The organism is Salininema proteolyticum (assembly GCF_042685645.1).
Lineage (GTDB): Bacteria > Actinomycetota > Actinomycetes > Mycobacteriales > Micromonosporaceae > Salininema > Salininema proteolyticum.
Genome location: NZ_JBHUNX010000001.1, coordinates 623579 through 736355, shown reverse-complemented (window position 1 = coordinate 736355; position 112777 = coordinate 623579). Strand labels below are relative to the sequence as shown.

Below are 112777 nucleotides of genomic sequence, written 5' to 3'. Positions count from 1 at the left end.
GCACCGCGTCATCTGGCAGGAGGGCGTCGCCAACCGCCAGAGCATGCACGTCAACCTCAACCGGGTCAGCTCGGTGACCTACAACCAGTCGATCGGCGAGCGCCTCCTCGGCTTCGGCGACCTGAAGATCAACACCGCCGACGACGACGATGTGGAGTGGCGCAACGTGCCCCGCGTCGACAAGGCCAAGTCGGCCCTCTACCAGCTGATCGAGGACAACCAAGGCCGTCCCGCACAGCAGCCCACGGACGGCACCTGAGCCGCAGGCGGAGGGGGCCGCGCCGCCCAGCCGGCCCTCGCTGTGAAAAATCACTCGCTTGGAACCGATCCTTCCCCCACAATCGGTTCCATGCAGACCTTTGAAATCATCCCCCTCGATAAAACGAACATCGATCACGTTCGCGGGGTAGCCGAGCTGTCCAACACGGTGCGCGACCACCACCTGGAGGCCTGGCCCACCACGACCACCGCCCTCGAACTCGCCAACCGCTTCATCAAGAGCGGATACTCGCGCTCCCACGAGTGGCTCGCCGTGGTGGAGGGCGACATCGTCGGCCACGTCTCCGGCGACCTTCCGACCGAGGACAATACCCACCTGGCCGAGTGCGAGGTCATCGTCCACCCCGAGCACCGCCGCCGCGGCATCGGCTCGGCCCTGCTGGAGAAACTCGAGAAGGAAGCCGCCGCCGAGGGCCGCGACACCTTCCTCGGCTGGACCATCACCTCGTTCCCCGAAGGCCCCCGGTTCGACGAGTCGGGCGCCGCCTTCTGCGAGGCGCGCGGCTACGCCACGTCCAACGTCGAGGTGCAGCGCCGCTGCGACCTCGCGGCCGTGGACGAGAAGGCTCTCGACGGCCTGCTCGCCGAGGCGTGGAAGCACGCCGGGGATTACGAGCTGGTCGAGTTCGGCAACGAGATCCCCGACGACGTCGTCGAAGGACTCGCGGTCCTGGAGTCCAACATGTACACCGATGTTCCGCTGGGCGACACCGATATTCGCGAGGCGGACATCACGCCCGAGCGGATGCGGGCCGTCGCCCGCACCCGTACCGAGCGGAACTCCACCATGCTCAACGCCATCGTCAGGCACAAGCCGTCCGGCGAGGTGGCCGGCTGGACTCAGATCGCGGTGCGCCCCGGCGACCCCCAGATCGCCTACCAGGAGAACACCATCGTCCACAAGACCCACCGCGGGCACCGCCTGGGCACGATCCTCAAGATCGCCAACCAGCGCCGCCTGCGCCAGGTGCGTCCCACGCTCCAATACGTGGACACGTGGAACGCGGAGTCCAACGGACACATGATCGCGATCAACGAGGCCGTCGGCTACCGCAAGCTGGCCCGCGAGCTCGAAGTGCAGAAGAAGATCTCCTAGCGGCCGAGGATCGCCCCGGTCCGCCGCTCCCTCGGACCCGAATCGGAGCGGCGGACCCGGTCGGCGCCCGGGCCGACGCACACCCGATCGCCATCGACCGGCGCGCGGTCCCACTCCCGCGCGCTCTACCTCCAGAAGAAACCCACTTAGGAGCTCCATGCAGGACTTCACCATCGTTCCGCTCGACGTCGCGCGGGCCGACCACATCACGGGCATCGCCGACCTCCACAACGCGGTCAGCGCGCACCGGCTGCGCGCCTGGCCGGAGACCAGCCCCATCGAACAGCTGGCCGACCGCTTCTTCGCCGGGGAGTTCGCGAAGCACCTGGAGTGGGTAGCCCTCTCCGGCGACCGGATCGTCGGCCACGTACACGGCTGGCTCCCGGTCCAGGACAACACCCACCTGGCCGAGGTCTTCCTCCTCGTCCACCCCGACCATCGCCGCCGTGGCATCGGAACGGCCCTGCTGGAGAAGTTCGAGAAAGAGGCCGCCGCCGAGGGCCGCGAGACGGCGATGGGGTGGACGCCCACGTCGCTTCCCGACGGCGAGCGGTTCGACGAGTCCGGCGCCCGCTTCTGCGAGGCCCGCGGCTTCGAGGTGTCCAATGTCCAGATCCAGCGGCGCGTCGACCTGGCCTCCGTGGACGAGGAGGCCCTCGACGGCGTGTGGGCCGAGGCTTGGGAGCGGGCCGGCGACTACGAGCTGATCGAGTACGACGGGCTCCCGCCCGAGGACGCCCTCGACGGGTTGGCCCTGCTCAGCACCCGCATGTTCACCGACATGCCCCTCGGGGACACCGACCTGCGGCCCGCCGAGTTCACCGGCGAGCGCATCCGCCGGGAGGCCTTGGCCGAGAAGAGGAAGGGCACCGTGGCCGTGGGCGCGGCCGTCCGGCACAAGCCCACCGGCGAGATCGCCGGGCGGACCAAGATCGCCGTGCAGCCGGGGGCTCCCGACGTCGTGGTCCAGGGCATGACCATCGTCCTGTCGGACCACCGCGGACACCGTCTGGGCGCGATCCTCAAGATCGCCAACCAGCGCCGCCTCAAGCGGAACTTCCCCGGGGTGAAGCAGGTCATGACGTGGAACGCGGAGTCCAACGAGCACATGATCGCGATCAACGAGGCCGTCGGCTACCGTCCCCTGGTGCGCGACCTCGAGGTGCAGAAGAAGCTCGGTTAGCGGGCGGGACGGTTCGACCGCGGGCACGCCGAGCGTGCTCGCGGCCTTCCGCTGGCCGCTACTTGCTGACGTTGGCGAGGAAGACCGTTCCGGTCCCCCCGACGGAGATCGGCCCGGCGTCGGCGGCGGAAAAGGCCGCCCGCCCGGCCCGCAGGGCTACGTCGCCGTGCTTGTCGTAGACGCGGATGGCGCCGTCGACGGCCAGGACGATGCGCGGACCCTCCACGTTCAGGGTGACCTCGTCGCCCTTCACGTTCACGCGGCGCAGCTCGAAGTCGTCGACCGGGACCGGCCACTGGCGGATGCGCCCGCTCTCCCCGTCGACCGCGTCGCACAGCGGGTGCTCCATGACGCGGAAGTCCAGGACGCGCAGGAGTTCCGGCACGTCCACCTTCTTGGAGGTCAGGCCGCCGCGCAGGACGTTGTCGGAGGCCGCCATGATCTCGACCCCGAATCCGCGCAGGTAGGCGTGCATGTTCCCGGCGGGCATGTAGACCGCCTGACCGGGCTGCAGGACGAGGTGGTTGAGCAGGAGGCTCACCAGGACGCCCGGGTCGTCGGGGTAGCTCTCGGCGAGTTCGACGAGCATCTCGAACTCCGGTTCGGGCCGTCCTTCGGCGGCCTTCGCGGCCTGCTCGATCAGGGTGCCGCAGTCTTCGCGGTTGCCCAGGACCATGGTCACGGCGCGGCGGATGGAGCCCTCGCCCGAGCGCAGCGTCTGCACCAGGTCGGAGAGGCCCTCCACGTGGAGCGACTCGACGTCGCGGGCGGCCTCCCGCGGGTCGCGGAAGCCGCACAGCGCCCGGAACTCGGAGAGCGCGACCAGCAGCTCGGGCTTGTGGTTGAAGTCGACGTAGTTGCGGGAGTTGAAGTCCACTCCCATGCGGCGTTCGCGGACATAGCCGGAGTGGGCCTGCCGGGCGTTGGGGTGCGCTTGAAGGGAGAGGGGACGCGCGGCGGCCAGGAGCTTCATCATGAAGGGGACGCGGGCGCCGTAGCGGTTGAGGACCGCGTCGCCGAGCATTCCCTTGGGATCGACTTGGACGGCGGTGTCGAGGGAGCGGCCGTCGGCGAGGAAGGAGGGAGCGGTGGGGTGCGCCCCGTACCACTCTTCGGCTTCGGGAAGCTCGGTCGGACAGACGCGGCCCTGCATGCGGGCGATGTCGACCCGCGACCCCCAGGCGTAGTTCCTTATCACGCCTTCCAGCTCCTGCACACCGGCTCCCTTCTCCGTGTATCTCTCTAGACTAGCGGTTGGCTTCCTCCCCCAGGCCCAAGGCCACGGGGATTCCAACCGGTCGTTCCGGTCGGTGCGCTGCCCTGACGGTCGCGCTGGTTCCGGCTTCCCCGGCCGGCTGTTGCCGAGGTCTCCACGAGCCGGGGCCGCAGGGCCCGCGGTGGAGGACGTCCTCCCGCCGCGAGGGCGTCCGCGTGCGCCGTTCCGGGCCGTACGGCGACCGCCGGGGTACTCCCGCAGGCGGAAGCCTGCTCTGCGGTGAGTCACAGACGATGTCTCCACCGGCCGCCTCGCCACAACTCTACCTTCGGGTACGGTCGCCGGCCTTGGCAGACGTCTCCGACTGTGTCGCCAGCTGTCCCACCGTTCGGGCCGGTGCTCCCGGGCCGGACCCGGCGCCGGTTCCGGCGGAGCCCGCACCGGTGGACGGGCGTCACCGGGTCAGGACCCGGCGACGAGGTCCTTCATCTCGGCGACCGCCGGCACCTTGCGCGGGTCGAAGCCGTGCGCGAGCGCCAGGTACACCGAGGCGAAGTCCGTCACGGCGATGAGGGAGGCCAGCCGCTCCAGGGCGCATCCGCCCTCGGCGTTGACGATGTCGAGGTGCAGGTTGCGCTGCTCGGCCAGCTCGATGATGGCCTCGGCGCGGCGTTTGTCCGGTTCGGGGGTGGTGTCGTCGCCCTCCAGCCCGTCGTCGCGCATGAGGATGATCCGCAGGCGGGTCTCGGCCGCTTCGTCGGCGAAGATGTCGCGGTCGACGAGGGAGCCGTAGGGTCCGTCGAGGAGGCCGACCTGGCCGCGCCCGACCTCGGTGAGCTCCCCGGCGACGGCGGGGTAGCGGGCGTTGGTGGCGAGCATGTCGCCGAAGCGCAGGGCCGCCACGCCGGCCAGGGGGCTGGAGCCCCACACGACCGGTACGGTGCCGGCCAGGTTCATGGCCATCTCCTTGGCCGGGTTGACGAAGGAGTCGGCGGTCGGGCGGCAGCGCTCGGCGTCCTCGTCGAGGCGGCGGGCCGTCTCGGCGATGTCGGCCTCGGTGACGGGGACCAGCCCGAGCGCGCGCCCGGCCATGAGCACGGGGACGGCCAACGCCCACAGGCTCATCAGGGCCGGGGCGCGGCGCGGGACGGGGATGAAGGGAGCGCGGGCGCGCTCGGCGACGCCCTGCAGCTGTGAGTCGGGGGCGCCGATGGCCACCAGGCGAGCGCCCCGGCGCGCGGCGGCCTCGGCCGCGGCGAGGGCCTCGGGCGAGCGTCCGGAGCCGGAGACGGCGAGGACGACGTCGCCCGCTCCGACCCAGCCGGGCACGCCCTCGGAGCGGTGGGCGAAGATCGGGACGGGGCAGCGCGGGCCGGCCACCGTCTGGAGGATGTCGCCGGTGCGGGCGGCGGTGCCGACTCCGGCGACGACGACCGCTCGGGGGCGGCCGTCCTCGGCCAGTTCAGAGAGGCCGGCCTCCGCGGTGAGCGCGGAGATCTCCCGGAGGCTGGGGCCGGCGTTGGCCAGCGCCCACAGCGGCCCGCCGGGCTCGCCCTGCTCTTCAACGTTCTCGAGGCGGTGCTCGTCGGCGTGCGCGTCGCCGGTGATGTTCTCTGCCATGGTGCCTCCCAGGGACCGCTATTCCTCTTCGTTGCCGTGCTTGGGGTTCAACATAACCGGAATGTTGCCCTCGACGGGGTAGGCGGTGCCGCACTCGGTGCAGACGAGCGTGTCGTCCTCCTCGTGGTACTCGAGCTTCGCCTTGTCCGCAGGGCAGCGCAGGATGTCGAGGAGGATGTCCGGCAGACCGTCTTCCGTGTGGTTGTCTGGCATGGCACTCCCTTTCAGTTTTACGGCCTTCGCTGTCGTGGTCCCCGGCGTCCTACCCTCTGATGTGGGAGAGCACTTCGTCGCGGATACGCTCCATGGCGGCGAGGTCGGGGCCCTCGACGTTGAGCCGCAGGAGGGGTTCGGTGTTGGACGGGCGGATGTTGGCCCAGGTGCCGTCCTTGTAGCCGAGGGTCAGGCCGTCCAGCTCGTCGATGTCGACGTCGCAGGTCGTCCCGTAGATCTGCCTGAGGTCGCGGAGCTTCTCGCCGGTGTCGTCCACGGAGGTGTTGATCTCTCCGCTGGCGACGTAGCGTTCGAGGTCGGCGGCTAGGTCGGCGAGGCTCTGGTCGCCTCCGCCGACGGCGGCCAGCACGTGCATCGCGGCGAGCATGCCGGTGTCGGCGTACCAGAACTCCTTGAAGTAATAGTGGGCGGAGTGCTCGCCTCCGAAGACGGCGTCGACCTCGGCCATGGTGGCCTTGATGTAGGAGTGCCCCACTCGGGTTCGGACCGCTTCGCCGCCGTTCTCGGCGACTATCTCGGGGACGGCGCGGGAGGTGATGAGATTGTGGACGATCGAGGCGCCGGGGTGCTTGTCCAGTTCGCGGGCGGCGATGAGGGCGGTGATGGCGGAGGGCGAGACGGGCTCGCCGTCGGCGTCGACGACGAAGCAGCGGTCGGCGTCCCCGTCGAAGGCGAGGCCGAGGTCGGCGTCGGTGGTGCGGACGCGCTCCTGTAGGTCGACGAGGTTGGCCGGCTCGAGCGGGTTGGCCTCGTGGTTGGGGAAGGTGCCGTCGAGCTCGAAGTAGAGCGGGTCGATCGTCAGGGGGAGGGCCGGCAGGGGGCCGTCGCCGAGGACGGCGGGAACGGTGTGGCCGGCCATGCCGTTGCCGGCGTCGACGACGACCTTGAGGGGGCGGATGCCGCCCAGGTCGACCAGCTCGCGCATGTAGGCGGCGTACTCGCCGAGGTAGTCGTGCTCGGTGACGGTGCCGTCCTTGTCGGGCCAGTCGGCTCCTTCGAGGAGTTCCACGGCGCGGTCGCGGATCTCGGCGAGGCCGGTGTCCAGCCCGATGGGGCGGGCGCCGGGGAGGCAGAGCTTGATGCCGTTGTACTCGGCGGGGTTGTGGCTGGCGGTGAACATGGCGCCGGCCGTGCCGTGGCGTCCGGCGATGTAGTAGATCATGTCGGTGGCGCAGAGTCCGGCGAGGACGGCGTCGACTCCGGCGCGGTTGAGGCCCTTGGCGAAGGCGCGGGCGTAGGTCGGTCCGGTGTCGCGCATGTCGTGGGCGAGGGTCCAGGTCTCGGCTCCGGCGACTTCGCCGGCGGCACAGCCGAGCGCCTCCATCATCGCGGTGGTGAGCTGCTCTCCGGCCAGGCCCCGGATGTCGTAGGCCTTGACGATCTTCTTGAGTTCGTTCGCGTCTTTGCTGTGCGCTGCCACTGTGTGCCGCCCTTTCGGGGTCTCGTCACCGTCTCTGGTCGTCCTCAGCTTGAACGACCCGCAAGTGGCCGCGGATGGTCGGTTCGCCGCGACGTGGCATGGGCCGCTCCGTTTCGGAGGCGGGTTCCTCGTCCATGTTCTCGGGCTCGCCGCCGGCGGCCTCGCGGACCGCGTTGGCCAGCGCGACGAGGTCGTCGTCGGTGGGCATGGGGGCGTCGTAGTCGCCTTTGTGGCGCACCAACTCCCAGCCTCGGGGCGCGGTGAGGCGCCCGGCGTGCAGAGAGCACAGGTCATAGCTGTGGGGCTCTCGCGCCGTGGCGAGAGGGCCCACTACCGCGGTTGAGTCCGCGTAGATATATGTCAGCGTAGCGACCGCCGGTTGGCGGCAACCGTTTCGGGAACAACGACGATCCGACCTCACATGACGAAACTACCACTATCGGCGGACGCTCGGTGTTTCCATTCCGGCGGTTTATTCTGGATTCATGCAAAGGGACAGACACGGAAGGGGCATGCGAGGGCCGCTCATGCCCAGTGTTCTTCCAGCTAGGAAGACCTCTAGAGAGCGGTTCGACGGGATGGTGATGGCCGCCGTCGGCAAGATCGAGCAGAGGCTGGCGACGAGCCTGGACGCCCGGGTGGGTAGCCTTCGTCACATTGAATTCGCGGTCGCGGACATTCCCCCGGACGTGACCCCCTACGACGCTGACATTGTGGAGGATGCCGGAGTCCCCCTCGCGCGGCTCTTCCCGTCGCAGCCGGGAACGGTGGCCGCCTCGCCCCGGATAGTGCTCTACCGGCGGCCCATAGAGATGCGCTCGATCGGCAGGAGCGAGAAGGAGATGCTGATTCAGTCGGTGCTGGCCGAGCAGCTGGCCGCACTGCTGGGAGTGGAGCCCGAGGACCTCGACTACTGACACTGCGCGGACACGGTCGTGGAGACCGCGGACGGGGGCGCGACCGGCTGACGCCGCGCGTGGGGAGGCGTTCGGCGGGAGGGTTAGATTCCCCGGTGCGGCTGACGCCACGCCTGTGTGGGAGGGGGAGGCTCGAAGGGCGGCAGCCTCTTGCAATGGGGGAACGCTGACACCGTGCGTGCGTGCGGGAGGCAGTTCACCGAGGTGCAGCGGGGCGTGCTCTACCGCTGCCACCCCGCGTGCGCGGGGGCCGGCGCCGCCGAAACGGCCGAGGACCGATCGCGGTGGGCTGCGCGGAAGGCCGTCCGAAGCCGCGTTGGAGAAGGCGGTCGCGGCGGCGCACGCCGGAAGACGCTCGGGGCCGTGCCGCGCGGCGGGTGGGTACCGCGCGGCACGGGCCCTCTAGGAGCTCAACGGAACAAGGGTCAGACGCCGACCGGGACGCGCTGCGGCTGCTGCTCTTCGCTGCTGTTGGTCTGCGCGGGCACCCGGCCGTAGAGGTCGGCCGGGCCGGACACGCCTCCGAGGACGGTCACTCCGCCGGCCTCCGTGGTGATCATCGGGGTCCCGCCCGCGATCACCAACGGCCGGAACACGTCGCCGCAGAGCTGGGCCGCCTCGCGCGCCTGGCGCTTGATCTTGCGCCTCTCCCGCTCGGAGAGGCCTCCCCAGATGCCGAACCGCTCGTCGTGTTCCAAGGCGTACTTGAGGCAGTCGTCGCGTACATCGCAACGGGCGCATATGCGTTTCGCGTCCCGGGTCGATCCGCCCTTCTCCGGGAAGAACGCCTCCGGGTCCGTCTGCGCGCACAGCGCCCGAGCCTGCCAGTCCTGGACGGTGCCCAGCAGTTCCGAAAGGTAGTCTCTGGTTTCCATTTACGCTACGCCTCCTGTAATGGCGCCGTGGAACGGCGCGATCGTTCGGAGAGCCACCGCTCGAGCCGCAGGAAGTGACGATTCGGGTCTGGTGTCCTGGACGGCCTGCCCCGACGGCCCGGGCGCTTCGGGTCCGGACGGTGACGGCCCGGCCGGGCCGGGCGGTCGGGGACGTGGGCCGACAGGGGACTTCTGGGTCCCGCCCCGGCGGTGCCGGCCGGCGGCGGACGGCTGGATGAATCGTCTCCGCGCTGCGCGGCTCTCCTTCCTATCTATGTCAACGACCGAACCTCCGATCGGTCACGCACCTCCCCGTACGTGTCCATCCCGAACAAAGGTTCTGTGGTCTGAGATGCCGTGGCCGCGTGTCCGCCCCGCCGGCGTCGGTGGTTCCGGCGCGGCCTCGGCTGCGCTCTCCGCTTCATCGGCGTTCGGCCGCCGGTCTGGTCGGACGACGGCGAAGCTCTTCTGCCCTAACGGCTTTGGTATGGAGGCGAGTCGCGAGTGACACTGTGGTCGATCACAGCTAGGTATCACACCATAGCGCAAGGTGACAAAGCGGACAACCGGCATCGGACTACTCACCCATTTGAGTGAGATTCATGCATTTCTGACACCGATGGCCGGGCGTCGGTCGACCGCCGCCCTTTCATTCTTTTGGGGCGCAGCGGATTAGAGGATTATGAGGAAATCCGGCTCCGGCGTGCCGCCCAAGCCCAGAGCGCGCCCGCCACGAGAAGGTGGGCCGACTGGACGACGAGGGTCCAGCCCGCGTCCCCCGGCGTGATCCACTCGTAGTCCGCCTGCTCCACCTGGAGCGCCGAGTCGAAGCCGAAGAGGGCCGCGGAGGCCGCCAGGGAGGCCCCTGCGACGAGGTAGAGGGCGTAGCAGAGCGAAGCCGCCCATCGGGTGGCCCTGGAGGGCGCGAGCCAGACGGCGGCGGCCGGGGCGGCGACGGGCAGAGCGGTGAACAGCCACTCGGAAGAGTTGTCGGAGAAGCCCATCTGGGCGGCGCGGGACAGCACGGTGTCCCGCGGGTCGGTGCCGCCGGAGTAGAGCCAGTCGAGCGACGCGGCCGCGACGATCAGGAACGCCGCGAGCAGGAGCACCGCCGCGGCGGCCTTCCGGGCGACGGCGTCGCCGCCCGGTTCGGACCGGGGACCGGCGGCTTCCGCCGACGCGGACGGTGCCCCGTCCTCCCCCTCCGGTCGGGACCCGGTGGTTCCTGCCGTCTCCGCCATTCTTCTCCTTCTAGCGCTTCTCAGTGGGAAGAGTACTCCGCATCCGGCAGGCGCGACCGCCGTCATGGCCCGCGTCGGGCCCGAACGGGAGCCCGGCGCCGGTGTTCCCGGCGCCGTACTCGCCGGGGAGGCCTCAGACGAGGTCGTCGCGGCCGCGGGCCTTGAGCTCCTCGACGACCGCCTTCACCTCCTGCGCCCTGTCGCGCGGCGCGACCAGCACCGCGTCGTCGGTGTCCACCACGATGGCGTCGTCCATGCCGATCGTCGCGATGAAGCGGCGCCCCGCCGAGACGACCACATTGCGTTTGGACTCGTTGAGCAGCGGCTCGGGCGCGTCGCCCGCGTTGATGGTCACGTTCCCCATGGCGTCGCCCGTCAGCACCTGCCCGAGCGTGTCGAAGTCCCCCACGTCGTCCCACTTGAACGTCCCGGGAACGACGCCCACCATGCCGTCGGCGGCCGCGGGCTCCATGACCGCGTAGTCGATCGAGATCTTCTCCAGAGTGGGCCACAGCTGCGCGAACAGCGACTCGCGCTGCGGCGAGTCCCAGGCCTCCGCGAGCCGGCGGACGGTCTGGTGAAGTTGCGGTTTCCGCTTGGCCAGCTGGTCGAGGAAGGCGTCGACGCGCCACACGAACATGCCCGCGTTCCACAGGTACTGCCCGGAGCTGACGTACTCCACGGCCGAGACCTGGTCGGGCTTCTCGACGAAGGCGGCGAGCTTGTGCCCCGGTCCGACGGGGTCCCCCAGCCTCAGGTAGCCCAGGCCGGTGTCCGGACCGGTCGGCGTGATGCCGATGGTCATCAAGAGCCCGTCGGCGGCCAGCTCCATGGCCTTGCCGACCGTCTCGGCGAAGGCCTCCGCGTCCGGCACCAGGTGGTCGGCGGCGAAGGACCCCATGATCGCCTCCGGATCGCGCTCGGCGATCACCGCGGCGGCCAACGAGATCGCCGCGGCCGAGTCGCGCGGCGAGGGCTCGACGAGGATATTGTCGCCCGGAACGTGGGAGAGCTGGCGCGCGACGTCGACAGCGTGGGCGGCGCCGGTGACGACGTAGACGTGGTCGGTGTCGGACAGGTGCCCCAGGCGCTCCACGGTCGATTGGAGAAGGGACCGTTCCGATCCCGTCAAGGGCAGGAGGAACTTGGGGCGCTGGGCTCGGGACAAGGGCCAAAGGCGGGTGCCGGAACCGCCGGCGGGAACTACCGCATGCAACATGCCACCAGTTTAACGAGAGCGGACGAGCCTTCCGTGCGGCTCCCCGGGTAACGTCCCACGAATGCGCCGACGGCCACCTCAAAGGCGGTACGGCGGGCGGCGTTCCTGCGCGTTCCGCGGCCCGGGCGAGCAACTCGGAACACCGGCGCCCCGGTACTCGGGCGCCGGGGACGGCCGACGCGGATCCGCCTCGCCTTCCCCGCGGAGGGGCGGACCCCGCCCCGGGAGGCTTAGAAGAGCCGGGGCTGGCTCTCGTCCTCGGCCCCGCGCATCTCGTCGTAGTCGAGGACGACGCAGCGGATGCCCCTGTCCTCCGCGAGGACCCTCGCCTGCGGCTTGATGACCTGGGCGGCGAAGACGCCCTCCACGGGCTTGAGGAGCGGGTCGCGGTTGAGCAGCTCCAGGTATCGGGTCAGCTGCTCGACGCCGTCGATCTCGCCGCGCCGCTTGATCTCCACGGCGACATGGGCTCCGGCGCCGTCGCGGCACATGAGGTCGACCGGCCCGATGGCCGTGGGGAACTCTCGGCGCACGAGGTTCCACCCCTCGCCGAGCGGCGCGGTGTCGGCGGCCAGGAGCTCCTGCAGGTGCGCCTCGACGCCGTCCTTCTGCAGCCCCGGGTCGACGCCCAGCTCGTGCGAGACCTCTTCGAGGGTCTCCTCCACGCGGATGGTGAGCTTGTCGCCGGTCTTCTTGTGGGTGACCGTCCAGACGTCGCCGTCCTCCTTGACCGTGCACGGGGGCGTCATCCAGTTCAGCGGCTTGTAGGAGCCGCCGTCGGAGTGGATGAGCACCGAGCCGTCGCCCTTGAGCATGATGAGGCGCTTGGCGGACGGCAGGTGTGCGGAGAGCCGGCCGGTGTAGTCCACCGAGCAGCGGGCGATGATCAGACGCATGGAGGAGATTGTACGTGTGGTGCGGCTTGCAGGCGGCCCCAGCCGCACCGGGGACGGGCCGGGTTTCGCGTCGCGGCGGCCTTTTCCGGTCGGCGCCCGCGATTCCCCTGGGGCGGATACCGGCGTCGGCGAGGAGAACGGCGTCGGCGCTTCGCGCCGCCGGGTCCTGACAGGACTCCGGGCCTTCCGGCGCGCCCTCGGGCCCTAAAGGATCGCTTCCTATCGGTGGTGACCGCGGAATCGCGCCCCCAGCATGCCATCTCCGTCTTTTCGCGCGGTCGGACGTCCGCCGCTAGCGCTCCGCCGCGGCCAATCGGATGCCGAGGCCGACGAAGGCCGCCGCGAAGGAGCGGCGCATCCACGCCATGACGCGCGGCCGCGAAATGACGTGGCTGCGAACCTTGGCGGCGAAGAGCCCGTACACGGTGAACACCGCGAAGGTCATCGCCATGAACACCAGGCCCAGCCGGATCATGGTGAGAGCCGCGTGCGGGTCGTCCGGCGCCGTGAACTGTGGGAGGAAGGCCAGGAAGAAGATCGACAGCTTGGGGTTGAGCGCGTTGACGAGGACCGCCGTGCCGATGACGCGCGGATACGAGGCCGGCCTCTCCTCCGCCTTCTGGTCCAGCCTCATCGCCCCCTTCTCCCGGACGACCTGCCAGGCGAGGTAGAGGAGGTAGAGCACTCCGACGACCTTGAAGGCCTGGAAGGCCACGGCGCTGGCGTGCAGCACGGCCGCGACGCCCGCGATGGCGGCGGCCAGGTGCGGGATGATGCCCAGGGTGCAGCCGAAGGCGGCGACGACGGCGGCCTTGGACCCTCGCGCCAGGCCGGCGGCGAGAGTGTAGACCACCCCCGTGCCCGGTGAGACGGTGACGACGAACGCGGTCAGGAGGAACTCGATGCCCACGGTGAGGATCCTTTGCCGGTAGGGGCGTACGGAACCCAGACTACTGACGGGGCTCCGTCCGGCAAGCCCGTTCCCGCATGGTGGCCGCCGGAACGGAGGGCCGAGAGCCCCTGCGGGCCACCGGGCTCACTCGCCGGACAGTCCCGGCAGCTCGAGCGTGAGGACCTGGAGGTACTCCGCCGCCGCGTCGTGGTCGCCCGGAGAGCTGCCGACCCGCAGCTCGGCGATGGAGTGGTCGCCGGCGACGACGAGGGCGCGGCACTCCCCCATCGAGTAGCAGCGGCCGTACCACTGCTCGCCGGGGACGCCTTCCGGCGCGTCCACCTCGGTCTCCGCGGAGATCATCTCGCCGTCCCGCTCGTACTCGGCGCAGTCGGCCTCGACCTTCTCGGTGATCTCGGGGAACACGTCCGCGGCCGGGCGGTCGGTGACGAAGGCGTTGTTCACCAGGGACGTGCTCATCTGCTGGTGCTCGTCGAAGCTGAAGTGCACGAGGGTGCTGAAGGAGGCGCGGATGGAGCCGTATCCGCCGAGGAGGTTGCAGTCGTCCATGGGGATGCGGCCGCCGGCGGAGTAACTGTTGTCGTCGCGTTTGCGGTGGAAGAGGAACTCCTGGTCGGCCAGGTGGGGCGAGTCCTTCGGAATGGTCGCCTGGTCGGCGGCCTCGTCCACCTCGGCCTCCGTGATCTCTTCCGAACCTTCGGAGGGTTCTCCGGTGGGGCCGTCGTCTTCGTCGGAGTCGAGGCCCACTCCGCAGGCGGAGAGGACGAGGACGGCGGACGCGGCTAGAGCGGGGAGTGCGCGGCGGAGCGAAATGGAGGCCATGTCGGCATTATAGGCCCGGCCCGCGAACGGCGCTCACGCCTTGGCGGGGGCGAAGACCCACGTGCGGTAGGCGTAGAAGCGGAAGCCGGAGGCCACCGCGACGCCCACGACGTTTCCGGCGATGTTGGCGGCCAGGACCGTGTCGAAGACGTCCGGCCAGACCTGCGCCAAGCCGTGGTTGGCCCACAGGCACAGCAGGGAGATGAGCAGTCCGATGCCGTTGAAGAAGAAGTACAGGAAGTACTGTTTCGCCCCGCCCGCTCCGTCGGCGAGGTTCTCGCGCCAGGTCCAGTAGCGGTTGCCGAGGAAGGCGAGGGTCGTGGCGATGACCGTCGCGACGGTCTTGGCGGCGCCCGCGTTCCAGTCGAGCATGACGAAGAAGAGGTTGAAGAGCGTTACGTCGATGACGTAGGCCGACCCTCCGACGGAGAGGAAGCGGACGAGTTCGCCGAAACGGTCGTAAAGGCGGCGGACGAGCCCGGGCGGTGCGGCGTCGGGCGGCGCCGGCGCCTCTTCGACTGCGCTGCGCGGCATGGTTCTCCTAATCGGGGCCGGGACCCGTCACCGCGACGACTCCGAGGAGGTTGGGCGGTGACCCCTGGGCGAAGGACAGTCGGCCCGGAGCTCCCAGGGAGAACTCCTCGCGGCCGACGTCGACCCCGAAAGTATACCAACCGGGTCCCTCGTTCGACCCTCTCGCACGCGAGCGGGAGGGCGAGGCCAGGTCGCGGCCGCCCACGCTCCAGCTGAGGTCGGCGTGGTCCTCCGACCCGCCCCAGTTGACGTAGGTCGCGTCCCCTTCCCCGGCGGGAACGGCGAGGGAGAAGTCCCGGTCGGTGGCGGTCTGGTAGACGGCGACCTCGTCGTCGGCGCCGGGCATGGCGTAGACGACGGTGAGCCCCCATCCCGCCCAGCGCATGGAGCAGTCGTGGCAGTGGCCCATCGGCAGCTCCCCGAACCCGGCGGCGACCCAGACCTCGCCCGAGCGGACGAGGCCGGTGACCTCGGCGAAGGCCTGGCGGTCGGCGGTGCTCTCGGGGTGGACGGTCGTCCAGCCGTCATCGGTCCAGAGGTCGACCTGGGAGGCCGCCCCGTCGACGCCGCCCCAGGAGAGCCCGGCCCACTGGATCTCCGCGCCCTCCGGCACCGAGAGGGTCGCGCCGGAGACGGCCGCGGCGGGCGCGAGCGGCGCCCCCTTGCCGCGGTGGGGGTGCAGCCACCAGTTCTCGCCGGGGGCCCAGAGGGGCCGGTGGCGGCAGTTGGCCGGGCGGCAGCTCATCCACGTGTTCCCGGCCGCCTCGGTGCCGGTGGCCGCGGTCGTGGAGTAGATCGCGGAGGTGCCCGCCGGGGCGACGGGCAGGCGCAGGGTCTCCTTCCCGGACACGCCGGGGCCTTCGACGGCGACGTCGAAGGACTGGAACCCGGACAGGTCGGGAGACAGGCTCAGGTCGATGGAGACGCGGTCGGAGGACCCGTCCGCCTCGGCGTCGCTGCAGATGACGACAAGGGCCTCGGCCCCGCAGGACCAGCCCTCCGGAGTCGTCTCGGAGGCGAGGCCGACGCCGTCGGGGACGGTGACGGTCACGGTGGTCGGACCTTCGTCCGGTCCCTCGTCCGGTTCCCCGCCGGGTTCCTCCCCGGGTTCCTCTTCGGGGGTCGCCTGCTGGAACGTCCGCGCCTCTTCCCTGTTCGCGGCGAACTCTTCGCCGTGCAGGACGATCGGGAGGGTGTTCACTCCCCCGGCCGACAGTCCTCTGTCGCCGAGGCCGTGCCGGACGGTGACCGGGTCGGGCTCCTCCGGCGGGTCGGCGGGCTCGTCCGGGTCGGGTTCGGGGTCGTCGGGATCGGGTTCGGGCTCCGGCTCCGGCTCGGGGTCCGGTTCGGGCGCGGGAGGGTCGGGGGCCTCGTCCTCTTCGGAGGGCTCCTCGGCCGGCTCTTCGGGGGCGGGCGACTCGTTGACGGCGGGCGGAGCGGCCGATTCGGGCGGCTCGGGGTCGTCGTCGAGGGTGAGCGCGACGGCCACTGCGGCGATGACGGTGGCGGTCGCGGTTCCCGTGGCGATGGACCCCTTGGTGCCGAGCTGTTGGAAGAAGCGGCGGATCCAGTTGGCGGCCTGGAGGAAGGGCTCGGCGAGGACGGCCAGGAAACCGGCGCCGGCGGCGATGCCGGTGCTCGTGGCGAGGTAGGACCCGGCGGCCACGCCGAGGACGATGGGGGCGAGGACGCCGCGCATCCCGGAGTTGACCTCGGCCAGTTCCATGACGAGGATCTTGCAGGGCACGCACGCGGAGAGGTGGTCGTCGACCTTTTTGGAGTCGCGCGCGGCCAGGCGCCCGCGCACGTGCGCGCCTAGGCGGTCGACCGTCCAGCGGCAGTTCTCGTCGGCGGAGTCGGCGATGTGCTCCTGCAGGAAGAGCTGGCGCAGGCGTTCGCGCGCCCGGTAGGCGAGCGCGGCGACGCCGTTGGGGGTCATGCCCAGGAGGGGCGCGATGTCGGCGGGGCTGTCCTCTTCGACCTCGGTGTGCCACAGGACCATCTGCCACCGCTCGGGCAGTTTGGCGAAGGCGTTGGAGGCGTAGCGCTTGTCGAGCTTCTTGACCTCGGGGTCGTCCGCGGTCGCGGCGTCGGCGTCGAAGACGCGGGCGTCGTCGGTGAAGGTGACCTTCTTGTCGCGGCGGACGCGGTCATAGAAGGTGTTGCGCATGCTGCGCAGGAGGTAGGGGCGGAAGGCGACGTCGGGTCCTCCGCCCTCCTGGAGGGTCTGGAGGATCTTGGCGAAGCTCTCGCTGACGAGGTCGTCGGCGGTGGCCTCGTCGGCGGCGAGGATGCGCGCGAGGCGCCGGGCGGATCCGAGGTGGCGTTCGTAGAGGACCGCGTAAGCGCCCGTGTCGCCCGTCCGGGTGGCCTTGACGAGCTCGGGGTCCGACTGCTGCGCGAGCGGTGTCGAGGAGGAGGTGTCCACGGGGCTCCTTTCCGGCGGGCCGGCTCGGTCGGTCGGTTGCGGCCTCGCGGGCCGTGGGGTCCGGTCCAGAAGTCGGGGCGGCTCGGACTCCAGTCTGTATAACGATCGCCTCCCTTTCCGGTTGCGGCCTTGCGGAAGTGAAATGAGCCGCGCGGACCCTCCGGTGCCGGTCCGGCGACCCGTTGTGATGAGGGGAATACTACACTTGTATTTCTCCTCGTCAAGGGGCTGACATCCCCGCAGTTCAGCCCGGGTGCCCCGACCCGCGTCCGGAATGGATCGGAGCGGGATCGCGGAACGCGGCACGGCTTTCTACCATGCAGTATGGTCAGTGTCTGACGTCCTCCGCAAGCGACCGGAAAGGAGTCGGCCGTGCCCGCGTCCGTTCTCTTGGCCCTCTTGGCCATCACCGCTCTGGTCGCGCTCACTCCCGCCCTGGTCCGCCGCCACGACAAGGAAGAGCGGCTGCTGCGCGAGAGGCTCGACCACCCCGTGCGCGTCCTCGACCGGGAGTCCCCTTTGGAGACCCGTCTCTCGACCATGCCGGAGCACCCCCTCTCCGCTCCCGTGACCGCTCCCCCGCAAGGCCTCGGCGACGCGGAGGACTCCGACGGCGAGCCCGTCGCCCCGCGCTCGCGCCTGTGGAGCCGGAGGGGACGCAGGGCCGCGGAGTCGGTACGGTTGAAGAAGCTCCGTTCCTCTGACGACGAGGGTTCCGAGATGACCGACTGGGAGATCGCCGACGCCCGCCGCCTCTGGTGGCAGGGCCGGCACCGCCGCATCCTCTACATCCTGCTGGGGCTGACCGTCCTGCAACTGGCCGGGGTGGTCCTCCTCGGACCCGGGTTCTGGTCGGGCCTCGCGCTCTCGGCGGTCTGCCTGGTGGCTTACCTCCGGTTCCTGCGCATGCGCGCGCTGCGACTGGGACGTGAGCGCCGTGTCGCGGACCGCAGGGCCGCACGGGAGGTGCCCGTCGACGAACTCCTCGAGGAGGAGGACGGCGGCGACGGCGTCTACGTCCCCGAACAGAGCCGCTTCGAAGTGGAGGAGCCCGACGAGGCCGACTTCGACGACGAGTCCGCCGGCGACGTCCCCGAGGAGCGTGAGTCCTATCTCTTCGGCGACGGCTCGATCGCGTTCCAGGAGGAGGTCGGGTCCGACGACGTCGAGCCCCTCGAGGACGACCGCCGCGACTCCGGCGGCGGCATCCGTGGCCGGTCCTACGACGCTCCGGCTAGACTCGACAGGTAGCCCGGCGAGCCGCCGTCCGCGCCCGGGCGTCCCATCGACTCGACGAGAGCCTTGCGAGAGATTCCTGTGACCGACCAGCACACTGCCGACCCGTCCGGGCGCCACATCCTGACGTTCAACTTCCGCCAGGGGCGCAAGAAGGCCCGCCACGACGAGGCCGACGCCCTGATCCCGCGCTACGCGCTGGACTGGAGCCGCGGCTCCGGCGCGGTCGACGTGGAGGCCCTGTTCGGGCGCAAGGCCCCCCTGGTGGTGGAGATCGGCTCGGGCAACGGCGAGGCGACCCTGGCGATGGCCGAGGCCGACCCGGACCGCGACGTCCTCGCGGTGGAGGTCTTCCCGCAGGGCGTGGCCGACCTGATGCTGGGCCTGGAGAGGCGCGGGCTGGAGAACGTGCGCGTCTACAACGGCGACGCCCTGCCGCTGCTGTGGGAGGGCCTGGCCGCGGACTCGGTCGACGAGTTCCGCGTCTACTTCCCCGACCCGTGGACCAAGAAGCGCCACCACAAGCGCCGCATCATCCAGGACGAGCACGTGAGGACGATGTGCGGGCTGCTGCGGCCGGGCGGCACGCTGCACACCGCCACCGACATCGCCGACTACGCCGAGCAGATGCTGGAGGTCCTCGACGGCGTGGAGGTCCTGGAGAACCGGTTCGACGGTTTCGCTCCCCGGCCCGACCACCGGCCGGTCACCAAGTTCGAGCGGCGCGGCAGGAAGGCCGGCCGCGACATCTACGACCTGCTCTTCACCAAGAAGTAAGCCCTCCGAGCCGGGCCGCCGGTTTCGGACGGAGCGACAGCGCGCGGGGTCGGCTCACGCGCCCTCGGTCCGTTTCGGTCCTTCGCCCCGCCTGATCGCAGCGATCCGGGTTGCGGGCCCAAAAGAGTGAGTGTACAGTCATTCACATGGCAGCGGAACGGACACTCTCCACGGCTCGGGACCGTCGCGCGACGGTCGTCTCCAGCGCGATCGAGACCTTCGCGCGCGGCGGCTTCCACGGCGTCACCATCGCGGCCGTGGCCGAGCGCGCCGGCATCTCGCCGGCCTACGTCTCCAAGCTCTTCTCCTCGAAGACCCGCCTCTTCACCGCCGCGCTCGACGAGTGCCACCGGCGCATCGTCGACACCATGGAACGCGGGGCGGAAGCGGCAGAGGACACCTCTCCGGAGGCGGTGCTCCACGCCATGGGCGACGCCTACGCCGCCCTGATCGCCGACCGCGACCTTCTCGCACTGCAGGTGAAGGCACAGGCGGCGATGGCGGAGCCGGAGATCGCCGAGGCGGTACGCCGGGGCACCGCGGAGATCGCGACCTTCGCCGCCACGCGGTCCAGGGCCGACGGAGCCGCCGTCCAGCGCTTCATGGCCTACGGCCAGTTGTGCCACCTGCTCACCACCATCGACGCGTTCGAGATCGACGCCCCGTGGGCCGCCATGCTGACCGAGGGGATCCGCCACTCCCCGCCCGAAGGAGGGGAACGAAGCTGACGGCCCCGCGCCGACGCGCCGGTCACCGCCCAGGCCGCGGGCCCGGGACCCAGTCCCGGCCGCGCTCCTGACCGCCGCCGGAGCCGAAGGACCGAGTCTCCGACCGGCCCCGGGCTCCCCTATTTTCTGACCATTGTAGTGAGTGGTCAGCCACTCATTCTTACGGAAGGAACACCGCCATGACCGAAACCCCGCTCCACACCGTCCTCGGAGCCGGACCCGCCGGCACTGCACTGGCCGCCGAACTGGCGCGCCGGAACCTCCGGGTCCGCCACGTCTCCCGGGGCGAGATCCCCGCGACCGACGAACGCATCGAGACGCGCCGGGCCGACCTGTCGACGCCCGAGGCGGCCGTCGCCGCCACCGAAGGCGCGTCCGTCGTCTACCACGCGGTCAATGTGCCCTACCACCTTCAGACGACCGTCCTGCCCGGCATCGCCGAGGCGATTCTGACCGCCGCCTCCCGCAACGGCGCTCGGCTGATCGTCCTCGACACCCTCTACCCCTACGGCGAGGCCGACGGAGAGGCCATCACCGAACGGACGCCCTGGGCGGCCACCAGCCGCAAGGGCCGGCTGCGAGCCGACCTCGACAGACGCTACCTGGAGGCCCACCGCGACGGCACGGCGAGAGTGGCGCTCGGTCGCGCGGCCGACTTCTTCGGCCCCGGCGTCGTCAACTCCACCCTCGGAGGGGGCTTCTTCCCCGGCGCGATATCCGGCGGCCCGGCACTGGGGTTCGGCGATCTCACGCTGCCCCACAGCTACAGCTACATCGGCGACGTCGCCCGGGGCCTCGCGACGCTCGGCGCCGACCCCTCCGGAGACGGCCGCGTCTGGCACCTGCCGGCGAACCCCGCCCTGCCCACCGCCGCCGTCCACGCCCTCGTCGAGGAGATCACCGGCCGGAGACTGGAAGTCGAGGCGCTCACCGAGCCCGTGCCGCGCGGCCCGTTCGACGAGCGGCTCATGGCCGAGTACGCCGAGATGTTCTACCAGCACCGCATTCCGCAGAACATGGTCTCCGCCGACTTCGAAGAGGCCTTCGGGGCCGCTCCGACTCCGTGGCGCGAAGCCCTCTCCGCCACCGTCGACTGGTACCGGTCCGTTCTGGAACGGCGCGACGGCGCCCCGGGGCGGGGTTAGGGACGCGAAAAAGATCCTCCCCGGCGACGGCGGCCCTCTGGGCCGCCGTCGCCGGGGAGGACGTGGTCGTTTCGGAAGGGGCCGGTCGGCCCGGGGCGCGATACCGCGGTCGACGCCCTGCGGCCCGGTCGCTCAGGCGCCTCCGCGCTTGTTCGCGCGTCCGATGGCGCGCTGGATCTCCCGGTCCGCCTCGCGCTTGGCGATGGCCTGGCGCTTGTCGTGGGTCTTGCGGCCCCGGGCCAGGCCGATCTCCATCTTCGCCCAGCCCTCGCTGAAGTACAGCGACAGCGGGATGAGGGTCAGTCCCGACTCGTTGAGGCGGGGCTCCAGCTTGTCGATCTCGCTGCGCTTGAGCAAGAGCTTGCGGATGCGCCGGGGCGGGTGGTTGGTCCACGTGCCGTAGTCGTACTCGGGGATGTGCAGGTTGTGCACGCGGGCCTCGCCGTTGTGGATCTCGGCGTAGGCGTCGGTGATGTTCCCGCGGCCCTGGCGCAGGGCCTTGACCTCTGTCCCGGAGAGCACGAGGCCGGCCTCGTAGGTGTCCAGGATGTCGAAGTCGTGCCGGGCCTTGCGGTTGGTCGTGACGACGCTGCGGCCGGAGCCGGAGTGCTTCAGGCCGTTGTCTTTGGAGTTCTTCTTCTTGGACACCGTGCAAGTCTAGCCCCCGCCCGCGGGAGTGTCGAGGGCATTAGGGCCGGTCGCGGTCAGCGGCAGAAGCAGGAGGGCAGGTACGGCACCGGGTCCACCTGGCCGCCGTTGATCCGCACCTCGAAGTGGAGGTGCGGGCCCGTCGAGTTGCCGGTCGAGCCTATGGAGCCGATGACGTCGTCGGTGTCGACGTACTGCCCTGTCGAGACGTGGATCTGGGACTGGTGGCCGTAGCAGGTGGCGATGCCGCCGCCGTGGTCGATGCAGGTGAGGTTGCCGTAGCCGCCGTTCCAACCCGCCCAGATGACCGTCCCCGGACCGCCCGCGTGGATACCGGTGCCCATGCCCGCCGCGATGTCGACGCCGGAGTGGTAGACGCTCGCCCCGGTGAAGGGGTCGGCCCGATAGCCGAAGTCGGAGCTCTTCCACCCGGCCACCGGAAGGACGAACTGCGAGTCGGTGCCGGCCGCGGGGCCGCCCGAGCCGGACCCCGGACCGGGGTCGGCGGCGGCCTGCTGCGCGGCGCGGATCTCGGCGGCCAGTTCGTCGGACTCGGCCTTGAGGTCCTCGTACTGCCGCTCGATCTCGTCCTCGTAGGACTTCGCGACCGCCAGCGCGTCGGCGCGGGTGTCGTTGAGCTCCTTCACCTCCGCGAAGGCCGCCTCGGCCGCGTCGCGCTGCTCCCGGGCTTCCTCCTCGGCCTCCCTGGCTTCCTGCGCCGCCTCTTCGGCCGCGTCCTTGGCACGCGAGGCCGCGTTCTCGGCGTTGCGGGCCCTGGTGCGCTCGAGCGTGACCTTCTCCACCGCTTCCTGCTTGGACTCGTTGAGGAACTGGAAATAGCCCAGGCGGTCGACGGCCTGCCCCAGGTCCTCGGAGTCCATCACTCGCGAGAGGGTGCCGATCTCGGCGCCCTTGTAGACGGAGGTGAAGACTTCGGCCCTCTCGTCCCGCGCCTCCCGGACCGCGTCGACGGCCTCCCGCTCGGCCTTCCGCGCGGACTCGAGCTCCGCGCGGGCCTCTTCGACGGCGTCCTCGGCCTCGCGCGAACGGATCTCGGCGGCGGCCACGAGACCTTCGGCTACCGCGAGGGCCTCCTCCGCTCCGGGGAGTTCGACCTCCGCCTCGGCCAGGAGCTGCCCGGCCTCCCGGACCTCCTCGGAGGCGCCCTCCAACAACGAGGACACTTCCGCTTTGCGGCGCTCCACATCGTCCAGCCTCTGCTCGGCCGATTGCGCGACGGCGGGAGTCGCGAAGGCTGCCAGCAGAAGGAGCACGGAGGACATAACTGCAAAGGCTCTCACAAACGCCAATCTATTAGACCCGAGAACGTTTTTCGGGTTTTCCGGGAAAACGGTGCGGAACACACCATCGTCCCACCGCGGCCGCGAAGGGACGGGACCTCTCGCGGCGCGTGTACGGAAAAACGGTCTCGAACGGCGAGACCGTCTGGGCGGCAATAAGACGGAAGAGGGGCCGGGGCTGGGCCCCGACCCCTCTCCTTGAGCGTGTCTCACGCTTCCGTGTGAATCAGACCTTGATGTTGAAGCGCAGGGTGACCCAGGCGGTGACCGCGGAGATGACCGCCGCGATCCCCGCGAGGATCGGCAGCAGCATCAGCACGGTGGACCACTGGATCGGCGGCATGAGGCTGAAGACCGACTCGAACTTGCCGTCGATGACGAAGACCTTTCCGGCCGCCACCGTGGCGAAGGCGAGCACCGCTCCGATGAAGCCGGCGAAGACCGCCTCCAGCACGAACGGCGCCTGCACGAACCAGTTCGGCGCGCCCACCAGCTTCATGATCGCGACCTCGCGGCGGCGGGAGAACGCCGCGACCTGGATCGTGTTGGCCACCAGCATGAGGGCCGCGATGCCCTGGACGCCGGCGAGCACGAGGCTCAGCTTCTGGCCGCCGTCGAGGACGTCGAAGACCTTCTGGAGGACTTCCTTCTGGTTGGTGATCTGGTAGACGCCCTCGGACTCCTGGTACTTGCCGATGAGCTCGTCGGCCTTGGTGATGTCGCTCATCCTGATCCGGAAGGCCGAGGGGAGCACCGAGGCGTCGACGCTGTCGATCAGCTCGGGGGAGTCCTTGAACGTCTGCTGGAACCTCTCCCAGGCCTCGTCCTGCGTCTCGTACTTCCACTCGGCGACCAGGTCGTCCTGGTTGATCTGCGACTGGAGGGCCTCAACGGTCTCCTCGTCGACGTCGCGGTCCATGTAGATGACCACTTCGAGGTTGGTCTGGTACTGCTCCTCGAGCTCCTGCACCTGGTTGTACAGGAGCAGGGCCGAGCCGAGCATGGCCAGCGAGACCCCCATGGTGATGATCATGGCGATGGTCATGGAGATATTGCGCCACAGTCCGAGGAACACCTCGGACAATACGTATTTCGCGCGCATGGTTGAGCTTGTCTGCCTTTCGTCTCACTCGCCCCGGTCTAGCCGTAGACGCCGCGGGCCTGGTCGCGGACGATCTGCCCGCCTTCGATCTCGATGACGCGCCGGCGCATCTGGTTGACGATGTTGGAGTCGTGGGTGACCATCAGGATGGTCGTTCCGGTGCGGCTGATGCGGTCCAGCAGGCGCATGATCTCAATGGAGGTGTCGGGGTCCAGGTTTCCGGTCGGCTCGTCGGCCAGCATGATCAGCGGGCGGTTGACGAACGCGCGGGCCACCGCCACGCGCTGCTGCTCGCCGCCGGAGAGCTCGTCCGGGTAGCGGTGCTCCTTGCCGCCGAGGCCGACGAGCTCGAGGACCTCGGGGACCACGCGGCGGGCCACGGAGCGCGGCTTGCCGATGACCTCCAGGGCGAAGGCCACGTTCTCGGCGGCGGTCCTGTTGGGCAGCAAACGGAAGTCCTGGAAGACGCAGCCGATCGTGCGGCGGTAGGCGGGGACCTTCCAGCGCCGCATCTTCGTCACGTCCTTGTCGTTGACGTAGACCCTGCCCTTGTCGGGCATCTCCTCGCGCAACAAGAGCTTGATGATGGTGGACTTCCCCGCACCGGTCGGTCCGATGAAGAAGACGAACTCGCCCTTGTCGATGGAGACGTTGATGTTCTCCACCGAGGGCCGGTTCGACCGTCGATACTGCTTCGTTACGTCTTCAAGGCGAATCACGAGAAAGAGTCTAGTCATCCTGTTCGAGGCTCGCGCGGGCACCTCTCCGCAAAGGGAATCACCCACAGCGGGGACACGTGGGCGGGTTCGGCGACCCGGGAAAGTCCCCTCCCAGCTGAAGAGGTGTTCCACCGCTCCCGGCCGCGTCGGCGACCGAGGGTGTTCCCAGCGATCACACAGGAATTTCATCCGAACGGCCGAGGCCGGATGGCACTGTCGGCCGAGAAAGAGTCCGTCACCCTCGGTCGCGTGGTAAGGCACGGCCGTGAGGACAGCGGAACCCGAGGTCGGGCACGCCGCAGGGCGGCGCGGGGCCGGCAGTTCACCGCCAGCCCCGCGCCGTCGCTCAGGAGCGGTCCTCGTCGCGTTCCTTCGACTTGCGCCAGCGGATGCCCGCCTCCAGGAAGCCGTCGATATTGCCGTCGTAAACGCCCTGCACGTCGCCGGTCTCGTGGCCGGTGCGGAGGTCCTTGACCATCTGGTAGGGGTGCTGCACGTAGGAGCGCATCTGGTCGCCCCAGGAGGCGGTGGCCGACCCGCGCAGCGAGTCCAGCTCGGCCTGCTCCTCCTCGCGCTTGAGCTGGAGCAGCTTCGCCGACAGCAGCGACATGGCCGTGGCCTTGTTCTGCAGCTGGCTGCGCTCGTTCTGACAGGCGACGGCGAGGCCGGTGGGAATGTGCGTGACCCGGACGGCGGAGTCGGTCGTGTTGACGCCCTGGCCGCCGGGGCCCGAGGCGCGGAACACGTCGACGCGGATCTCGTCGTCGGGGATCGCGATCTCCTCGGTCTTCTCCAGCGCCGGAACGACCTCCACGGCGGCGAAGCCGGTCTGGCGGCGCCCCTGGTTGTCGTATTTGGAGATGCGGACGACGCGGTGGGTGCCCTGTTCGACCGAGAGCGTCCCGTAGGCGTAGGGGCCCGAGACGGCGAAGGTGGCCGAGCGGATGCCCGCCTCCTCGGCGTACGAGACGTCGTACACCTCGGTGGCGAAGTCGCGGGTCTCGGCCCAGCGCAGGTACATGCGCATGAGCTGCTCGGCGAAGTCGCAGGCGTCGGCGCCGCCGGCGCCGGAGCGGACGGTGACCACCGCGTTGCGCTCGTCGTACTCGCCGGAGAGGAGGGTGCGGACCTCGAGCTCGTCGACGGTCTTGCGCAGCTTCGCCAGCTCGCTCTGGGCCTCGGCCGCCGAGGAGGGGTCGTCCTCGGCCTCCGCCAGTTCGGCGAGCACCTCGATGTCGTCGAGGCCGGTGTGGAGTTCGGTGATCTTCCTCAGCTGCGCCTGGACGTGGGAGAGGCGCGAGGTGACCTTCTGAGCGTTGTCCGGGTCGTTCCACAGTTCGGGGTCGGCCGCGGCCGCCTCCAACTCGGTCTCCTCGCGGCGGAGCGCGGTGAGGTCCAGGACCGCTTCGACGCTCTCTAGAGTCTTGCGGAGTTCGCTGAGTTCGGCTTGTACGTCATGACTGGTCACAATATCCAAGCTTACGCGATGGGCCGACAGGTGCCAGTTCTCGCCGTCGGACGGGTGGCGTCGCTGAACACGGGCGTGGCGCCGGCGGAGTGCGGCCGGCGGGAAGAGAGGCTTCGAGTTGGGACGGCGGCCCACGGCCGGCGGGAGGGGAGCGCTCCTGACGACGATGAGGAGCTCGTCGAGTCCGGCGGTCGGGAGGGGAGCCTCCGGTGAGGGGCGGGGCGGCCGGCGGGCAGGCTCCCGTTCGGGCGGCGGCGGAGAGCCCCTCTCGGCCGGATCCGGCCGCCGCGAACGCGCGTACGGCCCCGCCCGCCTCTCCCCCAGCGGACGGGGCCGTACGAGGGACGCGCCGGTCGGGCGCGTCCCGCAAGTCTCGTGAAGCCGTTCAGCGCTTCTTAAGCCAGTTGATCGCCGAGCGGTGGTAGCCGACGGCGAACTCCATCGCAGCGGCGGCGCCCGGATCCTCCTTGGAGTACTCCTTGGCCAGTTCGCGCGCGTTGGCGAGCGCTTCCTGGTGCTGTTCGGTGGCGTCGTCGTAGAGTTCCGCCCGGGCCCCGTCCGACATGGCGTCGGCGAAGACGGTCTTGAGCGCGACGGTGTCCCTCAGCAGGCCGATCCTCGTGGGTTCGTTGAGCCAGCGGGTGAAGGCGCGCTTTCCTGAGGCGGAGATGGTGTAGGGGACCGAGGCGCGCGGACCGGGCTTTCCGACTCGCACGTAGCCGGCCTCGGCGAGAGCGGGGAGCTCTCGGTAGACCTGGCTGCGGGTCATCGTCCAGTAGGGCCCGAGGCGCCGGGTGGCTTCGGCCATGAGCTGGCCGCCGGTCATGGATCCTTCATGCAACAGCCCGAGCAATGCCGCGGACGTCGCGTTCAGTTCTTTTCCTGCCATGTGAGATAGAATGCCATGTAGATTCACGTTTTGCAAGTGGACTGACCTAAAGCGGCGGTGGCCCGAGGGGGCTAATCCGCTATGGCTTAGCCGTTTCCGCTGGAATCCACTGTGTCGGGCGGTGCGCGGGGACCCGCCGGTAGTCCGAATGAGAGAATTGCAATTTTGTCATACGGGTGTGCGATTTGCCTTCTTCGGACGGTCCCCGATAATGGGAACCGTCCCCCATTCGCCTGATTTTTAATGCGGTTAGCAAGGGCTGCAACGAATTACGTATTGGGCACGGGGCTTCCGATGTGTTCGGAGCCGGGCACGTCGCCGGAGTCGACGCCGCCCTCCGGAGCCTCGTCCTGTCCGCCCTCCTCGCCGGGCTCAGTGGACTCCCCGGGAACCTCTTCCTCCGATTCGGACATCGAGGGGGTTTCGGACTCGTCCGCCCCGGAAGCGCCCTCTTCGTCCGCTGTGGAATCGCTCCCGGGCGACTCCTCTTCGGAGGGCTCGCTCTCGGCGACCTCTTCCACGGGCGCCTCCGTGGAGGAGCCGGGGTCGATGTCCCCCGGCGGAGAGCCGTTGAGGACGCCGCCGAAGAGGAGGAACCCCAGGGCTCCCAACCCGGCGAGCGCGCCGAGGGCGATCGAGGCCGTCACCAGCGTCTTCGGGCGTCCGCGACCGGGCTTCTCCTCCGGTTCGGCCGGGCTCCCGGCCCCGGGGAGGAGGGAGGCCTCGTCGGTGCGCAGCCCGTCTCGTCCATCGTGCGGTGCGAGGGGATCCCCGGCGGCGTTGACGGGCGCGGCGGCGGGGCCGGCCGGCGTGGCGGGGTTGCCGGGGGGAGGCGTTCCCACAGCCTCGGACTCGCGGTCGACCAGCTGCGGGGTGACCGTTCCCGAGGGCGCGGCGTCGAGGGCGGAGCCCAGGTTCCGCAGGTCGGCGGCCAGTTCCGCGGCCGCGGGGCGTTCGTCGGGGTCGAGGTGGAGGCACCGGGAGAGGACGGCCCACAGGCTCTCGGCGACCTCGTCGGGGCGGACGGGGACCTTGCGGATCTGGCGGCGCAGGACGGCCTCCATGTCGCCGCCGCGGTAGGCGCTGGAGCCGGTCACCATCTCGTAGAGGACCAGGCCGAGGGCGTAGACGTCGGCGCCGGTCCCGGGGGGCGTGCCGGCGGCGACCTCGGGGGCGGTGTACTCGGGGGTTCCGTGGCTGGGGCGGGTCGGGTCGCCGGTGCGGCGCACGAGCCCGAAGTCGATGAACTTGGTGCCCCCGGCCGCGGGCAGGAGGATGTTGCCGGGTTTGACGTCGCCGTGGAGGTAGCCGCGCCCGTGGAGGTAGGCGAGGGCCTCGGCCGAGGAGGCGGCGAGGGCGGCGGCGGTGCGGGGGTCGACGGGGCCGGACCCTCGGACGCGGGTGCGCAGGTCCCCCTCGGGGACGTGTTCGAGGACGAGTGCGGTCATGTCCTCGATGACGAGGAAGTCGAGCGCCCGGACGACGCCGGGGTGGTCGAACTCGGCGAGGGCCTCGGCCTCGGCGAAGAACGCCTCGACCGTCTCGGGGTCGTCGCGCATCTCGGGGTGGAGGATCTTGACGGCCACGGTGCGCCCGTCCACCGTGTCGGTGGCGCGCCAGACCACGGAGGCGCCGCCGAGGGCGGTCTCCTCTTCGAGTCGGTAGCGGTCGGCCAGGACGCGTGCCATGTCGCTCTCCTCTCATGTGCGCCTCGTGGGCGCCGGGGGTCTCACTCGCCTTCCACGGTAGGGCGGAACGGGGCCTTATCCCCTGGGGCGGGCGGACCTTGGCACGATTCCGGGATATCGTCGAGGCGACAGAACAGGGGTTCGCACACCAGTCGCCGCCTGTGAACGGCGGTCATACAGAAGTATGAGGTCGTCGCGGGCCGGACGGCCTGAACTACACTGTCACCCATGTCCCTCCACAACGAGATGAGAACTGCAGTGGTGCCACGTGTCTGACCTCCGGTGGAACTACGGCGCCCGCACCGACGTAGGCGAGGTGCGCGACCACAACGAAGACGCCTACCACGCCAATCGGAGGCTCATCGCCGTGGCCGACGGGGTGGGAGGGGCCGCCGCCGGGGAGGTCGCCAGCAGTCTCACGATCGCTCAGATGGCCAAGCTCGCCCACCGCGATCCGGCGAGCGCCGCCGCTCAGTTCGACGCGGCGGTGGAGCACGCGAGGGCGGACATCCGCGAGCACATCGAGCAGCACCCCGACTCGGAGGGCATGGCGACGACGCTGACGGGCCTGTGGCTGGACGACGAGGGCGTCCACCTCGTCCACATCGGCGATTCCCGCGCCTACCAGCTGCGCGGCGACGACTTCGCACAGATCACCACGGACGACTCCTATGTCCAGCACCTCGTCGACGAGGGGGCCATCACGAAGGCCGAGGCGGCGACGCACCCGTACCGTTCGGCGGTCACGCGGGTGATCCAGGCCAACGAGCTCCCCCACCACTACGAGGACCGGCCCGTCGAGGTGGGCGACCGTTTCCTGGTCTGCTCCGACGGGTTGAGCGACTACGTCGCCGAGGACGTCCTCGAGACGGCGCTGCGCAACTGCCAGGATCCCCAGGACGCGGCCGACGCGCTGGTCAAGCACGCTCTGGCCGAGGGCGCTCCGGACAATGTGACGGTCGTCGTGGGCGATGTGGAGCCGGCTCCCTCGCCGTTCCACTGGGTCGTGGCCGGCGCGGGCGCCGTGGCGCTGGCGATCATCGCGATCCTCTTCCTCACCCTGCTGCGCTGAGAGCGCGAGACGCGACGAAAGGGGCGCCGGGTTGCCCGGCGCCCCTTTCGCGTGTCCGCTTTACTTGATCATCTTGTCCAGCGGCTTGGTGAAGAAGAGCATGACCACTCCGGCGACCAGGGCGAGCCCGCCCAGGGCGTAGAAGAATCCGACCTGGCCGAAGGCCGGCACCATGGCGGTGTAGAGCAGTCCGCCCAGCGGCGAGCCCAGGGCGAGCGACAGGAACCAGAGGCCCATCATCTCGCTGCGGATGCGCTTGGGTGCCAGCTGCTGCGTCACCGACATGCCGACCGGGGAGATCGACAGCTCGCCGAAGACGATGAGCAGGAAGACCAGGATCATCCAGGACAGGCCGACCTTGTCGCCGGTGACGTCGGCGGAGCCCTTCAGCCAGCCCAGCATGAGGAACGGGACGCCGATGAGGAACAGCGCGGCGGTGAACTTCTTGACCGCGCTGAAGCCCTCGCCGAGCTTGACCCAGAGGGCGGCGAACAGCGGCGCGAAGAGCAGGATGAACACCGTCGAGATGTTGTTGACCCAGCCGGAGGGGACCAGGAAGCCGAGGACGTCGCGGTCGACGGAGTCCTCGATGAACACCAGCACTCCGGAGAAGATCTGGAAGTACAGCATCCAGAACACCGCCGAGGCGGCGAACAGCCCGATGAAGCCCTTCATGCGGGAGCTCTCCTGGGCGGTCATGCCGCCGGCCTGGCGGAAGATCTTAACGAAGTAGATCAGCGCGATGGCGATCTCGGCCACGGCGATGATGAACGGGATGTAAGAGGACTTGAACGGCAGCAGGAAGCCCCACGCGGTGAACACCAGCACCAGCGCCGCCGTGGTGATGAGGGTGGCGTTGAGGACGCGCCGGGCCTCGACCGGGCTCAGCGGGTTGGCCGGCTTGTCGGGGTCCTGGCCCTCGTCGGCTCCGCCGACGGACTTCCAGCCCATGCGGTACATGACGAGGCCGACGGCCATGCCGACGGCGGCCGCGCCGAAGCCCCAGTGCCAGCCCGCCTCGCCGGCCAGGTAGGGGACCACCAGCTGGCCCAGGAAGGAGCCGAGGTTGATGCCCATGTAGAAGACGGAGAAGCCGGCGTCGCGGCGCGCGTCGGACTGCCCGTCGTAGAGGCGTCCGACCAGCGTGGAGATGTTCGGCTTCAGGAATCCCGAGCCGATGACGATGAGCGCCAGTCCGATGAAGACCGGTGCGGCGCCTCCGAGCGGCAGGGCCATGGATATGTGGCCGAGCATGATGATCACGCCGCCGACGAAGACCGCCCGCCGTGCTCCCAGCACGCGGTCGGCCAGCCAGCCTCCGGGAAGCGAGGTCAGGTAGACCAGGCCGGAGTAGATCGACGCGATCGCGACCGACAGCGTCTCGGACATGCCCAGGCCGTCGTGGGCCACGTCCGCCATGAGGAACAGCACGAGAATGCTGGAGAGGCCGTAGAAGCTGAAGCGCTCCCACAGCTCGGTGCCGAACAGGACGGCGAGGCCGCCGGGGTGGCCGAAGAACGACCTTCCGCTGCGCGCCTCTTTGAGCTCAGGTGTTGTCACGATACTCCTCGGTGGGCTCTCCGCCCTGTGGGGCGGAGGATGTGCGGGCCGCGTGTGCCCAGGGGTGTGGGGCACTGCGGCGGACACCCCATCTTCGATCCGGATTCCACCGAGGGTTAACGAGCGTTCAGGCGGTTGTTGAATTTTCCTCAGGACCGCCTGCGGCAGGGCTCACGTTAGGAGACGCACACCGCGGGTTTCCGCAGTACGCAGGCGGGTCAGACCCGCTCGGCCACTGAGACGGTGATCCCATCGAGGATGTCGTGCTCGCTGACGGTCATCTCCGAGAGGTTCGCGCGCTCCATGATCGTGCGCAGGATCAGGGCGCCGCCCACGATGACGTCGGCGCGACCGGGGTGCATGACGGGGTTGGCCAGGCGGGCCGAGACGTCCATGGCGGCCAGGTCCCGCGTCACCTCGGCGACCTGCGAGTAGCTCAGGCGGGTCCCGTCGATGGTCTCGGAGTCGTACTTGTCCAGGCCCAGCGCGACCGCCGCGATCGTGGTCGCGGTGCCGGCCACCGCGACGAACTCGCCGACCTTCTCCCCCGTCATCACCGCGGCGAGCGCCTCGTCGACGGCGGCGGTGATGTCGAGCAGCGCCGCGTCGACCTCGCCGGCGGCCGGAGGGTCGGAGTGGAGGTGGCGCTCGGTCATGCGCACGCAGCCGATCTGGACCGACCGGGCGGCCCCGACGTCGTCGCCGTGGCCGGTGACGAACTCGGTGGAGCCGCCGCCGGTGTCGACCAGCAGGCGCAGGCCGTCGGTCTCGGGGAGGCGGGACATGGCGCCGACGTAGGAGAGGCGGGCCTCTTCGTCGCCGGAGATGACCTCCGGTTCGATGCCGATGATGGAGCGGACCATCCCGGCGAACTCCGCGGCGTTGTCCGCGTCGCGCGTGGCCGAGGTGGCCACCATGCGGATGCCCTCGGCGTTGAGCTCCGAGATGTCCTCGGCGTAGGCGTGCAGGGCCTTGCGCGTGCGCTCCAGGGCCTGTTCGCCGAGGCGCCCGGTCTTGTCGACGCCCTCTCCGAGGCGGACGACCTCCATGCGGCGCACCAGGTCGTGCGCGACGCCGTGGTCGTCCACGTCGGCCACCAGGAGCCTGATGGAGTTCGTTCCGCAGTCGATTCCCGCGTACCTGCCCACTGATTCACTCCCGTTCTCGGCGGTCGCGCCGCCGTGTAGCTCTCATGCCCGCGGCCCCGGCCTCCGCCGGCCTCTCGAGCGGCGGAGCGGGAGTCCCGCGGCTATTCCGCGGCGGCCTGCTCGTCGCAGCAGGACACCGGTTTCCACCAGTGCGGCAGCATCTCCAGCGCCTCGTCGCCCAGCGGGTTGACGCCGGGCCCGGCCGCCAGCGAGTGCCCCACCAGCGCGTGGAGGCATTTGACCCGTTCGGGCATGCCCCCGGCGCTGTACCCGTCGATCTCGGGCACGTCGCCCAGCTTCGCCCGGCGCGCCAGGTAGTCCTCGTGGGCCTCACGGTACTCGTCCGCGAGGTCCGCGTCCTCGTCCAGGCGGGCGGTCATCTCCTTCATGACGCCGCCGCCCTCGAGGCGCCCGATCGCCGAGGACGCCTTGGGGCAGGTGAGGTAGTAAGTCGTGGGGAAGGGCGTCCCGTCGTCGAGGCGCGGCTCGGTCTCGATGACCGCGGGCTGCCCGCAAGGGCAGCGCCACGCCACGGCGTGCGCGCTTCGGATGGGGCGGCCCAGTTGGCGCGACACCGCCTCGGCGTCGGCCTCGGTGACCGGTTCGGGCTCTTGCGCGGGGAAGTCGGAACGCTCGCTCATGTCTGCTTTCTGAAGGCTGGTCTCGGGGGCCCGGTCCGCCGGGGTTCGGCGGTGGCCGGCCGGACGGCGGCACCGTCGGGCGCTACTCGTCGTCTTCCGGATGGTCGGCGGCTTCAACGGTATCCAAGAATTCGTCGTACCACTGCCTATCGGGGTCCGAGTCACCCCGCGGGTCGGGTCGGGTCCTGCCGTCCTCGCCGCCCAGCACCACGACGAGCTCCTCGCCCGGCGGAACCAGGCCGAGGCGCTCGCGGATCTGCGCTTCGACGTAGGTGTCGTCCTCCCACTTCTCGCGCTCCGTCTCGAGGTCTCCGATGCGGTCGCGCTGTTCGCCGTTGCGGTCTTCCAGGCGGTCGATCTCGATCCGCTGCTCCACATAGGTGCGCAGCGGATAGGCGTAGGCGAGGGCCAGGACGGACAGTACCAGGGCGAGGACGGCCGCGCGTCGCGAAATGCGGCGCGGCGGGCGCTTCTTCCGGCGCTGGAGGTCCGGCGGCGCGCCGGCCCGCGTCCTCGTGGCGCGGACGCGCCCGGGGCCGCCCTTGCCGCGGGGATTGCCTCGGGAACCGCCGCGGCCTTCGCCGGGGCGGGTGGATCGTCTGGAGCTCACGGGCCGATTCTAGTACTCCCGGGGGCGAAACCGACGAACGCTCGCCGAATCCGTTGGGGCGTCACTCCCGAAACCGTTGCCGGAGCGAAGAAGAGGACCGGCGCCGAAGCACCGGTCCTCTGTCTCCGCGCGTGGAGGCCTCCGCGCGATCGGCTAGGCGCCGTACTTCGGGAAGGCCGAAGCGCCGGCGTAGCGGGCGGCGTCGTCGAGGTCTTCCTCGATGCGCAGCAGCTGGTTGTACTTGGCGACGCGCTCGGAGCGGGCCGGGGCGCCGGTCTTGATCTGGCCGGTGTTCCAGGCGACGGCCAGGTCGGCGATGGTGGTGTCCTCGGTCTCGCCGGAGCGGTGGGACATCATGCAGCCGAAGCCCGCGCGCTGGGCCATGCTCACGGCCTCGGCGGTCTCGGTCAGCGTGCCGATCTGGTTGACCTTCACGAGCAGTCCGTTGGCGGACTTCTCCTTGACGCCGCGGGCCAGGCGCTCGGGGTTGGTGACGAACAGGTCGTCGCCGACGATCTGCACCTTGTCGCCGATCTCGGAGGTCAGCTGGCTCCAGCCGGCCCAGTCCTCCTCGTCCAGCGGGTCCTCCATGGAGACGAACGGGTAGGCCGCCACGAGCTCCTCGTAGTACTTCGCCATCTCCTCGGCGGAGCGGTTCTTGCCCTCGAACACGTAGGCGCCGTCCTGGTAGAACTCGGTGGCGGCCGCGTCGATGGCGAAGGCGATGTCGGACCCGGCCTTGTAGCCGGCCGTCTCGATCGCCTGGGTGATCAGGTCGAGGGCCTCGCGGTTCGAGCCCAGGTTCGGGGCGAAGCCGCCCTCGTCGCCCAGTCCGGTGGACAGGCCCTTGTCCTTGAGGACGGCCTTCAGGGCGTGGTAGGTCTCCGCGCCCCAGCGCAGCGCCTCAGCGAACGAGGGGGCGCCGATCGGGGCGATCATGAACTCCTGGATGTCGACGTTGGAGTCGGCGTGCGACCCTCCGTTGAGGATGTTCATCATCGGCACCGGCAGGACGTGGGCGTTGGCTCCGCCGAGGTAGCGGTAGAGCGGCAGCGCGGTCGAGTCGGCCGAGGCGCGGGCCACGGCCATGGAGACGCCGAGGATCGCGTTGGCGCCGAGGTTCGACTTGTCCGGCGTGCCGTCCAGGTCGAGCATCTGCTGGTCGATGAAGCGCTGCTCGGTGGACTCGAGTCCGATGAGGGCCTCGCGGATGGGGCCGTTGATGTTGTCGACCGCGGTCGTGACGCCCTTGCCGCTGTAGCGCGAGCCGTCCTTGTCGCGGAGTTCGAGGGCCTCGAACGCGCCGGTGGAGGCGCCGGACGGAACCGCCGCCCGCTGAAGGACATCGTCCTCGAGCAGGATCTCGACCTCTACGGTCGGGTTGCCGCGGGAGTCGAGGATTTCACGCGCCCTGAGATCTTCAATTGCTGCCACTGTCACTCCTTAGTAGTCGCCACCGGCGGTGGCCTTCGAGCTCACTCCATGGTTCTTGCCGCGCGCGGATCTCGTCGCCCCAGGCCCGGATTTGTGGCGTCGGGCACCAGCCCTCGAGCCTCGGCGGGCCGTCGTCCGCTCCGGGCGGCGACGCCGCTGCCGTAAACGGTGGCCTCCGGGAACGCCGTGTGCGATCGGTCGCCTCGGCGCGGTTCCACGCGGAGGAACGCGGCGCTGCGCCCCCGTACAGCCTACGCCCCCTCGGCCGACCGGGCGGGGAATAGGTGGCCGTGACCGTCTCGCAGGGCACCGGTCGGCGCCCACTACACTGGTGGTGACCGGGTCCGCCCGCGTCCCCCACCCCGACCTCAGCCCGCACCTCGGCACCGCGGGTCCCGCCGCCGTGTCCCCGCCGTTGGGAGATCCCACCCGTGAAGAAGATCCTGCGCTCGCTCCCCGTCCTGTCCCTGCTCCTGGCCGGCTGCGTCTCGGCCGACGGGGCCTCCGAGGACAGGGTCATGCTCTCCGAGATCGGCTCCCGGCTCGAGTCGACCGGCGCCTACACCGCGACCTACCGCCTGGGCGACGGCTCGGACCTGACCGTCGCCGTCGACGCCTCGCACGCCCGCGCCGCCGTCGTGGGCGAGGACTCCGCCGAGGTCTGGACGGGCGACGAGGCCGAGTCGCTGCCCATCTGGCTCAAGCTGCAGCTGCACAACACGCTGCCCCCGCAGGAGACGGTCGCCGCGTGGCTGGACAAGGCCGCCCTCGACTCGAGCGCCAAGATCGAGTTCAGCGACACCACCCTGGCCGGAGAGCTCTCCGACTGCGTGACCGTCCAGGGCGCCTCCGAGTCCGACGTGGCCGACTTCGAGGTGTGCGTGACCGTTATCGGCGTCGTCTCCTCGGTCGAGGCGCGCACGCCGCAGGGGCGGTTCGACGCCCGCCTCATCTCCTACTCCGACGGGGTCGACGACGAGTGGTTCACTGACCTGCAGGTCTCCTCTTCCGTTTGAGGCGCGGCGACGCGCGGCCGTGGCGCACGGCATAAACGGCGCCCCGGTGGAACCGCCGGACGCGGGGCCTGTAAGATAGTTTCTGTTCGCGACACGGACCGGAAGAAAAAACCGGTGGTGAAGCGGGCAATGGCCAAGCCACAAGCTCCCGTCGTCTAGGGGCCTAGGACGCCGCCCTCTCAAGGCGGAAACGGCGGTTCGAATCCGCTCGGGAGTACCAAGGCAAGGGGTTTCGCACAGCGACTCCCTCCTTGAGGATCCGGTTCACGCCGGAGGAACAATTGAATGAGCTCCCGTCGTCTAGGGGCCTAGGACGCCGCCCTCTCAAGGCGGAAACGGCGGTTCGAATCCGCTCGGGAGTACGTATGCGCAAGGGGTCGACTTCGGTCGGCCCCTTGCTTTCTCTCATCGAAGGCCTCCTCTTGCCGCCCGAAATCTCCCTTTTCGCGCCATCGGCGGTTCCCGCCGAGTTCACAGACCGTTCAACCCCGGTTCCTAGAGTTCTCCAACGATGACCGTCACAGACAAGACCCTTTCCCTGCCCAGGATCCCGCGCCAGGACTCCGCCGACGGGAAGGCACCCCGACGCCCCGCCTTCCGCCCCGAGATCGAGGGCCTGCGCGCCATCGCCGTCCTCCTCGTGGCCGTCTACCACATCTGGTTCGGCCGCGTCTCCGGCGGCGTCGACGTCTTCCTGTTCCTGACCGGCTTCTTCATCACCGGCTCCCTCCTGCGCATGGTCGAAGGCCACGGCCGGGTCCGCCCGCTGCGCTTCCTCGCCCGCCTCGCCAAACGCCTCCTGCCGACGGCGGCGGTCGTCCTCCTCGGAGTCCTGACGGCGACGTACCTGTGGGTGCCCTCCGAGCAGTGGAGCGGAGTCGTCGGCGAGGTCTTCGCCTCCGCGCTGTACTTCGAGAACTGGGCCCTGGCCTCCGACTCGGTGGACTACCTCGCGCGCGAGGGAACCCAGAGCCCCGTCCAGCACTTCTGGTCCATGTCCATCCAGGGCCAGTTCTACCTCGTCTGGGCGGTCCTCTTCGCCCTGCTGGCACTCCTCGCCAAGCTGACCTCGCGAAAGGCCCTCAAGCTCATGGCCCTCGGCGCCATGGCCGCCGTCTTCGCCGCCTCGTTCGCCTACTCGGTCCACCTCACCGCGGCCAACCAGCAGCTGGCCTACTTCCACACCGGAACGCGCCTGTGGGAGTTCGCCCTCGGCGGCGCGACGGCCCTCCTCATCGCGAAGGTGAAGCTGCCCATGGGGATCCGCGTGGCCATCGGCTGGCTGGGCCTGGCCGGCCTGGTGCTGTGCGGCGCCCTGGTCAACGTCTCGGCGATGTTCCCCGGCTGGATCGCCCTGTGGCCCACCGCGGCGGCGCTCTTCGTCCTCCTCGCCGGGAACACGGGCAAGCCCTACGCCGCCGACCGCCTCCTGACTCTCCGGCCCCTGGCGGTGCTCGGGTCCTGGTCCTACGCGCTCTACCTGTGGCACTGGCCGGTCCTCGTCTTCTACCTCCACGTCTCCGGCCGCGAGGAGGCCACCTGGCGGGGCGGCTTCTACGTCATAGCCGCCTCCCTCGTACTCGCGGCGGCGACGACCTACACCCTCGAAAGGCCGCTGCTGAAGTGGAAGCCGCAGAAGCGGATCCACGTCAAGGCGCTCGCCGCCGGGCTCGCCTTCGTCGTCCCCGTCGCCGCCGCGGCCCACGTCGCCGGGGGCCTCATCGACCAGAAACGCTACGAGGCCCAGCGCGCCACCGCCGAGGCGGCCTCCGACTTCGACAACTACCCCGGCGCGCTGACGATCCTGCGACCGGAGGAGTACGGCGACGTCCCCGAGCGGGACTTCGTTCCCTCCCTGGAGGACGACGGCGACTACCCGCAGCTCAACACCGACGGCTGCGACCCCGGGCTGAAGAGCGCCGAGGCGAAGGTCTGCGAGTACGGCGACCCGGACTCCGACCGCACCGTCATGCTCGTCGGGGCCTCGCGCGTGGGCCACTGGTTCCCCGCCTTCGAGCACGCCGCGCTCAACAACGGGTGGCGGCTGCTGACCCTCTCCAAGAGCGGCTGCCAGTTCACCGTCCTGGACGGCGCCTTCGGCTACGAGCGGGAGATCGCCGAGACCTGCGAGCAGTGGAACGAGGACGCCATTCCGCAGATCGAGCGCTACGACCCCGACCTCGTGGTCGCCCTGGGCTCGCGGGCTCTCTACGACCGCGAAGAGGTCCCGCCGGGATTCGCCGAGCGCTGGGAGGTGCTCGACCGCATGGGCGTCCCGGTCCTGGCCGTCCGCGACATCCCGCGCCGCAGGGGGCGCCTGGACGACTGCATACGTCAGAAGAGCGTCGAGGAGTGCTCCTACGACCTGGAGCGCAGCCTCGACCCGGTGCCTCCGCAGGAGCGCTACGAGAACGTGCCGGACAATGTGACCTTCGTGGACTTCGGTCCGTACGTCTGCCCGGACGATTCCTGTCCGGCGGTGATGGGCAACGTCCGCACGTTCCGCGACGCGGCGCACCTCAACGCGACGTTCGCCGCGACGCTGTGGCCCGCCGCCGCGGACGCCGTCAAACAGAAGACGGGATGGTTAGGGCCGCGCCACTTCGAGGACGATCTTGCCCCTCGTGCGGCCGTTCCTGCTCTCGACCCACGCCTCCGCGGCGTCCTCGAGAGGGAGCGTCCTGGAGACCTCCACGCGCAGCAGGCCGTCGTCGACCATGCGCCCCAGGGTCTCGAGGTGGCCGCTGTCGGGCTCCACGAAGACGTACTGCGCGCCCAGCTGAGGGGCCTCCGGATCGGCGATGGAGACGATGCCGTGCGGGTCGGGGACGAGGTCGAGGAAGTCCCTGACGGCCCCTCCCCCGAACAGGTCCAGCGCCGCGGTGACACGGTCGCCGTCGAGGAGGTTCTCGATGCGACCGATCATTCCCGGGCCGTACGTGACCGGTTCGGCCCCGAGGTCCTCCAGGTAGCCGAAGTTGCGTTCGGAGGCGGTCCCGATGACTCGCGAGGCGCCCATCGCCTTCGCGGTCTGGACGGCCATGGAGCCCACTCCCCCGGCTGCGGCGTGGACGACGACCACGGAACCCTCGCCGGCCTCGACGGCGAGGAGGCACTGGTAGGCGGTCAGCCCCGCCAGGGGCAGGCCGGCGGCCTCGGACCAGCCGAGCCCGGCGGGACGGCGCGTGACCATGTGCCGCCTGGCCTTGGTGTACTCGCCGTAGGTCCCCCACTGGACCTCCGGGTAGCGGACGTAGCCCATGACCTCGTCGCCCTCGGTGTAGTCGCGGACCTCGGAGCCGGTGCGCTCGACGACGCCGGCGACGTCCCACCCGGGTATGAGCGGGAAGCGGCCCGGCATGGCCGCGTCGAGGTATCCGGCGGCGACCTTCCAGTCGACCGGGTTGACGCCCGCGGCGACGACGCGGATGAGCATCTCGTCGGGTTCGATCTCCGGGGCCGGCACGTCGTCGACGCGCAGCTGCTCCTGTGTCCCGTATTCGGGCATGATGACGGCTCTCATGCGCCTATGACAACACGCTCGGCCGGGACCTGAGAGGGAACCGCCGAAAGTGGGGTCCTCAGCGCGAGCGCCGCCGCCGGATCACGACTCCGACCAGTATCAGGGCCGTGAAGACCGCCGGCACCGTGCCGAGCGCGATGAAGAAGCCGGCGGGGTGGATGTGGAGGGTGGGCTCCTCCGCCGCTCCGGCGGCCGTGAAGAGGTGCGGGAAGGACAGGTCCTCGCCGCGGTCCATGGCGTCGCCGCCCGCCAGGACGATGGCCCCGGTCAGGCTGATGAGCCAGACGACCAGGAGGGCCGGGTAGAGCTTGAGGCAGAGGACCCAGAGTGGTCCGCGTCGGTCGGGCATCGTTCCTTGCGCTTTCGGGGAGGTGGGGGCTGGTTCGCCCCTCGGCAGGACGCCGCCGGTCGGACGGCGCAATACCGAGAATACTCCATGACATCATATAGGCGTCATCTGGACTACGCCATTGTCAGCGTGACGTCTTTCCGTGGGCCGTATGCTGTCTTGGCGGCGACCTTCAGTCGTTCTCCACCACCGCGATGACGCGGGCCCCGCTGGCCTCCTCGGAGACGGTCCGGGAGACCGGCGCCTGGTCGAAGGCGAACTCCTCCACCGACATCGATTCCATGCCCGTCGAGTAGTAACCCTCGTCGCCCACCGCGACGCAGTGGTGCGCGGGGGTCCAGCTCTCCGAGTCGGCGGGCCCCAGCAGCAGCGCCGTCCCCGATTCGAGGTTCACCAGGATGTCCGAGTTCAACTGCGAGCTGGAGGCGCAGGCCCTGTCGCCCTTGACGTCCGTCAGCGCGAAGGTCGCGTCCGGCATGCCCAGCTGGTCACGCAGGTCGATGGTCGTGCCGACCTCTCCGGACGAGGTCACCTCGGTCAGGTTCTGGTCCTCGTCGAGGGTCCAGGCGGTCGCGTCGCTCTCCCACTGGGGCGTGCAGCCGCCCCGCAGGTCGATGCTCTCCCCGGAGCCGTCCAGCTTCAACAGGGAGTAGGAGACCGTGTCGTCCTCGATCAGGGCGGCCGAGACCCCTCTGCCGCTGGGGACCCACGCCGGCGGGGCGCACTCCAGGTCCAGCGGCCGGTCGGTCAGCGTGATGACGGCGCCGTTCGTCAGGTCCACGCCGACCAGGCGCTCCCCGGCGTCGCCCTCGGTGGCGAAGGACAGGGCCGTCAGATTGTCCGAGACGGCGATGGAGCCCTCCACGACGCCGTCCTTCAAGCGCTCGTCGATCTCGGTGAGGTCGACCAGTTCCCGCGAGGCGCCCTCGGAGTCCATGGTCCAGAGTTTCTGCTCCGACTCGAGGTAGAGCACGCCGACGGTTCCGCTCGGAATCGAGTCGGGCACCGACACCTCGTCGGACTCGAGTCCGTACTCGCGCGTCTCCTCCTCGCTCGGGGACCCGTCGTCCGAGCCCTCGGAGGCCTCTTTCATTCCGCATGCCGCCAGCGCCAGGGGAAGGGCGAGTAGAGCGGCTGTCCAACGTCGGCTTTCCATTTGCGGTTCTCCATAAGACGATTCGGGGTTCCGGTACATCCTAAGCGATGCTCGATATTCCGAGCCGCGCGGTTCCGGGGAGCGGCCTTTTCCCCGACTCTATCGGCGATCGCATCGAGAATCCACACTGGCCTTTCCCGACCGCCCGCTCGGTACAGTTTCCGACCGTATGGATATGCGGCTCAAAGGAAATAGGCCAGGGCTGCCAGACCGGAGGCGAGAGCGCTCATTCCGAGTCCGGTGCTGTTGAGGACGATGCCGGTGACGGCCATTCCACCGCCCCGGACGTCGTCCGGGCGCCGGCGGATCTCCCTTCGCGACACGATCCCGGCCGTGAGTCCGCCGATGCCCAGGATGAGCGAGGTCGCCGCCGGAGTGAGGCCGGCGGAGAAGGAGCCCAGATAGAACAGCATGGAGGCGAGCCCGAACAGGGCCGATCCGATACCGAAGCACATCGACGCCACGCCCCGGCCCGAGAGCATCTTCCGGTACTTCGGCCAGACCAGCAGGAATCCGTCGACGGACCCGGCCACGTTCGGCATGGGCTGCCTCCATTGCGGAGGCGCGTAACCGGGGGCGGCCGGCATCGCCGGCCCGTAGCCCGCGGGAGCGTAGGCCATGGGCATGTTGTACTGCGCGTTCGTCGGCTGCCCGTAGGCCGCCGGTATCGGCCCGATTCCTTGCGGCGGTTGCGCGGCGGCCGGTACGGCGCCCTGAGCCGGCTGGAAGGAGGCCGGATCGGCGCCCTGCGGAGGACGCATGGAGACCGGCTCCGACTCATGCGGAGCCGAACCGGTGCCCTGAGGCAGTTCCATGGAGACCGGCGCGGCATCGTGCGCCGCCTGCGCGGGGTCGGTGCTCGTCGGCGGTTCCGTGGAAGCGGGTTCCGGCGCAGAGGACTGCTCCGCACTCGACGGAACCTCCCGCGGGGGCGTCTGCCGGGGTTCTTCCGGGGTCTTCGCCGACTCTTCCGCTGCTTGAGGGGCCTCGTCGTCCTCGGACACCGGTGCCCTCACGCCCTCGTCCTGCTCGGCCTCGGCCCGGCCCGCTTCCGTCCGGCCTTCTTCGGCCGGAGCCTCGTTCTCCGATGCGGCGTCCGGGTCTCGGGGGTCTGGTCCGGCGGAGGCCGGCTGCGGCGTGTCGTTCACGCCCTCCATGGTAACCGTCCGCTTCCGCCTCCGCGACGGTCCTCTGCCCGGCTTTATCGTGTGGGGCCCCGAAACGAACGGACACTTTTCCACAAAATGCGACACGATCCCGTTCGCCGCCGTCCGATCCGGACACCGACCGCCCCACGCGAATGGAATCGCCGGCTTTCTCCGGCACCGCCGATCGTGCGGGACCGGCCGCGAAGGGAATTCCCTTCGGTCGGCCTATTTCAAGTTGTCGGCGATGTCCTGGAGGTACTCGTCGACCTGGTAGCGGTCGTAGCCGCGAAGGGTCCTCTGGAATTCGAGGCTGACGATCGAGTCGGGATGCGGGGGCGATCCCAACTCGATGGCGGTCCTGATGCGTTCGATGGCGCGGTCCACCTGCTGTCTGTCGTATCCGCGAAGCTGCACTGAGAAATAGGGGCTCTCCATAGCCATAGAGTGTGCCACACGTAATGATGCGTGTGCAATCTTGGACTCGATATTCCCACCATTCCCACCAGGGTATATAGTTAGGTATCGTATCAATTTCACTCTAAATGCCGAGTTTTCAATTGCGATGGATCGCCACGTGGGAACCGGTCCTTCCGAATGGAGAGCGCTCCCATTCCCCCGCCCCGTATCCGCCCCCGGGTGAGCCGCCGCCGACGCGGCGTCCTCACCCGATGCTCGGCAGTTCCCTGGCGCGTCCGGCGACCGGCCCGACGACGATGACCGCCGGAGAGGAGACCTCCTCGTCCCCCAGGCGCTCCAAGGTGGTCGACAGCTCCGTCTGACGCGGGGTCGTGGCGTTCTCCACCACCCGGACCGGGGTGTCGCCCGCCTTGCCGTGCTCCATCAGGGCCTCCGCGATCGCCGCGCGGTTCTTCACGGCCATCAGGAGGACCAGCGTGCCGGTCAGACCCGCGACGGACCGCCAGTCGGTCAGGCCGTTCGGGTGCCCCGGGGGCACGTGCCCGGAGATGACGGTGAAGTCGTGGACCACGCCCCGTTCGGTCACGGAGACGCCGGCCGACACCGGCCCCGCCAGCGAGGACGAGACTCCGGGGACGACCCGCACGGGGATCTGCTCGGCCGCGCAGGCGTCCATCTCCTCCGCCCCGCGCCCGAAGACGAACCCGTCGCCGCCCTTCAGCCGGACGACGGCCTTGCCCTTCTGGGCGTGCTCGACGAGCAGGCGGTTGATCTCGTCCTGCCCCGTCTGACGCCCGTAGGGGATCTTCGCGGCGTCGATCAGCTCCACGTCCCCGCTCAGCTCCGCGAGCAGCTCCTGCGGCACCAGGTGGTCGGTCACGACCACCTCGGCCTGCCGGAGCGCCGCCAGGCCCGCGACCGTGATCAGTCCGGGATGGCCCGGCCCCGATCCGACCAGGGTGACCTGTCCGCGCCGTTTCTCCGGCCCGAGAGCCACCGCGCCCGCTTCGAGGACGCGCTCGACCTCGTCCCGGACCGCCATGGCGCGCTTGGGGTTGCGGGTCGCGTTGACACCCACCGTCACGTCCCCGACGGTCACCGACGCCGACATCCACGCCCCGGACTCGTCGCCCGCGTCCGAGCGGACGCACCACACGCGCCGGCGTTCCGCCTCCTCCGCCACCGCGGCGTTCACCTCCGGGGAGTCCGTGGCCGCCACCGCGAACCAGGCGCCCTCGAGGTCTCCGTCGCTCCACTCGCGACGTTCCCAGGCGACCTCGCCGCGCGCGGCCATGGTCTCGACGGCGGTGGTCGCCTCGGGCGCGACCACGGTGACGACGGCTCCGGCCGCGGCCAGCTTCATGACGCGGCGGGCGGCGACGGCTCCCGCCCCGATGACGGTGACGGGCTTCGACTCCAGGTTGAGGCCGATGGGCAGAATGCTCACTGCGAAATCCTTCATGCTCGGTCTTGCCTCCAGGTTAGGCGAGGCGGCGTCGCGGCCCCGACTCCCCGAGGGCCCCAGTGAACTGTTCGCGGTTCGGACCGGGCCGACGAAGGGAAGCCCGATTGCGCGTTCACCTACCCAAAAATGTGAGGTGGATCTAGACTGGTCATATGCGCCAACGTCCCCGAAAACACGCAAAGCACGCAAAACACGAGGAACACTCGGAGGTGGCGAAGAAGCGAGCGGAGGCGGTGTACGCCCTGTTCAGAGCCTCGCTCTTGGCGGGCATCGCCGTCGCCGCCGTGCTGCTGCCCGTAGCGATGCTGGGCGGCTTGAGCGCCAAGGCCGGCTTCGAGGCCCTCGAGGAGCTCTCGGCGGAGGTCGTGGACACCGACCCGCCGTTGACATCCTATGTGTACGCGGACGACGGGGAGACGCTGATCAGCCTCTTCTACGACGAGTTCCGGCGCGAGGTCGAGTTGGACGAGGTGGCGCCGGTCATGCGCCAGGCGATGGTGGCGGCGGAGGACAACCGCTTCTACCAGCACAACGGCGTGGACTACAGGGGCATCGTGCGCGCGGCGGTCGCCAACCAGGCCTCGGGGTCCGCCACGGGGCAGGGCGCCTCGACGATCACCATGCAGTACGTTCGGGGCGCGCTGCAGTTGAACGCGGACTCGATCCGCGAGGTCATGGACGCCTCCGAGGACACGATGGGGCGCAAGATCCGGGAGGCCCGCCTAGCGATGGCGGTCGAGGAGCAGCTGACCAAGGACGAGATCCTGGAGCGCTACCTCAACCAGGCCTACTTCGGCCACAACGCCTACGGGATCTTCGCCGCGGCCCACGTCTACTTCTCCAAGCACCCCAGCGAGCTGAACCTGGAGGAGTCCTCCCTGCTCGCCGGGCTGGTCAAGGCGCCCTCGTCCTTCGACCCGTTCACCGACGGACAGCAGGCGGCGCTCGACCGCCGCACCTGGGTCCTCAACCGCATGGTGAAGATGGACTACATCTCCCGCTCGGAGGCCACGGAGATCACGGGCGTCCCCATCGAGCTGACGCGCTCGGAGGTCCCCAACTCGTGCATCGACCCCGACGGCTGGTCGAACGAGTACGGCTTCTTCTGCGACTACGTCCGGCTCTGGTTCCGCCAACAGGAGGCGTTCGGCGACACCCCCGACGAACGGGAGCGTAACCTGCGCCAGGGCGGCTACACGGTCATCACGTCGTTGAACCTCGACACGCACGAGAGCGCGCAGAAGCACTTGACCAAGAGGAAGGGCTACAACTCCCAGCGGGCGTTCGGCGCGGTCGTCATGGAACCCGGGACGGGGCGCATCAAGGCGCTGGGCATCAATCGAAAATACGCCTACGACCGCAGTGAGAACGGGCCGCACTCCAATCCGTACTCCTCCGGCAACGGCAACTATCCGAACACTGTGAACCCGCTGCTCGGCGGCGGCTCCTCGCGCGGTTACCAGGCGGGGTCGACGTTCAAGATCTTCACGCTCCTGGCCGCCCTCGACTCCGGGTACGACCTGGGCTACACGATCGGCTCGCCCCACCAGGTGGCGACGTCGTTCGCGTCGGCTCCCGGGCCGGCGACGTGCGGCGGCGTGTGGTGCCCGTCGAACGCCAACCCGGAGATGGCCGGATCGCGGAACATGTGGTCCGGGTTCGGCATGTCGGTGAACACCTACTTCGCCCAGCTCATCGACAGGGTGGGGGCGGACAAGACCGTCGAGATGGCCGAGCGCATGGGCCTGACCTGGCACACGGAGGTCGACGAGTTCTACGCCTCCGAGGAGCGGCGCGCCGGGTGGGGGCCGTTCACCCTGGGCGTCTCGGACGCGCAGCCCATCGAGTTGACCAATGTGTACAACACCGTCAACGGCAAGGGCCAGCTGTGCGAGCCCCTGCCCGTGCAGCGGATCATCGACAGCCGCGGCCAGGACGTCGAGGCGGCCTCGCCGAAGTGCCACCAGGCGATCGACGAGGACGTCGCCCTGGCGGCGTCCGACGCGGGCCGGTGCGTGACGGAGACGCAGCGCTCCGGCGTCGGCTGCGGGTCGTGGGGCACGGCCCGCGAGGTCGGGGACATCGTGAAGCGGCCCGTGTCCGGCAAGACCGGTACCACCGACTCGAACCGCGCCTCGTGGTTCATCGGGGGCACCCCGCAGGTCACGGTCGGCACCTTCATCGCCGACCCCGACTACATCTTCAACAACGTCCCGATGGGCGAGCTCAAGTACTCGCGCGTCACGGCGGCTGAGATCATGAGGGACTACCTGAAGGGCAAGCCGGTCAAGGACTTCAAGGCGCCGCCCTATTCGATCCGGTTACCCGCGGCCTCTTCGAAGGCGTCGCGGTCCACCCGGGGCCTCTTGCCGCGCTCGCCGCGGGAGCCCCGGGTCAGGGTCGACTCGCCCCGCAGCTCCTTGCGCACGAGGATGAACCAGCCGACGGGCATCATGAGCGCGAAGAGCGCCCACTGGCCGGCGTAGGAGAAGTTCATCCAGTCCTTGAAGGCGGGGGCGGCGATCGGGCGGAGCTCGTCAGTGGTCTCCGTTCGGCCGATGTAGCCCTCCCTGAGGTTCAGCCCCGTCTCCTGCGACAGCTCGGCGGTGTTGATGCGGCGGGCCTGGGTGTGCCCGTCCCGCTCCGTGATGCCGCCTCCGTCGGGCTCCGACTCGTAGAGCCGCCCGTCCACGGTGACCTCGCCCTCCGGGGCCTCCGGAATGTCGTCGAGGCTCTCGGTGAAGCCCCGGTTCACCAGGACGGCAGAGCCGTCGTCGAGCAGCAGCGGCGTGACGACCTCGTAGCCGTTCTTCTTCTGGTTGGAACGGAGGCGCACGATGACGTCCTCCTCGGCGTAGGTCCCCGTCGCCTCGACCAGGACCCACCGGTCCTCGTCGGCCAGGTCGGCGTCCTTCTCCAGGACGGTGTCGAGGGCCACGACCTCGGTGGTGTTCTCGATCCGCTCGTTGGCGTCGGCGCGGTCGACCGCCCGGTTCCACTGCCATCGCGACAGGAGGGCGCAGACGATGACCGCTATGACCGCGACGGCGGTGAGCACGGTGATGCGCAGGGCCGCGTTGCGCGGCCGCTCGGGAGAGTCGGCCGACCGTGAGGAATCGGACCGGGGATGCTTCGACACGCTCCCCATCCTATCCGCCGTCTAGAATCGGGTGCCATGAGTGAAGTCGCAAACGCGGTGCGGGCCTCAATGCCGTCCGTCCGCGCCGATCTGGAGCAGCTTGTCCGCATCCCCTCCGTCGCGTTCGACGGGTTCGACCATTCCCACGTGCGCGCCGGCGCCGAGGCCGTGAAGCAACTCTTCGCGGACCTGGGCGCCGAGATTCAGACCATCCGCCACGGGGACGGGCAGCCCTCCGTGGTCGCCAAGTTCCCGGCTCCCGAGGGCAAGCCGACGGTCCTGCTCTACGCCCACCAGGACGTGCAGCCGCCCGGTGACACCGCCAATTGGGACCAGGACGACCCCTACACCGTCGTCGAGCGCGACGGCCGCCTCTACGGCCGCGGCGTCGCCGACGACAAGGCCGGAGTCATGGCGCACGTCGCCGCCCTCCGCGCCTTCGGCGGCAAGCCGCCGGTCGGGGTGACCGTCCTGATCGAGGGCGAGGAGGAGGTCGGCTCGCCGACGCTGGACGACCTGCTCGCCGAGCACCGCGACGCCCTCCGCTCCGACGTCGTGGTCATCGCCGACTCCACCAACTGGTCGACCGACGTGCCCGGGCTGACGACCACCCTGCGCGGCGTCGTCAACTGCTACGTCGAGGTCAAGGCCCTCAAGCAGGCCGTGCACTCCGGCATCTTCGGCGGCCCGATCCCCGACGCCCTGACGTCCCTGACGCGGCTCCTCGCCACTCTCCACGACGCCGAGGGCAACGTCGTCGTCAAGGGGCTGGCCGGCCAGGAGAAGGCCACCCTGGACTACGACGCCGACCAGCTGCGCCGGGAGTCCGGCATGCTCGACGCGACCGAGTTCATCGGATCGGGCAAGCTCACCGACTCCCTGTGGCACAAGCCGACCGCCACCGTCCTGGGCTTCGACGGGCCGCGCGCCGCCGAGGCCGCCAACGCCCTGCAGCCCTCGGCCCGCGCCAAGGTGTCCTTCCGCATCAGCCCCGCGCAGACGGCGGCCGAGGCCTACGAGGCGATCAAGGCGCACTTCGCCGAGAACGCCGAGTGGGGCACCGAGGTGACCGTCGTCGACGAGGGCGGCCTGGGCAACCCGTGCTCGATCGACACCGACGGGCCCCGCTTCGACATCGCCAAGCGGGCCTTCGCCGAGGCCTGGGGCGGGACCGAGACCGTCGAGCTGGGCATCGGCGGGTCGATTCCGATGATCGCGACGTTCCAGGAGCTGTTCCCGGAGGCGTCGATCCTGGTGACCGGCGTCGAGGACCCGCAGTCCCAGGCGCACGGGCCCAACGAGTCGCTCGACGTCGAGATGTTCGAGCGGGCCTGCGTCGCCGAGGCGCTCCTGCTCGAGAAGCTCGCCGCCGAGGAGTCCTAAAGACCTGAAAGGGGGGCCGGTCCGTGCGGACCGGCCCCCTTTTTTTCACGTCTAGATGTTGTCGCGGAACTTGCGCAGCATGCGCGCCAGCGGGTCTCCCGAGGCGTTGAAGAGGTCCTTATAGGACTTGGCGGCGGCCTTGGCCTCCTCCGAGATGGAGACGTTCTCGTCGTCCTCCCGGCGCGGGTACTCCCCCGCGAGGTAGTCGAGGTACTCGCCCTCGTCGGTCCAGGTCTTCAGCGCCGCCGCGCGGGCGACGGCGTAGTCGTGCGAGCGCGTCTCCAGCATCAGGAGCTTCAGGAAGCTCTCGCGCAGGTCGCCGCCCGTCTCGAACTCCTTGGCCTGGGCGAGGAAGGCGGTGGTGTCCACGTCGCTCAGGTCGCCGCCGCCGGCCATCTTGGCCATGAAGCGGACGCTGACGCCGGGGTCCTGGACGGCGAGCGCTCCGGCGCGGTCGGCGGAGAGCTCCGATTTCCTGCTCCACTCCATGAGGCCCGCGATGATGACGCGGAGGCCGACGACTCCGACGGGTATCCAGGCGACGCTGGTGGTCAGGCGCAGGAGAGTGTTGAGCATGGTCTGGTAGAGGCCGTGGCCCGACTCGGCGTGGCCGAGTTCGTGGGCGAGGAGGAAGCGCAGTTCGTCCTCGTCGAGCATCTCCAGGGAGCCGGAGTTGATGATGATCATCGGCTTGTCGATGCCGACGCACATGCCGCCCAGGTCCGGGTTGCGCATGATGTACAGCTCGGGGAGGTCCGAGATGTCGAGCGTCGCGGCGACCTCCATGTAGGCGTCGTGGACGCGGCTGTACTGGTGGCGGTCGACTTTGATGCCGGAGCCCAGGTAGGCGAGCCGGATGGCGCGTTCGTTGACGATGCCGGACAGCTTCCGCATGACGGTGTCGAAGCCTCTCAGCTCCCTCAGCGCCGTCAGGGCTCCCCGGTCCGCTGGGTGTTCCCAGGCGCGGGAGGAGATTCCGGTCAGGGTGGTGCGGCGGCGCGGGGCCTCTTCGTCCATGCTCACTCCTTCAACCTCGCCGGCCCGTCGGGACGGGGTCGCGTTCCTCGGTGAACGGCTTGGGGTTGTCCGGCGGTCGCCTGTCAGTGTGACACACCCGTGCCACGGTCTGAGAACTCGCTCGGGAACCGGGTGACGACACGCCGCGACCGGTGTTGACTTCACCGTCCGGTACGGCTACTTATGGACACGGGTCAGCAATGGGGTGTCACTTGCTCGGCGTTCCGCCACGTTCGTGACGCCCCACTTTCGCGTGCTGGTGCCGTCGCGGTATCCTGTCGCTGGTTCCGCGGGAACTCGGCGCCAGTAGCTCAGCTGGATAGAGCATCGGACTTCTAATCCGACGGTCGTGGGTTCGAATCCTACCTGGCGCACCACCTCGTTCTCCCCGTCCCCCGTCAGAACGGCCGCCATGACCGACCAGAAGAGATCTCCCAAGTACCCGCTCTACATGGTCATCGGTATGTCCGTCGGCACGGCCATCGGCGTGGTGAACGACGATATCGGCGTCTGGATGCCCATCGGCATGGCCGTCGGCCTGTCCATCGGCGTCGCCATGGACGGACGGGCCGAGAAGGACGCGGAGAAGGCGGAGCGGGACGAGGGCCCGCCCTCCGCGTGAGAATCCCCGAGCACCCAGGGGCATAGCACCTGCCGTGATCGCCTGCGCCACGATCGTCTCCGCCGCTGGACACCGCATGGAACGACGGCCGTCTCCCCGGCTTCCCCGAAAGGCGTGTCAGTCGCGCCAGTGGTCCTCGAAGGCGAAGCACCCCTGGTAATCGTCGGAGGGAGTCGTGAAGGTCCGGTCGGCGCCGCTCTCCCATTCCACCGTTCCGTCCGGGGCGACCTTGACGTACTTGAACTCGAACGAAGTGTCGGCGGGCAGGTGGACGTCCCCCTCCCACCACGGGTATTCCTCCGCGGACAGGCGGGTGTCGGCGGTGGGACTCCAGTTGCCCAGCTCGTCGAGGGACCCGGTGATGTGGACTTCCTGGCCGTACCAGGTGGTGGCGTTGACGTTCACGTCGACGCAGACCTCGCCTTCACCGGGGCCGGGCTCGTCCGGTGATTCGCAGGCGCCGTCGGTGTAGGGAGCGCCGACGTGAACGGCCAGGGCCTCGCCGGCGCCCACGGTGGCGGTGAAGGTGCCGTCGGTGGAGACGGTGACGGCGTCGCCGCCGAGGACGTCGCAGTACCGGCCGGCGGGCATCGCGGTGTTGAATGTGGCGCTGACCGGAGAGGACTCGTTGTTGATCACGATATGCCCGGCGTCGCCGCGGCCGAAGCCGAAGGCGTTCCCGTCATTGTGCCACTCGTCGTTCACGCCGGTTCCGGCGACGGATTCGCGGAAGGCGGCCATTCCCGCGAAGTGGGCCTCGCGGTGTTGGCAGGCCCAGCGGCCGGTGATCGCGTCGCAGTCGACGTCGGCCACGTCGGAGTCGGTGCCGCCTTCGAGGTCGGGCCCCTGGTCCTTGTCGGTGTAGGAGTAGTCCGACATCTGCGAGGTGACCCCGTAGTCGTAGGCCATCATGTAGGTGTTGGCGAGCAGGTAGTCGCCGCCGCCGGTGAAGTAGTCGAGGTAGTCGGCGGAGTCTCCCCCGCGCGGGGTGTCGTGGTTCTGCACGAACACCTGCGCGGAGGCGTCCGGGGACAAGCCCCAGTGCTCGCCGAGGTCGAGCAGGTACGACGCCTTGGATTCCCCGGCGAAGTGGTTCTTCATCCAGCGCGAGTAGTCGAACTGCTGGACCGATCCCGATCCGTAGTACTCGTCCGGTTTGATCGGCTCGTTCGAGTCCTTGTTGTAGATGACTTCGTGGGTGACGTACGGGTCGCCGTCCAGGCGGCCCATGATGTCCTCCAGGTCGGCGGCGGGCATGTGCTTGGCGGCGTCGACGCGGAAGCCGACCACGCCGACGTCGAGCAGGTCCTGCAGGTAGGCGGCGATGGTGGCGCGCACGTCGTCCTGTTCGGTGGCGAGGTCGTTGAGGCCGACCAGGTGGCAGTTCTGGACCTCCCAGCGATCGGTGTAGTCCGAGATCTCGCAGTAGGACGATCCGGTGCTGTGGAAGTCCGAGGAGTCGTATCCGGCCTCGGGGTAGTGGAACCGCCGGTACTCGCTGCCCGCGTGGCCGTGCCGGGTCGAGTCGGAGCCGGCGGCCATGTGGTTGACGACGACGTCGGCGATGACGCCCACGCCTTCGGCGGCGCAGGTGTCGACCATGTTCTCGAACTCGGCGCGGGTGCCCAGACGCGAGTCGAGCTTGTAGCTGACCGGCTGGTACTGGATCCACCAGTTGTCCGGCGTGTCCGTATCGGAGGCGAGGATGTGCTCCTGGGGCGGGGAGATCTTGACGTGCGTGTAGCCCGAGTCCCCGAGGAAGTCGGCGCACTCCTCGGCGATCGAGTTCCAGTTCCATTCGAACAGCGCGATGACCGACGAGTCTCCGGTGACGGCGGGGGCGGCGGACTGCCTGTCCACCTCTTCGTCGGGCGCGGGCGCGGTGGCGTCGGGAGCGTCGGCTCCTTGGGCGGACGCGGGCGTAGCGGCGGCGAGCGTGCCGACGGCGAGGGCCGCGGCGATCGCCGTCGCCCGTCGCCCCTTGAGGGCTTGTCTCATGGTCATGTCGTTGTTCTCCGTTCCGGTCATCGTGCAAGTTCTTGCGTGAACCGCCATGACGATGACATTTATAGATAGTAATTTCCAGATGAATGCAAGACTATTCAGGGAACGCGGCGATGTCAAACATCGACGTCTCGCCCCCAGTCCCCTCGGGACGAACCCGGGAGTGACGTCCGTCATAACGGACTTGACCCTCACGCGGCGTGAGGGAAGAAGATTCGGGGCATGACAGAGAACAACGAGACCGAATACCAGAGCCCCGTCCCGATGCCGGCCCTCGACGCGAAGGCACCCGAGATCTACCGGCAGTTCTACGGAATGCCGATGTTCGCCCTCAGCCCCACCGCCGACCTGGAGGCGTCCCGCGACTTCTGGCTAGAAGGGCTGGGGTTCGCCGACATCTTCACGATTCCCGGCGCGGTGACCCATCTGCGGCGGTGGGCGTTCCAGGACTTGCTGCTAGTGCCGGGCGAGCAGCCCGACGAGGCCCCTGCTGTCAGCGTCAACTTCGCGTGCGTGCCCGACCAGATCGAGGAGATCCGGGACCGCTGCGAGAAGCTGGTCCCCGGCTGCACCGAAGGACCGCGCGAGATGCCGTGGAACTCGGTCGAGCTCACCGTCGTCACACCGGAGAAGACCCGGGTGGTCATGACCGCGGCTCGGCCGATCGATCCGGAGAGCGACCTCGCCGACGAACTGCGCGAATCGGGCTTCCAGATTCCGAAGCCGTGAGGCGGGAGCCAGCCGTGATCCCCGGGCGGGCGTGCGACACTGGTGCCATGACCGGCGAAGCCGCCCGGCCCGGGCCGGGCCCCGACGATCCCGCGGACGCCCTCACCGTCGGCCGGGCCGCGAGCCTGGTCGGCGTGAGCGTCCGGACCCTGCACCACTGGGACGCCATCGGACTCGTGCGGCCCGGCGGCCGCACCCGGACCGGATACCGCGTCTACTCCGGCGAGGACGTGGCCCGCCTCCACCGGGTACTGGTCTACCGGGAGCTGGGGTTCCCGCTGGCCCAGATCGGCCGGATCCTCGACGACCCGGACACCGACGCTAACGACCACCTCCACAGGCAGCGGCGCGAACTGCTGGAGCAGATCGAGCGGCTGCGGCGGATGGTGGGCGCGGTGGACCGGATGCTGGAGACCTCGGCTTCGGGGATGCGGCTCAGCCCCGAGCAGCAGGTCGAGATCTTCGGAGACGACTGGCGGCCGGAATGGGTCGACGAGGCCGAACAGCGTTGGGGGCGGACGGCCCAGTGGGAACAGTACTCACGGCGGGCCGCCGAGCTGTCGCCTTCGGACTGGGAGAATGTCGCGGCAGCGACCGAGTCTTTTCAGGCGGACCTGGCAGCGGCGAAGCGGTCCGGCGTCGAACCGGGGTCGGCGGAGGCCAACGCGCTCGCGGAACGGCACCGCGCCCTGATGTCGACTTACTTCGACTGCACCCACGCGATGCAGGTGTGCATGGGCCGCATGTTCGTCGAAGACCCCGGATTCGCGGCGCACTACGACGGGCTCGCCCCCGGCCTGGCGGAGTGGCTGCGGCGGGTGCTGTTCGCCAACGCGGAGGCCAACGGCGTCGCCCCGGAGACGGCCACTTGGGATTCGTGACCTCGACCGTCCCCGGGCCGGCGGGCTAGAGTGCCTTCACGCTGACATTGCCCTTCACGGTCACGTACGGCTCCAGGTTCTCGACAGCCTCCGCGTCCAGCATTTCGGAGGCGCACAAGCGCATGCGGGCGAACCCGCCGGGGACCTCGACCTCGACGTCGAAGTCCAGGACACCGCTCCCGACCGGACGGGAGCGCTCTACAGGCCACCGTGCCTCGAACGCGAGCCCGGATCCGGCCTCCTCTCGCACGGTCGCCGGAATGCGCCCGTACACCGGAAGCCCGCGCGCCGACCAGGAGAGATACACCGTGGCCCCGTTCAACTCGGCGCCGTCGGCGATCCGCCCCTCGAAGACGAGCTCCGACTGCTTGGCCCGCAGGTTGTCGAGAACGGCCTTCCCCTTCGGGCTCTTTAGCGCCCGTTTCCGGTCGCGTGCCTCGGCCAGCGCCGCTCCCCACTCGCGGGTGACCGCTTCGTCGCTGAAGTCCGCGGCCCGTTCGCGTGCGTTGCGGCGCAGTTCCCGCAGCCTGTCCTCCGGCAGGGTGGAGACTTCGGCGATGGTGGCGGCGAGGGCGTCGACGTCCCCGGCGGGTACCAGGAACCCGTCTACGCCATGCGTGATGATGTCGCCGGCCCCGTAGCGCACGTCGTAGGCGATCGGGATGCACCCGGCCCCCATGCCCTCGACGAGCACCAGGGGCAGGCCCTCGAAGCGGCTGGACAGGACGCTGAAGGAGGCCCGGTGGAAATGCTCCTTGACGTCGGTGCGGTGGCCCATCAGGGTCACGTACGGGGTGGCGTCGAGTTCTTCGATCTGCCGCTCCACGTTCTCCCGGAGGCGGCCGTCACCGAATATGCGGACCCTCGCCTCGCCGCCGTCGGCCCGCACTTTGGCGAAGGCCTCGACCGCGTGCTCGATCCGCTTCTGATAGGTCAGCCGTGCCACCATGATCCCGTCGTTCCTGTCCCGCTCTCCGACGTCGGGCCGCTCGTCGAGGGTGCGGGAGTTGGGGATCGGGATCATGTTCCCGCCGGCCAGGCGGGCCTCGTCGAGCTCGCCGGCCTGCCGTGCCGTCAATGGCGCCACCAGATCGTAGGAGCCGAGCCCCTTGACCGTCTTGACCATGTGGCCCGCCAACCTGCCGAACGAGTCCTCCGCACCGTGGTCCAGATGCGAATTGTGCAGGACCTGGACGGTGGTGACGTCGGGGCGCCGGTAGTTGTGCAGGAAGCCGCCTACGAACTGAGAGTCGTTGATCAAGTACGCCGGACCGGTACCCATCACGTGGTCGAACCAGGCGAAGTACAGGCCCGTGGCCCGGGTCCACTGGTTCAACACCGCGCCCTTCCTCGAGAAGAGAGTCAGTCTACGGCCGCCGACGGTGCCGCGTTTCTTGACATCGCGGCGGTCCGACACCAGACGCGTCCCATTGCGGCGGAAATAGTCGATCTGAAGCACGGTGCCGTCGGCGGCGAGGCGCTTCGTCGTTCCCGCTCCTTCATACGAAAGGAGGTCTGTCGGTTCGTCGAACGTGTGGTCGTTCGCGGCGAACCCCTTGGCGAGTTTCCGATCGGATAGGTTCGCCAGCTCTTTCCAGAGGTTGCGCAGCCGCGCCTTCTTCGCCAGTCGGCCCGTCTCTCGCAGCTCGCGTTCACGGGCGCGCACGTCCAGGCCGTAGGCCAGGGTAAGAATGTCCACCCGGCGACGACCCAGCCGGGCGAAGGTGGAACTGCGGTGCAGAAGGACGCTCGTCAACCCTCCGAAATTGTCGGGGATCGTCCATGTCAGACCGTAGATCGGTTCACGGGGAAGGGACCGCTTCACATCGTTGCGGGACATTCGGGGCTCTCTCATTCTCACCGGAGGACTGCCGAACCGTAGCGGAGCACCGTCGCAGAGCCTTCGGAGCAGTCGGGGGTCGCCTTTCACAGCGGCAGTGACCGGGTCGAACCGTGCGGGGGAAAGCAGGCCGGCAGGTCCGCTCCGGTTGTGACGATTCGATCGCAGTGGCCGTCATGGAAAGGATTTCAGGCTTCCGCCCGTAGGACGGAAGCCTGAACAGTCTAGTCGGTATCCATAAACAGAATGAGCTGTATTCGATTACTGGAGGGTATATCACGTAAATTCCCCGCAACCTTTCCCCGAGGCCGCCGTCACCACCGGAATGCCGCCCTCCCGGCTGGAGTCAGCCGATCCCGACGGCCGCTCCCCCAACGACTCTCAGAGGAGTTCCTACGCCTTGCGGCCACGCACCACCGGTTTCCCGCTCGCCGACGGCCTGTCGGTCTCGAGCCGCCGAGTTTCCCTCAATCCCCGACCCGCAGCCCGCCTATATGAAGGTCCAGGAAGCGGCGCCAGTCGGCGGATTCCCGGATCAGCTGCGAGACGGCCCAGACGAGCATCGCCAGGTCCTGGGCCTCGAAGTCCGGGCGGAGCCTCCCGGCGGCCTTGGCCCGCTCGAATATCAGCACCGCCTGGTCGAAGCCGCGCCGGCAGATCTCGTCCACCTCGTCGCTGAGGAAGTAGCGGCGCGACATGGTGTCGTTGAGGCCGCGGTCCCCCGCCTGCATGGAGAAGAGGTCGTCCAGGTATCCGGTGAAGGCCCGCCAGGGGTCCTCCTCCGCCAAAGCGGTCTCGGCGATTTTCTCGAACGCGGCCAGGCGCCCGGGGAGGATCGCGTCGTAGAGGTCTTGTCGGGTCGGGAAGTGGTTGTAGAGGGTTCCGATGCTCACACCGGCCTGTCGGGCGACCTCGTCCATCGGAACGTCGAGGCCGCGCGCGGAGAGGAGCTCGACGGCGGTGGACAGCAGCTTGTCGCGGTTTCGCAGGGCGTCGGAGCGCCGGGGCCTTTTCTCAGCGGGCATGCCCCCATTCTACAAAGTCGAGGGTCCTCTCAACTTGTGGTACCGTCGGAGCAAGTTGAGGGAACCCTCAATTTAATCTCGCGAAAGGAACCCACCCATGTCGAACTCCCCTACCGCCGTCATCCTGGGCGCCGGACCGGGCCTGGGCATGTCCCTGGCCCACCGATTCGGGAAAGAGGGCTATTCAGTCGCCCTGGTCTCCCGCTCTGCCGACCGGCACTCGGGCTACCTCTCGTCCCTGCGGAGCGCCGGCGTCGAAGCGGAGTCCTTCACCGCCGACCTGATGGACCGCGACGGCCTCGAAGCCGTGCTCGACGAGATATCCGCCCGTTTCGGCACCGTCGACGCGGTCTACTACGGGCCCGGGGCTCCGAACGCGGGGAATCCGGTGCCGATCACCGAAATGGACAGCAAGGACGCCGGGCAGCAGATGGAGACCGTCTACCGCGCCATGGACGCGGTGGCGAAGGTCCTGCCAGGAATGGTGGAGCGCGGGAACGGCGCCCTCCTCTTCGCCACCGGCATCGGCTCCATCACCCCGATGCCCCAGATCGGTTCCCTCGCGGTCATCAGCGCCGCCATGCGCAACTACGCCACCACGCTCAACGCCGGGCTCGCCGGGACGGGCGTCTACGCGGGCGCCCTCACCATCGGAGGGGCGATCGAGCGCAGCGACATCTACCGGACGCTCGAGGCCAACGCGGAGTCGATGGGCGACCCCGCGAAGTTCTCCCTGAACCCGGACGAGATCGCGGATGGCGCATGGAAACTGGTCGCCGAGCGGGATAGGCCTGAGGCCGTCTTCAACGCCCTGGGCTGAGGCGGAGACCGTCGTTAGTTCAGGCGAATCGGCAGGGCAAGGAGGCGGTAGTCCGGGAGCGGTTCCGGTCGCCGCCTCCTCGCCTGCAAAGCATCTTCAAGTACGGACCGATAGTTGTCCGGGAGCTTTTCACAGGAATGCGGGCGCCGCACGGCCGCCCGCCCGGAAACCACCTCGAGCTCCGGTATCCATCAATGTTCGGAGGGATTCGCTATCCCATCAGGCCGGATTCCCAGCCGTGCTCGCCGGAACCCTCACCCTTCTTCCCCTTGGCAAGCCGGTAGTACTCCGTCGTGCACGTCTCGTCATCCAGCGTCGCCGTCAGCACCCAGAGCCAGTCGTTGTCGGCGATCTGGGTCTTGTAGCAGTGCATGGCGGCGATCTTGCGGTCCCCGCTCTCCTTGGAGGCGCGGACCTGCGCGCTGATCTCCGCGTCGGGAGTGGCGAAGGGAATGTCGTCGGGGTCGTCGACGGCGGCGAAGGGATTGTCCGTCGAGTTGTGGAGCCGGTCGAATCCCAGGCGCATGACGCTCTTGGGCAGGGCCTTCCAGTAGACCTTGGCGATCTCGTGAGCTTCGCCGAGTTCGGGCCGCCAGTCGGGGTCGGCGGCCAGGTCGGCGGCCCGCATGGCGACGCGGTGCGCCTGAATGTGGTCGGGGTGCCCGTAGTCGCCGTTGGCGTCGTAGGTGACCAGGACGCGCGGACGGCGGTCGCGCACGATCCGCACGAGGTCGGCGGCGGCGTAGTCGATGTCGGCCTGCCAGAAGCAGTGCGGATGGTCGTTGGTCCGCTCCCCCATCATGCCGGAGTCGCGCCACCGGCCGATCCCGCCGAGGAAGTTCCAGTCGGTCACGCCGAGTTCGCGCATGGCGTCCCGGTACTCGCTGAGACGCCAGCCGCCGAGCTGGTCGGCCTGCTGCGCCGCGAGTCCGGCGAGCGCGGGGACGCGCACCTCGCCCTCTTCGCCGAGAGTGCAGGTGACGACGGTGACGTGGACGGAGGGGTCGGACGCGTAGTGCGCGACGGTCGCCCCGGTCGCGACGGTCTCGTCGTCGGGATGCGCGTGGACGAAGAGGACGCCGCCGGACTCCGGCGGGTTCTCGGCGGACGAGGTGGAACGACTTCCCTGTTCGGACATGCGTCCACCTTAACCTAGACGCCGACTCCGGAACGGACCAACGCTACCAGGCAAGTCGGGCCGTATCCTGCTATTGTGAGCAACCCCATTGACGTAGATCATATGTCCGGCGATATTCTGCGCATTGAGTCGAAAATCGCACATAGGAGTGCATCACTATGACCAGATCGGCCGAGCCCGAAGAACGACCGGCGGTCTCATCCCCGCCCCGAGCGGCGGTGGGAGAGGAGACGCTGCGGAAGGACCGGTGGTGGCTCGCCCCGCTGCTGACGGTCCTGGGGATCACCGCGTGGCTCGTCTACGCGACCGCACGAGTCTTCTACCAGGGCGCCTATTTCGTGCCCGAGTACCACTACCTGACGCCGTTCTACTCGCCGTGCGTCTCGCAGGGCTGCGACGCGGAGGCCGCCCTCATGGGCCGTTTCCTGCCCGACAGCCCGCTCCTGCCCTTCGCGGCGGTGTCCCTGCCGTTCCTGCTGCTGTTCCGCTTCACCTGCTACTACTACCGGCGCGCCTACTACCGTTCGTTCTGGCTCTCGCCGCCGGCGTGCGCGGTCCCGGACGGCCACCGCTCCTACAAGGGGGAGAGCCGCTTCCCGCTGATCTGGCAGAACTCGCACCGTTACTTCTTCTACGCGGCCTTCGCCATCTCCCTTATCAACACGGTCGACGCCGTCTTGGCGATGCGGTCGCCGACGGGTTTCGGCCTGGGGCTTGGCAATCTGGTCCTGTGGGCGAACGTGGCCCTGCTGTGGTGCTACACGCTGGGCTGCCACTCCTGCCGCCACATCATGGGCGGCAGGCTCACCCACTTCTCCCGCAACCCGATCCGCTACCGCCTGTGGACGATGACGTCGAAGCTCAACGCACGCCACATGTTCTTCGCCTGGATAACGCTCTTGTCCCTTGCGGTCACCGACTTCTACATCATGGCCGTCGCCGCCGGCTGGTTCGACGACCCGCGCTTCATAGGCTGAGGAGGAACTGTGGACAGCAAATACGACATCGACCGGCTCCACTGCGACGTGCTGGTCATCGGCGCCGGCGGTGCGGGGCTGCGCGCGGCGGTGGAGGCCCGCCTTCGGGGCGCCGACGTCCTGGTCGTCTCCAAGTCCCTCTTCGGCAAGGCCCACACGGTCATGGCCGAGGGCGGGGCGGCCGCGGCGATGGGGAACGTGAACTCCAACGACGATTGGAAGGTCCATTTCCGCGACACCATGCGCGGCGGCAAGTTCCTCAACAACTACCGGATGGCCGAGCTGCACGCCAAGGAGGCGCCCGAGCGGATCTGGGAGCTGGAGACCTACGGCGCCCTGTTCGACCGCACCCCGGACGGCCGGATCAGCCAGCGCAACTTCGGGGGCCACGAGTACCCGCGCCTCGCGCACGTGGGAGACCGGACGGGTCTGGAGCTCATCCGCACCATGCAGCAGAAGATCGTCGCCCTGCAGCAGGACGACGAGCGCCGGGGCAGCGAGCAGACCATCCGCGTCCTCGACGAGACGACAGTGACCGACCTGGTCGTGGAGGGAGGCGCGATCTCCGGCGCGGTGGGCTACCGCCGGGCCTCGGGGCGCTTCTTCGCCGTCGACGCCCCGGCCGTCGTGCTCGCCACAGGCGGCATCGGACGGTCCTATAAGGTCACGTCGAACTCCTGGGAGTACACGGGGGACGGACACGCTCTGGCGCTCCGGGCCGGGGCCGACGTGATCAACATGGAGTTCATCCAGTTCCACCCGACGGGCATGGTCTGGCCTGCCTCCGTCCGCGGCATCCTGGTGACCGAGTCGGTTCGCGGCGACGGGGGCGTCCTGAAGAACTCCGAGGGCGAGCGCTTCATGTTCCGCTACGTCCCGGACGTCTTCAAGGAGCAGTACGCCACCACCGAGGAGGAGGCCGACCGCTGGTACGAGGATCCGGACCATAACCGGCGCCCTCCCGAGCTGCTCCCCCGCGACGAGGTCGCCCGAGCGATCAACTCGGAGGTCAAGGAGGGGCGCGGCACCGCCAACGGGGGCGTCTACCTGGACATCGCGTCGCGGCGCAGCGAGGAGTTCATCCGCCGGAAGCTGCCGTCGATGCATCACCAGTTCAAGGAGCTGGCGGATGTGGACATTACGGCGGAGCCGATGGAGGTGGGGCCGACGTGCCACTACGTGATGGGCGGGGTCGAGGTCGACGCCGACAGCGCCCAGTCGTCCGTGCCGGGGCTCTTCGCGTCGGGCGAGGTGTCCGGCGGCATGCACGGTTCCAATCGCCTGGGCGGCAATTCGCTATCCGATCTGCTGGTCTTCGGCAAGCGTTCCGGAGAGCACGCGGCCGATTTCGCCGCCAACGCCTCCGAGGCGCGCGTCAGCGACGGGAAGATCGCCGAGGCGGTGGAGAACGCCCTGCGGCCCTTCGCGAACGACGGCCTCAATCCCTACGAGGTCCAGGCGGAGCTGCAGAAGGTCAACGGCAGGCTGGTGGGCATCATCCGCCGCGAGTCGGAGCTGGTGGAGGCCGTCAAGATGCTGGAGGACCTCCGGGAGACGGTGGAGAACGCCGCGATCGGGGGCGGCAGGGCCTACAACCCGGGCTGGCACTTGGCGCTCGACGTGCGCAACATGTGGCTGTGCTCCATGGCCACGGCGAAGGCCGCGCTCATGCGCAAGGAGTCGCGCGGTGGGCACACCCGCGACGACGCGCCGGGCATGGATCCGGAGTGGCGCAAGGTCAATCTGGTGGCGAGCCTCGGCGAGGACGGGATCTCTCTGGAGCGCAAGCCGGTCCCGGAGATTCCGGCGGAGTTGCGGCGCCTGTTCGACGAGGAGGAGCTGGCGAAGTACATGACGCCCGAGGAGTACGGCGGCGACGGAGAGGAAGGGCAGGAGTGATGGGCACCAGGGAGTTCAAGATCTGGCGGGGCGACGACTCGGGGGGCGATCTGGCCTCCTTCGAGGTGGAGGTCCGCGAGGGCGAGGTCGTCCTGGACGTGGTGCACCGCATCCAGGCCGAGCAGGCGCCCGACCTGGCCGCGCGCTGGAACTGCAAGGCGGGCAAGTGCGGGTCGTGTTCGGCGGAGGTCAACGGGCGTCCGCGCCTGATGTGCATGACGCGCATGTCGGTGTTCGAGCCCGACGAGACGGTGACCGTCACGCCGCTGCGGACGTTCCCGGTGGTGCGCGACTTGGTGACCGACGTGTCGTTCAACTACGAGAAGGCGCGCGCCATGCCCTCGTACGAGCATCCGTCCGGCCTCGCGCCGGGCGAGGCGCGGATGCAGCAGGTGGACGTGGAGCGCTCGCAGGAGTTCCGCAAGTGCATCGAGTGCTTCCTGTGCCAGAACACGTGCCACGTGGTGCGCGACCACGAGGACAACAAGGAGGCGTTCTCCGGCCCGCGCCTGTTCATCCGCTCGGCCGAGCTGGATATGCACCCGCTCGACGCGAGGGACGACCGCGGTGCGGAGGCACAGGACGACCAGGGGCTTGGGTACTGCAATATCACCAAGTGCTGCACGGAGGTGTGCCCGGAGGGCATCAAGATCACCGACAACGCGATCATCCCCATGAAGGAGCGGGTGGCGGGCGACCGCTACGACCCGCTGGTGTGGCTGGGGCGCAAGATCTTCCGCCGCGACACGAAATAGTCGCGATTCGATGTCGTTCCGTCGCCCGCGGGCAACGGTTCGGCAACGGAGGGATCCCGGCGGCCCGGCGAGGAGTCTCATGGAGGTAACCCCGACACGGCGACCCGAAAGGGACGAATCATGAAGACCCTCGCCAGGGCGGCCGGCCTCGCCGGCGCCCTCGCCATCCTGAGCTCCTGCACCGCGGACGGCGGCCAAGAAGCGATGAACGAGGCGGACGCGCCCCATACACCGGTGGACACCGCCGAGGACGCGGTGTCCACCTTCGGCCTGGACGTCGACACGGCCTCCTACGAGCACGCCCGCGCCCGGCTCCGCGAGGGGCAGGGCGTCGACCGCGACCAGATCCGGCCCGAGGAGTTCGTCAACTACTTCGACTACGACTACCCCGATCCCGACGACGGGGTCTTCTCGCTGACGGTGGACGGCATGGAGGCCCCCGACTGGTACGGGGAGGGCGGGGACCACCTCATGCGCGTCGCCCTGAACACCGCGCCCGTCGAGGAGGGCGAGCGCCCCGATGTGAACCTGACCTTCGTCATCGACGTCTCGGGGTCCATGAGCGGGGAGAAGATCGGCATCGTCCGCGACTCGCTGAAGACGCTGGCGGAGTCGCTGCGGCCCTCCGACTCGGTCGCCATCGTCACCTTCAACGACGAGGACGCGGTCCTACGGCAGATGGGGGACGTCGGCGACGGCGGGGACCTCGGCGCGGCGATCGGCGACCTGGAGGCCTCGGGCTCGACGAACATGCACGCGGGGCTGACCACGGGATACGACATCGCCGCGGAGGGCTTTGACGAGGGGGCGTACAACCGCGTCGTGCTGCTCTCCGACGGCGCGGCCAACGTCGGCCCGACCGAGCACGAGGCGATCCTCGACGACCTCGGCGACCACCTCTCGGCGAACATCGCGCTCCTGACAGTAGGAGTGGGCCGAGGCTACGACCAGACCGCCCTGGAACAGCTGGCGGACCAGGGGAACGGCTGGGCCTCCTACTTCGCCACGGCCGAGGAGGCCGAGACGGTATTCGGCGAGCGCTTCACGACGTCGCTGGGCGTGGTGGCGAGAGAGGCCAAGGCGCAGGTGGAGTTCGACGACGCGACGGTGGCGGAGTACCGCCTGATCGGCTATGAGAACCGCGCCCTGGAGGACGACGAGTTCGACGACGACTCGGTGCCCGGGGGATCCATCGGCCCGGGGCACACGGTGACCGCGCTCTACGCGCTCGAGTTGACCGGCGAGGAGGGGCCTCTGGCCACGGTGGACGTCCGCTGGCTGGATCCCGAGACGCGCGAGCCCTCCACGGTCGAGGCGACTCTGTCCGCTGAGGACGTCGTCGCGTTCGACGACGCCGATCCGGACGCTGGAGTGGCGCTGATGGCCGCGGCCTTCGCCGAGGAGCTGCGGGCCCCGGAAGGCGCGCTGCCGGTCCTTCGGGAGGCGTGCGCGGACGTCGTGGGCGGCGCGACGGACCCGACGGCGGAGGAGCTGGTAGAGCTGATCGGGTTGGCAGAGGACGGGGGCGAATAGCCTTCGGGGCGCTGGGCGGCCCGCTCGGTCGGTAGACCGGTGTCTGCTCACTCCCGAACAGTCTCCTGAGGGCGCGGGGCGGCCGCTGTTAGGATCTTGGCCATGCCCCTCGCCCTGTTCTTCTTCTACGGCTCTGTCACCGTTCTCGCGTTCGGCCCGTTGGCCTTCGGCCTCTCCCTGCCCGTCGGGGCGGGGAGCGGTTTCCTCGCCGTGGCGGCGCTGCTGTGGTGTCTGGTCCTGCTGGGCAGGACGGTCCGGCTGTCGCTGCCGTTGCGGATCGCGTCGGCACATCCGCTCGACGGCGCCTCCACGGCCGAACTGGGCCACCTGTCCTCTCTGGCCGCCCGGCACTTCCGCAGCAGGGCGCCGGAGGCGGTCGTGCTGTGGGACAGGCCGGAGGCGCGGATCGTGGAGCGCGCCTCGTGGCTCGGGCTGCGGCGGGGCCGACCGGTGCTCGCGGTCCATCCGATCCTGCTGCGCCACTTGGGCGCCGACCAGCTGCTGGCCCTCGTGGCGGCCGATATGCTCCTGTCGTCCGAGGACCGGGACGCGAAGGTGCGCCGTGCCGACCGCGTCCACCGCACGCTGTCGCTGGTACTCGAAGGGCAGGGGCCGAAGCGCGGCATCGCCGGGAGACTGCTGGCTCGCTTCGTCCGCGGCCCCATGGCCCGGCGGCGGGAGTCGGCGTTCGGCTCAGTGCTGGAGGCCGACGTGGAAGCCTCCCGGGACGCGGGGGCCGACACCCTCTGCGAGGCGCTGGCCGGATCGGCGGTCCTGGCCGACGCGTGGCGGAAGTTCTTGCGGCGGTATGTCCCCGACGACCACCGCATGGTGCTCTACCGGCCTGAGGGGCTCGTCTACGGTTTCGGCGAGTACCTCTCCGCGCGCCGCGACGCCGTCACGGCGGAGGTCGACAAGGAGGCCGCCTATGCCGCGCGAAGCGCGTGGACGGCGTTCCCTCCCGTGGGGACGCGCCTGGACGCGCTCGCCGTGGACGCCCAGTTCCAGCACACGGAGAACGAGCTCGAACCGGCCTCGGAGATGGTGCGGAACCTTCCCGAGCACATCGCCGCCTTCGAAGGCTCCCGTCTGCGCCCGGGTACCCGGCCGGTCGACTGGGACACGTGGTTCGCGATCTTCCTATGGGACAAGGCCCGCCCCGGGGCCCGCAAGACGCTGGAGGCGATGCGGGTGGTCTCCGGCCGGAGCGAGCGCCTCCTCGGCTGGTGGTTCGACGAGATCGCCGCCGGCCGGGGCGCGGTGGCGACGCGGGACCTCAAGAACGCCGGCATGCCCGTCGACGGGTTCCTGAGCGTGCTGCGGCTGGCGGCGCTCCAGTCGGAGAGCGTTCGCTTGAAACTCCACTGGGACCGCGAGTTCGAGTGGGTCGACGCCGAGGGGCGGGGCACCGGGCTGGAGTCCTTCCCCGAGCGCCTCGACATCCTGAAGCCCGAGTCGGCCGCCGAGATCCGCTGGGAGCTGGACCTGATCGGCCTGGATCCGGACGCGGGCCTCGACGTCGAGACCCCGTGGGCGAAGGTCGAGGCGCACCGCGAACTCCTGCGGGAGAGTGGCTAGCGGGCCTTCTTCACCGACGTCTTGCGGTACCACCCGTAGTCGCGCTTCGGGTTGGGGTGCCGGTTCCAGGGGAAGGCGCCGATGTAGCCGTCCACGGCCTTGAAGTGCTCGACGGCCTCGGCGTGGCGGCCGGCCTTGCTGAGGAAGTACGCCAGGATGTGGCGGACCCGGTAGGCCTCCGGGGACTCGGGGTCGTCGACGGCCGCGAAGTCCTCCAGGCAGCGGTCGGTCATCTCTCGGACCTCGGGTTTCCGATAGGCCTTGTCCTCCTCGGCGATCCCGTGCTCTTCGAAGAAGGCGATGAGGGGCAGGGCGCTCAGCAGCCGGCCCTTCGGCGCCGCGGCGGCGGCCGTCTCCGCGAACTCGCGGGCGGCCTCGTGCGAGCCCCGCCATTTGCGGCACCAGTACTGGAGGGCGGCCTGGTGGCCGGCGAAGCCGTGGGGGTCGCGGGCGGTGTACTCGTCCCAGAGGCCGCGCATGCGGTCGTGGGAGTAGCCGCAGGCCATGGCGATGGGGAAGAGGCTGCTGTAGGCGGTCGGGTCGTCGGGCGCGGCGGCGACGGCGAGTTCGGCGTGCTCCTCGGCGCGGAGGATCCAGTCCCGGAAGCCCTCGATCTGCTCGTCGGTGAGGACCGAGGCGACGTATCCCGAGCGCACTTTCCAGGCGTAGCGGGTGGTTCGGGACGCGCGCACCAGTTTCGCCCCGGGGTGGTCCGGTTCGGCCTCCTCCCAGCGCGTCAGCGGTGAGTCGTCGTCCACGGTGGCATCGGCCAGGGTGGTGACGAGTTCGGCGCGGTCGCCCCACTTCCCCCAGGTCGCGTCGAGGAGGGTGGCGAGGGCGCGCCAGTCGTCGGCCTTCAGGGCCTCCTCGATGGCGCCGGCCCTTTCGGTGGGCGGCATGGCCCTTCCGGTGTCGAGGGCGAGGAGCGGCTCGTAGCCGTCCAGGGGCTCGGCCTCGTAGCCGGGGTCGGCGTCGGAGGGGTAGTAGCCGCCGAGCCTGCGGATGAGGTCGTTGGCGGGTTCCTCTCCCTTGAACAGGATGGTGACGAAGATGCAGGCCTTCTGGAGGGGCGAGGGCATGAGGGTGAACATGAGGGGGCACTTTCCAGGTCGTGGCGGGCGCGGCTCATCGTAGCAGGCGATCGCCATCGGTGAATATCAAGGGTTTCCCCTTGCCGTCCTTGCCGAGTAGGGTTCCCGACCCGTCGCCGTCCGATCCTTTGACCTGGCGCTCCACCGCGAATCCACCCTGCCCTCTCCCCCGTTGCATTGATAGATATCACATTGATCTTTATCATTATCAAAGGCGGGACAAGCCCGCCTCCGCAACGCAACATAGGAGAGGTTCCAATGCGACCCATACGATCAGCGCTCGCGCTGACGGGAACCTGCATCCTGGTCACAACAGGACTAGCAGCAGCAACGGCGTCCGCCCAGGACGTCCCCGACGGAGAACCCGTCGTCTGGGAGGTCTCCGGGCTCACGCCCGACGAGGTCCTCGACCTCTACGACGACGGCTTCGACGTCGCCGAGTTCCACGACGGCACCGCCGACGTCATCGGCGACCAGGACGTCGCCGACGAGCTCCGCGAGCGCGGGATGGACCCCGAGTTCCACGACACCGTCTACAAGCCCATCGACCCCGCCGCCTCCGACGTGGACGCCCAAGGCACGTTCTACGGCGGTTACAAGACCTCCGACCTGCACTTCGAACACGTCGACGACGTGGCCTCGCAGTATCCGGACCTCACCGAGGTCTACGACATCGGCGACTCGTGGCTCAAGACGCAGGGCCGGGGCGGCCACGACATCCAGGCGATCTGCCTGACGGCCAAGGAGGCCGGGGACTGCCAACTCTCGCCCGACTCCTCCAAGCCCCGCTTCACCCTCGTCAGCCAGATCCACTCGCGCGAACTGGCCACCGGGGAGATCACGTGGCGCTGGATCGACTACCTGACGCAGAACTACGGCTCCGACCCGGAGGTGACCGAGCTGATGGACACCACCGAGATGTGGGTGGTGCCCCAGGCGAACCCCGACGGCGTGGACCGCGTCGCGGCGGGCGGGAACAACCCCGTCCTGCACCGGAAGAACGCCAACGACTCGACCGGCTGCAGCGGGACGGGCGTGGGCGTGGACCTCAACCGCAACCACAGCTACAAGTGGGGCGACGCCTCGTCCAACCCGTGCGCCGAGACCTACCGCGGCTCCTCGCCCGCCTCGGAGCCCGAGATCCAGGCTCTGCAGGACTTCTTCGGGAAGATCCACCCCGACCAGCGCGGTCCGGGCGACAACGACCCGGCGCCGGACGACACCCGGGACGTCATGATCTCGCTGCACGCCTACGGCAACTACCTGATCGTGCCGTGGGGCTACTCGACGGCGCGTCCGCCGAACGACTCCGACCTGCGCAGCCTGGCCAACGCCCAGGCGCAGCACAACGGCTACCAGGTCGGCAACCCGGCCGAGACGGTCGGCTACACCGCCAGCGGGACGACCGACGACTACACGTACGGGGAGCTGGGCATCGCCTCCTACACCTACGAGATCGGGTCGGGCTGGGGCTCGTGCGGCGGGTTCTTCCCGTCGTACTCGTGCGTCGACTCGACGTTCTGGCCGGCGAACCGGGACGCGCTCATGGTCGCCGCGCAGTCGGCCGACGCCCCCTACGGCGGCGGTTCCGGCGAGCCGGAGCCGACCGAGTGCGAGAACCGCGACGTGACCGAGTCGGGGAACCTCTCCGGCCGCGGTTCGAGCGTCAGGCACCCGTCCAGCTCCGGTTACGAGGCCGGGTCCGGCACCCACCAGGTCTGCCTGCGCGGGCCGGAGGGCACGGACTTCGACCTCTACCTGGAGAAGTGGAGCGGCAGCTCGTGGACGACGGTGGACCGGAGCATCTCGGTCACCTCGGACGAGGACATCGAGTACTCCGGGACGGCCGGGACCTACCGTATCCGCGCTTACTCCTATTCCGGGAGCGGCGACTACTCGGTCGGCTACAGCACCCCGTAGCCGCGTTCGAGGTCTCCGCGACCGGGGCGGGGCCGTGGTCCACCTGTGTGGGCTCGGCCTCGCCCTTCCCGGCCGCGGGACCGGTCGGGATAAAATTGCCGGGTGAAGTTGACTCTTGGAATCGTGGGACTGCCCAACGTCGGAAAAAGCACGCTGTTCAACGCCCTGACCAGGGCGGATATCCTGGCCGCGAACTATCCGTTCGCCACCATCGAGCCGAACGTCGGGGTGGTGGCCGTGCCGGACGAACGGTTGAAGGCGCTCGGCGAGATCTACTCCTCGGAGAAGATCATGCCGGCCACGGTGACCTTCGTCGACATCGCCGGCCTCGTCCGGGGCGCGTCGGAGGGCGCGGGCAAGGGCAACCAGTTCCTCTCCAACATCCGCGAGTCGAACGCCATCGCCCAGGTCGTCCGCGTCTTCGAGGACGGGAACGTGACCCACGTCGACGGCGAGGTCTCCCCCGAGGGCGACATCGACACCATCAACACCGAGCTGATCCTGGCCGACGTCCAGACGATCGAGAACGTGCTGCCCCGCCTCGAGAAGGAGGCGCGGATCAAGAAGGACGTGGCGCCGAAGGCGGCCGCCATCAAGGAGGCTCAGGAGATCCTGGAGAGCGGGAAGACGCTCTTCGCGGCCGGGTACGAGTCCGAGCACCTGGACGACCTGCACCTGCTGACGACGAAGCCGTTCATCTACGTCTTCAACGTCGACGAGGGCCAGGTCGCCGACGAGGAGCTCAAGAAGAAGCTGAGCGCCTCGGTGGCCCCGGCCGAGGCGGTGTTCCTGGACGCGAAGTTCGAGGCCGAGCTGATCGACCTGGACGACGAGGAGGCCCGCGAGCTGCTGGAGTCGACCGGTCAGACCGAGCCGGGCCTGGACCGCCTCGCCTCGGTGGGCTTCTCGACTCTGGGTCTGCAGACCTACCTGACGGCCGGGCCGAAGGAGGCGCGCGCGTGGACGATCCGCCAGGGCGCCACCGCGCCGGAGGCCGCCGGCGAGATCCACACCGACTTCGAGCGCGGGTTCATCAAGGCCGAGATCGTGAACTTTGACGACCTGGTCGCGGCGGGCTCCATGCAGGAGGCCAAGGCCGGCGGCAAGGTCCGCATGGAGGGCAAGGACTACGTCATGAAGGACGGCGACGTGGTCGAGTTCCGGTTCAACGTGTAGTCCATCGCGCTCGGGCCCGCTGGTGCGGCGTGCCTTGAGCTCACGCTCCCCTCCGGCGAATGGCGGGCGTTTTCGCTGCTATCGGCCGAATATGGTGTCGACGGCGCATGGTGATCTGCTACATTCGGACGCAGGATCCGTCGGAGGGAATCGTATGGGGCTTCTCACGTTCAGCATCAACGTCACCCTGGACGGCTGCGTCGACCATGAAGCGGGCATCGCCGACGACGAGACGCATGCCCACTTCACTCGACTGATGGACGACTACGGCGCGATGCTCTGGGGCCGCACCACCTACGAAATGATGGAGAGCTACTGGCCGGCGGTCGCTCGCGGCGACGTCGAGGCGCCGCCGGCGATGCTCGAGTGGGCGCGCAAGCTGGAGGCCAAACCGAAGTACGTCGTGTCGTCGACACGGACCGACTTCCCGTGGACGAACAGTCACCACGTCGTAGGCGACCTGCGTTCGGCGGTGCAGGACCTCAAGGATTCGACTCCCCGCGGAGTGCTCGTCGGCAGCGGCAAACTCGCGACGGCACTGGACCGGCTGGGGCTGATCGACGAGTACGAGTTCCTCGTCCATCCCGTGATCGCGGGGCACGGCCCCACCCTGTACCAGGACGGATTGCCCAGCAAGCGGCGTCTCGATCTGACGTCGGCGGAACCGCTCCGCAATGGCGCGGTCGTCATGCGCTATCGACGGGCTGAGTGAGGTCGTGCGCTACGGCCGGACATGAGCTCGACCGCGCAGACGGCTCTGCGTGTCGGAGCCCGGTCAAGTTCCGGTTCGACGTCAGAGGGCGCTCGCACGGCAGGGTCGTGATCGGGCGCTGACGCCGATGCGCATGCCGCGTTCCCCGACCGACGACAGCCTCCGGTCATTCGTACGGGGAGAAGGCGAAGTCCGGTTCGCGGCCGTGCAGGCTCGCGAAGTGTGCGATCAGCTCGGCCTCGGTCACCCTCTCACCGTCGAGGATTCGCCGGAGATAGGGGCGCAGCCAGCCCGCCTCCGCCTTCTCGAAGTGGTCGGCCCACTTCTCGCCGAGCGCCTCGGCGACGCTGATCACGGCACCCATCGAACCTTGCGCGACGCCTTCGGCGACGGCCACCTTCGCCGGTGCGGGCTCGACGCTGACGTCGACGAACCACGGGTAGACGAACGGGTCTCCAGCCTTCCAGAAGAGCCGGTTCGACGCGAGGCAGAGATAGCGGCGCCCAGTCCCGGGGCTCGGGTCGGTATCAGCGGGCGGGTCGAGGATCTCGGTCGGCGCGACGATGACGCCGACGATCCGTTCCTCCCGGTGGCGCAGGTGGAGGCCCTCCTCCTGCCGGTCGAAGGCCGCGACGACGATGCGGCGCCGGGTCGCCTGCCACCAGAGGGCCCGGTCGCCGCCCGCGTACTGCACGAGCGTCTTGAGGAGCGATCGCACGTCGAGCGTCTCGGCGTCGGGGTCGTAGTCGGGCAGTGCCCCGAGATCGAGGTGGTTCTCCGCGCCCCATCGCCGACTCATCGCCTCGACCAGCGGGTCGGGCTCGTCCTCGGGCCGAGGAGGCGACCAGCCGGCCAGGGGGACGAGCCGCATGATGCCCCACGCGGTGCTTCCCGAGAACTCCCCGAGCTCCCACTCCTGTTCGGTCTCGTCCGTCTCCTCCGGCTGCGGCCAGGGCATCTCCGCGAGCAGGCTGACGACGTCCAGCAGAGCGGCGTGGCCCGCGTTCTCGGGATCGTTCTCGGGGCCACTCTCAGGGATCATGCGAAGGCCCGCCTCGGCTCGGTCCGGATCTCCTCGTCGATGCCGCGCACGACCGCGTGCATCGGCGGGGCGAAGGGGGCGTCTGACATCTCGGTTTCCTTCGGGGTGTCTTCAGTTGATCGCGAAAGGACTGCGTGCCGGGTCCTGTCAGGACGGTCCGTCAGCGTAGCGGAAGGCCTTGAACCGACGTCGCCCTTCTTCAACCGTCTCCGCGATCTCGTCGAGGTCGGCATCCGTCCGGAGCGCGGTCCGGACGACGACCTCTTCGCGCAACGCGAGGCCCCCGCACCCGGATTCGATGCTCGCGGCCCGCGCAGCCGGTCCATTCTATACCGACCTCGCCCGCGGACTCGGCGGACCGGACCTCCTCCGGGTCGACTGCGCGCCTGTGGCCGTGACGGTCCGACGGAGCAATCGCGGCGCCCAGCGGGCGCCGGGCACCGCTGAGTTCAGGAGCACCCCGTCTTCCCGGCGGGGTGCTCCATGGGTTCGGCAACGCCGGTCGAACTACGTCATCCGACGGGGTCGCACGCCAGAGCCGTCGCCGGTTCCGGTTTCCTGCGCGCGGCCGCCCTGGCCGCGATCCACGTGGTGAGCAACAGCCCGAGCGCGGCGGGGACGAGCGCCCAGGCCGCGAGGTCGGCAGGGCCGGTGCCCGCGGTGAGCAGCGCTCCGCCGAGGGCCGCACCGACGGCGGAGCCGAGGTACATGGCGGCCATCTGGAACGCGATGATCGGCATCGCCTGCGCGGGCCGGTCCGCGGTGAGCGCCTGCTGCAGTGTCGGCACGCTGGCCCAGCCGACCGCGCCCCAGACCGCCGCGGCGATCAGCCACGTGATCGGCGAAGAGGAAAGCCACACCGCGGCGAAGCTCAGCCCCATCAGCACGGGCAGGGCTATCAGCGGCGGCTTGGGGCCGTAGCGGTCGAGAGGCTTGCCGATCAGCGCGGAGCCGGTGACGCCGCCGATACCCCACGCCCAGACCAGGGCGAAGCCCCAAGCGCCGAGTCCGCGGTCCTCGGCCATGGGCAGCAGGTAGGTGTAGAGGCCCAGGCTCGCGCCCCCGAGCAGGAAGACCGCCACGACACCGACGCTGGTCCGGCTCGATCGGAGCACCGTGAAGGCGGACCCGCCTGACATCGCGTCGAGCCGCGGGAGCGTCTTCGCGCGGGAGGCCAGGACTGCCATGCTGACCACGCCTATGAGCACGACCAGGGCCATGGTCCAGCGCCATCCGGCGCTCTGGCCGACGAGCATCCCGACGGGCACGCCCGCGACCGTGCCGGTGGAGAGCCCGAAGGTCACCAGGGACATGGCGCGGCCCCGCTCGTGGTCGGAGACCATCGCGGCGGCCGTGGTGGTCGCGACCGCCGTGAGGATGCCCGCACCGGCCCCCGCGACGACCCGGGACGCCAGGAAGACCTCGATGCCCGGCGCGAGGGCGGTGATGAGGTTGCCGAGGTTGAACACCCCGAGTGCGATCAGCAGTGCGCGTGCGGTGCTGCCGCGGGTGAGCCGTCCGGACAGCAGCGGTCCGGCGACCGCGTAGGCGGCGGTGAACGCCGTGACGCCGAGGCCGATCATCGCCACCGTGGTCGCCAGGGAGTCGGCGATGGACGGAAGCACGCCGGCCAGGACGTAGGCGTCGATGCCGAGCGCGACCGCAGCGACGGAGAGAGGCCACACCTTGCCGATCATTCGTCGTCCTCCCCGCGGTCGTCGGCGCTCTCGTAGCCGGCGAGCACCGTGTGGAGCAGGCCTGGGAATCGCTCTTCGAGGTCCTCGTCGCGGAGCCTGATCATGCACTTGCGGCCTTCGGCGCGCACGAAGACCACGCCGGACTCGCGAAGCAGCCTCGTGTGGTGGGTCAGGGTGGAACGCGGCAGGTCCGGGCCGAGGTCGATGCTGTCGGTCTCGCCCTGCTCGGCGAGTATCCGCACCATGTCCAGTCGCAACGGCTCGCTGAGGGCGAAGAGGACGCGTTGAATCGCGATTTCCTCGGTCTCCGGGTGGACGTAGATCCGTGGCGTCATTGGGCGGCTCCTATCGTTCGAATATTCCCGAACGATGATAGTTCGAAAATTCCCGCACGATCAAGTCGGCAAGTGCCCGGGAGGGGTGAGGTTGGCGACTCTAGGTGAGACCAGCGGCGTCTCGTACGTCGCGAATCCAGCACGCCGGGTTCGTGCGCCTGGGCCTGACAGCGCTGCCGGCGCTCATTGCTCACGAGCATGAGCGTGCGCGTGTGCTTTCGCTCAGCCGACAGGCTTCGTTCACTTGGGTACACGCCCGGCCGTGGCCCGTTGCGAACTTCGGAATTTCGCGGGTGGCGGGTGACATGGTCGAGTTCAGGTCCGGTGTCGGACGCGCGTGTTAACTTGGTCGAAGTGGCGGGGAGACTCGCCGCGCACAGCGCTTCCAGGTGAACGACCACCTGAATCATTGCGGAGAGGCCTGAAACGACCAGGACATGTCCGAATGGGGTGTTGCGCCTACCGGCGCGCCTTAATTCACCGTGCCGGTGCATCGACACCGGCCGACGAAAGGACATGACCAATGGCCACCAAGGACGAGAAGAACCTCCAGAAGGTCCTCGACAAGATCGACGGGATGGACGAGCCGGAGCGGACCGTCATGCGGCGGATGCACGACGTGATCATCGCCGCCGCGCCCGAGCTCAAGCCGCGCATCTGGTACGGAATGCCCGGTTACGCCCTGTCCGCGAGCAGCCCCATCCTCGTCTTCTTCCGGAACGACGAGCTGATGAGCCTCGGCGTGAGCGAGAAGGCGACTCTCAAGCCCGCCGGGGGCAAGGACGGGCTGCTGATCCCGTCGGCCTGGTACTTCGAGGAGCTGGACGACGTCACCGAGCAGCGCGTCGCCGAGATCGTCCGCTCCGCCATCGAGTAGCCGCGCGCTCGAACTGAATCCGACCCGTCGGGAACGACGGATCCAGGAATCCATCGGGGGCGGGTGCGACCGCGCCCCGTTTCCCGCTCATCGAGGGCCGCGGACTCATCCGCGGCCCTTCTCCCAGCCCGTTCGCCTTTGCGCGGTCGCCTTCCGCGTGTATAGTTAGCCTTATGGATAACTATTCGGGAGTGCTCGACGACGTGTTCGCCGCCCTGGCGGATCCCACCAGGCGCGAAGTGGTTCGTCGCCTGGGACGCGGGGACGCCAGCGTGGGCGAACTCGCCGCCGACTCCCCCATGGCACTGCCATCGTTCATGAAACATGTGCGTGCGCTGGAGCGCAGCGGCATCATTCGCACCTCGAAGGCGGGCCGGGTGCGCATGTGCACGCTTCAGAGCGAGCGGTTGTCGGTCATCGACGACTGGCTCGGCGCGCAGCGGCGCGAGTGGGAGGAACGCACCGACCGCCTCGAAGACCTCGTCACCCGCCTCGACAAGGAGGAGTCATGAATTCCGACCTCGACCTCGTGATCGAGCGCGTCATCCGCGCGCCCCGCGCCACCGTGTGGAAGGCGTGGACCACGCCCGAACTATTCGCGCAGTGGTGGATACCGGAGCCCTACACCTGCCGGGTCGACGAGTTCGCGCCGCACGCCGGCGGCGGTTTCGTCACCGCCATGAGCGAGGACGGTTCCGCGTTCACGCCGCACATGGACGCGGCGTTCCTCGTCGTGGAGGAAGCGCGGCGCCTGGTGTTCACCAACGCCGTGGACAGCACCCTGCGCCCCGCGAATCCCTTGCCCGTCCCGGTGACGGGGGAGGTGACACTCGCCGACCACGACGACGGAATCCTCTACCGCATCGTGGCCCGCCACGGTGACCCCGAGGCCCGCGCCCGGCACGAGGAGCTCGGGCTGGTCGACGGATGGGGACTCGTCACCGCACAGCTGGCCGCGCTCACGGAGGCGTGAGAAGGCACCGAGGACAGCTAGCCGATTCGCATCGTCGCGGTCCGCTCGGCATTGTGCGGAGCCGATCGCATCGAACCGGAGATGTCGGGCGGTACGGGTCCCCGACGGCCGAGACTTGACCGTGAAGGGAGCGACAGTGATCGAGATACTCAACAGCCTGGTCGACGCCGTCGAGGAACGCCTCGGCGGCGAGCTCGACCTCGAGGCGCTCGCCGCCCGGGCGGGGACGACCGAGTACCACGTGCGCCGCATGTTCTCGTCCCTGGCGGGAATGCCGGTGTCCGAGTACGTCCGGCGGCGGCGCATGACTGTCGCCGCGGCCGACGTGATCGGCGGGGAAGATCTGCTGTCGATTGCCGTCCGGTACGGGTACGGATCGACCGAGGCCTTCGGCCGAGCGTTCCGCACCGTGCACGGAGCCGGACCCGGCGACCTACGCCGCAACGGCGGCCCCCTTCGCAGCCAAACGCAACTCAGGTTCCGCCTGACCGTCGAAGGGAGCATCCCCATGGACGCCCGAATCATCGAACAGCCCGGTTTCCGCCTCATCGGACACGCGGCTCGCGTGCCTCTGAGGTACGAGGGCGTGAATCCGCACATCAAGGCCCATATCGAGTCGCTTCCCGCGACCGAGCACGAACGCCTCAAGCGGTTGGGGAACACCGAGCCGGCGGGCCTCCTGCAGGTGAGCGCGGATGTTGATCCTGACTACGCGGAAGGGAGCGAGCTGACCTATCTGCACGGTGTGGCCGTCGACGCGGGGACGCCCGTCCCGGATGGTCTCAACGAGATCGAGGCGCCGGAGGGAATGTGGGCGGTGTTCCGCACCTCGGGCGAGCATCCGAAGGCCCTCCAGGACGCGTGGGCGGCGACCGCGACCGAGTGGTTCCCCTCCAACCCGTGGCGACTGCGTCCCGGCCCGTCCATTGTGGCGGTGATCGACCGGGCCGACGACTTCAGCACGGCGACCTGCGAGCTGTGGCTGCCCGTCGAACGCGGCTGATATTCGCTGCCGCTTCGGCCGATTGCCGGTGCCGGTAATCGGCCGAAGCGGTGCGAGCCCGACCGCTTCAACGACCGACGAGACCCCCGCAGGCCGCTCTCACGAATGTACAAGGTGCACATGGGTATCGGATGCACCGTGGTATCGGTGGACAAGTGGGGCGTTGACCATCGGCCGCTCATGACCGTCTCCGGCTCAGCCTCGAGGCTTCGACGTCAAGGCGTCGTCGTTGACGGGTGTGCTCAACGCTCGCCGACGATCAAAGATCTGCCGCCATTGGCCCCCGTATACCAGGCCGAACATGTCCTCCCCCTTCAGGAAATCATGCGGAAACTCGAGTTCGGTGCTGTCGCCTTCCGGAGCGCGCATGGCTCTGGACCGCCTTGACACCCGGTACGATGAATGGACACCTTGAACCTCTTCCCCGGAGGACTGGACATGAAGATCTACCACCCCTTGTACTACTACGGATACGTCCCTGCTTTTTACTTGGTTACTGCGGTCCTGCTTCCGCTCTCGGCCAATCAGGACCCAGAATGGGCCGGCGCGCTCGGCGGATCCATCGGTGTCAGTATCGTCTTCATAGTTGCCATGAGGATGCCATGGGTACAGGTCACTGACCATAGAGTCCGATACACTTCCCTGATTGCCAAGCGTCGCAACCGCACAGTAGGAAACGGGCAACGCCTCGTCCTCAAAGGAGGCCGCCTGTTCATCCGCTTCCCCGACGGGCGATTTGAGAAGACCCTCGTCACCAAATGGAGATGCCGCCGAACTGGCTGGGCGCGACTGGAAGCTGAATTCGGCACCCGCGCGGGTGACCGCCCACAGACTGACATCAACAGGGACGTACTCGTCGAGAAGGGAGCGGGCCGATGAACGACTGGACGCCCATGGCGGTCCTCGGTGCGATGAGCGCCGTGCTGATCGTGTCCGGAGTCCTGGCCTACCGCCAGAAGTACGTGGCGTGGTTGGCGTTGAAGTCCTTCCTTCCGGGGTGGCCCGGCCTGGCCGGCCTGTACCTGGGCATGGCGTTCGCAGCGATCCTGGTGCTCAAGTCGATGCTCGATATCGGAGTCGAGGGGAACGCCGTTCTCGCGCTGGCCTATCTGGTGCTTTTCGCCGTCTTCGCGCTGAGTCTCGCCATCGGCATAATAGGCATGTTCTGGTTGCCGCACTTCCTATTGCCTCGGTGGGTGAAAGAGATGGTCGATGAGATCGAGCGCGGGGAGGACCCGTTGAGCCGCGACCTACGGCCCGGCGGACGCCTGCACGGCCGGCTAGGGGTTCCGAAGACAATGCCGGAACCGAACCGGCGCCAGAGGAGAGAAGGCAGGCGAAAGCCCTGATCGCCCCTGGTATATGTTCCCGCAAGGTCGCGCGGGCGCACGACGCGACGCGGGAACCGAAATCCTCGCCGCCGGTCTGTGGCACACGCCAAATCGATTGCCGTGCGCCCCGCCTACGTGCATAGTCAGTGCGTGACCACCGATACCGACTTCCTCCGTGCCGGCCCCTCCGACGTCGAAGCCGCCGCGGACACCCTCGCGTCCGCCTTCGCCGATTACGCGTGGACGCGCTGGACCGTGGACCACGACGGCCATCGCGACCGCCTCAGGGCCGTTCAGGCGCTCTGTCTCGGCAAGGTCTCACTCCCCCACGGCCTGGTACTCGTCTCCGCCGACGCGGAGGCCGTCATCGCCCTGAATCCGCCCGACATCGCCGAACGCGTGGATTCGTCCGTCTGGGACGAGGTCGCCGGATTGAGCGGCGAGCGCTGGACCAATGCCGTGAACGCGGTCCTCCCCGAACCTTCCAGTCCCCACTCCTGGGAGTTGGCCACGGTCGGTGTCCGCCCCGCGAGGCAGGGGCAGGGTCTGGGCGGCCGTATCGTCGAGGCCGCGCTGTCCGAGCTCGGCGCAATTCCCGTCCACCTCAGGACGTCGGAGGAATGCAACGTGGCCTTCTACCGCCGCCACGGCTTCGACGTCTTCGCCACGACCGAGACCGGCGGCCCCGTCGTATGGTCCATGCAGAGGAGCTGAGAATGTCCGAAATCGTGTTGCGTCCGTGCACCGGTCCGGAGGAGTGGCCGCGTCTAGTCGAGATTTGGCGCGGCGCGGTCGAGGCGACGCACGACTTTCTGACGGCCGGGGACATCGACTACTACGAGGGACGGCTCATCGAGGACTACCTGCCGAACCTGGAAGTGACCGTGGCCCTCGCCGACGGAGCGATCGCGGGCTTCTCCGGCATCGTGGACGGCAAGCTGGAGATGCTCTTCGTCGACGCCGAAAGGCATGGAGGCGGCGTGGGCACCAGCCTGCTGCGCGAGGCCATGGAGAAGGCCCCCGGCCTGAAGGTGGACGTCAACGAGCAGAACTCCCGGGCGGTCCGCTTCTACGCCCGCCACGGACTGACAGTCGTCGGCCGCAGCGAGACCGACGCCGACGGACGGCCTTTCCCGCTGCTGCACATGGCAGTGGCCGACGCCGCCGATATCTCGCTGAGGCCGGGTCGGATCGAGGACGTCCCCACCCTGCTCGGCTTCTGGGCAGTGGCCGGAGAGAACGACGCCCGCCCCTCGGACAGCGGGCACCTCATCGAGACGTTGGTCCGACGCGACCCCGAGGCCCTCATCGTCGCCGAGTGCGGCGGGGAGATCGTCGGCACCGTCATCGCCGGATGGGACGGCTGGCGAGCGCACTTGTACCGGCTGGCGGTGAGCCCGGAGCATCGCCGCCGGGGCATCGCGGGGAAGCTCATGCGAGCCGCCGAGGAACGGTTGAGGGACTTGGGGGCCGTCCGGTTCGACGCCATGGTGCTGGACGGTAACGAGGCCGGCGCCGGAGCGTGGGACGCGATGGGCTATGAGCCGCAGGAGAACTGGACCCGATGGGTGAAGGGAGCGTAATGATGGACGCCGACCGAGTACTGTCCCTGCTCGCCGCGTTCCGTGGCGAGGGGATCGATGTCTGGATAGCCGGAGGCTGGGGTATCGACGCCCTGGTCGGCAAGGAGACGCGTGTCCATGGGGACATCGACCTCCTGCACCGCGCCGAGGACGAGTCCCGCTTGACCGGCCTGCTGGAGGGCCTGGGCTTTCGGGAGACCTTGGATTGGAGGCCGGCCCGGTATGTCATGACCGGTTCCGACGGGGCGGAGATCGACCTCCACCCTCTCGAGTTCCAGGAGGACGGTTCCGCCCTTCAGGGGTCGCTGCGGGAGGGCGAGCCCTTCCGCTACCCCGCCGAGTGCTTCGCCGAGGGCGTCATAGGCGGCACCCGCGTCCACTGCGTCTCTGTCGCCCAACAGATCGAGTTCCACCGGGGCTACGAGCCCAGGTCGGTCGATATGCACGACATGGCCCTCTTGAGGAAGGCCTTCGGTGTGGAGACCCACTTCTGAGCCTCGTGGCGCCGTATATGCGCCTGGTCAGAACGGCCCGCCGCGCGCGGACGGCACCGTGAATAGACGGTCTTGAACGGTTCGCTTGCGGGAGAGGAGGCCATGATGACAATATAATCATCATGATCTATGGATAAGGGAGAGGAGCTAACTTCTTGTCCGCCCGCTGCGGCATGAGCTTGGCCCACCAGTGGGCCTTCGCCGCCTCGTCCACCGGACGCTGGGCCAGGTTCGCGCCCACGACCGCGATGTAGGCGCTCTCGACCCTGCCGGCGAAGGTCACGACGTTCTCGCCGGGGAGGGGCGAGGTGCAGACGGCCACCTGGGTGTTGCCGGGGCTGCGGTCGATGGTCGCGTTGAGTCCGAAGGTGTCGGCGACGATCCTGATGCGCTCCGCCAGTTCGGCGTGCTGCGAGTCGTCCAGGGCCAGGTCGCGGATGATGCTCCCGTTGCGAAGTTCCCACTGCGGTAGTTCTTCCAGCCCCTGTAGGATCACGTCGTCGCCTCCTTGCTTCGATCCCATAGAATCCCTCCACTGCGGTTATAGAGTAGATCCCTCGTGGTCCGCCGTGTGCGCGTGGCGGACATGGAAGTGAAAAGTAGGCGTCGTTCGGGGTTCACGCTCACGTATGGTAATCGTTGCGGTTTCGTCGCCGTTTCTTTATCTTCCTCGCTCGATTCTGTCGCGTTCTCGAGCCGATGTCCAGAGGGTCATAGGCGGTCAAATCGCCCATCCATGCATAGATGGTCCCATTAGCTCGTAGTTTAGAGTGTCCCAAGGAAATTTTCTCACTGAAGAGATGAGTCGATATCATACGAACGGACGATGTCGTTATGGCCCTGTGTGCCGACGAGGATGACACAGCGTGAATTCTGCCGTCCGTCGACCGCTCGTCTCCCGTTCACCGACGGCCCGGCGCGACCCGGGGCCGCTGACCGACAACTCGCGGGAAGATCTTCCCGCCGCCCTCTCCGGCTCAGTAGTGTCGCCTGTGACACACCGGATCCCGCCCGATCCGGTCCCCCGGCCTCCGCGCCGGACAAGGGCCGCCGCCCCGCGCTGAAAACGAGCGCGTCTCCCAGACCGAGCGGCGGCCCGTCATCAAGGAGGAGATACACATGTCGACCGTGCTCAACGACGAGTCGGAGCCGACGGAGGGCTCCGCCCCTCCCGACGGCGTCCATTCCAGCGCGCAGTTCCGCGCCCTGCAGAGGACGCTGTTCCGCTTCACCGTTCCCGCCACCCTCGGCTTCATGGCCTGGTACTTCCTGTACGTCTTCCTGTCGGCCTATGCTCGCGACTTCATGGGCACGGTGCTGTTCGGGAATATCAACGTCGCGCTCCTGCTCGGACTCGGGCAGTTCGTGTCCACGTTCGCCATCGCGTGGGCCTATATGCGCTACTGCTCGCGCAAGTACGACCCCGCGGCCGCCGAAGTGCGCGCCGCCGCCGAGGCCGAGAACGCCGTGTCCGGAAAGGAGGGCGGACGATGAGCATTCTCGCCCAGGACGTCTCGACGACCCGCACCCTGACCCTCACCGTCTTCATTCTCATGATCGCCGCGACGCTGACCATCACGTTCATGGCCGGGCGCCGGACGAAGACCGCCGCCGACTTCCACTCGGGCGGACGCAGGTTCGCCGCGTGGCAGAACGGTTTCGCGATCGGCTCGGACTACATCTCGGCCGCCTCGTTCCTCGGCATCGCCGGCACCATCTCGCTGTACGGATACGACGGCTTCCTGTACTCGATCGGGTTCCTCGTCGCCTGGCTGATCGCCCTCCTGGTGATAGCCGAACCGCTGCGCAACTCGGGCAGGTTCACCATGGCCGACGTGGTGTCCTTCCGCACCAAACAGCGTCCGGTCAGGACGGCCGCGGCGGTCTCGACTCTGGGAGTCTCGGTGTTCTACCTCCTGGCCCAGATGGTCGGCGCCGGGTCGCTCATCTCGCTCCTGTTGGGGCTCAAGGAGGGGCAGACGTTCCTCGGAATGGACGGACAGACCGCGGCGAACGCTGCCATCGTCGTCGTCGGCCTGCTCATGGTCCTGTACGTGACCTTCGGAGGCATGAAGGGCACCACGTGGGTCCAGATCGTCAAGGCCTGCGTCCTGATGGGAGGCGCCATCATCCTGGCGGTTCTCGTGATGGTCCACTACGGCTTCAACATAAGCGCGCTGCTGGGCGACGCGGCCAGCTCCTCGGGCCAGGGCCAGGCGTTCCTCGAACCCGGACTGCGGTACGGGACCGAGGTCGCGAGCGACGCCGTCCAGACGATGTGGAACAAGCTCGACCTCATCTCTCTGGGCATCGCGCTGGTGCTCGGAACGGCCGGACTGCCGCACATCCTCATCCGCTTCTACACCGTCCCCGACGCGGTGACCGCCCGCAAGTCGGTCACGTGGGGCATCGGGATCATCGGCGTGTTCTATCTGATCACCCTGATCCTCGGTTTCGGAGCGGCGGCCGTCGTCGGCGCCGAGGCGATCAGGGAGCAGAACCCCGGCGGCAATACCGCCGCCCCGCAATTGACCGAGGTATTGGCCGGGCAAATGCTGGGGAACACCGTGGGCGCGATACTCCTGGCGGTGATAGCGGCGGCGGCATTCGCGGCCATCCTCTCCACAGTGGCCGGGTTGACCATCGCGTCCTCCTCGTCCCTGGCGCACGACCTGTACAACTCGGTGATCAAGCGCGGAACGGCCACCGAACGGCAGGAGGTGCGTTTCGCCAAGGTCGCCGCCTTCGGCGTCGGAGTCATAGCGGTCGTATTGGCGATATACGCGCAGAATCTGAATGTCGCGTTCCTCGTCGGACTGGCCTTCGCCATCGCGGCCTCGGCCAATCTCCCGACTCTGCTGCTGTCGATATTCTGGAGGCGTTTCAACACATCCGGAGCGGTATGGGGAATCTACGGGGGACTGCTCTCGGCGGTCGTCCTGGTGGTGTTCTCGAGTACCGTCTCGGGCAGCCCGAACGCCCTGCTGGGCGAGGACGTGGACTTCAGCTGGTTCCCCATGACCAATCCGGCCCTGTTCTCCGTGCCCGCCGGTTTCCTATTCGCGGTTCTCGGAACATTTGCGTCGCGGGAATCGCGGCCCGACAGGTTCGCCGCGATGCAGGTTCGCGCGTTCACCGGAGCGGGGGCCGAAAAGGCGGAATCGGAATGACGCGTTAGCGGGAATTCATCACAATACGCGGGATTCACGGCCCTTCCTCGGGGAAGGGCCGTTCCCGGTATTTTCCGACCTTACTTCCAGGATATTCACACTTTCAGCGGATTCCTTGCCGCACAACGGCTCCAGCGGGTGATAACGAGTTCACCGAAGGATATTGGAAGACGTTTCATTACACCGATGTTGATGATGTTCGGGGCATTGTATACAATCGCGGACATTGGCCCGTTCGGGCCATTGTTGAGAAAGGTAAGAATACATGCCCCATATCGAGGTATCCGATCGGGTCTACCGGCACATCCAGGAGAATGCGGTTCCCTTGGAGGATACGGCCGACACCGTTCTGGCTCGTCTCCTGGGATTGGATGCCGCTAGGAAAGAGGCCGCCGTTCCGAAACAGGGCGCGGCCCCCGAGGCCGAATCGGACCTGTCCGGTTCGAGCACCCGCCGGGTGCGCCGGGTCCGCCGGCGCAAGGGAGGCGACGGGGCGCTCAAACCGCTCCTCGACGCGGGATACGTCTTCCCCGGCGACAAACTGGTGTGGAAGCGCGGCAAGAAGGGCGTCACGCACCGCGCGACGGTCGAGGCGAACGGCAATATGAAACTGTCGACCGGCGAGGAGTTCGACACTCCCTCCGGAGCCGCCTCCTCGGTGGCCGGACGCCGCTACCCGGGTTGGGACAAGTGGACGCACCAGCGCTCCAAGAAGGCCCTCTCGGTGCTCAAACGCCAATTCGAGCGCGGTGACGAGCCGCCGAAGAGCGTGCGCCCCAAGGAGGAGCAGTCCACCGAGTGGCACTCCGCCGTCAACGGGGTGCTCGACGCGATCCCGCCGGCCTCGTGGACGTCGTTCAAGGACTTGGGCGAACTGGTGGACAAGCACCCGCGCTCGGTCTCGCACTATGTCGAGAACTCCGGGCACTCCAACGCCCACTTGGTGATGCAGCAGGGCGGAGCGGTGACTCCGTCGTTCCTCAAGGACGACTCCCAGGACGTGTTCGCCAAACTGCGCGACGCGGGGATCATCCTCAACGAGGACGGCACCGCCAGCGCGAACCAGCGCCTGCGGGTGATGCAGCTGAAGAAGCTCGTGGGAGAGAACGAGTCCGAGCCGGAGCACGCCGAGAAGTAAACTCTGCATTGGAAAGGGACGGGTGGTCGCCCGTCCCTTTATCCGTGTCCGGACTCTTCTTCCGAGGCCGGCGGGGTCGGCTCACGGGCCTTGCGAGTGCCGAGACGGCTCCTGATGCCGCGACTGCTCTTAAGCCCGTACCGTGCCCTCTCGCAGCGCCCGTCGTACCGTCGCTATGAGCGGATGGTCCTCGCGCCCCCGCCGCACCGCCGCGAAGACCCGGCGCACCGGCGCCTCCCCTTCGAGAGTGCGCAGCACCGCTCCGTCGGGCACGGTGTGCAGCGCCGAGCGGGGAATGAGCGCCGCACCGACTCCGGCGGCGACCAGGGCCGCCTCGGCGCGGAAGTCGTCCGAGCTGTGGGCGATGCGGGGCCGGAAGCCGGCGTTCTCGCAGTGGCGCACCAGGACATCGCGGCAGGGGTTGTCCGGCAGGGGCATGATCCACTCCTCGTCGGAGAGCCGCCCGATGGCGACCTCGTCCTCCCCCGCCGCCGGATGCCCGGCGGGCAGGAGCACGTCGAAGGGCTCGGCGTAGAGCTCGTCGCGCGCGATCCGCCGATCCTCGGTGTCGGGCAGGGGACGGAACTGCATGATGACCGCCAGATCGACGGCGCCGTCGAGCAGCAGGCTCAGGCTCCGCTGGCTCTCGGCGTCCTGAACCGTTATCGCCACCTCCGGCGCGGAGCGGGCGAGCGCCGCGATGGCCGGGGCGACGAGGTGGGTGATCGCCGAGGCGAACGCGGCGACCTCGACGCGTCCGGCGGCGCCCTCCGCGTGGGCCGCCATTCGGGCCTCGGCGCGCTCCAGCTCCGCGAGGATCGAGTCGGCGTGCTCGACGAGGACCTCTCCGGCCGGAGTAAGCCACACCCGCCGTCCCTTTCGCCGCAGCAGTTCCTGGCCCGACTCCGCTTCGAGCGCGGCCAGCTGCTGGGAGACGGCGGACGGGCTGAGGTGCAGCGCGGCGCCGGCGGCCGTCACGGTGCCGTGGTCGGCCAGGGAGCGCAGCACGCGCAGGCGGCGGGGATCGATCATGCCCCCTATTGTCGCCGGTCCGCGCGCCGGCGTCCGCGGGTGTCCGCCGAATGTCGGGACCGGGTCTCCGCGGGCGCCGTCCGGTGTCGGCGACTCGGCGCAGCCGCGCGGAGGACTCCGACGGAAAGCACGGAGCCCCCGTCCACACGTGGGGACGGGGGCTCCGTAATCGGCGGGCCGGGCCCGCCTCAAGGGCTCAGGACGTGCGCTCCAGCTCGGCACGGGCGTCGATGAAGGCGTCCACGGCCTTGTCGACGTCCTCCAGGCTGTGCGCGGCCGACATCTGCGTGCGGATGCGGGCCTTGCCGTGCGGGACGACCGGGTAGGAGAAGCCGATGACGTAGACGCCGCGCTCCAGCAGCAGGTCGGCCAGGCGCGAGGCCTTGGCGGCGTCGCCGATCATGACGGGGATGATCGGGTGCTCGCCGGGCAGGAGGTCGAATCCGGCCTCGGTCATGCGGCTGCGGAAGCGCTCGCTGTTGGCGCGCAGGCGTCCCAGCAGCTCCTGCGAGGAGTCCAGGAGGTCCAGGCCCGCCATGGCGGCGCCGGCGATGGCCGGCATGAGGGAGTTGGAGAACAGGTAGGGGCGCGAGCGCTGGCGCAGCAGTTCGACGATCTCCCTGCGTCCGGAGGTGTAGCCGCCGCTGGCGCCGCCGAGGGCCTTGCCGAGCGTGCCGGTGTAGACGTCGACGCGGTCGCCGACGCCGAAGCGCTCGGGCGTGCCGCGGCCGGTCTCGCCGACGAAGCCGACGGCGTGGGAGTCGTCGACCATGACCAGGGCGTCGTAGCGTTCGGCGAGGTCGCAGATCTCGTCGAGCGGCGCGTAGTAGCCGTCCATGGAGAAGACGCCGTCGGTGGCGATGAGGCGGTAGCGGGCGTCGGAGGCCTCCTTGAGGCGGGCCTCGAGGTCGGCCATGTCGCGGTTCTTGTAGCGGTACCGCTTGGCCTTGCAGAGGCGGACGCCGTCGATGATGGAGGCGTGGTTGAGCTCGTCGGAGATGATGGCGTCCTGGTCGCCGAGGAGGGTCTCGAAGAGTCCCGCGTTGGCGTCGAAGCACGAGCTGTAGAGGATGGTGTCCTCGGTGGAGAGGAACCGGGAGATGCGGTCCTCGAGGCTCTTGTGGAGGTCCTGGGTGCCGCAGATGAAGCGGACCGAGGCCATGCCGAATCCGCGGTCGTCGAGGGCCTTCTTGGCGGCCTCGACGAGGACGGGGTGGTCGGCCAGGCCGAGGTAGTTGTTGGCGCAGAAGTTGAGGACCTCGGTGTCGCCCACCTCCACGGCGGCCTTCTGGGGGCCGTCGATGACCCTCTCGCCCTTGTAGAGTCCCGCTTCGCGGATCTCTTCCAGCGTGGACTTGATATCGTCGCGCATCGTGCCGAACATCAGTTCTCCGTTCCGGTCCAATCGAGGATGACTTTTCCGCACTTGCCTCCGCGCGCGGTCGCGAAGGCCTCGGCGAATTCGGTGCAGTGGTAGCGGTGCGTGATCACCGGGGCGATGTCGAGGCCGCCCTGGAGGAGCACCGACATGGCGTACCAGGTCTCGAACATCTCGCGCCCGTAGATGCCCTTGAGCGTGATCATCTTGAGGACGACCGCGCTCCAGTCGATCGCGAACTCCTCGGAGGGCAGGCCGAGCATGGCGACGCGGCCTCCGTGGGTCATGTTGGCGATCATCTCGCGCAGGGCCGAGGGCTGTCCGGACATCTCCATGCCGACGTCGAATCCCTCGCACATGCCCAGTTCACCGTAGACCTCGGGGAGGGAGGTCTCGGAGACGTCGACGGCGAGGTCGACGCCGATCTTGCGGGCCAGGTCGAGGCGGTCGGGCGAGATGTCGGTGACGGCGACGTTGCGGGCGCCGGCGTGCTTGGCGACGGCGGCGGCCATGAGGCCGATGGGGCCGGCGCCGGTGACGAGGACGTCCTCTCCGAGGACGGGGAAGGACAGGGCGGTGTGGACCGCGTTGCCGAAGGGGTCGAAGATCGCGGCGACGTCGGGGTCGACGGGGTGGGTGTGGACCCAGGCGTTCGACTCGGGCAGGACGGCGTACTCGGCGAAGGCGCCGTCGACGTGGACTCCGATGCCGATGGTGTTGGCGCAGAGGTGGCGGCGCCCGGCGCGGCAGTTTCGGCAGGTGCCGCACACGAGGTGGCCCTCGCCGCTGACGAGGTCGCCGACCTTGACCTTGGTGACGGCGGAGCCGATCTCGACGACTTCGCCGGCGAACTCGTGGCCGAGGACGCGGGGGGCGGTGACGGTCTTCTCCGCCCAGGCGTCCCAGGAGTCGATGTGCAGGTCGGTGCCGCAGATTCCGGTGCGCAGGACCCGGAGTTTGATCTCGGTCGGTCCGGGTTCGGGCTCGGGGACGTCGGTCAGTTCCAGACCGGGTCCCGCCGTGGTCTTGGCCAAGGCTTTCACTGGCTTCTCCCCTTCGAGTGTCGGTGCTGTCCCGAGTATGACCGCCGATCGCTGTGAAGTCCATCGCGACTTTCCGCAAGGTCTTGTTAGAAAATCTTCACAGCCATGAGAGCGGTCGCCCGAGACCCCCGTTCGGTCGGGCAGGTCGCCCTGGCTCGCCGTTCCGGGGCCGCCGACGGGTCGGCATCCGCATGCGAACAGCAGAAGGCCCGTGCGGAATCGTCCCGCACGGGCACAGGGCGGCGCCGTTCAGCAGCCTGTGTCGAGGTTTCCGCAGTAGATCCACCCGTTGTAGCTGCCGTACCGCACGTAGTACCACTTGTTACCGTGCTGGTTCCTGGCCCAGTGGCTCCACTCGAGCCTGGCTCCGTCGAAGGTGCGCCACACGACGTCGCACGTGGCGAGGTAACACTCGCGGATCGGGGAGTTCCCCCAGGCCCTTGTCGGGTACCAGGCCGCCGCGGCGGCTTCGTTCGGTCCCGCGGCGGTGGAGGCCTCCAGGAATTCCGGCTCCTGCTCGGGAGCCGCTTGCGCCGGTGCGGCGAAGGCGAGGGCGATCATGGCGATGATCGGTAGTACGGCCGCTCGAAGGGTTTTCTTCATATGTTGCTCCCCCATGGTGATAGGTGTCGGCGACGCCGTCGCACAACACTGCGTATTCGCGAGGAACCCTACCATTTCACTTGGGAGGCAGCAAGATCGAGGCATTCAAAAACGGGACTTCCGGGCGCGGCGGTTCTGGCGGGCCCTCAGTGCCCGACGCACCGCACGCCTCTCCTTGAGGCAGCGACGGGGCTCCCGGCCGAACCGGAAACCCCGTCGCTTGGCTGTAGAACCGCTTAACACTCGATGACGTTGACCGCCAGGCCTCCCCGCGCCGTCTCCTTGTACTTGACGTGCATGTCGCGGCCGGTGTCGCGCATGGTCTTGATGGCCTTGTCGAGGCTGACCAGGTGCGTTCCGGTGCCGTTGACGGCCATGCGCGCGGCGTTGATGGCCTTCATCGAGGCGATGGCGTTGCGCTCGATGCACGGGATCTGCACGAGCCCGCCGACCGGGTCGCAGGTGAGGCCGAGGTTGTGCTCGATGCCGATCTCGGCGGCGTTCTCGACCTGCTCGGGCGTTCCTCCGAGGACCTCGCACAGCGCCCCGGCAGCCATGGCGCAGGCCGACCCGACCTCGCCCTGGCAGCCGACCTCGGCGCCGGAGATGGAGGCGTTCTGCTTGAACAGGATGCCGATCGCGGCAGCCGTCAGCAGGAAGCGGACGATCCCGTCGTCGTCGGCGTCCGGCACGAACCGCACGTAGTAGTGGAGGACGGCGGGGATGATGCCGGCCGCCCCGTTGGTCGGGGCGGTGACGATCCTTCCCCCGGAGGCGTTCTCCTCGTTGACGGCGAGCGCGTAGAGGTTGACCCAGTCGACGACGTGCAGCGGGTCCTGCGCGCCCTCCTCGGAGCTGAGCCGCCGGTAGAGCTCGGGCGCCCGCCGGGGGACCTTGAGCCCGCCGGGGAGGGTGCCTTCGCGGTGGCAGCCGGTCTCCACGCACTCGGCCATGACCGACCAGATGTGGAGGAGTTCCGCGCGGACCTCTTCCTCGGTGCGCCAGGAGAGCTCGTTGGCGAGCATGACGTCGCTGATCCGCTTGCCCTCGCGGGAGCAGATGTCGAGCAGCTGCTCCCCGGTGTCGAAGGGGTGGGCGACGGGGGTGGCGTCGAGGACGATCCGGTCGGTTCCGGTGGCGGCCTCGTCGACGACGAATCCGCCGCCGACGGAGTAGAAGGTGCCCTCGCGGATCTCCGCGCCTTCGGAGTCGTAGGCGGTGAAGGTCATGCCGTTGGGGTGGGCGGGCAGGGACTTCCGACGGTGGAGGACGAGGTCCTCGCGCTTGTCGAAGGCGACGGTGTGGTGGCCGGCGAGGGGCAGTTTGCCCTCGTCGACCGCTCGGGCGACGCGTCCGTCGGCGGTGTCGGGGTCGACGGTGGCGGGGTCCTCGCCCTCGAGTCCGAGCATGACGGCCTTGTCGGAGCCGTGGCCGTGGCCGGTGGCGCCGAGGGAGCCGAACAGTTCCGACTTGACGCGGGCGACGTCGGGGAGGGTCCCGTCCTCGTCCATGGCGTCGACGAACCGTTTGGCGGCCCGCATGGGGCCGACGGTGTGGGAGGAGGAGGGCCCGATCCCGATGGAGTAGAGGTCGAAGGTGCTCAGCGGCATTATTTCGCTCCAGGGTACAGCGGGAAGGCCTTGGCCAGGTCGGCGACGCGGCCGCGCAGGCTCGCGGTGGTCTCGTCGGTGGGCTTCTCGGTCAGGGCGGCGGCGATGATGTCGGCGACCTCGGTGAACTCGTCGGCGCCGAATCCTCGCGTGGCGAGGGCGGGGGTGCCGATGCGCAGTCCGGAGGAGACCATCGGGGGCCGCGGGTCGAAGGGGACGGCGTTGCGGTTGACGGTGAGGCCCACCGAGTGGAGGCGGTCCTCGGCCTGCTTGCCGTCGAGTTCGGAGTCGCGGAGGTCGACGAGGACGAGGTGGACCTGGGTGCCTCCGGTGAGGACGGTGATGCCGGCGTCCTGGACGTCGTCGGCGAGGAGGCGGCCGGCCAGGATGCGGGCGCCTTCGAGGGTGCGTTCCTGCCTGTCGCGGAACTCTTCGGAGGCGGCGACCTTGAAGGAGACGGCCTTGGCGGCGATGACGTGTTCCAGGGGGCCGCCCTGTTGGCCGGGGAAGACGGCCGAGTTGAGGCGTTTGGCGAGGTCGGCGCGGTTGGTGAGGATGACGCCGCCGCGAGGTCCGCCGAGGGTCTTGTGGGTGGTCGTGGTGACGACATCGGCGTGCGGCACCGGGTTGGGGTGCAGTCCGGCGGCGACGAGTCCGGCGAAGTGGGCCATGTCGACCATGAGGGAGGCGCCGACGAGGTCGGCGATGCGGCGGAACTCGGCGAAGTCGAGGTGGAGGGGGTAGGCCGACCATCCGGCGACGATGAGCTTGGGCCGGTGTTCGAGGGCGAGGCGCTCGACTTCGGCCATGTCGACGCGGAAGTCCTTCTCCCCCACGTGGTAGGGGACGACGTTGTAGAGCTTGCCGCTGTAGTTGAGGCGCATGCCGTGGGTGAGGTGGCCGCCGTGGGCGAGGTCGAGGCCGAGGATGGTGTCGCCCGGTTCGAGGAGGGCGACCATGGCCGCGGCGTTGGCCTGTGCGCCCGAGTGGGGCTGGACGTTGGCGTACTCGGCTCCGAAGAGTTCTTTCACGCGGTCGATGGCGAGGCGTTCGACGGTGTCGACGTGTTCGCAGCCGCCATAGTAGCGGCGGCCGGGGTAGCCTTCGGCGTACTTGTTGGTGAGGACGGAGCCCTGGGCCTCCATGACGGCGGAGGGGGCGAAGTTCTCGCTGGCGATCAGTTCGAGGGTGTCGCGCTGGCGGCCGAGTTCGGCGCCGATGGCGGCGTGGATCTCGGGGTCGAGCTGCTCCAGGGGCTGGTCGTTGAGCGTCATGTCAGTTTCCCTCCGTCAGGGCCTCGTAGGCGGCGGCGTCGAGGAGTTCGGTCTCTCCGGTGATCTTCATGGTGAACAGCCAGCCCTTGCCGTAGGGGTCGGCGTTGAGGAGGGCGGGGTCGGTGACGACCTCCTCGTTGACCCCGGTGACCTCGCCGTCGGCGGGGGCGTAGAGGTCGCTGACGGACTTGGTGGACTCGATCTCTCCGCAGACCTCGCCGCCGTCGACGGTGTCGCCGGCCTCGGGGAGGTCGACGAAGACGACGTCGCCGAGGAGTTCGGCGGCGTGTTCGGTGACGCCGACGGTGGCGGTCTCGCCGCTCACGTCGAGCCATTCGTGTTCGGAGGTGTACTTGAGGTGCTTGGGAACGGTCATAGGGCTCTCGCTTCGATGGCGGCCGGGAGGGCCGGCAGGGATCGTCGGACTCCTCCCCGCTCTGTCATCGGTACCTGAGAGCTTCACCGCCGAGTGGCGGCTTGCACCGTGGGCGCGGGGCGTCTGGCCCCGTCTTTTCAGAGTTCGCCTTGCCGAAGCGGTCTTTATACCTGAGAGTTTCTGGAGAGTGTTGCTCCTTCGGCGGCCCGCTCGCGGCGAGCGCTCTCCCGCTCCGGCTCGAACGGCGCTGTATGAAGTTGCGCAGCGCCGACTGGGTGTCTCGCGGCACCTTCGCCGGCGGTCTGCGGCCAGTATAGGTCACCTCGGGGAGGCGCGTCCATCCTGGTGCCGCCCCGGGTGAGCGTCTTATCGCAGGGCGGACTCGACGGTGAGGACGCCGGTTTCGGCGTCCATTTCCGCTTCCGTGCCCAGGGGCGCGACTCTGGGGTCGTCGCCGTGGCCGAGTTTGAGTCCGCCGAGGATCGGGACTCCGTATCCGGCGAGGCGGTCGGTGATCACGTCGGCCATGGTCCATTCTCCTTCGCCGGGTTCGTCGCCCCAGGCGGGGAGGAACTGGCCGATGGCGAAGCCGGCGACGCCGTCGAGGTGTCCGGAGCGGATGAGGCTGGTGAGGAGGCCGTCGACGCGGTAGCGTTCTTCGCCGACGTCTTCGAGGAAGAGGATCGCGCCGTCCAGGTCGGGGAAGTTCCGGCTGCCGATTTCGGCGGCGAGGAGGGAGAGGTTGCCGCCGAGGAGCCGGCCTTCGGCCCGTCCCGGGACGAGGACGTCGGCGGTCGGTTCGGCGTCGTCGCGTTCGAGGCGGACGGGGTCGGCGGTCATGAGGGCGTTCTTCAGCGCTTCGGCGGTGGCGTCGGTGTTGCCGTCGGCCCAGGCGACCATCGGGGAGTGCAGGGTGGCCAGGCCGGCCCGGGCGTGGACGGCGGCGTGGAGGGCGGTGATGTCGCTGTATCCGGCCACGAGTTTGGGCTTGTCGCGCAGGCCGGTGTAGTCGACGCGGTCGAGGATGCGGGTCGATCCGTAGCCGCCGCGGGTGGCGATGACGGCCTTGGCGTCGGGGTGGGAGAAGGCGTATTCGAGGTCCGCGGTCCGCTCTTCATCGGTCCCGGAGAGGTAGCCGTCGCGGCCGAGGGCGTGCGGGGTGAGTTCGACTTCCAGTCCCCAGCTCTCCAGGAGCGCGACGCCCTTCTCGACGGCGGCCGCGTCGGTCGGTCCGGCCGGCGAGGGGACGACGACGAGGTCTCCGGGCCGGAGGGCCGGCGGCCGCGTGATCTCGGTGTGGCCCTTGGCCGACGCCGGGGCGGGGAGGACGGTCGCGGCGGCCATGGCGGCGCCGCTTCCGAAGAGGAGTCGGCGGGAGAATACTCCGTGGTGTCTTTCGTTGTGCTCCATGTGCGTTCCTTTCGTTCGCGAACTGGAGGGTAGCAATGTCCGCCGGGTTTCCACAAACGTCCGCACGAGGTTTCCGGAAGGGCCGAGCGGTTCTCCGCCGCCGCAGTGGCATGGATTACCATCGACGTGTGTTCACGAAGAGGTCTCGCACATCGACTCAGCTGCCCCAACTGTGGGGGCTGCTGCGCGATCTCGACGCGACGCTCGCCGACGGCATGGGCGACAGGACGGCCCGCCGGCTGGGCCGCGCCCTCGGCGCCGAGGCCCTCGTCCTCACCGACCTGACCGATCCCTGCGGCACCTGGGGTTTCGTGCCCGCCGACGTCCTGGACTCCATGCGGCTGCGCTGCCTGACCGAGCTCTCCGCCTTCTCCGAGAGCCCCTTCCACGTCGCGCCCATGATCCGCGACGACAACCTGCTCGGCTGCGTCGTCGCGCGCGGGGACCTCACCACCACCAGCGTCGCGGCCGCCGCCGGGGTCATGGCCGCCGGGCTCGACCACCGGCGCCTCTCCCAGTCGCGCCAGCACATCGCCGCCGCGAACCTCCGGACCCTGCGCGCCGAGATCTCCCCGCACTTCCTGCACAACGCCCTGTCGACGATCGTGGGCTACATCCGCTCCGACCCCGAGCGCGCGCAGGAGCTGCTCATGGACTTCAGCGACTATCTGCGCTACTCCTTCGCCGCCAAGGGCGATCTGGCGACCGTCGCCGAGGAGCTGGAGGCCGTCGAGACCTATGTGCAGCTGCAGCAGGCGCGCTTCGGCGAGCGCCTCGACTTCCGCATGCAGGTTGAGCCGGAGATCCTCCCGCTGCCGCTGCCGTTCCTCGTGGTCCAGCCGCTGGTGGAGAACGCCGTGCGCCACGGCTTCGAGTCGACTTCCGCCACCGGGGCGGTGACCCTGCGCGGTTTCGCCGAGGGTCCCCTGTGCCATCTGGAGATCGAGGACGACGGCGTGGGCATGGACCCCGCCAGGGTCGAGAGGATCCTCGCGGGCACGTCCACCGGCATTGGACTGGCCAATGTGGATGAGCGTCTGCGCGCCGTCTACGGCCCCGAGTTCGGGCTCGTCGTGGAGACCGCGCCGGGCGAGGGCACCAAGGTGTCACTCCGCCTGCCCCGGTTCCCGCGCGGGACGGCGTCGGAGTGAGGGGGTCGGCCATGCGTTTCCTGGTCGTAGAGGACGAGGCCGCCACCCGCAGCGAGATGCTGCACCACCTCTCGCGGGCCGCGCCGGACGCGGAGCTCACCGAGGCCTCGTCGGGGGACGAGGCGGTCCGGCTGATCGCCACCGGGGAGTTCGACGCCGCGTTCCTCGACATCTCCATGCCCGGGGTCTCCGGCATGGACCTGGCCCGCCTGCTCTCGCGCATGGAGAAGCGCCCGGCGATCGTGTTCGTCACCGCCTACGACTCGCACGCCGTGGACGCCTTCGCTCTCGGCGCGGTCGACTACATTCTCAAGCCCATCCGCCCCGAGCGCGTCTCGGAGGCCGTCCGCCGGATCAGCGCGCCGGCCTCCGGCCCGTCCATCGAGGCCGACGCCGCCATCGAGGTGGAGCTCGGCGGCGAGACGGTGTTCCTCAGCCGCGAGGAGGTCGCCTACGTGCAGGCCCACGGCGACTACGTCCGCCTGCACACCGCCGCCGGGTCGCACCTGCTGCGCCAGACCATGACCGAGCTGGAGCGCTCCTGGGCGGCGGCGGGCTTCGTCCGCGCGCACCGGTCGTTCCTGGTCAATCTCGCCCATGTCCGCCAGTTGAACGCCTCCACCAAGTCCGGCCTGGTGGCCGTGACCGACGTCGGCGGGGTTCCCGTCAGCCGCCGCCACGCCCGCCTGCTGCGCGAGCGCCTGCTGGACGCGGCGAGGGAGTCGTTATGCGGCGGCGCGTGATGAGCCCGCAGACGCGCCTGGCCCTGCGCCGCGGCGGGCGCCGCACCGGCCCGCACCGGATGCCCTTGGTGCGCACGCATATCGCCGACCGCGTTCGCGCCGAGGAGATCATGGTCCGCCAGAGGGCGCTGGCCGTCCGCATCGCGATGACGCTCTTCTCCGTCATCGCCATGCTCGTCGCCTCCGTCGCCCTCCTCCCCGCCCCGTGGTCTTACCTCGTGCTGCTCACCGTCCCCTATCCGCTGCTGCTCCTCCTGAGCCACAAGGGCGTCCGGAGCGCCGAGGCGGTCGACGAGGCGGGGAAGAGCCCGTGACGGCCCTCATCGCCATCGCCGCCGTCCTCTCCGCCAGCCTCGCCATCGGCCTGTTCGCCGTCCGGACCTCCCCGACCACGCCGGACTTCCTCATCGCCTCCCGGCGCATCCTCCCGACCTGGAACGCCACCGCCATCGCCGGGGAGTACATCTCCGCCGCCTCCGCGCTCGGCCTGGCGGGGCTGCTGTGGCGCAACGGGGTCGGCGCCATGTGGTTCGGGGTGGGCTTCACCGCCGGGTACGTGCTCATCGCCCAGTTCACCGCCGGGCCGATGCGCCGCTCGGGGGCCTACACCGTCCCCGACTTCGCCGAGTTCCGGCTCGGGTCGGTCCGTCTGCGCCGCTTCTGCGGGCTGGTCGGCGCGCTCATCGCGCTGCTCTACCTCATCCCGCAGTTCAAGGCGGCCGGGGTCGTGCTCCACGCCGTCTCCGGGCTGCCCTACGGCGTGGGGGTCGTCGCTTCGGGCGTCATCGTCGCCGCCTCCATCGTGTGGGGCGGCATCCGCTCGGCCACCTATGTCCAGGCCTTCCACTACCTGGTGAAGATCGCCTTCATCGCGCTGCCCGGGCTGTTCCTCTGGTTCTCCGCCGGCTCGCGCCCCGACCTGGACCGGCCCGTCGACTGGGGCAGCGTCCTCCTGGTCGCCGACGGCGCGCCCTCCCTGTGGGCGACGGTCTCCGTCCTCGCGGCGACCACCCTCGGGGCGGTCGGCCTGCCGCACGTCATCATGCGGTTCCACGCCTCGCCCGGCGCCCGTTCGGCCCGCCGCGTCGCCGTCGGGGTCGTGCTGCTCCTCGGGCTCTTCTACCTCTTCCCCGCCGTCTACGGCCTTCTCGCCCGCGTCAATGTCACCGACTCCGCCGACGCCGACCTCGTCGTCCTCGAACTGGCCCAGGCCCTCGACCCCTCCGGCGTGGTCCTCGCGCTGGCCGCCGCCGGCGGGTTCGCCGCCTTCCTCTCCACCTCGTCCGGGCTGCTCGTCGCCCTCGGCAGCTCCCTCAGCCACGACCTGTTCAACGTCTCCGTCCGCCGCCTCCGCCTGGGCGTCGCCGCCGGATGCGCGCTCGCCGTCGCCCTGGCCGTCCCGACCTCCTCGGTCGACATCAACGTCCTGGTCGGCTGGGCCTTCTCCCTGGCCGCCGCCACCTTCTGCCCCCTGCTGGTACTGGGGATCTGGTGGAAGGGGCTGACAGCCGCCGGCGCCTCGTCCGGCATGGCCGCGGGCGCCCTGTCCATCCTCGCCTCCGCCGCACTCGCCACCGCCGCTTCCGTTCCGCCCTGGATCGCCTACCCGGCTCTCTGGGCGGCGCCCTTGTCCTTCGCCGTTATGATCGCCGTATCGCGTCGCACCGCACTCCCCGCCCGGGCCGAGGACACCGTCCTGTTCCTGCACCTCCCCAAGGACTCTGCCACGACATGATCGACCACCCGCACGTCCGCCGCCGGTCGCCCTTCCGGTTCCTGCGCCTCCCGCTCGCCTGCTCCCTCGTCTTCGCCGCCCCCTGGGTCTCCCTCTTCTCCCGACCCGACCCGCTCTCCGGCATGGGAATCCCCGACACGATCCTCCTCGCCGCCTCGCTCCTCCTCCCCGCGTTGAGCCTCGCGTGGATCGCCCTGCGCCTCAACGTCACCCTCCGCACCAGCCATGAGGGGCCCGTGGACCGGGGCACGGGGCTCGACGTGAGCCTCGGCTACGCCTTCGCCGTCGCCCTGGGCACGTGGCAGGCCGCGGTCGGCACTCCCGCGCAGGGCATCGCCGTGACCGGAGCGGGCCTACTCGCCGTGTGCCTCATAGGGAGCGCTGTCGACGAGGATCTCCGCCGCGGCCTCATCCCGGCCCTCCCCCTCGCACTCAGCGCCCTCTCGGCCGCGCTGGCCGCCGCGTCCCACGGCCGCGCCTGGGTCCCCATAGCCCTCGCCACCGCGCTCGTGCTCGTGGTCCTGCCCTCGCAACTGCGCCAGCGCTCCACCCGCTTCCCCCACGCCGAAGCAGTGGCCGGGATTCCGCCCCTCGTCCTGGGACTGGCCTTCCACTGGTCCTGGCTCGCCGCCGCCGGACTGATCGCCGCCGGCGCGGTCCTCTACTCCCGCTGGAATCCCCAGCCGTCCGTCCTTCCCGCCGCCCAGTTCGCCGCCCGCACCGGAAACTTCCTCCTCGGCATCCAGCTGGCCGCCATGGTGACCGCCGCCGGCCTCTCGACGCTCATCGCCGTTCGGGCCGCGCTCGCCATCGCCTCCGAGTTAGCCTGGATTCATGAACTCCCACATGCGAATCGCACGCCCCTCCCTCGACCTCTCCGCCGCCGAGGAGTTCTGGACCGAGGGAGTCGGCATGGACGTCCTCTACCGCCAGAACGACCCCGGAGAGCACGCCCTCCTCATGGTCGGCTTCCGCGACCTCGACTGGCACCTCGAACTGACCCGCGACCCGGCCGACCCCGTCGCCCCGGCGCCCACTCCCGACGACCTCCTGGTCCTCTACACCGCCGGCCCCGTTCCCACGAAGCTCACCGAAGCCATCACCGCCCACGGCGGAACGCGCACCCCGGCGCACAATCCCTACTGGGACCGCTGGGGCGTCACCTACCTCGATCCCGACGGGTACCGCCTGGTCCTCTGCGAGCGATCCTGGAGCAACCGCCCCGACCCGGTGTTAGACTCCGGCCATGACCGACGCCGCCCTTCGCGACCTGTACGAACAGCTGCTCCTCGCCTGGAACCGGCGGGACGCGGAGGCCTATGCCGCGCTCTTCTCCCCCAACGCCCTCCTCGTCGGCTTCGACGGGAGCCAGGTGTCCGGCCGCGACATCGCGTCGCACCTGACGCCGATCTTCGCCGACCACCCCACCGCGCCCTACGTCTGGAAGATCCGCGAGATCCGCGCCCTCACCCCGGACACGGCGCTGCTCTACGCCATCGCCGGCATGGTGCCATCCGGATCCGACGACCTCGAACCCGAACTGAACGCCGTCCAGACCCTCGTCGCCCGCAAATCCGACACCTGGACCATCGAGCTGTTCCAGAACACCCCCGCCCAGTACCACGGGAACCCCTCCGAGGCCGAACGGCACACTTCCCAACTGCGCCGAGTGCTCCGCCCATAACCCTGCCGGAGGACGGTGCTGGACACCTCCCCGCGCCTCGACTAGGCTGAGAATTCCTGTGCCCCTTACCCAGCAGGAGTCACCATGCTCGACCATCCGGAACTCGAGGCCCTGAACCCCGAGATCGAGAAGATGCCCCACCGCGCCCGGATGCGCATCGCCGTACGGGCCGCCGACAGCGCCGTCCGCTCTTCCGAGGGCATAGTCGACATCCAGTACCGGCACCTGTTCCGGGAAATGCTGAACGCCGGCTGGCGGGCGGTGAACTCCGGGTCCGGCACGCTGAAGATAAGCGAGGACCTCAACACCGAGATCGGCGAGAGCCTCGAACCCACCGAGGCCGACGGCGAGAACACGGCCTACTACCTGGTCCGGGCCTTCGACGAGCTAGTGCCCTCCGGACGGGACTACCAAGGGCTCACGGCCGACCAGCTCGCCTACGCGCTCGAATACCTCTACAACGCCGAGGGCGCTAACCCCCGCGTCCCCGAGTCCGATGCCGCCGTCCTGCACAAACGTCTGATCGAGGAGGAGATCCTCTAGTCGTCCTTCTTGAGGTAGCCCAGTTCGTACTTCATGTTCCGCAAGGCGGACAGGGCCGTCTCGGCGACCCTCTCGGCCACCTCCGGCTCTCCGTCGCGCAAGTGCCGGTCGATGTACTCCACCGCCAGCCCGACGCTCTCCAAACGGTCGCGGACGAGCTCCTTCGCGTCGCCCAGCATCTTCTCCAGGTTCAGCGACTCGACCTCGTCCGTCCTGTCCTGGGCGGTGCGGATCATCTCCATCAGCGGAGCCAGGACGATACGGTCCTCCAGCTCCAGGATCCTCGCGCCGACCTGGTCGACCCACTGCCGGTCGATGCCCTGCACCATGATCCGCTGCGGGTCCTCGTTCACCGAACCCTTCCTGGCGTCCAGGTCGTCGCCGATGAGCTGAGCCCGCGCCGTGCACGACTGTGCCCGTTCCCGGCCCAGTTCCAGGTCGCCCTCGCCTAGGGCCTCCCTCGCTCCGCGGATCTCGTCGAGCAGCAGGTCCAGGTTCACCATGTGGCTCTGGGCCTTCTTCGCCCTCGTCGCCGTGGCCCACTTCAGGGCCTCGATCTCGACGCTCAGCTCGGGGAACTTCGCCGCGTTCTCCTGGCTCAGCAGGTCCCGCATCTCCTCGAAGTACACCGTCAGGGTCGCGTTCGCCATCTCCTCGTCGGCCGCGAACCCGACCCTCGCCGCCCGCAGCTCCTCGTAGAAGCCGTCTATGCGGATCAGTTCCTCTTCGATGTCCCGCCTCCCCGGCGCCTGTCCGTCGTGCTCGGTGTCAGACACTGCGACCACCCGGCCCGTACGAATCCAGTCGGTTCTTCACATTCACACAGTAACCGACCCCGTCTCACTTGGGAACCCGTTTCGATCGGCGCGCCCGTTTAGACGGACACCGGCGATCCCGCTAAGCTTGCCCTCGCCCCCTATCCGAAAGTGAGGCCAACGGGTGTCCGATTCGAGAACCGTCGTGGTCGCCGCCGCCATCATCGCCGACGGGCGCGTGCTCGCCGCCCAGCGCAGCGAGCCGCCGGCCCTGCGCGGCGGGTGGGAGTTCCCCGGCGGGAAGGTCGACCCCGGCGAGACCGAACCCGAGGCGCTCGTCCGCGAGTGCCGCGAAGAACTCGGCGTCGAGATCTCCGTCGGGCCCCGGCTCGGCCCCGACCTGCACTCCGCCGACGGGCGCTTCCTCGTCCGCGTCTACGAGTGCGTGCTCGACTCCGGGACTCCCCAGGCCCTCGAACACCTCGCGCTCCGCTGGCTCGAGGCCGGCGACGTCGACTCCGTCGACTGGCTCCCGGCCAACCGACGCGCCGTCGACCTCCTGCCCGACCTCCTGTCCGCCACCGCTTCCTGAGACGATCGACGAATGGTTTTCCGACGCAACAAGCTGGACCCCGCCCAACTGGCCGAGTTCGAGGAGATCCTCATCGGCCTCGACAAGGAGCTCTTCGAGGCGCTCGCCGCCGAGCGGACGCCCGTGCTCGCCGAGTCCATGCTCGTCTCCGAGGTGCTGCCCGTCGAGAATCTTGACGTGCTCAGCTCGGGGCAGATCGTGCAGCGGCTGGTCTCTCACATTGCGTCCTTCGGCGACACCGGTGCGCTCCTGGCGCTCTCCGCGCTTTCCACGACCCGTTTCCGGGGGCTCAACAACGCCGCCTCCCGTGCCGCGTCCGAGCTCCGCGCCAATGGCGTGGAGACGCCCGAGTGGGCGGAAGAGCTGACCGAGAAGGTGCGGTCCATCGAGACGATCTACTCGCACGCCGACGACTCGAACCAGACGTGGATCCTCGCGATCTTCCAACGGGGCGAGCGCCAAGACGCGTTCTTCCTGACCCTAGACGAGGACTTCTGCGGCGAGGTTCTGGACATCGTCCCCCTAGATGCCGAGAACATCCCCGAAGTCGCTGCCCAAATGCGAGCCGGGACTTTCCTCGAGGGCGACGTCAAGGTCGTGACCGAGAACTTCCCCCGAGGAAGGGCCGCCTTCTATCTCACCAGTGCCCTGGAGACGTCCATGGACCACCGGGCCGGCATTCTCGCCGATCCCCGGCTGACCGACGAGGAGCGGTTCCAGGAGGCCATGGAGTCGAGCCTCATCGCGCTACTGGCGTTCCGCCTGTCCCGTGCCGATCTGCTCTCGACCGATGGTTCCCATGGCGCTCACGTTCTGTCGGACCGACCCGAGGACTGCCCGCTGAACCGCTGAGTCGGGATGACGTCCGGGCCCAGGTAGCGTTCCTTCTTTTTCGCCGTCTGCTCTGCCGTGCGGCGGAAGATCTTCTCCGAGTAGACGCCTAGCCGCACTTCGTCGTCGTTCGAGTGGCGCCATCTCAGCCATTTCGTGAGGTGCGTGTAGCCCGCCGGCCGGATGAAGCTGGCGACGAATGCCGCCGCGTACGCCAGCAAAGAAGCAACGACCGCCGACGGCAGCATTTCGTGGTGGACCGATGAGGCCAGCGTGTCGACTCTTCCCAGTGCCACAGTCGCCACCCATGCGCCGGCCATGATGGCTATCAGGGCGGTCCATGTCCATATGTCGGGGGCGAAGGCCCAGACGACCATGGCCGTGCCGATGACGACGATCGCCGCAGCGAACATGAGCGCCATCTCGCCTATCGCGCTGTCCCATGGGTAAGTCCACAGCGATCGGCCGTCGACCATCGGCAGGAAGGTGCTGAGCACCAGGTAGAAGGTCATCACCGCCACCACGGTGAAGGCGATGCGGTGGACGAAGATCCGAGTTCGCTGAGACATTGCGGGCGTCCTTCCGTGAACACCGTCGGGCTGCCACCGCCGTGCTCACCGTTAGTCCCGGTCGCCCCGTTAAGGCGGTATTCGTCAATTCCCCCAAGGCCACGATACGTCGTGGAGACTGCCTCGGACAGCGCTGCCTTTATAGAGATCGCTGATCAAGACCGACTCTTCACCGTAGCCCATCAGGTGGCCCTCGATCGGTTTCGATTCGGCCTTGCCCTCCAGCGTGTCTATGACCGTCCAGTCGGCGAGGGGGCCTTCCATCGACGCGATGAGGTAGCCGTCCTCAGCTTCTTGAAGCGCTACCTCTACGTCTTGGCCGTACCGTTTAAGCGAGGGGTCGTCCCCCGCTTCCCACAGCAGTGATCCGTCTTCGAGCGAGTAGCCCGCCAGGCCCTCGCCCTTCTTCACACATGTCACGACGGAGTCGCCGTCGAAGGCGCACTTGGTTGCTTCCGGGATCTCTGCCGCGATCTTTCCGGTATCGAGGTCGACCAGGACAACACCGTCGTCTCGTCGCACTGACAAGTAGCCGTTGACGATCGACCCGGGCTTGTCCTCTAGTTCCATCTCCGTGTCGAACGCGGCGAGCCCATCGATCGCCGACTTGTAGAGATGAGCGGACTCGTCTTCCTGGCGCCAGGTGATGACCTCGCGATCCTGCATGCCTATGGGATCACCGGGGAACTCTATTTCCATGAGCGAGGCGTCATCCGCTCCTACCCGGCCTCGCCCTTTGGCGATGTCGTGGCCGCCCTTGACGAGGAAGGTGGTGTCGCTCCGCATTTCCACGGTTGGCCAGGCGCAGTCTTCGGTCGTTTCCCACTCGGTCGTCCAAAGCTCTTCGCCGGTGTCCGCTTCGACGACGCGGAACTCCCCCATGGATTTGGTGGTCGTGTGCCCCGCGTGGAGTAGAAGAGCCTGGCCGTTGTAGTCGAACGCGCCCAGGAACTTGTCGTCCCCGCAGTCAGTCTCCAGGTAATGATCGAACGGTATTTCGGAGATCAGCTCGCCGCTGGTGGCATCGAAAACCTCGGCCGACGAGGTCCCGTCAGCTTCTTCCGCGACCACAAGCCTGTTGGCGACCAGTTCGATCGAGGAGCCTTCGACATCCAGCCAGGCCGGCTCAACAGTCATGCCCGCCTCCTCGACAGGCGAGGGGCTCAACGCCACTGGACTTTCCGGGCGATTCTCGTCTGGATCGTCGTCTCCCACAGCCCAGAACACCAGGCTCACAAGCAAAACCGTTGCTGCTGCGGCACCTGTATACAGGGCCGCCCTCCCACCCATCGCCATCCTGGCTTCCTTGTCGCTCTTGGAGCTCATCTTCTAGGTCGACCAAACCATAAGCCTAACGTCCGAGAAAATCCCCAACCACCCCAACCCTTACCTCGAGACTGAGAGCCTGCCCAGAGCATCACCAATTCGGTACTAGACGCAGGCCTTATTGCGCGCTGAACCTCAGCCGCCGCGAGTCGGCACCATGAAACTCATCCACTTCAAGGAGCAGCGAGCGAGGAACGATCAAGTTCCGACTTGACAACATTCACAGGACCACGGAAAGTGCGCCTTCCATATATCCTGCAATGGATACCTCTTCACACGCCAGAACCGGCTATCTCGGACACCTGGAGCTTCATGCAAAAGCCTCTTTGTTAGTGGACGTGCCAAACTCCCCAATGGTGGCCAGTTAGAGTCCCCGCTGGCGGACAGGACTGGGTCCCCACTCACGGACACGAAAATTCCCCACTGTTATCGAATCGTGTTCTGGATGATTACCGGTTGTGAAATCGGATAGGGAGATCATGGAAATCCTCGAGGCCTACGACCTGACCGGCTCGTACCGCAAAGCCGCTGAACTCGCCGGCTGCGACCACCACACTGTCGCCCACTACGTCGCGCTGCGCGGCCAGGGCGTCGACCCCACCGCGCGCAAGCCGCGGGCGAAGATGATCGACACCTACCTGCCTAAAATCGAGGAGCTCGTCGAGCGTTCCAAGGGCAAGATCGGCGCTGATGTCGTACACCGCAAGCTGACCGCGCTGGGATTCACGGGCACTGACCGGACGACACGGCGGGCCGTGGCCGCGGCGAAGCACGCCTGGCGGTCGGGGAACCGGCGCGTTTACCGTCCCTGGATCCCTGAGCCGGGCATGTGGCTGCAATACGACTACGGCGAAGGCCCGAAGGTCGACGGGCAGCGCACGCACTTGTGGTGTGCTTGGCTGGCCTGGTCACGCTTCCGCGTCGTGTTCCCCATCTGGGACAAGACGTTGCCGACCGTCGCCGCCTGCCTAGACCGGACGTTCCGCATCATCGGGGGCGTCCCGACCTACGTCTTGACCGACAACGAAAAGACCGTCACGCTCGACCACGTCGCCGGCATCCCAGTCCGCCATCCAACCATGGCGCAGGTCGGACGGTTCTACGGCACGACCGTCCGCACCTGTCTCCCAGCCGATCCAGAGTCCAAGGGCGGGTCGGAGAACACGGTGAAGATCGCCAAGCGCGACCTCGTCCCCACCGCCGTCAACCTGCGGGCCCAGTACGGGGCGTTCTCCGCCCTGGAAGAGGCTTGCGAGGCCTGGTCCGAAGAAGTGAACTTCCGCGTCCATACCGCCACTCAACGCGTCCCGGCAGAGGCCCTGATGGAGGAACAGACCCGTCTGCACCTGGTCCCAGAGGAACCGTTCTCGGCAGCGTTCGGGGAGACTCGGCGGGTCAGGAGGGACGCGACGGTCACGCTCAACCGGGTCGTCTATTCCGTCCCGCACCAGCTTACCGATCAGACTGTCTGGGTTCGCCATGATGGCGACGAGGTCGTCATCGTCGCTGCAAGCGAGGCCGGAGCCCGCGAGGTCGCCCGCCACACGCGTTCCACACCAGGCCAACCATCGATCAACGACGACCACTACCCGCCTTCGACCCGCGGGAACCGGCGCCCGAAACCCGGCAACAAGATCGAATCCCAGTTCCTCGCCCTCGGGCACGAGGCGGAGGAATGGCTGATCGCCGCCGCAGCCGCAGGCGCCTCGAGGATCTCCCAGACCATGACCCGAGCGCTCGAAGCTGTCTGCGACCACGGCAGGCCCGCTGTCATCCGAGCGTTGGCCACCGCCTGCACCGCAGAGCGGTTCGACACCGCTTCGTTCGACGACATCCTCGCCTACCAGCAATACCGCGCCCGCGCCGAGGTCACACGCGCTTCGGAGGACCACTCCCTACAGCCGGGCACTGGCGCTTGGGCGTCCTTCGGACCGAACTAGAAAAGCCCCGAACCTGGGCTATGCCGGGTTCGAGGCCAAACAAATATGATGAGTGAAAGGTAAACCATTGACCGACACCACCTCCGCCCCGGTCCCACCTCGAATGGCGGCGCCCGCATCTGCCGTCGCCGCCGCGACCGGGCAGGCTTACGAGGAGGCCATCGCCCTCACCAAACGGCTGAAGATGCCCTATTTCCGGCGAGCGTTGGAGGAGGTCGTCCCGACCGCCAAGGCCCAGCGTTGGGACCCGGCCGAGATCGTCCGCGTCTTGCTGGCCGAGGAAGTCGCCGGCCGGGAGTCTTCCAACCTGCGCACCAGACGCAAACGGGCAGGGTTCCCCACGGGGAAGACCTTCCATGTCTGGGACGAGACCGCCTCGTCGATCCCCGCCCCGACTCAGCAGGCGCTGCGCACGCTCGAATGGATCGGTCGCAGGGAGAACCTCTGCATCTGTGGTCCTTCAGGAACAGGCAAGTCGCACTTCAGCGAAGCCATCGGACAGACAGCCGTTGACGCCGGCCTGGCCGTCTCCTGGTTCACGATCGAAGACCTCGGAGCGATCGTCCGACGCCACCGCGTTGACGACACGGTCAACAAGGCGTTCAACAGAATCGCCCGGGCTGACCTGATCATCGTCGACGACATCGGCCTGCTTCCAGTCTCCGACGACGCTGCCGAAGGGTTCTACCGCCTGGTCGACAGCGCCTATGAGAAACGCTCCCTGGCCGTCTCGTCCAACCTCCACCCCAGCGGGTTCGATGAGATTATGCCGAAAACACTGGCCACGGCCACTGTCGATCGGCTGCTGCACCACGCGCACATCGCCGTCACCTCAGGCGAGAGCCACCGGTTGAACGAAGCGACTACTGGCAAAGGAGTCGTTTCTTTCAGTAGCTAAACGGAAACGTTCAGTCGTGTTCTGGGGAACTTAGATGTCCGCCAGCAGGGACCTTACGAGTCCGCCAGTGGGGAAGTTCGCAAGACCGTTGACACCTCTTCTGGGTGAATCGCGTACTGTTCTAGTTTCATGACGGTCTGTGAGGTTCGGTAGAGGTAGAGGAGAGGGCGGCGGTAACCAGTCGCCAGGATTCTCCAGTTGCGCAGGTGGGAGATGCCCCGTTCCACGGCCGCGCGGTTGGAGTTGATGCTGCGATTAAACTCTCGCTCCTCCTCGGTCAGGTCGCGGTAGGCCGGCTTCCGTACCGGAGTGACCGGCACTTTCCCGATGTAGGCCTTGTCGCCGAGCATGCCGGGACCTTGAGGGCTGCAGTGGATCTTGTAGGCCTTGTCCAGGCCGGTGTCGGTGAACGCGCGGGAGTCGTGGACCGAGCCCCGCAGCGGTGGGGAGAGGTCGATGACCCGGCCGCGGAGGGTCGCGATGGCCTGTAGATTCGCTCCGGTGTCGTGGCGTTTGCCGGAGTAGAGGCCGTCGAACCACTTCCGTTCCCCGGTGAGGACGAGGAATCCGTCGACGATCAGGGCCTCGGCCAGGGCAGCAGCCCGCAGGCGCGCCATGAGGTCGTCGAGCAGGACCGACACGACCGGTTCCAGCTTCTTGATGTAGCGGGAGACGGTGGACTGGGAGACGAGGAAGTGTTCGCCAACGGCTTCTTGACAGTCATTGCGGCGCAGGTAGTTTACGGTGACGACCACGGCCATGAACGCTGAGAGAGCCTTCTGGCGTCCGGTGGCCGGCTGCCACGGCCCGATCGTTCTCTCGACCCCGTGAGCGAGAGATGCCAGTTGCCTGTACGAGAGTCCGGTCGTATGGTCAAGAGGAGGCTGCGCCCTGTTCTTGATCGCTTCTGTTGTTTTCATATTCCAGCGATCTCACGACGGGCGCTGCCGTTGCCACCGCTTCCCCGACTCATGAGTAGTCAAATACCCTGCACACGCAGCATGTCACTCACACGAGACAATTGCATGAAGCTCCTGCAATCGCCTTCTTGACCCATGGCAACACGTGCCCAGGTGTAAGCTTCACAATAACGCTAGAATTCATCGATGATATGGCTTTCTACAGAAGGAAATAGTTCTTCTTCCAACCATTTAGCCAATTTTTCTGGAGCAATGGAACAATCAGTTGATTCTTCCTTAGAGCATGCATCTGATTCAAGTTCCGACCAGTACTCAAATCGATACGAAACTACGACGCTACCCATTCTCCCAATCGCAAAAAAAGGACCACTATCATACGAACTTGTACGACCGAGAATCACGCCGTCATCCCACTGGCCACCAAGTTCCACCATAATTATGTCCTCATCGGGGTACCCATCCATATATGACTTGGCCAAAGTCATTTCAGGCTTTTCATAATATTCAGAGGCGCCTACATTTGACTCAAACTTCTTGATGCTTGGAATCGCAACCATATGTGGGACCCTATCCTCATTTTCAAGATCCCTCTCCCCCTTAACATTGCACCTTTCATTCTCAGAATTGTCATCATCCCTAGAAATATCATATCCATGATCCGCCAAGAGATCATTGAACAGTCCCATACCGAGGAAATCACACATATTTGAGCTTGGAGCCCACTCTTCGAATTCGTTTGAGGAGGTGGTAGTGTTAGGGGTTTCAGTATCAGGTTGAGTTGTACAGCCAACTAGCCCAGCCAATGAAAGTACTGATACCAGAGCCAGGTTCCTCATATAGGTCATTAATTCACGCTCGATTCCATCATCCTTGATATCCCGGGATAACCTGATAGATTGTATCAGTCGACCATTTTTCCTGCCAGCTAAGCTCATGCGTATCAAGACTCTTCTGGTACTCACTTCTAGAGTTATATAGCTCATCGAGGATCTCAACCGCCGCTTCGCACAGCCACTCGCGAATCTTCCCACATATTGCCCCGTCGGGAACATTCTCATGATCCGGGAAAACTACAGATATAGCTTTCGATACAATCGAGGCAAATAGACCCTCTAGTTTTCCATCAGTCGCAACTTCAACTACAAAATCAGTAGTTGCAATAATGTCACCTGCCCAAGGTATTCGATTGACCGACAAGGAACCGGTCACTTTGTTCACTGATTTATCAAGAGGCGTTGTTGGATTCAGCTCTTCCAATAGCCTTTCCCATATCACAGCCATAGAGTTATAGCAGGCTATCATAGCAGATGCTTGAGCCGATCCCTCCGCTGAAACTGCTTCCGCTATCCGAAAGGACCCTTCCCTTTGCATCGCCATTGCGCCAGGAAGATTGTTTCCGAATGTCTCATATGCTGCATCAGCATCGTCACCTTCCCAAGAATCCCAGACATCAAGAACTTCTTTAACACTAGAGTCTCTGTGTTGGTCATATATATCATTCATGCTTTTGCCTATTCCATTGACATGATCAATCAATTCTTTAATTCCATCAATATCGCATTGAAGCATTGCCTCATCAAATGCGTCCTTAATTTCGCTTGTTGTCTTGGAGGCTTCGTGATGAGCCTGCCTCCAAATATCATGAACATCCGATGAAGAGCTCGGTCGCCAGCTGGATTTCAGTTCTTCCAGATTTCCAATCTCCATACTTTCTGGAATTTCCGAAGGCATAAAGAAGCCAAGTTCATCAGAATATCTGTACACCCCCAATACAAAATTCTGACTTGGGTATTCCCTTTGCCGTTCGTCATCAGCCTGCTCGATCCAGTATCCATCTTCCTTCAGCTTTAGTTTCGATCTGGCTCGATCGTCAGTCTTAAAAAAGATGTCCGTTTGATCGCCAAAACGGTCATGCGCGATCTGTCGCCGGTACCCCTCCTCAAAAATGGGAGTGAAAGTTTCTACTAGATCTAGAACTTCATGTCTTGTGGGCACACTGTCCAACCCTCCCTCGCTGTCAATCTCCTTGACTGGAGCGCTCTTACCATCATTTCTTAGCCACTCTTGTTGATCAAAGTAACCATCTACCATTGCTTCTTTCCAGCCATCAAACCAACCCATATGAATTTTCCCTTCTAATTTTGTTGCTAATAGGAGCAGCTGTCTTACAACTTTGTGTTCGGAATTCCGATCCAAACACCATAAATCTCGCCGAATGGAAGCTATAGTCTCATGTCACTTGGCATAACCCTATTTTTCTCCTCAGGTGGATTTTCTGACATCACCTCTTCACGGTTGTCTTCAGTTACTTCCTCAATGTTTTCGAGTTCCTTTTCAAGGTTTAGCGCGATATCCTGCTCATCCTCGTCATATCGATCAGCTACCTCTACAAAAGTCTTACCCATTGCTCGTAGACCCACTGGCTGCTCTCTAGCTGCCGTTTCGAATTTTTCCCATAGACTGACAAAGATCACGCCAACTTCATGCTTGACCGGTAGGCCATCGTCAAACATATTGATGGCCGACACCCTTGCTGCGTTGACCATAGAAGCCAGCTCATCGTAGCTTTCTGCGATCGAAGGCAGCGGTCCCTCACCTATATTTCTAATTTCCTCAGGGGTATATGTTCTTCCCATTTCTGAACTCCTATTGAAGATTGCATTTTCTTAAGATACAAAGCATCTGTGGTTGGGGTTATTCAAGATAAGTATCGTTATCCGCCTAAGAAGGCTTCCGACGTAATCTCTTCCAAGCCAGCGCCTCGAAGGGGGATGAGGTGTTGCCACTGACTCGCCCACAGTACCAACACCATGCAACCCAAGTAAAGACCTTGTCCAAGAACATGATGAACTTGCATACTTGCATACTCGAACTGAATCACTGTTTGCACTGGTAATAGCTGCATCCCTAGCTTTGTTGCGATCACGCAATGATGATGTAGAGACCTGTCGCTGGACGACGCAATAGTGGTAGGAGCTGTCCGGCATCCAGTGCCTTCGGGCTAGCAGATTGATGGTGTACCGAAGTAGGGCGTCGACCGAAATGAGCTTGCGCCACAGATCCTTCCTATTCGCGCCTTCTCTGGCTGTCCGAGCGCGCCACCGTCTAACTTGTCCTGGCTTGGTCGGCCAGGAAGCGACGGCACACACGGACAGCCAGAGAAGCTATTGCAAACTACGGGAGAACACCCGTCCCTGCTCGACCGTGAATCTCAGTCGGACGGCGAAGAGAGCCTTAGCCCGACACCTTCCCATACCTGCTGCAAAGAGGTTTCTCGTTCACGATGTTCACGCTGGCGCAAACGCCCTGCCGGGCTCGCTGAACCCGAACCCGAACCCGAACCTCAGCGGAGTTTGACCTTGCGGACCACCGTGGTGGTGAGCAGCACGAACACCACACCAATCCCAATGCTGGTGAGCAGGATCGGGAGCGCATCGGGAACCGTCAGGCCCCCGGACTGGGCGATCGCGGTGGAGCCGAGGTTCAGCGCCCGCGTGTTGATCGCCTGCGGCAGCACGTATCCGATGGGACGCAGAGCTACCGAGGTCACCGCCGCAACGCCGATGACACAACCGACCAGACAGAGCGCGACGGGCGCGGCGAAGGACTTCATCGACATCGACAGCAGTGACTGCACCGCTATCAGCGGCAGAGCCGCACCGACGGCTATCACCCCGACGAGCGCGAAATCCCACGGGAACGGATCGTCAAGCCGCAGCACGAACACTCCGGCGATCGCGGTCGCCGCAATCAGCACGAGCTGCATGGCAGCGACGAGCACCAGGATGACCCCGATCTTCACGAGTACGAGCCGCACGGGCCGAACCGTGTTGGTGAGCAGCAGGTTCCAGTTCGTACCGCGATGCTCCATGCGCCAGACGGTCGCGGCGAGAAGGCTGATGCCGATCGAGAAGAACAGCATCCCGTAGAACAGCACGACCTGCGAGGTGAACGAGGCCCACCCCGCGCTGAGAACTTCGTCGTTGTTGGCGAGGTTGATCGTGCCGGTGACGACGGCGAGCAGCGGCAGTATGAGCGCGATGATCCAGGTGCTGGAGCGCTTGAGCTTAATCAGTTCTGCACGGAACACTGTTGCCTACCTTTCGATCCGGTCGAAGCGTCTGGTGTACCAGGCAATGAGGACCGCTACCAGGATCAGGAAGCCGGCCACCAGCCCGTAGGGCGCGTTCACATAGGTGACCTCTCCCCCGGACTGCCCGGCGTGGGATATGACGGCGTAATAGCCCCACGGGATCACGTAGCTCAAACCCGGGGGTATGAGAAGCGAGAATACGGCCAGGAACGCGCCCAGCACGCCGACACCGACGCTGACGAGCTGGTTCTCCACCCGCGCGGCCAGCCAGATGTACAGCCCGCAGAAGGCGACGTCGACCAGGTAGAGCAGCACGGTGTAGAGCCCCCACGGCGCGAGGTCGAGCGGCACCTGGATACCGGCGAAGGTGCCGATCCCGATGACGAGGAGCGACTGCGCCAGAACCGCCGGCGCGAGCAGTATCGCCAGCGCGGCGAGTTTGGCTCGGCACAGCTCGCCGGGCGTGCGGCCGGCGGTGGAGGCCAGGGTCCAGCCGACCCCGGAATGTTCGATGTCGGTCTGGCGGCTGGAGAGCACGGCGGTGAGGATCGGCGAGGTCATCGCCGCCATCATCGTGTAGGTCAGCAGCAGCGCCGCCCACGGTTCCGCGGACGGGTCGTCGAAGGTCTCCCGCGCGGATCCGGAGAACAGCGAGGCGGAGCTCAGTGCGGCGACGGCCACGACGACGCCGATGAGCAACGGCAGTGTGCGCAGGCGCCGCATCTTGCGGAATTCCAGGGCAAGGGCTCGTCTCATAGCAGACCCGATCGGCCGGTGAGGTCCATGAACACGTCTTCGAGGCTCTGCTGGACGCGCCGCACCTGGTAGATCGACACGTCTGCGTCCACGAGGTACTTCACGAGCCCGGCCGTCTTGTCCTTGTCGAGCCCGCTCAACGAGATCCCCTCCGGAACCACCGTCGCGCCCTCCACGAGGCGGCCGGCCGATTCGGGGTCGGGTGTCTCGATCACCACGTCGGGGATGGAGTGTTGGAACAGCTGGTCTCTAGTGCCTTGGAAGATCATCTTCCCGGAGGAGAGGATGCCCAGCACCGTCGCCATCTTGTCGATCTCGTCGAGCAGGTGGCTGGAGACCATGACCGTGATCCCTTCCCCGGCGAGGTCGACGAGGAGGCTGCGGATCTCTTCGATCCCGGACGGGTCGAGACCGTTGGTGGGTTCGTCGAGGACGAGCATCGCGGGTTCGCGCGCCAGTGCCATCGCGATGCCGAGCCGCTGTTTCATGCCCAGTGAATAGTTGCGGACGAGCTTGTGCTTGTGCTCGGTGAGCCGGACGGTGGCGAAGGCCCGTTCGATCTGGGGTTCGGCGAGTTCGAGCATGGATCGGACGATCTGCATGTTCTCCCACCCGGTGAGGTGCCCGTATCCGGGCGGGGCTTCGATCATCGACCCGATCGACGGAAGCAGTTCTGCCCGGGTGGTGGGGGTGAGGCGCTGTCCGAATAGGTCGATCTCGCCTGCGGTGGGCTGGGTGAGGCCGAGGAGCATCTTCATAGTGGTGGATTTCCCGGACCCGTTGGGGCCGAGGAATCCGTAGACGACGCCCTGTGGCACTTGGAGGTCGAGCGAGTCTACCGCTGTGTGGTTCTTGAACTGTTTGGTGAGTCCTCGTGTGGCGATTACGGTATTCATCGGAGGCCGTTCTCTATTATCAACATGACGCCAATGATCCCTCCGCGGAGCACCATGCGAATCATGCCACGGTATGGAATCCGCTGGTCAACGGCTCCTTCGATCGTATAATCCGGGTCGGCCCAATGACCGACCCGGACTGACATGTCGTCCACAGAGGCTCGAGGTCAGCGCTCGGGCGGTCCGTCGAGCAGGAGCGCGTTGGGGATCGAGGGGCGTAGTTCGCGGCACAGGGCGTACATGGAGCCGGCGGTGCCGAGCAGGAGTCCCCGGACGGTGGTGATGCCCTGTGGTAGTCCGCTGCGCGGTGCCTCGCGGTCGAGTCGATCGATGACGCGGTTCCGGAATCCGTCTAGTCCGATGTCGGTGGAGACGTGCCGTGCGGTCTCCCTCATGGCGAGGAGGTTTCCGAGGGTGCCGTGGCACAGGGAGTCGTCGCTCGGCAGCACGTCCCTGGTGGTCTCCTGCGCGCCGAGGACTGCGAGGTCGAGCAGTTCGGGTGCCTTCAGCAGAGTCGCGGCGGACGCGCGTGCCATGGCGATGCCCGAGGCGCCGTGGCACCAGTGCGCGGGGAAGGCTTTGCCCTGGGCGACCGACTCGGGGC

At 68.1% G+C, this 112777-nt stretch carries 104 protein-coding genes, 3 tRNA genes, 5 pseudogenes and 2 riboswitches (2 of these 114 cut by a window edge); of the genes and pseudogenes, 51 read left to right on the top strand and 61 right to left on the bottom strand.

Annotation, left to right across the window (positions count from 1 at the left end; all coding sequences use genetic code 11):
- From ACFTE1_RS03465 to ACFTE1_RS03455, 3 genes are all read left to right on the top strand, one after another.
- A protein-coding gene (locus tag ACFTE1_RS03465; RefSeq protein ID WP_380617468.1) for a PH domain-containing protein crosses the window boundary here: on the top strand, positions 1-259 show its 3' portion. 266 nt of this gene lie to the left of the window's left edge; 259 of the gene's 525 nt are visible here — the last part of the coding sequence; the start codon falls outside the window, past its left edge; its stop codon occupies positions 257-259.
- Between the two features lie 90 nt (positions 260-349).
- Complete coding sequence (locus ACFTE1_RS03460; RefSeq protein WP_380617469.1) at positions 350-1375, top strand: GNAT family N-acetyltransferase; 1026 nt, start codon at positions 350-352, stop codon at positions 1373-1375.
- Positions 1376-1532: 157 nt separating this feature from the next.
- Positions 1533-2558: a GNAT family N-acetyltransferase gene (locus tag ACFTE1_RS03455; protein WP_380617470.1), complete on the top strand. Its 1026-nt coding sequence runs from the start codon at positions 1533-1535 to the stop codon at positions 2556-2558.
- 58 nt (positions 2559-2616) lie between these two features.
- Here the strand turns inward: ACFTE1_RS03455 and manA are convergent, their stop codons facing one another.
- The 5 genes from manA to ACFTE1_RS03430 all read right to left on the bottom strand — a co-directional run bounded on the left by manA (position 2617) and on the right by ACFTE1_RS03430 (position 7469).
- On the bottom strand, positions 2617-3774 hold the full coding sequence (gene manA, locus ACFTE1_RS03450) for a mannose-6-phosphate isomerase, class I (protein WP_380617471.1): 1158 nt from the start codon (positions 3772-3774) through the stop codon (positions 2617-2619).
- A 462-nt stretch (positions 3775-4236) separates the two neighbouring features.
- Positions 4237-5394, bottom strand: coding sequence for an SIS domain-containing protein (locus ACFTE1_RS03445; protein WP_380617472.1), 1158 nt, complete (start codon positions 5392-5394; stop codon positions 4237-4239).
- A gap of 18 nt (positions 5395-5412) precedes the next feature.
- Entirely contained in the window at positions 5413-5607 is a 195-nt protein-coding gene (locus ACFTE1_RS03440) for a Trm112 family protein (protein WP_380617473.1), read from the bottom strand.
- Between the two features lie 49 nt (positions 5608-5656).
- On the bottom strand, positions 5657-7048 hold the full coding sequence (locus tag ACFTE1_RS03435) for a phosphomannomutase/phosphoglucomutase (protein WP_380617474.1): 1392 nt from the start codon (positions 7046-7048) through the stop codon (positions 5657-5659).
- Positions 7049-7073: 25 nt separating this feature from the next.
- On the bottom strand, positions 7074-7469 hold the full coding sequence (locus ACFTE1_RS03430; RefSeq protein WP_380617475.1) for a DUF3499 domain-containing protein: 396 nt from the start codon (positions 7467-7469) through the stop codon (positions 7074-7076).
- Between the two features lie 64 nt (positions 7470-7533).
- Between ACFTE1_RS03430 and ACFTE1_RS03425 the strand changes: the two genes are divergently transcribed.
- Positions 7534-7965 (top strand): metallopeptidase family protein, encoded by a 432-nt coding sequence (locus ACFTE1_RS03425; protein WP_380762583.1) that lies wholly within the window; start codon positions 7534-7536, stop codon positions 7963-7965.
- 626 nt (positions 7966-8591) lie between these two features.
- Here ACFTE1_RS03425 and ACFTE1_RS03420 read toward each other — a convergent pair.
- The 8 genes and pseudogenes from ACFTE1_RS03420 to ACFTE1_RS03385 form a co-directional block, all read right to left on the bottom strand.
- Positions 8592-8840, bottom strand: a pseudogene (locus tag ACFTE1_RS03420) (WhiB family transcriptional regulator); the annotation flags it as partial.
- 680 nt (positions 8841-9520) lie between these two features.
- Positions 9521-10081, bottom strand: coding sequence for a hypothetical protein (locus ACFTE1_RS03415; protein ID WP_380617477.1), 561 nt, complete (start codon positions 10079-10081; stop codon positions 9521-9523).
- Positions 10082-10214: 133 nt separating this feature from the next.
- Positions 10215-11300: a mannose-1-phosphate guanylyltransferase gene (locus tag ACFTE1_RS03410; protein ID WP_380617478.1), complete on the bottom strand. Its 1086-nt coding sequence runs from the start codon at positions 11298-11300 to the stop codon at positions 10215-10217.
- A gap of 230 nt (positions 11301-11530) precedes the next feature.
- Entirely contained in the window at positions 11531-12196 is a 666-nt protein-coding gene (nucS, locus tag ACFTE1_RS03405) for an endonuclease NucS (RefSeq protein WP_380617479.1), read from the bottom strand.
- 292 nt (positions 12197-12488) lie between these two features.
- Complete coding sequence (locus ACFTE1_RS03400; protein ID WP_380617480.1) at positions 12489-13106, bottom strand: LysE family translocator; 618 nt, start codon at positions 13104-13106, stop codon at positions 12489-12491.
- Between the two features lie 126 nt (positions 13107-13232).
- Positions 13233-13931: a hypothetical protein gene (locus ACFTE1_RS03395; protein ID WP_380617481.1), complete on the bottom strand. Its 699-nt coding sequence runs from the start codon at positions 13929-13931 to the stop codon at positions 13233-13235.
- A 33-nt stretch (positions 13932-13964) separates the two neighbouring features.
- Positions 13965-14465, bottom strand: coding sequence for a GtrA family protein (locus tag ACFTE1_RS03390; RefSeq protein WP_380617482.1), 501 nt, complete (start codon positions 14463-14465; stop codon positions 13965-13967).
- 7 nt (positions 14466-14472) lie between these two features.
- A complete protein-coding gene (locus ACFTE1_RS03385; protein WP_380617483.1) occupies positions 14473-16893 on the bottom strand; it encodes a sigma-70 family RNA polymerase sigma factor in 2421 nt (806 codons plus the stop codon).
- Between the two features lie 372 nt (positions 16894-17265).
- Between ACFTE1_RS03385 and ACFTE1_RS03380 the strand changes: the two genes are divergently transcribed.
- The 4 genes from ACFTE1_RS03380 to ACFTE1_RS03365 all read left to right on the top strand — a co-directional run bounded on the left by ACFTE1_RS03380 (position 17266) and on the right by ACFTE1_RS03365 (position 20779).
- Positions 17266-18144, top strand: a complete 879-nt coding sequence (locus ACFTE1_RS03380; protein ID WP_380617484.1) for a hypothetical protein — start codon at positions 17266-17268, stop codon at positions 18142-18144.
- Between the two features lie 60 nt (positions 18145-18204).
- Positions 18205-18906: a tRNA (guanosine(46)-N7)-methyltransferase TrmB gene (gene trmB, locus ACFTE1_RS03375; protein WP_380617562.1), complete on the top strand. Its 702-nt coding sequence runs from the start codon at positions 18205-18207 to the stop codon at positions 18904-18906.
- 146 nt (positions 18907-19052) lie between these two features.
- Positions 19053-19634, top strand: coding sequence for a TetR/AcrR family transcriptional regulator (locus tag ACFTE1_RS03370; RefSeq protein WP_380617485.1), 582 nt, complete (start codon positions 19053-19055; stop codon positions 19632-19634).
- 179 nt (positions 19635-19813) lie between these two features.
- Positions 19814-20779, top strand: coding sequence for an NAD-dependent epimerase/dehydratase family protein (locus ACFTE1_RS03365; RefSeq protein ID WP_380617486.1), 966 nt, complete (start codon positions 19814-19816; stop codon positions 20777-20779).
- A gap of 132 nt (positions 20780-20911) precedes the next feature.
- Here the strand turns inward: ACFTE1_RS03365 and smpB are convergent, their stop codons facing one another.
- The 7 genes from smpB to ACFTE1_RS03330 form a co-directional block, all read right to left on the bottom strand.
- Positions 20912-21394 (bottom strand): SsrA-binding protein SmpB, encoded by a 483-nt coding sequence (smpB, locus tag ACFTE1_RS03360; RefSeq protein ID WP_380617563.1) that lies wholly within the window; start codon positions 21392-21394, stop codon positions 20912-20914.
- A gap of 89 nt (positions 21395-21483) precedes the next feature.
- Positions 21484-22710: a peptidoglycan DD-metalloendopeptidase family protein gene (locus ACFTE1_RS03355; RefSeq protein WP_380617487.1), complete on the bottom strand. Its 1227-nt coding sequence runs from the start codon at positions 22708-22710 to the stop codon at positions 21484-21486.
- Between the two features lie 244 nt (positions 22711-22954).
- Positions 22955-23830, bottom strand: coding sequence for a permease-like cell division protein FtsX (ftsX, locus tag ACFTE1_RS03350; protein ID WP_380617488.1), 876 nt, complete (start codon positions 23828-23830; stop codon positions 22955-22957).
- Positions 23831-23868: 38 nt separating this feature from the next.
- Positions 23869-24549: a cell division ATP-binding protein FtsE gene (gene ftsE / locus ACFTE1_RS03345; RefSeq protein WP_380617489.1), complete on the bottom strand. Its 681-nt coding sequence runs from the start codon at positions 24547-24549 to the stop codon at positions 23869-23871.
- Positions 24550-24895: 346 nt separating this feature from the next.
- Positions 24896-26017 (bottom strand): peptide chain release factor 2, encoded by a 1122-nt coding sequence (prfB, locus tag ACFTE1_RS03340; RefSeq protein WP_380617490.1) that lies wholly within the window; start codon positions 26015-26017, stop codon positions 24896-24898.
- A 385-nt stretch (positions 26018-26402) separates the two neighbouring features.
- Positions 26403-26906 (bottom strand): PadR family transcriptional regulator, encoded by a 504-nt coding sequence (locus ACFTE1_RS03335; RefSeq protein ID WP_380617491.1) that lies wholly within the window; start codon positions 26904-26906, stop codon positions 26403-26405.
- A gap of 269 nt (positions 26907-27175) precedes the next feature.
- Complete coding sequence (locus ACFTE1_RS03330; RefSeq protein WP_380617492.1) at positions 27176-28594, bottom strand: serine/threonine-protein kinase; 1419 nt, start codon at positions 28592-28594, stop codon at positions 27176-27178.
- 268 nt (positions 28595-28862) lie between these two features.
- Between ACFTE1_RS03330 and ACFTE1_RS03325 the strand changes: the two genes are divergently transcribed.
- On the top strand, positions 28863-29666 hold the full coding sequence (locus tag ACFTE1_RS03325) for a PP2C family protein-serine/threonine phosphatase (protein WP_380617493.1): 804 nt from the start codon (positions 28863-28865) through the stop codon (positions 29664-29666).
- 60 nt (positions 29667-29726) lie between these two features.
- Here ACFTE1_RS03325 and ACFTE1_RS03320 read toward each other — a convergent pair whose 3' ends face one another.
- From ACFTE1_RS03320 to eno, 5 genes are all read right to left on the bottom strand, one after another.
- Positions 29727-31226 (bottom strand): peptide MFS transporter, encoded by a 1500-nt coding sequence (locus ACFTE1_RS03320; RefSeq protein WP_380617494.1) that lies wholly within the window; start codon positions 31224-31226, stop codon positions 29727-29729.
- A 218-nt stretch (positions 31227-31444) separates the two neighbouring features.
- Positions 31445-32374: a Ppx/GppA phosphatase family protein gene (locus ACFTE1_RS03315; RefSeq protein ID WP_380617495.1), complete on the bottom strand. Its 930-nt coding sequence runs from the start codon at positions 32372-32374 to the stop codon at positions 31445-31447.
- A 101-nt stretch (positions 32375-32475) separates the two neighbouring features.
- Positions 32476-33015, bottom strand: coding sequence for a DUF501 domain-containing protein (locus tag ACFTE1_RS03310; protein WP_380617496.1), 540 nt, complete (start codon positions 33013-33015; stop codon positions 32476-32478).
- An 82-nt stretch (positions 33016-33097) separates the two neighbouring features.
- Positions 33098-33625 carry an FtsB family cell division protein gene (locus ACFTE1_RS03305; protein WP_380617497.1) on the bottom strand — a complete coding sequence of 176 codons (528 nt, stop codon included), beginning with the start codon at positions 33623-33625 and terminating at the stop codon, positions 33098-33100.
- A gap of 153 nt (positions 33626-33778) precedes the next feature.
- Positions 33779-35059, bottom strand: coding sequence for a phosphopyruvate hydratase (eno, locus tag ACFTE1_RS03300; protein WP_380617498.1), 1281 nt, complete (start codon positions 35057-35059; stop codon positions 33779-33781).
- 431 nt (positions 35060-35490) lie between these two features.
- On the opposite strand from eno, the gene ACFTE1_RS03295 reads away from it, so the two are divergent.
- The 4 genes and pseudogenes from ACFTE1_RS03295 to ACFTE1_RS03280 form a co-directional block, all read left to right on the top strand.
- Positions 35491-36075 carry a hypothetical protein gene (locus ACFTE1_RS03295; RefSeq protein WP_380617499.1) on the top strand — a complete coding sequence of 195 codons (585 nt, stop codon included), beginning with the start codon at positions 35491-35493 and terminating at the stop codon, positions 36073-36075.
- Positions 36076-36219: 144 nt separating this feature from the next.
- Positions 36220-36295: transfer RNA gene (locus tag ACFTE1_RS03290), tRNA-Glu, on the top strand.
- A gap of 69 nt (positions 36296-36364) precedes the next feature.
- A tRNA-Glu gene (locus ACFTE1_RS03285) sits at positions 36365-36437 on the top strand.
- 149 nt (positions 36438-36586) lie between these two features.
- Positions 36587-38614: pseudogene (locus tag ACFTE1_RS03280) on the top strand (acyltransferase family protein); the annotation flags it as partial.
- 48 nt (positions 38615-38662) lie between these two features.
- On the opposite strand, the gene ACFTE1_RS03275 reads toward ACFTE1_RS03280, so the two are convergent.
- From ACFTE1_RS03275 to cobA, 6 genes are all read right to left on the bottom strand, one after another.
- Positions 38663-39511 carry an NADP-dependent oxidoreductase gene (locus tag ACFTE1_RS03275; protein WP_380762903.1) on the bottom strand — a complete coding sequence of 283 codons (849 nt, stop codon included), beginning with the start codon at positions 39509-39511 and terminating at the stop codon, positions 38663-38665.
- A 145-nt stretch (positions 39512-39656) separates the two neighbouring features.
- A complete protein-coding gene (locus ACFTE1_RS03270) occupies positions 39657-39947 on the bottom strand; it encodes a hypothetical protein (RefSeq protein ID WP_380617500.1) in 291 nt (96 codons plus the stop codon).
- 172 nt (positions 39948-40119) lie between these two features.
- A complete protein-coding gene (locus ACFTE1_RS03265) occupies positions 40120-41103 on the bottom strand; it encodes a hypothetical protein (protein WP_380617501.1) in 984 nt (327 codons plus the stop codon).
- 182 nt (positions 41104-41285) lie between these two features.
- The gene (locus ACFTE1_RS03260; protein WP_380617502.1) at positions 41286-42251 is read right to left on the bottom strand and encodes a hypothetical protein; all 966 of its coding nucleotides are present in this window, start codon (positions 42249-42251) and stop codon (positions 41286-41288) included.
- Between the two features lie 225 nt (positions 42252-42476).
- Positions 42477-42686, bottom strand: coding sequence for a DivIVA domain-containing protein (locus ACFTE1_RS03255; protein WP_380617503.1), 210 nt, complete (start codon positions 42684-42686; stop codon positions 42477-42479).
- A 226-nt stretch (positions 42687-42912) separates the two neighbouring features.
- The gene (cobA, locus tag ACFTE1_RS03250) at positions 42913-44115 is read right to left on the bottom strand and encodes a uroporphyrinogen-III C-methyltransferase (protein WP_380617504.1); all 1203 of its coding nucleotides are present in this window, start codon (positions 44113-44115) and stop codon (positions 42913-42915) included.
- 227 nt (positions 44116-44342) lie between these two features.
- On the opposite strand from cobA, the gene ACFTE1_RS03245 reads away from it, so the two are divergent.
- Positions 44343-46619 (top strand): transglycosylase domain-containing protein, encoded by a 2277-nt coding sequence (locus tag ACFTE1_RS03245; RefSeq protein WP_380617505.1) that lies wholly within the window; start codon positions 44343-44345, stop codon positions 46617-46619.
- Between the two features lie 29 nt (positions 46620-46648).
- On the opposite strand, the pseudogene ACFTE1_RS03240 reads toward ACFTE1_RS03245, so the two are convergent.
- Positions 46649-47281 (bottom strand): annotated as a pseudogene (locus ACFTE1_RS03240) (SURF1 family protein); the annotation flags it as partial.
- A gap of 27 nt (positions 47282-47308) precedes the next feature.
- On the opposite strand from ACFTE1_RS03240, the gene ACFTE1_RS03235 reads away from it, so the two are divergent.
- Positions 47309-48655, top strand: a complete 1347-nt coding sequence (locus ACFTE1_RS03235; protein ID WP_380617506.1) for a dipeptidase — start codon at positions 47309-47311, stop codon at positions 48653-48655.
- 51 nt (positions 48656-48706) lie between these two features.
- Here ACFTE1_RS03235 and ACFTE1_RS03230 read toward each other — a convergent pair whose 3' ends face one another.
- Positions 48707-49672 (bottom strand): M48 family metallopeptidase, encoded by a 966-nt coding sequence (locus ACFTE1_RS03230; protein WP_380617507.1) that lies wholly within the window; start codon positions 49670-49672, stop codon positions 48707-48709.
- A 300-nt stretch (positions 49673-49972) separates the two neighbouring features.
- On the opposite strand from ACFTE1_RS03230, the gene ACFTE1_RS03225 reads away from it, so the two are divergent.
- Both ACFTE1_RS03225 and ACFTE1_RS03220 read left to right on the top strand, forming a co-directional pair.
- Positions 49973-50049: transfer RNA gene (locus ACFTE1_RS03225), tRNA-Arg, on the top strand.
- A gap of 35 nt (positions 50050-50084) precedes the next feature.
- Positions 50085-50294, top strand: a complete 210-nt coding sequence (locus ACFTE1_RS03220) for a hypothetical protein (RefSeq protein WP_380617508.1) — start codon at positions 50085-50087, stop codon at positions 50292-50294.
- A gap of 117 nt (positions 50295-50411) precedes the next feature.
- Here ACFTE1_RS03220 and ACFTE1_RS03215 read toward each other — a convergent pair whose 3' ends face one another.
- The gene (locus ACFTE1_RS03215) at positions 50412-52298 is read right to left on the bottom strand and encodes a carbohydrate-binding module family 20 domain-containing protein (RefSeq protein WP_380617509.1); all 1887 of its coding nucleotides are present in this window, start codon (positions 52296-52298) and stop codon (positions 50412-50414) included.
- Between the two features lie 222 nt (positions 52299-52520).
- Here ACFTE1_RS03215 and ACFTE1_RS03210 point away from each other — a divergent pair, with 222 nt between their 5' ends.
- Positions 52521-53027 (top strand): VOC family protein, encoded by a 507-nt coding sequence (locus ACFTE1_RS03210; protein ID WP_380617510.1) that lies wholly within the window; start codon positions 52521-52523, stop codon positions 53025-53027.
- 47 nt (positions 53028-53074) lie between these two features.
- On the top strand, positions 53075-53908 hold the full coding sequence (locus ACFTE1_RS03205) for a MerR family transcriptional regulator (protein ID WP_380617511.1): 834 nt from the start codon (positions 53075-53077) through the stop codon (positions 53906-53908).
- 25 nt (positions 53909-53933) lie between these two features.
- On the opposite strand, the gene ACFTE1_RS03200 is transcribed toward ACFTE1_RS03205, so the two are convergent.
- Both ACFTE1_RS03200 and ACFTE1_RS03195 read right to left on the bottom strand, forming a co-directional pair.
- The gene (locus ACFTE1_RS03200; RefSeq protein ID WP_380617512.1) at positions 53934-55748 is read right to left on the bottom strand and encodes a glycosyltransferase; all 1815 of its coding nucleotides are present in this window, start codon (positions 55746-55748) and stop codon (positions 53934-53936) included.
- 467 nt (positions 55749-56215) lie between these two features.
- A complete protein-coding gene (locus tag ACFTE1_RS03195; protein ID WP_380617513.1) occupies positions 56216-56773 on the bottom strand; it encodes a TetR/AcrR family transcriptional regulator in 558 nt (185 codons plus the stop codon).
- A 97-nt stretch (positions 56774-56870) separates the two neighbouring features.
- Here ACFTE1_RS03195 and ACFTE1_RS03190 point away from each other — a divergent pair, with 97 nt between their 5' ends.
- The gene (locus ACFTE1_RS03190) at positions 56871-57593 is read left to right on the top strand and encodes an SDR family NAD(P)-dependent oxidoreductase (RefSeq protein WP_380617514.1); all 723 of its coding nucleotides are present in this window, start codon (positions 56871-56873) and stop codon (positions 57591-57593) included.
- Between the two features lie 211 nt (positions 57594-57804).
- On the opposite strand, the gene mshB is transcribed toward ACFTE1_RS03190, so the two are convergent.
- Positions 57805-58731, bottom strand: a complete 927-nt coding sequence (gene mshB / locus ACFTE1_RS03185) for an N-acetyl-1-D-myo-inositol-2-amino-2-deoxy-alpha-D-glucopyranoside deacetylase (protein ID WP_380617515.1) — start codon at positions 58729-58731, stop codon at positions 57805-57807.
- A gap of 158 nt (positions 58732-58889) precedes the next feature.
- On the opposite strand from mshB, the gene ACFTE1_RS03180 reads away from it, so the two are divergent.
- The 5 genes and pseudogenes from ACFTE1_RS03180 to ACFTE1_RS03160 all read left to right on the top strand — a co-directional run bounded on the left by ACFTE1_RS03180 (position 58890) and on the right by ACFTE1_RS03160 (position 65473).
- Positions 58890-59708 (top strand): hypothetical protein, encoded by an 819-nt coding sequence (locus ACFTE1_RS03180; protein WP_380617516.1) that lies wholly within the window; start codon positions 58890-58892, stop codon positions 59706-59708.
- A 9-nt stretch (positions 59709-59717) separates the two neighbouring features.
- On the top strand, positions 59718-61607 hold the full coding sequence (locus ACFTE1_RS03175; RefSeq protein ID WP_380617517.1) for a fumarate reductase/succinate dehydrogenase flavoprotein subunit: 1890 nt from the start codon (positions 59718-59720) through the stop codon (positions 61605-61607).
- Positions 61607-62350: pseudogene (locus tag ACFTE1_RS03170) on the top strand (succinate dehydrogenase/fumarate reductase iron-sulfur subunit); the annotation flags it as partial. The gene ACFTE1_RS03175 and the pseudogene ACFTE1_RS03170, both read left to right, overlap by 1 nt.
- A 132-nt stretch (positions 62351-62482) precedes the next feature.
- Complete coding sequence (locus ACFTE1_RS03165) at positions 62483-63895, top strand: vWA domain-containing protein (RefSeq protein ID WP_380617518.1); 1413 nt, start codon at positions 62483-62485, stop codon at positions 63893-63895.
- A 102-nt stretch (positions 63896-63997) separates the two neighbouring features.
- Positions 63998-65473, top strand: coding sequence for a hypothetical protein (locus ACFTE1_RS03160; RefSeq protein ID WP_380617519.1), 1476 nt, complete (start codon positions 63998-64000; stop codon positions 65471-65473).
- Here the strand turns inward: ACFTE1_RS03160 and ACFTE1_RS03155 are convergent.
- On the bottom strand, positions 65470-66564 hold the full coding sequence (locus tag ACFTE1_RS03155; protein ID WP_380617520.1) for a hypothetical protein: 1095 nt from the start codon (positions 66562-66564) through the stop codon (positions 65470-65472). The two genes, ACFTE1_RS03160 and ACFTE1_RS03155, sit on opposite strands and share 4 nt — an antisense overlap.
- Positions 66565-66822: 258 nt before the next feature.
- On the opposite strand from ACFTE1_RS03155, the gene ACFTE1_RS03150 reads away from it, so the two are divergent.
- From ACFTE1_RS03150 to ACFTE1_RS03140, 3 genes are all read left to right on the top strand, one after another.
- Complete coding sequence (locus ACFTE1_RS03150) at positions 66823-68484, top strand: M14 family zinc carboxypeptidase (protein ID WP_380617521.1); 1662 nt, start codon at positions 66823-66825, stop codon at positions 68482-68484.
- Positions 68485-68586: 102 nt separating this feature from the next.
- A complete protein-coding gene (ychF, locus tag ACFTE1_RS03145; protein ID WP_380617522.1) occupies positions 68587-69660 on the top strand; it encodes a redox-regulated ATPase YchF in 1074 nt (357 codons plus the stop codon).
- A gap of 154 nt (positions 69661-69814) precedes the next feature.
- Positions 69815-70372, top strand: a complete 558-nt coding sequence (locus ACFTE1_RS03140) for a dihydrofolate reductase family protein (RefSeq protein WP_380617523.1) — start codon at positions 69815-69817, stop codon at positions 70370-70372.
- A gap of 166 nt (positions 70373-70538) precedes the next feature.
- On the opposite strand, the gene ACFTE1_RS03135 is transcribed toward ACFTE1_RS03140, so the two are convergent.
- From ACFTE1_RS03135 to ACFTE1_RS03125, 3 genes are all read right to left on the bottom strand, one after another.
- Positions 70539-71414 carry a hypothetical protein gene (locus tag ACFTE1_RS03135; RefSeq protein ID WP_380617524.1) on the bottom strand — a complete coding sequence of 292 codons (876 nt, stop codon included), beginning with the start codon at positions 71412-71414 and terminating at the stop codon, positions 70539-70541.
- A gap of 512 nt (positions 71415-71926) precedes the next feature.
- The gene (locus ACFTE1_RS03130) at positions 71927-73111 is read right to left on the bottom strand and encodes an MFS transporter (protein WP_380617525.1); all 1185 of its coding nucleotides are present in this window, start codon (positions 73109-73111) and stop codon (positions 71927-71929) included.
- Positions 73108-73446 carry an ArsR/SmtB family transcription factor gene (locus ACFTE1_RS03125; protein WP_380617526.1) on the bottom strand — a complete coding sequence of 113 codons (339 nt, stop codon included), beginning with the start codon at positions 73444-73446 and terminating at the stop codon, positions 73108-73110. Before ACFTE1_RS03125 ends, ACFTE1_RS03130 begins: the two co-directional genes overlap by 4 nt.
- A gap of 523 nt (positions 73447-73969) precedes the next feature.
- On the opposite strand from ACFTE1_RS03125, the gene ACFTE1_RS03120 reads away from it, so the two are divergent.
- The 9 genes from ACFTE1_RS03120 (at position 73970) to ACFTE1_RS03080 (ending at position 79707) form a co-directional block, all read left to right on the top strand.
- Positions 73970-74323: a DUF1801 domain-containing protein gene (locus ACFTE1_RS03120; protein WP_380617527.1), complete on the top strand. Its 354-nt coding sequence runs from the start codon at positions 73970-73972 to the stop codon at positions 74321-74323.
- 173 nt (positions 74324-74496) lie between these two features.
- Positions 74497-74835, top strand: a complete 339-nt coding sequence (locus ACFTE1_RS03115; RefSeq protein WP_380617528.1) for an ArsR/SmtB family transcription factor — start codon at positions 74497-74499, stop codon at positions 74833-74835.
- Positions 74832-75296 carry an SRPBCC domain-containing protein gene (locus ACFTE1_RS03110; RefSeq protein WP_380617529.1) on the top strand — a complete coding sequence of 155 codons (465 nt, stop codon included), beginning with the start codon at positions 74832-74834 and terminating at the stop codon, positions 75294-75296. The genes ACFTE1_RS03115 and ACFTE1_RS03110 overlap by 4 nt, the downstream gene beginning before the upstream one ends.
- 136 nt (positions 75297-75432) lie before the next feature.
- Positions 75433-76299 carry an AraC family transcriptional regulator gene (locus ACFTE1_RS03105; protein ID WP_380617530.1) on the top strand — a complete coding sequence of 289 codons (867 nt, stop codon included), beginning with the start codon at positions 75433-75435 and terminating at the stop codon, positions 76297-76299.
- 438 nt (positions 76300-76737) lie between these two features.
- Positions 76738-77178, top strand: coding sequence for a hypothetical protein (locus tag ACFTE1_RS03100; protein ID WP_380617531.1), 441 nt, complete (start codon positions 76738-76740; stop codon positions 77176-77178).
- Positions 77175-77648 carry a hypothetical protein gene (locus tag ACFTE1_RS03095; protein WP_380617532.1) on the top strand — a complete coding sequence of 158 codons (474 nt, stop codon included), beginning with the start codon at positions 77175-77177 and terminating at the stop codon, positions 77646-77648. The genes ACFTE1_RS03100 and ACFTE1_RS03095 overlap by 4 nt, the downstream gene beginning before the upstream one ends.
- Positions 77649-77780: 132 nt before the next feature.
- Entirely contained in the window at positions 77781-78344 is a 564-nt protein-coding gene (locus ACFTE1_RS03090; protein ID WP_380617533.1) for a GNAT family N-acetyltransferase, read from the top strand.
- A 2-nt stretch (positions 78345-78346) separates the two neighbouring features.
- Positions 78347-79213 carry a GNAT family N-acetyltransferase gene (locus ACFTE1_RS03085; protein WP_380617534.1) on the top strand — a complete coding sequence of 289 codons (867 nt, stop codon included), beginning with the start codon at positions 78347-78349 and terminating at the stop codon, positions 79211-79213.
- The gene (locus tag ACFTE1_RS03080; protein ID WP_380617535.1) at positions 79213-79707 is read left to right on the top strand and encodes a nucleotidyltransferase domain-containing protein; all 495 of its coding nucleotides are present in this window, start codon (positions 79213-79215) and stop codon (positions 79705-79707) included. The genes ACFTE1_RS03085 and ACFTE1_RS03080 overlap by 1 nt, the downstream gene beginning before the upstream one ends.
- A gap of 127 nt (positions 79708-79834) precedes the next feature.
- Here the strand turns inward: ACFTE1_RS03080 and ACFTE1_RS03075 are convergent, their stop codons facing one another.
- Positions 79835-80230: a hypothetical protein gene (locus ACFTE1_RS03075; RefSeq protein ID WP_380617536.1), complete on the bottom strand. Its 396-nt coding sequence runs from the start codon at positions 80228-80230 to the stop codon at positions 79835-79837.
- Between the two features lie 596 nt (positions 80231-80826).
- On the opposite strand from ACFTE1_RS03075, the gene ACFTE1_RS03070 reads away from it, so the two are divergent.
- From ACFTE1_RS03070 to ACFTE1_RS03060, 3 genes are all read left to right on the top strand, one after another.
- Positions 80827-81201 (top strand): DUF485 domain-containing protein, encoded by a 375-nt coding sequence (locus tag ACFTE1_RS03070; RefSeq protein ID WP_380617537.1) that lies wholly within the window; start codon positions 80827-80829, stop codon positions 81199-81201.
- On the top strand, positions 81198-82877 hold the full coding sequence (locus tag ACFTE1_RS03065; RefSeq protein WP_380617538.1) for a solute symporter family protein: 1680 nt from the start codon (positions 81198-81200) through the stop codon (positions 82875-82877). Before ACFTE1_RS03070 ends, ACFTE1_RS03065 begins: the two co-directional genes overlap by 4 nt.
- Positions 82878-83142: 265 nt before the next feature.
- Positions 83143-84015, top strand: coding sequence for a restriction system modified-DNA reader domain-containing protein (locus ACFTE1_RS03060; RefSeq protein ID WP_380617539.1), 873 nt, complete (start codon positions 83143-83145; stop codon positions 84013-84015).
- Between the two features lie 129 nt (positions 84016-84144).
- Here the strand turns inward: ACFTE1_RS03060 and ACFTE1_RS03055 are convergent, their stop codons facing one another.
- The 8 genes from ACFTE1_RS03055 to ACFTE1_RS03020 all read right to left on the bottom strand — a co-directional run bounded on the left by ACFTE1_RS03055 (position 84145) and on the right by ACFTE1_RS03020 (position 92675).
- Positions 84145-85047, bottom strand: a complete 903-nt coding sequence (locus ACFTE1_RS03055) for a LysR family transcriptional regulator (RefSeq protein WP_380617540.1) — start codon at positions 85045-85047, stop codon at positions 84145-84147.
- 196 nt (positions 85048-85243) lie between these two features.
- Positions 85244-86431 (bottom strand): glycine C-acetyltransferase, encoded by a 1188-nt coding sequence (locus ACFTE1_RS03050; RefSeq protein ID WP_380617541.1) that lies wholly within the window; start codon positions 86429-86431, stop codon positions 85244-85246.
- On the bottom strand, positions 86431-87468 hold the full coding sequence (tdh, locus tag ACFTE1_RS03045; RefSeq protein ID WP_380617542.1) for an L-threonine 3-dehydrogenase: 1038 nt from the start codon (positions 87466-87468) through the stop codon (positions 86431-86433). Before tdh ends, ACFTE1_RS03050 begins: the two co-directional genes overlap by 1 nt.
- A gap of 249 nt (positions 87469-87717) precedes the next feature.
- Positions 87718-88071 carry a hypothetical protein gene (locus ACFTE1_RS03040; protein WP_380617543.1) on the bottom strand — a complete coding sequence of 118 codons (354 nt, stop codon included), beginning with the start codon at positions 88069-88071 and terminating at the stop codon, positions 87718-87720.
- Positions 88072-88307: 236 nt separating this feature from the next.
- Positions 88308-89681, bottom strand: coding sequence for an L-serine ammonia-lyase (locus ACFTE1_RS03035; protein ID WP_380617544.1), 1374 nt, complete (start codon positions 89679-89681; stop codon positions 88308-88310).
- The gene (glyA, locus tag ACFTE1_RS03030) at positions 89681-90955 is read right to left on the bottom strand and encodes a serine hydroxymethyltransferase (protein WP_380617545.1); all 1275 of its coding nucleotides are present in this window, start codon (positions 90953-90955) and stop codon (positions 89681-89683) included. Before glyA ends, ACFTE1_RS03035 begins: the two co-directional genes overlap by 1 nt.
- Position 90956: 1 nt before the next feature.
- A complete protein-coding gene (gene gcvH / locus ACFTE1_RS03025; protein ID WP_380617546.1) occupies positions 90957-91331 on the bottom strand; it encodes a glycine cleavage system protein GcvH in 375 nt (124 codons plus the stop codon).
- Between the two features lie 51 nt (positions 91332-91382).
- A riboswitch (glycine riboswitch) is annotated at positions 91383-91478 on the bottom strand.
- A 1-nt stretch (position 91479) separates the two neighbouring features.
- Positions 91480-91571, bottom strand: a riboswitch (glycine riboswitch).
- Between the two features lie 126 nt (positions 91572-91697).
- Positions 91698-92675 (bottom strand): S66 peptidase family protein, encoded by a 978-nt coding sequence (locus ACFTE1_RS03020; protein WP_380617565.1) that lies wholly within the window; start codon positions 92673-92675, stop codon positions 91698-91700.
- Positions 92676-92956: 281 nt separating this feature from the next.
- Here ACFTE1_RS03020 and ACFTE1_RS03015 point away from each other — a divergent pair, with 281 nt between their 5' ends.
- The 7 genes and pseudogenes from ACFTE1_RS03015 to ACFTE1_RS02985 all read left to right on the top strand — a co-directional run bounded on the left by ACFTE1_RS03015 (position 92957) and on the right by ACFTE1_RS02985 (position 98597).
- On the top strand, positions 92957-93892 hold the full coding sequence (locus tag ACFTE1_RS03015) for a sensor histidine kinase (RefSeq protein WP_380617566.1): 936 nt from the start codon (positions 92957-92959) through the stop codon (positions 93890-93892).
- An 11-nt stretch (positions 93893-93903) separates the two neighbouring features.
- Entirely contained in the window at positions 93904-94635 is a 732-nt protein-coding gene (locus ACFTE1_RS03010; RefSeq protein WP_380617547.1) for a LytR/AlgR family response regulator transcription factor, read from the top strand.
- Entirely contained in the window at positions 94620-94949 is a 330-nt protein-coding gene (locus tag ACFTE1_RS03005; RefSeq protein ID WP_380762577.1) for a hypothetical protein, read from the top strand. The genes ACFTE1_RS03010 and ACFTE1_RS03005 overlap by 16 nt, the downstream gene beginning before the upstream one ends.
- Complete coding sequence (locus tag ACFTE1_RS03000) at positions 94946-96370, top strand: sodium/solute symporter (protein WP_380617549.1); 1425 nt, start codon at positions 94946-94948, stop codon at positions 96368-96370. The genes ACFTE1_RS03005 and ACFTE1_RS03000 overlap by 4 nt, the downstream gene beginning before the upstream one ends.
- 834 nt (positions 96371-97204) lie before the next feature.
- A pseudogene (locus ACFTE1_RS02995) lies at positions 97205-97588 on the top strand (VOC family protein); the annotation flags it as partial.
- 28 nt (positions 97589-97616) lie between these two features.
- A complete protein-coding gene (locus tag ACFTE1_RS02990; RefSeq protein WP_380617550.1) occupies positions 97617-98054 on the top strand; it encodes an SgcJ/EcaC family oxidoreductase in 438 nt (145 codons plus the stop codon).
- A gap of 84 nt (positions 98055-98138) precedes the next feature.
- The gene (locus tag ACFTE1_RS02985) at positions 98139-98597 is read left to right on the top strand and encodes a hypothetical protein (protein WP_380617551.1); all 459 of its coding nucleotides are present in this window, start codon (positions 98139-98141) and stop codon (positions 98595-98597) included.
- Here the strand turns inward: ACFTE1_RS02985 and ACFTE1_RS02980 are convergent.
- Positions 98594-99373, bottom strand: coding sequence for a hypothetical protein (locus ACFTE1_RS02980; RefSeq protein ID WP_380617552.1), 780 nt, complete (start codon positions 99371-99373; stop codon positions 98594-98596). The two genes, ACFTE1_RS02985 and ACFTE1_RS02980, sit on opposite strands and share 4 nt — an antisense overlap.
- 163 nt (positions 99374-99536) lie before the next feature.
- Between ACFTE1_RS02980 and ACFTE1_RS02975 the strand changes: the two genes are divergently transcribed.
- Both ACFTE1_RS02975 and ACFTE1_RS02970 read left to right on the top strand, forming a co-directional pair.
- Positions 99537-99944, top strand: coding sequence for a (deoxy)nucleoside triphosphate pyrophosphohydrolase (locus ACFTE1_RS02975; RefSeq protein ID WP_380617553.1), 408 nt, complete (start codon positions 99537-99539; stop codon positions 99942-99944).
- A gap of 12 nt (positions 99945-99956) precedes the next feature.
- A complete protein-coding gene (locus tag ACFTE1_RS02970; protein WP_380617554.1) occupies positions 99957-100796 on the top strand; it encodes a hypothetical protein in 840 nt (279 codons plus the stop codon).
- Here ACFTE1_RS02970 and ACFTE1_RS02965 read toward each other — a convergent pair.
- Together ACFTE1_RS02965 and ACFTE1_RS02960 are read right to left on the bottom strand one after the other, a co-directional pair.
- On the bottom strand, positions 100751-101344 hold the full coding sequence (locus tag ACFTE1_RS02965; protein WP_380617555.1) for a hypothetical protein: 594 nt from the start codon (positions 101342-101344) through the stop codon (positions 100751-100753). The two genes, ACFTE1_RS02970 and ACFTE1_RS02965, sit on opposite strands and share 46 nt — an antisense overlap.
- 84 nt (positions 101345-101428) lie before the next feature.
- Positions 101429-102670 carry a hypothetical protein gene (locus tag ACFTE1_RS02960; RefSeq protein ID WP_380617556.1) on the bottom strand — a complete coding sequence of 414 codons (1242 nt, stop codon included), beginning with the start codon at positions 102668-102670 and terminating at the stop codon, positions 101429-101431.
- A gap of 458 nt (positions 102671-103128) precedes the next feature.
- Between ACFTE1_RS02960 and istA the strand changes: the two genes are divergently transcribed.
- Together istA and istB are read left to right on the top strand one after the other, a co-directional pair.
- On the top strand, positions 103129-104610 hold the full coding sequence (gene istA / locus ACFTE1_RS02955; protein ID WP_380624784.1) for an IS21 family transposase: 1482 nt from the start codon (positions 103129-103131) through the stop codon (positions 104608-104610).
- A gap of 103 nt (positions 104611-104713) precedes the next feature.
- A complete protein-coding gene (istB, locus tag ACFTE1_RS02950; RefSeq protein WP_380624786.1) occupies positions 104714-105508 on the top strand; it encodes an IS21-like element helper ATPase IstB in 795 nt (264 codons plus the stop codon).
- Between the two features lie 53 nt (positions 105509-105561).
- On the opposite strand, the gene ACFTE1_RS02945 is transcribed toward istB, so the two are convergent.
- The 8 genes from ACFTE1_RS02945 to lanM all read right to left on the bottom strand — a co-directional run.
- Entirely contained in the window at positions 105562-106428 is an 867-nt protein-coding gene (locus ACFTE1_RS02945; RefSeq protein ID WP_380618517.1) for a transposase family protein, read from the bottom strand.
- Between the two features lie 173 nt (positions 106429-106601).
- Positions 106602-107273: a hypothetical protein gene (locus ACFTE1_RS02940; protein WP_380618515.1), complete on the bottom strand. Its 672-nt coding sequence runs from the start codon at positions 107271-107273 to the stop codon at positions 106602-106604.
- 19 nt (positions 107274-107292) lie between these two features.
- Complete coding sequence (locus ACFTE1_RS02935; protein ID WP_380618513.1) at positions 107293-108549, bottom strand: hypothetical protein; 1257 nt, start codon at positions 108547-108549, stop codon at positions 107293-107295.
- A gap of 101 nt (positions 108550-108650) precedes the next feature.
- Positions 108651-109064, bottom strand: a complete 414-nt coding sequence (locus ACFTE1_RS02930) for a hypothetical protein (RefSeq protein ID WP_380618511.1) — start codon at positions 109062-109064, stop codon at positions 108651-108653.
- Positions 109065-109771: 707 nt separating this feature from the next.
- On the bottom strand, positions 109772-110518 hold the full coding sequence (locus tag ACFTE1_RS02925; RefSeq protein WP_380618509.1) for an ABC transporter permease: 747 nt from the start codon (positions 110516-110518) through the stop codon (positions 109772-109774).
- A gap of 6 nt (positions 110519-110524) precedes the next feature.
- Positions 110525-111277, bottom strand: a complete 753-nt coding sequence (locus tag ACFTE1_RS02920) for an ABC transporter permease (RefSeq protein WP_380618507.1) — start codon at positions 111275-111277, stop codon at positions 110525-110527.
- A complete protein-coding gene (locus tag ACFTE1_RS02915; RefSeq protein ID WP_380618505.1) occupies positions 111274-112173 on the bottom strand; it encodes an ABC transporter ATP-binding protein in 900 nt (299 codons plus the stop codon). The genes ACFTE1_RS02920 and ACFTE1_RS02915 overlap by 4 nt, the downstream gene beginning before the upstream one ends.
- A 167-nt stretch (positions 112174-112340) precedes the next feature.
- On the bottom strand, positions 112341-112777 hold the 3' portion of the coding sequence (lanM, locus tag ACFTE1_RS02910) for a type 2 lanthipeptide synthetase LanM (protein ID WP_380618503.1). It continues 2671 nt past the right edge of the window; only the last 437 of its 3108 coding nucleotides appear in the window; its start codon lies off the right edge, out of view — the gene reads right to left on this strand; it ends in the stop codon at positions 112341-112343.

Coding starts and splice junctions, on each gene's coding strand:
- ACFTE1_RS03270 (WP_380617500.1), bottom strand. CDS start 39,947: ATGCCCGACCGACGCGGACCACTCTGGGTCCTCTGCCTCAAGCTCTAC.
- ACFTE1_RS03165 (WP_380617518.1), top strand. CDS start 62,483: ATGAAGACCCTCGCCAGGGCGGCCGGCCTCGCCGGCGCCCTCGCCATC.
- ACFTE1_RS03050 (WP_380617541.1), bottom strand. CDS start 86,431: ATGTTCGGCACGATGCGCGACGATATCAAGTCCACGCTGGAAGAGATC.
- ACFTE1_RS02990 (WP_380617550.1), top strand. CDS start 97,617: ATGACCGACGCCGCCCTTCGCGACCTGTACGAACAGCTGCTCCTCGCC.
- ACFTE1_RS03035 (WP_380617544.1), bottom strand. CDS start 89,681: ATGCCGCTGAGCACCTTCGACCTCTACTCCATCGGGATCGGGCCCTCC.
- mshB (WP_380617515.1), bottom strand. CDS start 58,731: ATGTCCGAACAGGGAAGTCGTTCCACCTCGTCCGCCGAGAACCCGCCG.
- ACFTE1_RS02985 (WP_380617551.1), top strand. CDS start 98,139: ATGCTCGACCATCCGGAACTCGAGGCCCTGAACCCCGAGATCGAGAAG.
- ACFTE1_RS03330 (WP_380617492.1), bottom strand. CDS start 28,594: ATGGCACGCGTCCTGGCCGACCGCTACCGACTCGAAGAGGAGACCGCC.
- ACFTE1_RS03255 (WP_380617503.1), bottom strand. CDS start 42,686: ATGGAGAGCCCCTATTTCTCAGTGCAGCTTCGCGGATACGACAGACAG.
- ACFTE1_RS03310 (WP_380617496.1), bottom strand. CDS start 33,015: ATGAGCGAGCGTTCCGACTTCCCCGCGCAAGAGCCCGAACCGGTCACC.
- nucS (WP_380617479.1), bottom strand. CDS start 12,196: ATGCGTCTGATCATCGCCCGCTGCTCGGTGGACTACACCGGCCGGCTC.
- ACFTE1_RS03130 (WP_380617525.1), bottom strand. CDS start 73,111: ATGATCGGCAAGGTGTGGCCTCTCTCCGTCGCTGCGGTCGCGCTCGGC.
- ACFTE1_RS03235 (WP_380617506.1), top strand. CDS start 47,309: ATGAGTGAAGTCGCAAACGCGGTGCGGGCCTCAATGCCGTCCGTCCGC.
- ACFTE1_RS03195 (WP_380617513.1), bottom strand. CDS start 56,773: ATGCCCGCTGAGAAAAGGCCCCGGCGCTCCGACGCCCTGCGAAACCGC.
- ACFTE1_RS03230 (WP_380617507.1), bottom strand. CDS start 49,672: ATGGACGAAGAGGCCCCGCGCCGCCGCACCACCCTGACCGGAATCTCC.
- ACFTE1_RS03070 (WP_380617537.1), top strand. CDS start 80,827: ATGTCGACCGTGCTCAACGACGAGTCGGAGCCGACGGAGGGCTCCGCC.
- ACFTE1_RS03100 (WP_380617531.1), top strand. CDS start 76,738: ATGAAGATCTACCACCCCTTGTACTACTACGGATACGTCCCTGCTTTT.
- ACFTE1_RS03415 (WP_380617477.1), bottom strand. CDS start 10,081: ATGGCGGAGACGGCAGGAACCACCGGGTCCCGACCGGAGGGGGAGGAC.
- ACFTE1_RS03125 (WP_380617526.1), bottom strand. CDS start 73,446: ATGACGCCACGGATCTACGTCCACCCGGAGACCGAGGAAATCGCGATT.
- ACFTE1_RS03335 (WP_380617491.1), bottom strand. CDS start 26,906: ATGGCAGGAAAAGAACTGAACGCGACGTCCGCGGCATTGCTCGGGCTG.
- ACFTE1_RS03200 (WP_380617512.1), bottom strand. CDS start 55,748: ATGTCCCGCAACGATGTGAAGCGGTCCCTTCCCCGTGAACCGATCTAC.
- ACFTE1_RS03020 (WP_380617565.1), bottom strand. CDS start 92,675: ATGGCCGCCGCGACCGTCCTCCCCGCCCCGGCGTCGGCCAAGGGCCAC.
- ACFTE1_RS03395 (WP_380617481.1), bottom strand. CDS start 13,931: ATGGCCTCCATTTCGCTCCGCCGCGCACTCCCCGCTCTAGCCGCGTCC.
- ACFTE1_RS03055 (WP_380617540.1), bottom strand. CDS start 85,047: ATGATCGATCCCCGCCGCCTGCGCGTGCTGCGCTCCCTGGCCGACCAC.
- ACFTE1_RS03445 (WP_380617472.1), bottom strand. CDS start 5,394: ATGGCAGAGAACATCACCGGCGACGCGCACGCCGACGAGCACCGCCTC.
- ACFTE1_RS02930 (WP_380618511.1), bottom strand. CDS start 109,064: ATGGGAAGAACATATACCCCTGAGGAAATTAGAAATATAGGTGAGGGA.
- ACFTE1_RS02945 (WP_380618517.1), bottom strand. CDS start 106,428: ATGAAAACAACAGAAGCGATCAAGAACAGGGCGCAGCCTCCTCTTGAC.
- ACFTE1_RS02935 (WP_380618513.1), bottom strand. CDS start 108,549: ATGGGTTGGTTTGATGGCTGGAAAGAAGCAATGGTAGATGGTTACTTT.
- ACFTE1_RS03075 (WP_380617536.1), bottom strand. CDS start 80,230: ATGGGATCGAAGCAAGGAGGCGACGACGTGATCCTACAGGGGCTGGAA.
- ACFTE1_RS02960 (WP_380617556.1), bottom strand. CDS start 102,670: ATGAGCTCCAAGAGCGACAAGGAAGCCAGGATGGCGATGGGTGGGAGG.
- ACFTE1_RS03150 (WP_380617521.1), top strand. CDS start 66,823: ATGCGACCCATACGATCAGCGCTCGCGCTGACGGGAACCTGCATCCTG.
- ACFTE1_RS03370 (WP_380617485.1), top strand. CDS start 19,053: ATGGCAGCGGAACGGACACTCTCCACGGCTCGGGACCGTCGCGCGACG.
- ACFTE1_RS03155 (WP_380617520.1), bottom strand. CDS start 66,564: ATGTTCACCCTCATGCCCTCGCCCCTCCAGAAGGCCTGCATCTTCGTC.
- ACFTE1_RS02965 (WP_380617555.1), bottom strand. CDS start 101,344: ATGTCTCAGCGAACTCGGATCTTCGTCCACCGCATCGCCTTCACCGTG.
- ACFTE1_RS03265 (WP_380617501.1), bottom strand. CDS start 41,103: ATGGAAAGCCGACGTTGGACAGCCGCTCTACTCGCCCTTCCCCTGGCG.
- ACFTE1_RS03355 (WP_380617487.1), bottom strand. CDS start 22,710: ATGTCCTCCGTGCTCCTTCTGCTGGCAGCCTTCGCGACTCCCGCCGTC.
- ACFTE1_RS03365 (WP_380617486.1), top strand. CDS start 19,814: ATGACCGAAACCCCGCTCCACACCGTCCTCGGAGCCGGACCCGCCGGC.
- ACFTE1_RS03135 (WP_380617524.1), bottom strand. CDS start 71,414: ATGATCCCTGAGAGTGGCCCCGAGAACGATCCCGAGAACGCGGGCCAC.
- ACFTE1_RS03180 (WP_380617516.1), top strand. CDS start 58,890: ATGACCAGATCGGCCGAGCCCGAAGAACGACCGGCGGTCTCATCCCCG.
- ACFTE1_RS03080 (WP_380617535.1), top strand. CDS start 79,213: ATGATGGACGCCGACCGAGTACTGTCCCTGCTCGCCGCGTTCCGTGGC.
- ACFTE1_RS03040 (WP_380617543.1), bottom strand. CDS start 88,071: ATGAAGAAAACCCTTCGAGCGGCCGTACTACCGATCATCGCCATGATC.
- ACFTE1_RS03220 (WP_380617508.1), top strand. CDS start 50,085: ATGACCGACCAGAAGAGATCTCCCAAGTACCCGCTCTACATGGTCATC.
- ACFTE1_RS03115 (WP_380617528.1), top strand. CDS start 74,497: ATGGATAACTATTCGGGAGTGCTCGACGACGTGTTCGCCGCCCTGGCG.
- ACFTE1_RS03210 (WP_380617510.1), top strand. CDS start 52,521: ATGACAGAGAACAACGAGACCGAATACCAGAGCCCCGTCCCGATGCCG.
- ACFTE1_RS03410 (WP_380617478.1), bottom strand. CDS start 11,300: ATGTTGCATGCGGTAGTTCCCGCCGGCGGTTCCGGCACCCGCCTTTGG.
- gcvH (WP_380617546.1), bottom strand. CDS start 91,331: ATGACCGTTCCCAAGCACCTCAAGTACACCTCCGAACACGAATGGCTC.
- istB (WP_380624786.1), top strand. CDS start 104,714: ATGGCGGCGCCCGCATCTGCCGTCGCCGCCGCGACCGGGCAGGCTTAC.
- ACFTE1_RS03275 (WP_380762903.1), bottom strand. CDS start 39,511: ATGCTCATCCGCGTCGTCGCCGCGGGCGTCAACCCGGTCGACTGGAAG.
- ACFTE1_RS02915 (WP_380618505.1), bottom strand. CDS start 112,173: ATGAATACCGTAATCGCCACACGAGGACTCACCAAACAGTTCAAGAAC.
- ACFTE1_RS03140 (WP_380617523.1), top strand. CDS start 69,815: ATGGGGCTTCTCACGTTCAGCATCAACGTCACCCTGGACGGCTGCGTC.
- ACFTE1_RS03060 (WP_380617539.1), top strand. CDS start 83,143: ATGCCCCATATCGAGGTATCCGATCGGGTCTACCGGCACATCCAGGAG.
- ftsX (WP_380617488.1), bottom strand. CDS start 23,830: ATGCGCGCGAAATACGTATTGTCCGAGGTGTTCCTCGGACTGTGGCGC.
- ACFTE1_RS03110 (WP_380617529.1), top strand. CDS start 74,832: ATGAATTCCGACCTCGACCTCGTGATCGAGCGCGTCATCCGCGCGCCC.
- ACFTE1_RS02970 (WP_380617554.1), top strand. CDS start 99,957: ATGGTTTTCCGACGCAACAAGCTGGACCCCGCCCAACTGGCCGAGTTC.
- ACFTE1_RS03425 (WP_380762583.1), top strand. CDS start 7,534: ATGCAAAGGGACAGACACGGAAGGGGCATGCGAGGGCCGCTCATGCCC.
- ACFTE1_RS03205 (WP_380617511.1), top strand. CDS start 53,075: ATGACCGGCGAAGCCGCCCGGCCCGGGCCGGGCCCCGACGATCCCGCG.
- ACFTE1_RS03015 (WP_380617566.1), top strand. CDS start 92,957: ATGGGCGACAGGACGGCCCGCCGGCTGGGCCGCGCCCTCGGCGCCGAG.
- ACFTE1_RS03440 (WP_380617473.1), bottom strand. CDS start 5,607: ATGCCAGACAACCACACGGAAGACGGTCTGCCGGACATCCTCCTCGAC.
- ACFTE1_RS02940 (WP_380618515.1), bottom strand. CDS start 107,273: ATGACCTATATGAGGAACCTGGCTCTGGTATCAGTACTTTCATTGGCT.
- ACFTE1_RS03065 (WP_380617538.1), top strand. CDS start 81,198: ATGAGCATTCTCGCCCAGGACGTCTCGACGACCCGCACCCTGACCCTC.
- ACFTE1_RS03190 (WP_380617514.1), top strand. CDS start 56,871: ATGTCGAACTCCCCTACCGCCGTCATCCTGGGCGCCGGACCGGGCCTG.
- glyA (WP_380617545.1), bottom strand. CDS start 90,955: ATGACGCTCAACGACCAGCCCCTGGAGCAGCTCGACCCCGAGATCCAC.
- ACFTE1_RS03390 (WP_380617482.1), bottom strand. CDS start 14,465: ATGCCGCGCAGCGCAGTCGAAGAGGCGCCGGCGCCGCCCGACGCCGCA.
- ACFTE1_RS03120 (WP_380617527.1), top strand. CDS start 73,970: ATGGCCACCAAGGACGAGAAGAACCTCCAGAAGGTCCTCGACAAGATC.
- ACFTE1_RS03455 (WP_380617470.1), top strand. CDS start 1,533: ATGCAGGACTTCACCATCGTTCCGCTCGACGTCGCGCGGGCCGACCAC.
- ACFTE1_RS03010 (WP_380617547.1), top strand. CDS start 93,904: ATGCGTTTCCTGGTCGTAGAGGACGAGGCCGCCACCCGCAGCGAGATG.
- ACFTE1_RS02920 (WP_380618507.1), bottom strand. CDS start 111,277: ATGAGACGAGCCCTTGCCCTGGAATTCCGCAAGATGCGGCGCCTGCGC.
- ACFTE1_RS03005 (WP_380762577.1), top strand. CDS start 94,620: ATGCGGCGGCGCGTGATGAGCCCGCAGACGCGCCTGGCCCTGCGCCGC.
- ACFTE1_RS03085 (WP_380617534.1), top strand. CDS start 78,347: ATGTCCGAAATCGTGTTGCGTCCGTGCACCGGTCCGGAGGAGTGGCCG.
- ACFTE1_RS03160 (WP_380617519.1), top strand. CDS start 63,998: ATGCCCCTCGCCCTGTTCTTCTTCTACGGCTCTGTCACCGTTCTCGCG.
- ACFTE1_RS03095 (WP_380617532.1), top strand. CDS start 77,175: ATGAACGACTGGACGCCCATGGCGGTCCTCGGTGCGATGAGCGCCGTG.
- ACFTE1_RS03215 (WP_380617509.1), bottom strand. CDS start 52,298: ATGACCATGAGACAAGCCCTCAAGGGGCGACGGGCGACGGCGATCGCC.
- ACFTE1_RS03460 (WP_380617469.1), top strand. CDS start 350: ATGCAGACCTTTGAAATCATCCCCCTCGATAAAACGAACATCGATCAC.